This is a genomic window from Streptomyces sp. NPDC006733 (assembly GCF_040636125.1).
In the GTDB taxonomy this organism is placed as follows: domain Bacteria; phylum Actinomycetota; class Actinomycetes; order Streptomycetales; family Streptomycetaceae; genus Actinacidiphila.
On the sequence record NZ_JBEYJD010000027.1, the window covers coordinates 1 to 115,343 of the forward strand.

The window sequence follows — 115,343 nt, forward strand, 5'->3', positions numbered from 1 at the left end:
CGCCCGCCGAATACGAAGCCAACCACTACCGAGCAGCCACGAAACCCCAGGTCACAGCCACAATCTGAAGTCTCTACCGAACCCGGAACGGTTCACCCGCAGCCGCCCCGCAACCTCTGACGGCTTGACCTGCTGGTCAAACAGTTCCGCCGCCTGCATCCGTACAGACTCCCGACGCCGGCGCCCCGTCGCAGTCAACCCGCCCCCATCCGCATATCTCACACACCCACAGATACAGCCACCCGCCCACATCCGTCAGCGACTTCACGCGGATTCACCCCGACGAGCTGAAGTCAGTAGCGGGGGCAGGAGGATGGTGGGGCTGGCCGCCAGATTCTGGACCGCGACGAAGCGGCGGTACAGGGCAGGGTCGGCGGGCATCCGGGCGAGGAGTCGGCGGACTGCCCAGGCCGCGGCCCGGGTGTGGACGGGGGCGTGGTCGAGCCAGCCGGAGTCGGGCAGGGTGCTCAGAATCCAGGGGAGGCGGATGTGCCGGGCGGCTTGGCGCTGGTAGGCGCGGGCCATGGCGGGCACGGCGGCTGCGCGGGAGCAGCTGAGCAGGTGGTGCAGGCTGAGGGCCTGCCGGGCGGCGACGCTGAGTCCGTGTGCGTAGATCGGGTTGAGGACGGCGACGGCGTCGCCGAGGGCGATAAGTCCGTCGGGCCAGGTACGCATCCGGTGATACAGGTGCCATCGGCTGTCCACCGGGCCGAATCGGCGCACAGAGCCGAGGGGCCGGGCGCTGGCGATCACCTCGGAGAGGCGGGGGTTGCCCAGTCCTGTGGCATAGGCAGCGAAGGCTTCCTCGTCGGCGGGGGGCCGCTCGCCAGCCGCTCCGATGAGGGTGACCCACACCCGGTCGCCCTCGATCCGGCCGGTGAAGCCGCCCCTGCGTTGGGCAGGAGCGGCGGGCAGTTCGACGCTCATCAGCCAGTCCGGCAGGTGTGCGTCAGCCAACTGGTAGAGCCGACTGGCGTAGGTGAGTCGCGCAGGTAGCTCGCGGGGCTCGGGTGGGCAGCGGTCAGCTGCGGTCAGCCAGTCTGAGAGTGCGGAGGTCCGGCCGGACGCATCGACTACCAAGTCGGCCGTGTACAGCGGCGGTTCCTGTTGGTCTCCGTTGTTCAGCACGTACACGCCGCATACCACGCCGTCCCGCCAGTTGATGCCCACGGCCGTGCCTCCCATGGCGGTGATCCGGGAGTCAGCTCGCAGACGTTCCCGGAGTAGATGCTCCACCAAGCTCCGGCTGGCGGCGATATAGGGGATGCCCGTGCGGATACGGGGCGACCAGCCGCCGGGGAACAGCACCTGGCAGCCTTCGCCGAAGTCGGCTTCCAGACCGCCGTGTTCCGACAGGGCGGCGCGGAACCCGGGAACGAGTGCTTCCACCGCGAGCAGGCCACCATGCATCAGCGTGTGCGGATGTTGTGCCTGGGGCACTCCTCGTGGGGAGGTGTTGTCTAGCCCGCGGGCGTCACGGTCCACGACCGTGACCAGCCAGTTGCTGCGGGCAAGGGCCAGTGCGGCAAGCTGTCCCGCGAAGCTCCCCCCGATCACCACGGCGCGTGGCGGGGGCGTGCTCACTGCGGCTCACCTGCCGGGGCCACGGGGCCCCACCCCTGGCATGCAACCGTCAGCAGGGGCGCTCCCGCCACGGCCGGATGAAGCCGAACGGCGTCCTGATCGACAGATGCGTCCATGGCCTGGAGCAGTCGGTCGGTGCGCGGCGAGCCGCAGCTGGACATCCTGTTGCCAGGCTGGCGCTTAGCTTTGGCAGCGAATTGGGTCGGCTGGGGAGTCGCCTTGTCATGGAAGCCTCCGATTCGCTCTTGTCGCCACGGCAGTTCCGGCCGCTGAACGTACATGGCGAGGATCGCCGAGCACGGTCCGAGGAACCGGCGTCCGGAGGCGGATAAGCAGGTCGAGAACATGCTGTCGGTCGACCGTCCGCAGCCGGACGGCACGGCGCGTTCCGGACAGGGAGGTCCTTCTGTCTTCATGAGGAGTTCCTTCCGGCACGTGGTGACCTTTCGGCGAGGAGGACGGGGAACTACCCCCTCGCCGTCGGCGTGACCGCTTACCCCCGCTTGAGCGCCTGCTGCTCCGCAGGGGGCGTCACCGTCTCAGCAGTACGTTCGGGCAGTGCCGATGTCCCTGGGAGGGTGCGCGGCTCCATGAAAGTGGTGAGTACGTACAGCAGGGCTGCCATTCCGGCGAGGGTGACCAGGCCGAGCGCGGTCGTGGCGATTCCGGCGAGCGGGGAGTTGACGGCGATGATCGTGGGCCACGAGAGGATGACCATCATCCCGAAGTACGGGCTGGAGGTCAGCGGGAGCAGCAGCAGTTGGCGGGCGGGGTTGAGGTGCCGGCCGAAGAAGAAGATCAGAGCGCCGGTGATCATTCCACTCATGACCCAGGTCGGGGGCCACACCATCCCCAGCCCCAGTACTTCCAGTGGCTGGTTCTGTGTCCATGCGAAGGCGTGCCCAAAGTTGATCATGATGAGTTCGGCGACGGCCTCGATGACGACGAGTCCGCCGACCCAGGTGAGGAAGCGGCGTTTGGTCCACCGGTCGTCCAGTGCGAGATAGGCGACGTAGCCCATGGCGGCGTACAGAGGGAAGGCGGCCGGCAGCCAGAAGGAGATGGGCCTGTCGAACATCTGGTAGACCACCGGGTACTCGGTGACGGCGTCCGTATGAAACCCGACGAGGGGGCGGGCCGCGGCGTCTCCGAAGATGGAGAGCGCGCCACTGACCAGGAGGATCGTCAGGGCCGCTCTCTGTTTCCGCCGCCACTCGCGGTAGGCCCACACCCCCAGAATCACGCCGCCGATGACACCTACGGCGAGAATTCCTACGTTGGTGACGCGTTGCTCCGTGCTCCCTCGCAAGATGTCCCATGCCAGATTCATGGCCTACCTCCTTGAGTTGTCACATGGTGCGGACGGCGTGTCAGGTGTTGGACCGTTGCCCCGGCTCAGCGGTCACCTCCCCTACGTACCGAGGCCTGCCCGCTGCGCTCGCCGTCCGGATCGGATCGGATCGCCGCAGTAGAGCGCCACTTCGCTTTCCTGAGCGGCCCAGGAAGGCGGCATGATCCGTTCGGCGAGGCGGGGCTTGTGGCAGATTGATGGGAGTCGTGCCGGTGACCTTGAAGCGAGGCACAGCGCCCGGCCAGTAGGCGAGGCATCGGCCCCGACGGGGCCGTGTTCACTGCACTGTTCCGTCCTCGGCGCTGGAGTCCAGGCCCATCCGCTCTGCGATCCACGCGGCCAGGCCCGCGGCAGTGGGGCGGACCCAGATGACGCCCGACTCGATCGTGGTGTCCAGGGCCCGCTGGAGCCGGTTCTGCAGCTGGACGGCGCGCAGGGAGTCGAGGCCGAGCAGGATCAGACTGGTGGAGCGGTTGATGTGCCCGTCTGCGGTGCTGAGGATGTCACCGACCTGGCCGACGATGAAGTCTTCGATGAGGGTGCGGCGCCGGGCTGGAGTGTCGGCCTCCCGGAGCTCTTGGAGGATGTGTTGGTCTGCGCCTGGGTCAAGGATTGTTTCGGTGGCCAGTTCCTGGAAGAGCGGGGCGTTGGCGAGGTGCGGGTAGGGGGCGATCCAGGTGGTCAAGTCGAGTGGTGAGTAGGCCATCCTGGTGTGGCCGGAGGCCAGGACGCGTCCCAGTGCGTCGGTGCCGTCCGACGGTTTGATCATGGCGAAGCCCTGGTCGGCGAGGTGCTGGCCGCGGCCGATGCGGGCCCAGGCACCCCAGTGGACTGCCGTCGCGGGCAGTCCTTGCGCCGCGCGGTAGTCGATGAGTTCGTCGGTGAACGCGTTGGCCGCCGCGTACATGGCCTGGCCGGGCGAGCCGGCCAGGGAGGCCAGGGAGGAGTGGACGGCGAAGAAGTCCAGGTCCTCGAAGAGTGTGGCTTCGTGCAGCGCCCACGCGCCGCGTGCCTTGCCCCGCCACACCCGGTCCAGGAGGGCGGCGTCGGCGGTGGCCAAGGTGGCGTCCTCGACGACGGCGGCGCTGTGCACCACGCCGCGCAGCTCGCCCGCGTCCGCGGTGGCCCGGGCCACCGCGTCGGCGGCGGTTTTCGGGTCGGCGATGTCGCCGCGCACCACCGAGACCTTGGTGCCGTCTGCGCGCATGCGGTCCAGTGCCGCTACCGCCTGGGGGGAGGGTTCGCTGCGCCCGCACAGGACGAGATGTCCGGCGCCTTGGCCGGCCAGCCATTGCGCTGTGGCCAGGCCTACGCCTGACAGGCCGCCGGTGACCAGGTAGGAGGCCCCGGGCCGTACGCCGTTGCCAGGGGTGCGGGCCTCGGTGGGCGCGCCTGCCCGCAGCCGGGCGGTGTGGCGGATGCCATTGCGCCAGGAGATTTCGCGGGATGGTCCGTCGGCGGTGAGTTCGGCGGCGACGTGCGTGAGGTCGGCGGCTGAGGCGAAGTCGATCAGGGTCGGCTGGAGGTGGGGTGCCTCGAACGCGGCGCAGCGCAGCAGCCCGCGCAGCCCGCCGACGGCGGGTTCGGGGCCGGTGGCGCGCACCACGACGCGCAGTGCGGCGCCGTGTCCGTGGGTAAGCAGGGCGCGGAAGAGGGCGGCGAGGCGGGCCGTGCGGGTCTGGGCGACGTGTACGGGGTCGGGTGCCGGGGTGGCCGCGTCGAGGGCCAGCACGATCCCGTCCAGGTCCCGGTTGGCTGCGTCGGCGAGCAGTTCCTCCCAGTCCGGTTCGTTTTCGCCATCTGGGGCGAAGGGAAGCAGCCGGGCCGTGGCGGTGTGCTCGCCCAGGGTGCGGGTGAGCCGCGGAGCCCACAGCGCGGGCTTCTCGGCCAGGATCAGCCAGGAGCCGTCGCGGCGGGCGGCGGCCTCGGGGCCCGCCGGTTGCGCGGTGAGGGGGTCGGGGGCCCAGGCCAGATGGGACAGCCGTGCGGCGAACTGTTCCTCCTTGGGCGTGACGTTGGCCAGGCGGAGGCCGGTGATCTCGGCGACCGGGGTGCCGTTGTCGTCGGTGAGCAGGCAGGAGGCGCGGCAGGAGACGTCATCGGCCTCGTGCAGGCGGACCACGGTGTGCCGTGTGTGGCCGGTGTGGCCCAGGACGCGGATCTCGTCGAAGCCGACGACGACGACCGGGCCGGGGGCGAGCGGGTAGCGGGTCAGCCAGATCGAGCCCGCCGTCTGCACCACCTCGTCGGCCAGGGCCGGGTGCAGGGTCATCATCCAGGAGGAGATGCGGGCGCTGTCGTCGATCCGCACCTGGGCGACGGCCAGGTCCTGCGTGGGGTGCAGCCGGACCCGTTCCAGGCCGTTGAAGGCGGTGCCGTGGGCGACGTTGTGGCGTTCGCGGAAGGTCCGGTAGACGTCCGCGGGGCTGATCTCTTGCCAGTCAGGTCCGGGGTTGACCGGTTGTGGCACGTCCGGTGTTGCCGTCGCGGGCCGGGTGGCGGCCGCTTGGGTGGTCGTGCCCAGGCGGTGGGCCGTGGCGCGGGCGTGGGTCAGGATCGCGCTGCCCTCGTGGGTGACGATGTCGAGGACCGCCTGGTCGCCGTCGATGGTGCAGCGGGTGGTCACCACTGGTTCCGGGTCCAGGGGCAGCGGGGTTTCCAGGGTCACATCACGCAGGGCTATGCGGTCGCTTGCCAGGGCGTGCCGGGCGGCGGAGAGCATCATCTCGGCCAGGCCGGTGCCCGGCATCACCGGGACACCGGCCACCGCGTGGTCGGCGAGCCAGGGCACCCGGGCCGGACCGACCGGCGTCTGCCATAGGTGACGTCCCTCGTGTGCGGGGTCGGCGACATGGCCGCCGAGCAGGCTGTGCTGGCGGGCGCCGACCAGTTGGGGCGCGACCAGTTCGTAGGGCGGGTCGGGGCGTTGGTGGACGCGGTGCCAGATCGTGGCGGGCACGTCCACCAGCCCTCCGCGGTAACGGGCGGCGAAGTCGACCGCCGCGCCGGCGCAGTGGGCGGCCGCCACATGCGTGGCGAACGCGGTCCTGTCGTCACTGCCCCGACGCAGGCTACCCACTGCCACCGCATCGGTGACGCCCACGCTGCGGGCGGTCTCGGTGACGGCGCGCACCACCAGCGGGTGGGGGGAGCATTCGACGAACAGGCGGTGCCCGTCCTCCAGCGCGGCGGCCAGCGCGCCGACCAGCCGTACCGGGTGGCGCAGGTTGTGGGCCCAGTGGACGGCGTCGAAGACTACCTCGGCGCGGGGGTCCTCATAAGCGGTGGTGTAGACCTTCAGGCCGGCAGGTGCGGGGGTGATGTGGGCGAGCTGTGCGTGGATGTCGTCGATGATCGGGTCCACGTGCGGTGAGTGCGAGGCGTAGTCGACCTGGACCAGGCTCGCGCTGACGTCCTTGTCCTGCCAGGTGGCGACGAGGTCTGCGACCTGCCGGGCGTCGCCGGCGATCACACAGGTGCCCGGGGAGGTGAGGACCGCGAGCGAGACCCCGACGGCCCCGGCGGCCTCGATGTCGGCCTGTACGCGGTCGGCGTCCAACAGGACGGAGGCCATCAGCCCTCCGTTGATCCGGTTGGCCAGGACCGCCCGCCGGTGATTGACGACCAGCCCGTCGCGCAGCGACAGCGCTCCGGCCACCACGGCGGCGGTGATCTCCCCCAGGGACTGGCCGATCACCGCGGCCGGCCGGATGCCCCAGGACTCCCACATCCGGGCCAGCGCGATCTGCACCGCGAACAAGGTGGGCTGGATCCGCTCCACCCCGACCAGCAGCTCGGGGTGGGAGATCATCTCCCGGAGTGAGATTCCGGCCTCCTCCCGCATCATCGGCTCAATCTCGTCGACCACAGCCGTGAACACCGCGTCGACGTCCAGCAGCCCCTGGCACATCCCCGGCGACTGGGAGCCCTGCCCGGTGAAGACGAACACCGGCCCCGGCCGGTCACCGTCCAGCACCGTCGAACCGGTGACCACGTCCGTACCCGCCCTCTCGCGAGCGAACTCTCGCAGCCGCTCCACCAGCTGGGTGCGACCCGCCGCGAGTACCGCGAGGCGGTGCGTGGCATGCGAGCGGCGCACCGCCAGGGTGTGCGCCAGGTCGGCGGGGTCGGGGCGCCGCGACTGCACCACATCCGCGAGGGCCCCGGCAGCCACCGGCAGCGACTGCGCAGACGGAGCCGACAGCAGGAAGAGCAACGGCTCCCGCACTGCGGCACGGGCTGCCTGTCCCTCCGGCGGCGCACCGCCGGTACGTACCGTGCGTCCGGGGCGGCGGGTGGGCGGCTGTTCCAGTACGGCGTGGGCGTTGGTGCCCGACAGCCCGTAGGAGCATACTGCGGCCAGCCGACTGCCGCTCTCCACCGGCCATTGCTCTGTCTCGACCGGGACGAACAGCCGGGAGTCGGGGTCCAGGGGAATAGCCGGGTTCCAGCGCCGGAAATTGAGATTACGCGGCACCAGCCCCTCGCGCAGCGCCCACACCGTCTTGATCAGGCCAGCGATCCCGGACACGGGCTCGGAGTGCCCGAGGTTGGTCTTCACCGAACCGAGCGCACACCGGCCCCGGCCCCGCCCGTAGACGGCGTTGACCGAGGTGTACTCCGTCGGATCGCCCGCCGCCGTTCCCGGACCGTGCGCCTCCACCAGGCCCACGTCGCCGGGATCGATCCCGGCCCGCTCCACGGCGGTGCGGAAGGCGACCTGCTGCATCTGCGTGGACGGCGCCGTCAGCCGCTCGGCCTGGCCGTCCCCGCTCAGCGCGGTGCCCCGGACCACCGCCAGGACCCGGTCCCCGTTGGCCAGCGCCCGGTCCAGCGGCTTGAGCAGCACCATGCCGCAGCCCTCGCCCCGCACGAAACCGTCGGCCCGCTCGTCGAACGCGTAGGAATGACCGGTAGCAGAGGTGAGCCACTGTGCCTCATAGTGCAGCGTCTCCGGCGCGGTCATCAGCATCGACGCCCCGGCCAGAGCCAGCGAGCACTCCCCACTCGCCAGCGCCCGGCAGGCCACATGAAGCGCGGTCAGGCCCGAGGAACACAGCGTCTCCACCGTCATGGCCGGGCCACGCAGGTCCATCCCGAAGGTGATGCGGGCCGGCGCGTTGCCCGGCGAACTGCCGAACATCGACAATCCGTCGATCCAGTCCCGCACCGGCCGGGCCCGGCTCAACACGTCGTCCAGCGCATAGAGGCCGAGGAACACACCGGTATCCGAACCGCGCAGCGAGGCCACGGGTAACCCCGCGTGCTCTACCGCCTCCCAGGCGCACTCCACCGCCATCCGGTGCTGCGGATCGATGATCGCCCCGTCCCCGGGAGCTACCGAGAACGCCGTGGGCTCCCACGCCCAGACGTCCCCCTCCACGAAACAGCCGCGTCCGTAGCGGGCGGCGACCCGCGGATCCTGGTACCGCATCAACTCGCCGGCATCCCAACGGTCGGCCGGAACCGGGCTCACCGTCTCCCGGCCGTCAAGCAACAGCTGCCACAGGCCGGACGGGGTACGGGCTCCACCAGGGAAGCGGCAGCCGATACCGATGATCGCCACAGGCATGTCACCGGGAGCTTGGCGCGAGACAGGCATGTTTCCTCCGTACGAAGTGGGGACGGACCACGAGGGCAGCTCGGCGGAGGACGATGGCCCCTTCACTCCGCGATTCGGGTGCTGTAGGTCCACAGCACGACCGGCAGAACACGCCCATCGTCCGTCTCGGCCGACCGCACCCCCTCCAGTGCTTGGGGGCCGCCCTTCACCAGGAAGTCACACATGGTCATCACTCCTGTCGCCTAGGTCTGAGGAGAGTCGGGTCGCCGTGACCGGTGAGCTGCCCGGTGTAGTCGGAGGGCTTGCCGTTCACTGCTGCTGACCAGGTCGACCGTGTGCGCAAGGCCGTTGCTATTGCCCATCACGACGGTGGCTCGTCCAGTTCAGCCGCGGATCTGCGCAGGTCCAAGGCTCCAACGTGGGCGCATCTGGACGTGTGCCGAGCACATGCGACGCACGAGGCGGCGCACTGCTCCACCGCGCGCCGCCTGCCCCTGCGAGCGGGCCTGGCCGGGCATGGCCCAGACCATGCCCGGGTAAGAGCGGGTGCCTGCCATGGCCTCCCGCGTCGGGAGACCTTCGCTCGGCTTGGTACTGCCGCCCACGATGGGTGAGGAGACCCCGTGGTGTGGACACACCTGACGATGGATCTTGACGGTCCAGGGAGGTGTAGGCCCCAGAGCAAGGCCCTCGAAATACAGTCCTGTCGACGATCGAGTAATTCCCCCGCTTGAGCTTCTTCGTCCCCAGGGAACCCACGGGATGACGACGGTGCCCGGGGTGGGCCGCCCGATCTCTGAGTGTGCGGGCCGCGTCGGCCCCTCAAGGACGCCTGACGGCGTCGCTACCGCGATGAGCTGCGCTCATCCTTGACCGCCCGCCCCGTCCCTGAAGATCGGCTGGATATCGGGTGGCCCGGGAGCTGTGACGTTCCCCTGGTCGTGGAGGAGCAGCTCCTCGATCCCCCTGGGGACGTCTGCGAACTTTGAGTGGGGAATAGACTCTGGTGCTCAATTCCGGCTGTTCACGCGGCGAGTTTGTGGGCCAGTTGGTCGAGGCGGCTTGTGCGGACACGGCCGAGGGGCTGGTCGCTCCAGTAGGCGTCCAGTCTGACCACGTTGAGCGCGGTGGCGGAGAAGGCGTGCTGGAGGCGGACTTTCGGCAGGCCGCGGTAGCGGGCCCGTCGTATCCCGGTGACGTCCAGGGCCTGGTTGATGGTGCCCTCGATACCGGCGCGCAGGGCGTATTTGGCCCGCCAGGTGCCGGTCTGAGGTTCGGCGCGGGCCGTGGCGGCGGTCTCGTGGATCTCGCGGGGCCGCAGGGTGAGCGTGCGAAAGCCGCGGGCCGCGGTGGTGCACTGGGTCTGTGAGGGGCACGCGCGGCAGTCCCAGCGGTCGAACTCGACGACGATGGCGGGCTGCCCGCGCTGGGTGACCGGGAACCAGCCGGTGCTGGTGCGGCCCTGGGGGCAGCGGGCCTGGCGGGCTTTCCAGTCGATGCGGAACGCGTTCTTGGCGAAGCCCTGGTCGGCCTTGGCCTGCGGGGAGTGGTCGGCAAGCAGCGGTGTGACCATCGCGATGCCCTCCTTGGCCGCGGCCGTGACCAGGGCGGCGGAGGGGTATCCGGAGTCGAGATAGTGCTCGCCGGGGGCGAGACCGGCATCGGTGAGGCGTCGCTGGATGCCGGCGGTGGCCTTCACGTCCGGCACGGTGGCGTCGGTGGTGGCCACGTCCGTGATCAGGTTCACCCTCGCAGGCGCACCGGCTTCGGCGGGAGCATGGCAGCTCTCCGTCATATGGATCTTGTAGCCGCACCAGAACAACTGGTCGCCCTTGGCTGCCCAGCGGGCGCCGGTGTCGTAGGGGGAGGCCAGGCGGCGTCTGCCGGGCGGGACGCCCTGCTCGTCGGCGTCCCGCTTCACGATTACCTCCCTGCCCTTGGCCTCGATGCGCCGGCAGTAGGTCTGCACCAGCACCTGCCGCAGGACCTGCACCGCCTCCAGGTCCCGGATCCATACCGGCGCCCGGTCCGCCCAGGCCGCCTCGCAGATCCGGTAGCCGTCGGCGGCGAACACCAGCGCCAGCCGGTCGCGTTTGACCCCGCTGGACGGCATGTTCCAGCTGTTGACCCGGGGCCCGTAGCGGTGCGCGAACTCCGCGACGTCCACCTGCGCTGCCAGCCACGCGGGCGCGGCCACCGCCAGTGCCTCCAGGGCAGCGCGGACGCTCTCCCCGGCCAGCTCCAACCGGTTCAAGTCCCGCACCGCGGAAATGACGTGGGTCGAGTCGGTCCGCTGTTTCCCGCCGGCGGCAACCAACCCGGCCTCCCGGCAGTGCGCGAGCAGCCGGTCGAAGGCCACCCGCTCCAGTCCGTGCTCGGCCAGACGGGCACGGAACCGGCTGAGCACAGTGTGGTCGAAGCCCGTGTCGGTCAGCTCCAAGCCGAGAGCGTACTTCCAGTCGATGGCGCGCACCGCCATCGCCGCGGCCTGCCGATCGGTGAGGTCCTCCGCGAACTGCAACACCGTGACCAGCGACAACACCGCCGGAGACATCCCCGGGGCCCCGCGCACACCGAACGCGCCAGCGAACGGCTCGTCGACGAACACCGCCGCCAGATGGTCACGGACCCGGATCGGCAGACTGCCCCCAGGGAACGCGGCACGGGCCGTAGCCACGGTCTGCGCCGGGACGACGGGTAACCCCTTGGCCGGCATCGACATCAGTCCACTCCCCGCGGCCGCACGACAGAGGAACGGCACGCAAGGCCCATCCTTACGTCAGCATGCCTACCCCCGCAGGGAATTGAGCACCAGAGTCCCCCTGCGTGGACAACACCTCCGCGATCTCCTCGCGCAGAGCTTCGGCGTCGTCCTTGGTGCCCTTGATCATTAGGCACCAGTCGTCCGCGTACCGGGTAAGCCGGTAGTTGGGGAGACCTTGACGAAGCCGCTTGGTCCGCGCCCAAGGCGTAGACCTCGGGCCTCCCGGCGACTGGGCGATGTGCTCGTCCAGGACCGACAGCGCCACGTTGCTCATCAACGGCGAGAGAATCGAACCCTGTGGGGTACCGGCGGTGGTCTCTCGAAGTACCCGGTCCTCACCGAGGATGCCCGACTTCAAGAACGCCTTCACCAAGATCAGGACACGTTTGTCTCCGACACGCTTCCGCTGTCGCAGGTTCCTGAAGACTGGTTCTGGATCACTTTCAGTGCCAGGGCCACGGAGGGTCACCGAAACTGCGATCATGAACGGTTTGGGGCGCTGAGAAGGACGCGCTTGCGGAGTAGGTCGAAGTTGGCTCGGCCGAACATCTGCCTCTTCAACATCTTGATTTTGTTGTTCTGGCCCTCGACGGCGCCGGAGCTCCACTTCAGGGTGAGGCCGGCGACGACGGCGTCGAGGTCCTGGCCGAGGCCGGTGACGAAAGTGTGCAGGGCGGGCAGGTCGTCGGCCTTCACACGCGTGATCCATTGGTCCAGGTATTTGCCCTGGCGGTTGTTCATGAGCTCGGCGAACGCGCGGACGTGATGCGCGGTGCGGTCGAGAGCGGGGCAGCGGACCAGGATTGCTTTGAGCTGCTGGGTCTGGTCGTCGGTGAGGCGGTCGGGGTGGCGGGTGAGCCAGCTGGTCACGTTGCGCACGGAAGGTGCTTTGCGGGGCGGGTTGTGCGGAAAGCTCTCGCGGAGCTTGCCCACGTACTTCTTCACGATGCTCTCGCCACCGAGGTAGCCGCGCTCGCGCAGTTCCTCGAACAGGGCGCGGGCGACGGTGCATCCCTCGGCCCAACGCTGGTGCAGGTAGGGCTTGTAGGGGTCGAGGATGCTGGGCCGGCCGGTCCACTGGCCGACCAGGAGCTCGTCCGGGTCCGCGGCGTTGGCGAAGCGGCGGACGGTATTGCGGGCCAGCCCGAGCCGGCGGGCGATCGCGCGCAGTCCGACGCCCTGGTCGAGGAGCGAGCGGACGTCCGCGTGTCGTTCCCGAACACGGTCCGAGAGTCGGCCCGTTGTCCGCGGCCCAGCAGGAGCGGACGGTTCGAGATTCGCGTTTTCTATGGCCGCGACGCCCTGGGCGGTGGGGGATTCGTGCGGCTCACGCAGCAGGGCGCGATGCTGGACGACTGTCTTCTCGACGGCCTCGGCCAGATTGGACCAGATGGTACTGGTGGGCCGTCGGCGAGGTGCCTGCTGAGCAGGCCCTTTTCCCACGGCCCCCAGCCCGAACGACGCATGCGACTTGTCACCGCACGTCGCTCTCCAGTGACTACTCCGTGAGTGCTGGGACAGGTCTTCTGCCGTGGATGTCCGCATGACAACTGCCGCAGACCACAGAGGCCTTGCGATGTCGCACGGCCATGAGATCTGCCCACGGCGGCCGGTTTCCCGGTCTGCCAAGGTCTGCGAGCTTGGCGACGTGGTGGACTTCCACCTCGTCGAGGCGTCCGCATGCCTCGCATCGTCCCGCGAGAAGCCGGGTGACCAGTTCCTTGCGTTTGATGTTGACCGGGGCCAGCTGATGGTCGGTGACGACCGTCTTCTTGTCCTGTCGCAGCGGGATCCCGCCGAACCGTCCGACCAGTGGCTTCCTGCCGGTGCGTTCGACGCGGGCCTCGAAGCACTTGCGTGGCCCGTACGGTGTCTCGACGGTGGCCGCGTACTTGCGCGCCGCCTTCGAGAACGACGAGCGGTGCTTGTTGGCCAGCGTCATCAGCATCGAGGCCGACATGGCCCATTGCAGCCGGGCGAGTCGAAAGACGTCGCCGGCCAGCAGGTAGTACTGGACGATGCCGCGGTACTCGGACCCGTAAGTGCTGATGATGACGTGGTCGTCCTGGTTCAGCAGCTCGGGCCGACGCGCGGGTTTGCCGCGCTTCATGTACTGGGCCTGCTTGGCAACTACCACCGAACGAGGGACACGCAGACCGATCGTCCCATTGACAGACCGACGCCTGCCGGAGATCTTGCGGTCGTTGTGGTGCACGGTGATGTCGTAGCCGAGGAACCTCGCCGCCCCGGTGCGGGCGTGTGTGATGAGCGTCTTCTCCGGCGATAGTTCCAGCTTGAGTTCATCACGCAGGAATTGCGCCAGACGTCTCTTGATTTCCTCGGCCTCTACCTTTGGTCCGGCGAACCCGAGCAGGGTGTCGTCGGCATAACGCACATACTTCAGCCGCCGATACCCAGGATCCTGGGTATCTATGCTGGGCATGCTGTGGAGTTGCCTGCGCAGCTCCCGCACCTTGGCGCGATCGCCGCGCTTCCGGGCCCTGCCCATCGCCGCCCACACCCGATGAAAGGCGCGGTTCGGCTTCCTGACTCTTCCCCGGGTGTACTCAGGGATCAGAACCTTCTCGACGTACTCATCCATCTTATGCAGATAAATATTGGACAAGATTGGTGAAACAACCCCGCCTTGCGGACTCCCGCTGTGCGTGGCGTTCCAGATCCAGTCCTCCATGTATCCGGCCTTGAGCATGTTGCGCACCAGCCGCAGGAACCGGTTGTCGTGGATTTTCTCACCCAGAGTTCCGAGCATGACCGAATGGTCCAGTCGGTCGAAGCACCGGGCAATATCACCCTCGATGAACCAGATCGACCCCGTCCAGGTGTGAGCCACCTCGCGCAGTGCGGTGTGACAGCCCCGGCGGGGACGGAAACCGTGAGAGGAGTCGGAGAACGTCGGCTCGTAATACGCCTCAAGAAGCAGGCGGATCACCTCGCCGACGAGCTTGTCGCTCCACGGAGGCAGGCCAAGCGGACGCAGCTTCGTGCTGCCCCGACCTTTCGGGATGTAGACCCTCCGAGCTGGGCTCCACCGATACCGCTCGTGGCGCAGTGCGTCGATGACGTGCTCGATCTTGCCCAGCGACATGCCGTCCACGGTCTCCCCGGTGACCCCCGGCGTCATTGCTCCCTTGTTGGAGTACAGACGTCCGTAGGCCAGCAGATACAACTGCGGATTGAATAATTGTCGATACAGTTCATTGCACGGCAGGCCACGCCTGCCGCGTTCACGGAGGACACCCAGCACCGCTTCGGCACTCTGCATTACGCATACCTCCCGATTCTTAGGTGTCCGATCACCTGGCCCCCTTCGCCCGATGTGGACGGCTTTCCCGCCCTCCCTGGCCGGTCGTGACTCCGGCGACTACTACGGGGCCTCCGTCGCCATAGGAAGATCTCCTCCCTTAGCCTCGATCTTTCATGGTGGGCTGCCGACGGAGTCGGTGGCCCACCATGAAAGATCGAGGTTAGGCGATCCCATGTTCGTCCTTGTCATACGTACTAGCGTGACGTAGGCGCTCCACTCATCCCCTTGAATGCCCTCATTGGGCATCGCTCTGCGTCCCGGAGGTTGTCCCGGGTCTGGCACTAACCCAGGACAGGACACGGCACCGGTTTCGGATGTCTTTCCGGTGGATTCGACCTTCAATCTTCTGGGGATTGGAGTTCAGGCAATCCAGCTTTCGCCATATCACGCGGGTCCCGCGACGCACCGTCTCTGACATCTGAACCCGGCCGTCGCTTTTCTGGCATGCTATTTTCCCCATCACCGTTTCCGGATTGGGTAAGCCATCAGACCCAGGAACATCCCTCCGAATTCCTCCCGGCTGAAACCGGGGATACAACAAGGCGCCTCATGGCGCACTGCCATCGGTCGGCGACCTGCACTGCGTCGGGCAGGGCACGGCGGATGGCCTCGGCGTAGGTCGCGGAGCCGTCCCGGCACACGACCTCGACCCCCGGATTCTCGCGCAGCCACGCTTGAAGCGTGTCGGCCGTGCGGTCGGGCAGCACGTCGAGCCGCTCATGCGTTGGTGCGTCGATCACCACGGTGGCGTATCGGTGCCGTCGGCGCAGGGCGAAGTCGTCGACGCCGATCACGCGGGGCGCTCGTCCGGTGGGCAGTGCGATGCGCAGCAGGGTGCGCAGGGCCGTGTGACGCGACAGGCCGATTGCGAGTATCGCCAGCACACGCGATCCCGCACGGCCCGCTAACTCCTTGACCACGGCCTTGATCTGCCTGGTCAGGCGGGTTGTACGCCGCTGGTATCGCTCCAGCACCCCAGGGAGCTGCTCGCGAAAAGTGTGGCGGCAACCGCGGGTGGGACACACCAGACGCCGAACCCGGACCCGGACCACAACCTGCCGGCCGTCGATCGGCAGGTCGGCCACCGCCCGCCAGTGATAGCCGTGCACCCGCCCCGACAACACCCCGCACACCGGGCAGACCGCAGTCGATCCTGGAGTCCGTGCCCTCACGACCACGCGCTCACCCTCGTCGACCACATCCTCGATGACCAGCGGGGCTATCCCCGAAAACACCGTTGCCACCAGCTCGTTGAGACTCTCCACACTCACATCAACGACCCACGCCACTCTGCGTCACCACCGAATGTGAGACAGAGCCGTTTATTAGACACTCCCTCGATGCGGGCGTTGGCGATCGCGGAGGCCAGGTCGTCGGTGGGTCGGGCGCGGCGGGATTTGGCGACCTTGCGGAAGTAGGTGAACAGGTCGTACAGGACGGCGGGCTGGGCGAACGGGCCGGCGTTGCGCCGCAGGTCGGGGTCATCGGTGCCCAGCAGCTGCTGGGTGAGCAACTACAGGCGGGGAAAATCGCGCTCGGGGAGCCCGAGGAGGGACAGGAGGACGGCCAGCGGGTAGCGCGGCAGGGTGCTAGGCGAAGTCAACCGTGATGCCGCCAGGGCCGCCCGCGTCCAGAAGGTGGGTGACGTGGCGTTGGGCGAGGTCGTCGACGCGCTGTTGCATCTCGCGCATCACCTTCGGCCGGAACCAGTCGGTGCTGATCTTGCGCAGTGCCAGGTGGTGCGAGCCGTCCATCTGGACCAGCAGGCTCAGCCCCAGAAGGCGCTGGGCCCACAGGGTGGTGCGGTCGCGGGTCGCGGGCATCAAGATGGTGCGGGGAGCGTTCAGGAACACCTGGTGGTTGTGCTCGATCTCTCGGAGCCTGCGGCGATGCGAGGACGTGCAGCACGGGGGTGGAGCACCGGGCCGTCGAGACGTGTACTCACCCGCTGCGGGCGGAGCAGCCGTTGGATCGCGTCCGGCAGCACAGGGAACTGGGCAGGTACTCGCCGTGCGTCCCGTCGCGTGTGCATCGGTCCTCGGCCGGGGTGCGAATTTCACTCTCCGGAGCCTGCGCTGCGACGTGCCCGGTATTGCAGTTTGCACAGAGCGGCACATCGCAGCATGCGAAGGGGCACGGCGGCGCACCGCAAAAAGGCGCAATGTGGTCCAGGAAAGTCTGGATTATCTCTTTCGGAACTTTACGGAAGCTCTCCGGCAGCCAGGAATTACATGGCCGAGTCGTCTAATCCCCCTCGGATCCCTGGAGTTTTTTTGTACGCCGTTTTGCACTCCGGCAATCGCGCTGCGTGCGCCCGCGCTAGGAGCGCACCGGGTCAGGAATCGCATGCCCCCACCCATCCGCGCCGGACCTGGACTTTATTGAACTCTCCGGCCTACCGTGCGACTAAGGCTGCCCACCGCTGGCTGGGTGCGATCCGACCTCCCGAGGCGTTGGAGGAGTGATGAAAAAGGACAGTCATTCATTTTCCGCCCGGGTGGCCGAAAATATCACTTGAGGGCGGGCCTGCCTGGATGGTCACGGGAAATCTCCTAGTGCGCACCGATGAGTCGGTGGTCGCGGTGAAGATTCTCAATGGGAGCAGGTACGAGCATTTCGCCGATTCAGGAAGGCGTGTTTCCGTGCGGGGGGAAAATGAGCGCGTCTTCTCCTGGTCGCACTGCTCATACCTGGCTGAGTGATTCTTCTTGCGCCGGGGGCTACCCGGGGGCGGGCACCGTGAACGGGGACTGAGGACAGAGGCGGAGTGTCATGTCGGCAACGGAACGTGAACCGGTCGCGATCATCGGCATCGGCTGCCGCTTCCCCGGAAGTGTGGGAAACGGCGGGGCCCTGTGGGATCTGGCGGCTGGGGGGCGGCAGACGGCGGGGCCGGTGCCGGAGGGCAGGTGGGACGCGGCGCGGCTGGCGGCCGTGCACGATCCCGAGCTCGCCGCTCGCGCCGGGCGCGGCTGCTTCCTGGACGGGGACGTGTGGGCGTGGGATCCCGCCGCGTTCTCCGTCGCACCGCTGGAGCAGCAGCAGGTGGACCCGCAGTTTCGGGTACTGATGGAGGTGGCGTGGGAGGCGGTCGAGCACGCGGGCGTGCCGATGGATCAGATGCGCGGTTCGCGGACCGGCGTCTATATGGGCACCTACGCGCCGGACAATCTCTTCCGTGAGGCGCGGCCGGTTGAGGACGCGCCCAACAGCGCCTACCTGTTCGGGAACTTCACCGCCGGGGCGGCCGGCCGGGTGGCGTTCTCGATGGACCTGCGCGGCCCGGTCATGGTGGTCAGCACCCACTGCTCCTCGGGTCTGGTGGCCTTGGATACCGCGTGCGGGGCGCTCACGCTGGGCGAGTGCGATACCGCCCTGGCCGGGGCGGTGCTGCTGATGCTCTCGCCCGAGACCCATTACTACGAGGCGCCGCTGCTGCTGTCCGAGCGCGGGGCGTGTTTCGCCTTCGACGCCCGTGCCGACGGCTACGTGCGCGGTGAGGGCGCGGGCGTGCTTCTTCTGAAGCGGCTGGCCGACGCACGGCGTGACGGGGACCGGGTACTGGCGGTCATCCGGGGCAGCGCGGTCAACAACGACGGCCAGGCCAGCCGCCTGACCGCACCCTCCACCCAGATGCAACAACGCCTGTTCCGCGAGGTCGTCGTCCATGCGGGCATTGACCCGGGCGAGGTCGGGTTGGTGGAGGCCCACGGCCCGGGAACGGCGGTCGGCGATCCGATCGAGTACACCTCCATTAACGCCGTCTATGGAAGGGGCCGTGGCCGGTGCGCGCTGGGGTCGGTCAAGACGAACATCGGGCACTCGGAGCCGGTGTCGGGCATCGCGGGCATCATCAAGGCCGTGGAATCCCTGCGACGCGGGAGCATCCCGCCGAACGCCACGTTCCGTCATTGGAATCCCAGCATCCCGCGGGATGGTGACTCGCGGCTGTTCGTCCCGACGGACGTGACTCCGTGGCCGGTGGAGGGCGCGGCACGGCTGGCTGCCGTGTGCTCCTACGGCGTGACCGGGACCAACGCGCATGTGGTGCTGGAGTCGGCATCGGTCCTCGCCCCGCGCCGAAGCACCCGCAGGCCTTCTCCGACCGGTCGAGAGGACCGGTTGTATGTGCTGTCGGGCACCTCACCGCAGTCGTTGACCCGCGCGGCCTCCCGCCTTGCCGACTGGACCGAGGGCCCGGGATCGGACGCCGCTGCGCTGGATGTGGCCCATACCCTGGCCGAGCGCCGCTCGCACGCCGACCACCGGCTGGGCATCGTCGCCCGTGACCTGCGCCAGCTCGCGGCCCGCGCGAGGGCCTTCGCCGCCGACCAGGCGACCAACGGTGTGGTGTCCGGGACGCCGGTGCTGCCGCCCGGGCATGTCGGCCCGGTGTTCGTCTTCACTGGCCAAGGCTCGCAGCGTCCCGGCATGTGCCAGGGCCTGCTGGCCGACGAGCCGGTCTTCGCCACGGCCGTGGACGAACTGGAACCGCTCATCCGCGCTGGGGCTGGCTTCTCCCTACGCGAGGTGATCGCCTGTCCTGAACTACTGGTCGGGCTGGAGCGGATCCAGCCCGCGCTGTTCGGCGTACAGGTGGCGCTCGCCGCCGTCTGGCGGTCCTGGGGCATCGAGCCAGTGGCCGTCATCGGCCAGTCGCTGGGCGAGGTGGCCGCGATGGTGGTGGCGGGCGGGCTGCGCCTGGAGGACGGCGTGAAGGTGATCTGCCGCCGGTCCGCCCTGCTGGCCACGATCTCCGGCGGCGCGATGGCCTCCGTCATGCTCGGCGCCGGTCACGTCCAGGCCGCGATCGACGCGGCCGATGCCGACGGGGTGTCGCTGGGCGTCCTCACCTCCCCCGGCATCACCGTCGTGTCCGGCGACGCCGCCCAGGTCGCCGCGCTGGTCGCACGATGGGAAAACGACGGCGTCGTGGCCAAGCTGATCGACGTGGAGGTGGCCTCGCACTCCCCGCAGGTCGACCCCGTCCTGGTGAAACTGCACACGGCACTGGCCGACCTGCCCCCGGCCCGCCCCCGCATCCCCTTCTACTCCACCGTGGCACCCGACCCCCGGGACCCGGGCGTCATGGACGGGGCGTACTGGGTGCGCAACCAGCGCGACCCGGTCCGGTTCCACGCCGCCGTCTCCGCCGCCCTCGCCGCCGGACACCGGCTGTTCATCGAATGCACCCCCCACCCCCTGGCGGTCCGCCCGATCCTGGACACCGCCCGGCACGATGCCGTCCTCGACGCCGTCGCGGTCGGTACCCTGCGCCAGGGCACTGACGACCAGGAAGCGTTCTTGACCCATCTCGGCGCGGTCCACGCCGCAGGCTACGACGGCATCGACTTCCACACCCACTACGGCGCCGGCGAACTGACCGATGTGCCGGTCACCGACTGGCATCGCACCCGCCATGGCGGCGACGAACTCGCCTACCGGCTCGTCGCGCCCGCCCTGCCCGGCGCTGAACAGCACCCGCTGCTCGGCGGCCACGTCCACGACCCCGACCAGCCCGGACGCCACCTATGGCAGACTCCGCTCGGACCGCGCCTGCTGCCCTGGCTCGCCGACCACACGGTTGCCGACACCCCCGTCCTCCCCGGCACCGCAGCCGTCGAGATGATGCTGGCCGCTGCCGCACGCGCCTACGCCACCGACACCGTCGCCGCCACCGACGTCACCATCCTGCACCCGCTGCTCCTGGACACCGAGCCACTGGTCACCACCCGGTTGGTCCATGACGGGGACAGCGCCCTGGCCGAGATCGTGTCCACCAGCCCGGACGGAATCACCGTGCACGCCCGCGGCACGGTCCGGTCGCTGTCCGGCCACGAGCAACCCGCACCACTGGCTCCCGCCGAACTCCACCCGGACGGCTGGCACGACAGCGACGTCGCCACCTTGCACCGGACTTTCCGCGACCAGCACAACGTCTTCCACGGCCCGGCGTTCACCGCCATCGACCGCATCCAAATCCACCCCGACCAGGACCGGGCCGTCTCCACGCTGCACACCCACGACACCGCGCGGGTCTCGGCCTGGACGATGTCCCTGCACCCCGCGCTCGCCGACCAGGTCGTCCAGACCGCCGTGGCAGCCTGGCTCGCCCACTACACCCTCACTCCGGGCCCGGTGGTCGTCGCCGGATTCGACGACGTGTGCGTATATGGGCCCACCGCCCACACCCGCACCGCCGCGATCCGCCTGCACCACGCCGACGATCTGGGCTGCACCGCCTCCGCCCAGCTGGCCACCGCCGATGGGACCGTCGTCGTCGAGATCCGCGGCCTGCGCGTCACCAACGTCATCCCACCTACCGAACGCTTCGCCGCCCGCCTCGCCCATCACACATGGGAGCCCGCCCCCGCGCCGAAGGAACGGCGCCGGGCTGCCGACAGCACCTGGGCCCTCCTCACAGCCCAGGACGAAGCCTGGACAGGCGAACTGGCTTTGCACCTCAAGCAGCAGACCTCCGGCTGCCGGCGGCTGCCGCTGGCCACCGTCCTCGCCGACCCCGGCGAACTGGCCCCGTGCGCGGGAATCGTTCTCGCCCTGGCCGACGAACCGGCCATAGACCCCCCCGCCGCCGCCGACGCCGCGCGCGACGTGGTCGCCCACACGGTCGCTCTCATCCGCCGCCTGTCCCAGTGGGACCAGCCACCGCGGCTCTGGATCCTGGCCCGCACCGGTCATGCCCCGCTGACGCTGGCCGCGCTCCGCGGGCTGCTCAGGACGGCAGCGTACGAGCACCCGGAACTTCGCCCGAGCTGCCTGGAGTTCACCGCGAGCGCCACGGCCCACGCCGAGGTCGTTGCCGAGCTGCTCGATGACGAACAACCGGTGACCGAGACCGCGCTGCGGCTCGCAGGCCGCCACACCGCCCGAGTACTGCCCGGCGCGGACACCGCTGTCGCGGCCGGCGCGCGGCCCCCCGTCGGCCCGGTGGGCCCCGGAGCGGCCTATCTCGTCACCGGCGGCCTCGGCGGCCTCGGGCTGCTCACCGTCGAATGGCTCGCGCGGCGCGGCGCGGGCCGCATCGTCATCGTCGGCCGCGCCGCCCCCACTGCCCAGACTGCCGTACAGCTGGCCTCGCTGCGCGCGGCCGGGGCCGACATCCTCGTCGTCCGCGGTGATGTCGCCGACCCCTACCTCGCCCGGAGGGCCGTCGCGGCAGCCGGCGAAGGCGGACGAATGCTGCGCGGGGTTGTCCACGCGGCCGGCGTTGTCGAGGACGCCACTTTCGCCACCCTCGACACCCAGTTGCTGACACGGGTCTGGCGCGGCAAGGCCGAAGGAGCCTGGGCCCTGCACCACGCCACGTCCGAGGCCAATCTCGACTTCTTCGTGCTCTATTCCTCCGTCGCCTCCCTGATCGGGTCCCCGGGGCAGGCCGCGTACGCCGCCGCCAACGGTTTCCTCGACGGGCTCGCGAAGTGGCGCCACGACCGGGGCCTGGTGGCCACCGGCATCCAATGGGGCGCCTGGAGCCACGTCGGCCGCGGACAGCACCTGGCCGAGCGAGGATTCCTCACCATCACCCCCGCCGACGGCATCGACGCCCTCGAACGCATCCTCGCCGCCGGATACCGCCAGGTCGCCTACTCCCCTCTGGACGTCGGCCAGTGGATCGCGCCCTATCCGGCCATGAGCACCTCCACCCTGCTCGCCGCGTTCCTCACCCCTGGCGAGACCCGCGAGGACGACGGGCACGAGGTCCGCGACCAGCTCCTTGCCGCCGACAGCCGAGCAGCCCGCCGCGGCATCCTGGAAGCATTCATCATCGACCACGTCCGCGATCTCCTCGGCGGCACCACCCGTCACATCGGCCCCCACACCAGCATGGTCATCCTCGGCCTTGACTCCCTCGGCGCCGTCCAACTCCAGCAACGCCTCCAACACGCCCTGCATACCGAGATGAAACCCGGCGTCATCTGGACCAAACCCACCGCCGCCGCCCTCGCCGACTGGCTCCTGGCACACACCGCTCTGGGCTGATGAACGCTCCGGCACGTGGCGCGGCCCGCGCGGCACTGGGCTCACGCGAGAAACCGCTACATCACCACGGATGAGGAGAACCCCATGACGATCAAAAGGGCAGCTGTCGTCGGAGCCGGTGGCAGTGGCCTGGCGGCGGCATACGATCTGCGGCGGGACTTCGACGTCACGCTGTACGACGCCCAGAGCCACCTCGGCGGCAACGCACACACCCTCGACGTCACCTCCTTGGACGGCGAGCAGACGACAGTCGACACCGGTGTGTTCACGTTCTTCGACGGGGTCTGGCCGTCCCTCTTCGACGACCTGGGCATCAGGGCCGTCCCGCTCCCGCAGAGCATTCCGATGATGGCTCTCCGCTGCGCGGAGTGCGGATTCTCCTTCGGCTCCCCGGAGGATGCCGAACCCGGCAGTCCTCCTCGGCGCCCCGACGTTTCCGCCACCGTCTGGGAACACTTCCTGGAAGACTTCCAGAAACTCGGGCAGGCCATCGACGCGGACACCGCTGTCACGCCGGAAGACCTCGTAAAGAGCGAAGGGTTCTCCCGGTATTTCGTGGAGCACCTGATCACGCCGGCAATCGCAGCGGCCTACATCATCTCCCCCCAAGCAGCCCGGCGCTGCTCCGTCTCACCATTGTTCAAGATCCTCATGTCAGTGAACTTCATGCCGGGCGTGCCCTCCACGGGATGGATGTACATCCCGGAAGGCACCCGCAGCTACACCCAGAGCCTGGCGGACGAACTTGCTGCCGTGCGCCTCGGCACGGAAGTCCAGTCCGTCCGCCGCACAGGAGACGAGGTCCTCATCCGCGATGCTGCGGGCGACGTTCAAAGGTTCGACAAGGCCGTCCTGGCTGTTGCCTCCGATCGGGCGCTGAAAATCCTCGACACTCCGACGGACGCCCAGAGCCGGGTGCTGTCGGCGTTCCCGTACGACTACAACCGGTGGATGTTCCACACCGACGCGTCCTTGCCGCACAGCGACGGGGTCATCAGCTACCAGATGGCCGCATGCACCGGCGAAGCACACATCAACCTTCCGCATAACGGCCCTCAGAGGCTCAACAGTCCCACGCAGTACCTGTCCACCATGACGTGCGGTGGCGGTGTCCCCGATCCGGCGCAGGTTCTGCAGACGATGGACCACGGCATTGTCATCCTCACCCCGCAGGCCGTAGGGGCCCAGCGCGACCTTCCCCTCATCAGTGACAGCACCCTGGCGTTCGCCGGCGCCTACTTCGGTGACACCGGCCACGACAACGCGTTGGCCTCAGGGCGCAACGCTGCCCGGGTCCTCAAAGGCCTTCAGCCCTGCGGCGGCATACGTGACCTGCTGACCTCAGCCTGGGAACCGTGGCGGGAATGAGTCCGCAGCGCCCGGCGGACCACTGGCGAAGCACCGATCCGAAACGAAGGAGCGCTGATGGCTCACGCACGTGAAGCGCGGGCGGCGACGGCACGACGGTTGCCGGCCGCCCCCAAAGGCTTGCCAATGGTGGGGCACGCGGTGAAGCTGTGGAGGCAGCCGCTGCAGTTCCTGTGCTCACTGACGGACCGCGGAGATCTGGTGGAGGTCAAGATCGGCCGCCAGAAGGCACTGGTCGTGTGTGATCCGGATCTGATGCAACAGGTGCTGCACGACGGGCGCACCTTTGACAAGGGCGGCCATTTCTACGACCGCGTTCGCGAGGTGGCCGGTGACGGACTGGGAACCTCGATGCACGAACCGCACCGACGGCAACGCCGTCTGATCCAGCCCGCCTTCCAGGCCGACCGGCTCGTCGAGTGCGCTAAAGACGCGGTCAGTTATACCGCCGAGGTGACGGGCGCATGGCGCGACGGTCAGGTCATCGATGTGATCGAGGCGATGGATACGATCACCTGCAAGGTCACCGCAAAAATGCTCTTCGGAGCCTGCCTGCCCAGTGCGAAGGAGACCGCAGCCATCCTCGGCTGGCTCGAGGACCTCAATGAGTGGATGCAGCAGCGCACGGTCACACCATCATGGCTGGACTGGGTCCCCATCCCCGGCAACCGGCGCTTCGACCGCGCGCTGGCCTCCTTGGATGCCTTCATCTACGGGTCCATCCAGACCTACCGGGACGAGGGCATCGACCAGGGCGACATGCTGTCCGTTCTCACCACCGCCCGGGGCGACAACGGCGATGCCCTGTCCGACCGGGAGATCCGCAATCACATCATCACCTTCATCATCGGCGGCACCGAAACCGTCTCCAGCCTGGTGGACTGGACGATGCATCTGCTGGCCGTGCACCCCGCGATGGCCCGGCGCGTGCACACCGAGGTAGACACCGTGTGCGACGGGCGCCTTCCCGTCCCCGCCGACGTCGCCCGCTTCGACTACATACAGCGCTTTCTTGCCGAGGCACTCCGCGTCTACCCACCCGCATGGCTGGTGAGCCGGGTGGTCACCCGCGACACACATCTCGCCGGATACTTCCTGCCGGCTGGAATCTCGGTGCTGTGCAGCCCTTACGTCCTCCACCACCGCCCCGACCTGTACCCCGACCCGGAGGACTTCGACCCGGACCGATGGCTTCCCGACCACGCTGCGACCATCCCGCGCGGCAGCCACATTCCCTTCGGAAGCGGTCCGCGCAAATGCATCGGCGACAAATTCGCCCTGCTCGAAGCCCCGCTCATGCTCGCCACCATCACCCTTCGCTGGCGGCTTGAGCACCTTCCTGGACAGACCACCTATCCCCCCTCTGTGCGCCGCGTCGGTCTGCGGCCGGCGCAGTTACGCATGCGAGTACGGCAACGCCACCCGGTCCAGAATGCATAGGCGAGTCCGCCCAAAGCAGCTACCGCACGGGAAGGAGCTGTTCTTCGAGGGCCACGTCCCAGCGTTGCCCGTGCGGGGCGGTGGTCCCCGAGGCAAGGTCCACTACGACAACCTGGAGCTGGATCGCGTGGGAGGTCTCGGACGCAGGTTGGACGGCTGACGACGTAATCGCGTTTCTCGACTGCGGTGACGCACCGAACGTGGTTCACCGTCCGTCAGGATTCCTCGCCGGGCGGCTGGCAGGGGCGGTGTCCCTGTGGCCGACCGTGGAGGGCCGGGCTCGCGCGGTCCAGGCGTACCGGGACTCTCGCCGTGCAGAGCAGGCCCGTTGTGCCTGTCCCGGAAGATCCGGTGCAGGTCCGCCACCGCCTCCCCCCCAGTTCTCCTTGACGCGCCGGCACCTTCATCTGGCCCTGCCCGGTCCGCGAGCCCGTCACTGTGCGATCTGGCCCGATCCCCCGGCTACGCAAGGAGGTGCACATGTCCCGAGAGCGGGGCACGCAGAAGGCGATTGTGCTGGGCGCGGGCTTCAGTGGGCTGCTAGCCACCCACATCCTCAGCAAACACGGCTACCAAGTCGCTCTGCTCGACCCCGACCCTATCCGCAACGCTCCCGCCTACCGGCACGGCACACCCCAGGCACGGCATCCGCACAGCCTTCTGCAACGCGGCGCCACCACCCTGGATCATCTTTTGCCCGGTCTCCTCGACCAGCTCGTCGAACAGGGCGCCCCGGTCTACGACTTCGGCCAGGACGCCAGGGTGCTATTCCCCCGCGGGTGGGCCCAAGCCGGATTCTCCGGGGTACGCCTGTACGGGGTGAGCAGACCTCTCCTGGAATCGGCCGTCCGCCGCCGGGTTCTTGCGCACCCCGGGGCGCGCCCGGTCGAACAGGTACGAGGCGTCGGCCTGTTATGGCGTTCCGGCCGGGTCGCCGGCGTGCGTAGCAGCGACGGATACGATCGTCCAGCGGATCTGGTGGTCGATGCCAGCGGTCGCGCCTCCCGGCTGGGGCACTGGCTGGAAGCCGCCGACCTGCGACCACCGCACCCCAAGCGGGTGTCCGCGCGCCTCTCGTACACCTCTAGGCTGTACACCCTGCCCGACGGGTACGCACCCGACTGGCGGATCTCCGTTGAACTGACCTACGCGCCCGACCGGCGATGCGGCGGGGTTGCGGCTCGTGTCGAGAACGACCAGATCCTGGTGACCCTGATTGGCGCGGACGGGGAACGCGCCCCGCGTGATGAGCAGGGCTTTCGCGACTACGCGGCCAGGCTGCGCAACCCGCACCTACTCGACGTGATCACACACGCCCGGCCCATCGGAGCCACCTACCGGTGCGGTGGCCTGAACAACCACTGGAACCCCTACCACCGCATGCCCCACTGGCCGAACGGACTGCTCGCTCTCGGCGACGCCGTCTGCACGCTCAATCCCATATACGGGCACGGCATGACCGTGGCCGCCCTGGAAGCCGAGATCCTGGACCAGCTACTGGCCAAGGGGACTGGTTTGGGCAACCTGGAGCGCAGGTTCCAAAGAGCGGCCGTATCCGCAATCCGCGTGCCCTGGCAGCTCGCCGCCTACTCCGATACCGGATGGCAGCCTGGCCACCGGATCTCCCTGCCCGTAATCGCCCACCACGCGGTACGCAGCATCGTGGACCGCATACCCGACCATCCCGTCCTCTACCAGCGCTTCATCGCGGTCCAGAACCTTCTCGCGCACCCGGCGACCCTGGCCCGCCCCACAGCACCGCACCAAGGCCCCAGGGCAAGCCTCCGACGGCAAACGCTTCACCCATCCCCTGATGGACCTCGTCCGCTACCCGGTGGGGCAGAGAACCGGGAGTGACGTGATCAGGTGCTCCACCCGCGTACCCGCGTACCCGCGCCAGCGGGCAGCACCGCGACGAAAGGCAGAATAGGCATGACCACCGGACACACCGCCCAGCCCGCCCCCGGCCCGGACGGTCCTCCCCTCTCAGAGGGCAGCGCCTCCCACCGCCACAAACTACGCTGGATGATTGCACCCGTCTTCTGGGCCGGCCTGGGTGTGTTGTGTCTCCTGGCGCAGACCTGGGTGTTCGCGCGCTGGGCAGCCGACGGAAACGCCCACGCCTATCCATCCGGCGGCTACGACATTCCCGAACCCCTGAGGATCAGCACACTCGCACTCGAGATAGTGGTCACCGTCGGGATTCTCGCGGCCGCTGTCCTCCTGTGGCGGCTGTCCCGAACGGCGGGCCATGTCACCCTGTACACGACACTGTTCACCGGATACCTGCTGAGCTTCTGGACCAACCCCTACTCAGGGACCGTCTATCACGCGGCCGGGCACAACAGGTACAGCCTGAACGTGGTGTCGTGGGGCCCTTACCTTCCCGGCTGGCACGGTCCGTTCCCTCAGATCGAGAGCTTTATCCTCAACGCGTCCTATCCCGTGTCGCTGATCTGGGCCGTCATCGGGGTGGCAGTCGCCGGACATCTCAAGCAGCGGCGACCGTCATGGACCCGTGCCCGGGTGGCCGCTCTCACCGCGGTCATCATCTTCGTTGTCGACGTCCCCCTGGAGACGGCCTACATGCGTCCGGGCGGATGGGCCTACCCGCGCGCCCTGTCGTACCTGACCCTCTTCGAGGACGACTGGTACCGCATCCCCCTCACCTCCCCCTTCACCATGGTCCTGTTCGTCACGATGCCTGTAGTGCTGATGTACCTGTACACCAAACCAGGCAAGGAGGTCTGGCTACTGGAAGGCTCCCTCCAGCTGCCTCCGCGTGCCCGCACACCGATCCGCCTCCTCGCGGGAATCGGGTTCATCAACCTCAGCATGATGGCCTTTCAGTGGTTCATGGTCATGGCCTCGCTCGTCAGCTACCAAGCGGGGCTTCCGAGCTGGATCAACCTCCCCAACACCTGATAGATGCCGCGTTCTGCGAGCGGTTGCGATTTTGCCGTGAGATCGGTCAGGCTGTCAGGCGGTAGTGGGAAGGCTCGTTATCGGTCAAGCGACCTGGCCAAGTCCCGCGGCGGTCAGGTCCTGCTCGCGCAGCGGGGCGAAGTCGACGTCGAGTTTCGGGTCGTACGCGTCGGGCTGGATGTCGAGTTCGTGGGTGGAGTACTCGCCGACCTCCCAGGCCAGCAGCTGCTCGGACCAGTCGGCGTACTCCTCCGAGCCGACCACCGCGACATCCCCAGTGCGCAGTTCCTCAGCGAGCGCGGTGAAGACCATCGCCTCGAAGTGCTTGCGCAAGAACTGCCCGGTCCGGTTCTTGTCGACCACCGCCCTGCGCCAGTTCTGGGTGGCGAAGGAGATGTCGACCTCCTGGCCCTCCTCGTCGAAGGCGGTGATGTACTCGCCGCGGGCCGCCTGGTGCCGCTGGGCGTGCGCGAGGGCGTCCAGCACCCGGCTGTCCTCGCTGGTCGCGGTGAACTTCAGCTTGTCGTTGTCGGCCAGGTCGGAACATCACCGCCCGGTCCCGGCCGATCTGCCCGTGGAGCAGCACTTCCCAGAAGTTGCCGTGATGGGCGGAGATCTTCTCGATCTGCTCGTACTGCTTCGCGAACCCGCCGAAGCCGTCCACCGCGCGGGTGACCGCGCCTAGCCCGCCGGCCTGCATCAACTGGGCCTTCACCAGAGCGAGGACCGCCGGGGAAACCCTGCCCTCCAGCCGCGTCGCAACCTCGTCCACCGACGCCTCCTCGTCCAGACCCTCCAGGGCCTGGCGGACCTCGGCGGTCATGGCCGCCGCCTTCGTGAATGCCTCCTGGGCCGGGCCGCCCTCGTCGATGTACTTGAGCACCGTGCGGTAGTTCCCGATCAGGGACTCGACGATCTCCCGCTCGGCGAGCCGGATCTCCTCCAGCTCCACCTTGGCCTCCTTAATCTTCCCCGCCACCCGCTTGCAGAACATCGTCGCCAGGTCGTCCCGCACCCGCATCCGCGCCTTGTGCGTCAGGGCCGCAACCAGCGCGATGCGCTTGACGGGCACGAAGTCCCGCAGCTTCGAGGCGTCCGCCGCATCCGCCTCCCCGGCGAAGTCGGTGACCTTCCCGCACGGCGACACCCTCCATCCACACGTCGGTGTCACCGAGCTCGTCCAGCCATTCCAGACACTTGGTCAGGTTGTTGAAGTACGCCCAGGTCAGACCCTTGGCGGGCTTCCTCAACCGGTTGAACAGCGTCGTCCCGTCGCTGTCACGCTCCTCCAGCAGCCGCATGAACCCTGCCCGCTGAGCAGCGCTCATGCGGTCGTGGATACCCGTACAGATCGAGGCGTTCACCTCGGTGCGGATTTTCGAGGCCATCTTGTCGAAGGTCGAGAACCCGGGCAGCTCCAGCCCGGCCTCCACCACCTTCTCCAGCGCGATGTTGATCAGATCCGCCGGGCGGTTCTTCGCCGCGGCCTCCTTGCGGATCGACTGCTCGACGATTCCCCGGGCCTTGGCCTGGTCGTATGTCACGCTGGCCTGCTTGCGAACCAGGCCCCGGTGATGCTTGGCGGTCCGCTCCGCGGTACGACTTCAGCATCAGCAACAGGGCTAGCCGATGCTAATCGCAGTCCGTGGCATCGGCCGCCCACTCCAGCTCATCGCGGGACGGGGAGAAGAACAGATGAAGCTCGTGCGCGGTGATCAGCCGCTTGAACCGCGGATACGCGGTCCGTTCAATCGATGTCACAACCCACCCCAGGCCCCAGACGACGCTGACCATCACCACCAACGACACTGAGCCGAAGGAGTGACGGCCGACGGGCGCTCAGGGCTTCAAGATCATCCCGTTGCCCCTTTGGCGCGTATCTCGGTCACACCCCATCAACGTGCGCTCGTCGCTCTGGTGTACCTGCGCAAGCACGACACCCTGTCCCAGATCGCCGCGGGCTTCGGCATATCGGTCGGCACCGCCCACGCCTACACCACCACGGTCATCGACCTACTCGCGGACCGGTCGCCGGGCCTGCTGAAAGTCCTGCGTGAGAGCGACCCCCAGTACGTTCTGCTCGACGGGACGCTCGCCGAGTGCGACCGCGTGGGCGACAGCCGGGCGGACTACTCCCATAAGCATCGCCGCCATGGCGTGAACGTGCAGGTCGTGACGGACCCAGTCGGTCAGGTGCTGTGGATCTCGCCGTCCCTGCCCGGCCGGTACCACGACCTGACCGCGGCACGCACCCACCGCATCATCCGGACCTGCGAACGCCAGGGCGTCCCCATTCTGGCCGACCGCGCCTACCCGGGCACCAACCCCTGGGTTACCACCGGACGCAAACGACCGCCCGGCGGACGACTGTCCCCGACCCAGCAGACGATCAACCGGGCCCTCGCCGCCTCCCGAGCACCCGTCGAACGCGGCGTGGCGCGGCTGAAGACCTGGCGCATCTTCCGAAGATCGCGATGCAGCCCGAACCGCATGCCGTCAATCGCCAAGGCCATCCTTACCCTGGAGAGGCAACGCTGAAAACGTTCACTGTACAGAACCGGTATGCGCTCAATCTCTCAACAGCCTGGGGACCGTACATCCCGGGCTGGGAGGGGCCACGCTCAGTGGAAATGGCGGAGACCCCGCTGCTCGCCGGCGGATTCATGTATGTCCCTCCTGATCACCTGGTATTAGCTCCGGATGTGGCTGCTCAGGAATTGATGCGGTCCTGCACGCATTGGCGCATGGCCCGGTTGGCGCCCGCCGTTCTTCTGATCGGCCTCCTGGTCGACATTTTGTGTCGCATGAGCCCCGCCCGCGAGCTGGGCTGGTAGGCGCCCAAGGCAGGTTGCGGCGTCTGGCCACGTAGGTGCTCCAACCTTTATGTCACCGAAAAGAATCGAGCACACCATTCAGGGACGCCGCCTACTGAGCGGAACCCCCCTAGTTCGCGCAAATTGATAGAGCGCTGGCCGCGTCGTACTTGCAGATCAGGGCCGTCGTCGTAGCCTCGTCACCAGCCGTGCCGGTTGGCTGGTAGAACTTTGATCCGACGAAGTTGACTGTTTTTCTGACGGCTGTTCCGGATACTCCGCCGATGTCGATGCCGAGTTGCGCATCGGCTGCGAGGCGGTCGGCCTCCGCTGCGGCCGCGTCATCTTTGAAAATGTTCGGCCCGACGGTATATCGGAAGTCGTGCTGGGCACAGCCTTTCCACCATTGTGGCCACGTTGCCGCCTGGGGCAGACCAGTGCATCCGTTGGAATAGAAGCTACGTCGCAGTTGCTCTGCTTCGCCGTTCGTGTCCTTGATGATCGCTGTCCTCAGCAGGATGAACTTGTCGTTCGGCAGGGCTGCTACTTGGCCGTAGAGTTCCTTGCTGAACGACGCTCCTGGCGCTGCATCGTCCTGGCTGGGCGCCGAGCCGTTTGTCCATGTTTCCGGTGAGTCGCCACCGGCGCCGGCGCGACCCTCCAACGAATGGTCCTGGAGCCGTTGTTGGCTGCAGTCCTTGGCGGCAAACCTCGCCATTGGATCGTCGGATGCTTCGTCGTCGGTGGCCGGGGCGTCGCTGCAGGAGACCGCGGCGTCCGGAGCGTCGCCTTCAGTGGCTGGTGTCTCCGATGCGTCGGTTCCTGCGGCAGGTTCCTCCGGTGCGTCGCCGACCGCAGCACGTTTTTGCCGACCGTCACTCGGGGTACTTGGGTCCGCGGAGCTGGGCAAGGCGTCGGTGGAGGCACCCGCTTGCGAGCCAGCGTCGCCCGGTTCGCATGCGGAGACCCCGAGTGCGGTAAATGCGAGTGCTGCCACTGTGACAACCCGCAGCTGGGTTGATCGAGTCATGAGGCCATGAAGAAGCATGGGGAAATTCACCTTCTTGATTCTTGTCACAGCAAAAATGAAGGATTGGCAGAGCGCCGTATGCTGATCCAGGCGAGAGCGTGTGAGGATTTAAGGTTGCCAGCGCCTCAGCATTCATGGAAGATCTTGATGATCTACTTCGCGCCTATCTCTCTAATGGGATGCAAGGCGTCCTGCGCTATGACCATTACACGAACCGTGCTGCTCTATCAAAGGTCTGGGGGTATTCATCGTTTTGCACACAATTTGCGTCAGGCCGGGCATCCCTCATCAGTACGTGGTGCTGTGGCGCCAGACCCTCTTCCGAGATCTCTAGTGGCCGGATCACGGTGGTGGGAGGTCTAACCCGATAGCGGCCATGGGGCCCTTGATGAGACCGGATCGGTACCGCTTCCGGTTTGGGGGGCTTCACCCGCCAGGTGGGTTGGTCGATGCTGTGTTCGGTGATGTGCCGGGGTCCTTCCTCCCCAGGTGCGACCATGCGCCCACGAGCCGGTTGAACTTCGGAGCATACGGCGGCCGCTGATACACGGTCGGCCATAGTCGCCCGGCGATCAAGGGTCATATCGTGCGGTTGCTGTGCGAGTTCAAAGTGAAGTAACTGCCGGGAAGTGACCCATGATTGGTTCTGCGGTACTTGTGGACGACCGGGGCCCGGTGTGAACATCGACCGCTACGGAGCCGGCGGGGACAGCCGTGAACGCCGGGCCCGCCGTATCCGTAGAACAGCGCACAGTGTCCCGCCCGGCAGCCGCTCCCGAATGGAACCGATATGAAGCCTTCCTTCCGTGCCCAGCTGATAGAGCGGAACCCGGGCGAGCCCGAGTTCCACCAAGCGGCACAGGAGGTGCTGGAAACCCTCGAGCCGCTCCTCGCGGCACGGCCCGAGTTCGCCGAGGCGAGACTGGTGGAGCGGATCTGCGAACCGGAGCGCCAGCTGATGTTCCGGGTGCCGTGGCAGGACGACTCGGGCGAGATCCACGTCAACCGGGGGTTCCGGGTCGAGTTCAACAGCGCGCTGGGACCGTTCAAGGGCGGTCTGCGCTTCCACCCCTCGGTGAACCTGGGCATCGTGAAGTTCCTCGGTTTCGAGCAGATCTTCAAGAACGCCCTCACCGGACTGAACATCGGCGGCGGCAAGGGCGGCAGCGACTTCGACCCGCACGGCCGGTCGGACTCCGAGGTGATGCGCTTCTGCCAGTCCTTCATGACCGAACTCCACCGCCACCTCGGCGAGCACACCGACGTCCCGGCGGGCGACATCGGCGTCGGCGGCCGCGAGATCGGCTACCTCTTCGGCCAGTACAAGCGCATCACCAACCGCTGGGAGGCCGGCGTCCTGACCGGGAAGGGCCTGGAATGGGGCGGCTCGCAGGCCCGCACCCAGGCCACCGGGTACGGCAACGTCCTGTTCACCGCCGAGATGCTGAAGAAGCGCGGCGAGGACTTCGACGACCAGCAGGTCACGGTCTCCGGCTCCGGCAACGTCGCGATCTACACCATCGAGAAGGCCCAGGCCCTCGGCGCCAACGTCCTGACCTGCTCCGACTCCGGCGGCTACGTCGTCGACGAGAAGGGCATCGACCTCGAACTCCTGCAGCTGATCAAGGAGGTCGAACGCGGCCGGGTCAGCGACTACGCGCAACGGCGCGGCATCTCGGCCCGCTACGTGGCCGGCGGCCGGGTGTGGGACGTGCCCGCAGACGTCGCCCTGCCGTCGGCGACCCAGAACGAGCTCGACGCGGACGCGGCCGCCGTGCTGGTCCGCAACGGAGTGAAGGCCGTCTCGGAGGGCGCCAACATGCCCACCACCCCCGACGCGGTCAAGCTGCTGCGCGCCGCCGGGGTCGCCTTCGGGCCCGGCAAGGCGGCCAACGCGGGCGGCGTCGCCACCAGCGCCCTGGAGATGCGGCAGAACTCCAGCCGCGAGTCGTGGTCCTTCGAGCGCACGGCGGAGGAGCTCGCGACCATCATGCGCGACATCCACAACACCTGCCACGACACCGCCGAGCGCTTCGGCGCCCCGGGCGACTACGTCGCCGGCGCCAACATCGCCGGCTTCGAGCGCGTGGCCTCCGCGATGCTCGCCCAGGGCGTCGTCTGACGGGGCCGGCGGGGCTCCCAATCACGTCAATGCGTCCGCGGCAAGTACACCGAGACCCGCCGGTTCATCAATGGAAGGGTCGCTCCGCACGTCGCCCTGGAGCCCAAGGCCGGTCGATCAAGCACCGAACCGTCGGATTGATTTGGTGGAGTCACGCACGACGTTGTCGCCGACCTCATTGATCTCTGACGGGCTCGGGCTGCCGATGCCAAAGAGCTTGGCAGTCCAGGCCACCGTCCGAGGGAAGGGAACTGTTGCCAGGGCGATGTTGCTATCCCTCCAACATCTGAGAGGACAAGCGGGCGCTCCCAGGCGGTGCCTGCTGGAACTGGGAAGACCGGCAGACCGGGCCAGTGTGACCCGCTGGGACAGCAGCCCCAACCTGCGCCGGATCCTCCGCCCTATCCCAGCCGGGTCGGCTGCAACGGCAGGCAGATCCTCGAGCGCGTCTGCGACGACGTGACGTAGATCGTGTTCCCGGTCCGTGAAACGCCTCCACTCCAGCCGGGCCCTGCCCCATTTCTGGAGGGCCGATCGCCGTGGCCGACGCCACGACCGCAAGCACTGCGCCAGGGGCCGTTGGCGAACACTTACAAGCGTCGGAGACTCCAGGACCGGGCGCTACGACAGCGATCGCGACCAGTGCCAGCCCGGTTCGCCCAGACCAGCGCCATCATCTGTGGGGGTACGGATGAACAGTCCGCAGAACTTAAGGTCATCGTTTCGGGACAATTGACTTCTCGCCGACGAAATTCTTGTCAGGGTGACCCAAGTTCGGCTGACGTCGCCCTAGTTGATCAAGACCGCTGATACAACTGGGCCCGGAGTTGAAGCGTTCATCAGGCAAGTGAGGTGAGGACCATTTCAGTGGCCGTGAGCCAAGTGCGAAGCTGAGATTTCGGCTTCTGTCTCTCGACCTGACTCACATGTCGGCTGCGCGGCTGCGAGTTCAGCGTCACGCACTGTGGCGTCCGTCCTGGTCGCGAGGGTGCCCTGGCACGGATAGGTGGGCGTGATGCATGGGAGAGCCCGCTGTCCGGGTCGGAGCGGGCGTAAGCCGGGCATCAGCTCCTGTGCGAATGTGGCGGCCTGCTCGCGACACCATGGGTGAGCGATAGCGGCATGCCCTCCTTCTCGGTGTCACGGAACAACTGCTGCGGAGCGGTGCACAACAGGCCGGTTCGTCGCCAGCCGACGTGTCATGCCCGGGTCGGCGCTGGACGTCCGTGAACACCGCCTGCTACTCGATGCTCGGAAGGGTTGCAATGCATCCGGTCCACCACGAATGGCTGACGTTGACGGCCTCCTACGCCATGGCCTGCCTGGGCTCGGCGTTGGGCCTTCGTTGCATGGCCCGAGCACTAGCCACGTTCGGGTGGTCCCGCCACGGGTGGCGGCTGCTGGCTTCCGTCGCCCTCAGTTGCGGTATCTGGTCGATGCACTTCATCGCCATGCTGGGCTTTGGGATCGCGGACACCGATGTCCACTACGACGTGCCCCTGACCTTGTTCAGTCTCTTGCTGGCAGTAGTCGTTGTGGGCATGGGCATCTTCTCCGTCGGCTACGGCCAGTCGAAGCGCCGCCTGATGCTAGGCGGCCTCGGCACTGGGCTTGGTATCGCTGGCATGCATTACGTGGGAATGGCGGCGCTGCGGCTGCATGGTCACCTCACGTACTCCTGGCCGTTTGTCGCCGTGTCGGTAGTGGTCGCCGTCTTGGCAGCCACATCTGCCCTGTGGGCCGCGCTCTCCGTGAGCCGCCCTTGGCCCTGTGCCGGCGCCGCGTTGGCGATGGGGCTGGCCGTCAGCTGCATGCACCACCTCGGCATGGCAGCTCTGCGCGTCCGCGTGATCCCGGCTCGGTCAGCCCTGCCAGGTGCCTCAGGTACGGACTTCATAGTCCCCTTGACCATCCTGGTGGGATCCTTCCTGTTCTTGACTGCGGCGTTCGTTGCGCTTTCGCCGAGCGAGCTTGCACTGCGCGCATCTGCAAGTGCCACATAGCGAAGCGACACCTGAGCCCTGGTCGCGTCGGCGACCTGCTTATTCCAGCCACCATATCCCGACTGAAGAGGACATCGTGCGAGCATACTTTGATTCGCTAGAGAAACACCTGACGATTAAGAAGGCTTCCTCCCAAGGCAACTCCGTGCACGAGGACCATCGGAGAAACAAGCTGAAATTCTACGAGTTGCCCTGGATCCGCCCCAGGTCGGTTCGAGCAAAAATAATTTCGCTCCTCATGGTGCCCATTATTTGCCTGATGGCCTTGTGGGCGTTTGTCACCGTCATCACCGTGCAGACCGCTTCGGATCTGACGCGGTCTCAGAAAATTAACGCCGATCTGCTGGCACAATCCCGGAACGTTGTCGCCGCAGCGCAGGCGGAGCGGGCGACAGCCCTGAGCTATCTTGCTGCTCCGAGCCGAGAAGCGCACGCCACATTCATCTCCCGTGCAAAAGACACGGATGCTGCCATCCGCGGCGGCCTCAGAGTCAACACGCTCGACCCTCGCCCCAACGCGGCGCAGCGTCTCGACCACCTCCGGAAGGCAGCGGGATCTCTCACGGCGCTACGTGCTCGCGTAGAAGCGTCCGGAGAGCGACAGACCGCCGGAGGTAACCGCCCAGGACCCAGGCGTGGTTCAACCGTCGAGGATGCTACTGCCGCACGATGGGCCGACACCTATAGCTCATATACAGCCGTGGTCGACCAAGGATTCTCCGTCAGCGAATTGCTTGTCGCGGAAATCGAGAACTATGCGGTCGCACTCGTTCCGATGGAAATTTTGCAGGCCCGCGAAATGGTGTCCCGTGAGTCTCTCATCCTCATAGTCGCCCGGGACAAGGGCTCTATGAACGATCAGCTGCACCGGGAATTTCTGGCGTCTGTTTCCACGCAGCGCTTTCTGCTCAACACTTCAGCCGGTGACCTGAAGCCCACCGACCGGGACCCTCGTACGGAACTGGCCTACCAGGCCCTCCGCACATGCGAGGACGCGGTATCGGCCGCCGGACCCAGGGCCGGGTGCTCGGCGAGCAGGCAAGGATGGGAGAAGACCGTCCAACCGGTGATGACGGCGTTGCTTGGACTGGAGTCCCAAGCCGGTGTTCAGCCCCAGGACCAAAAGGACAGTCTCGATAACGAGGTACGCAGTGACTCCGAAGTCATGATCTTTCTGGGGCTGGGCGGTGTGCTCCTGTCCCTGCTGGTAACTGTTCGCATCGGGCGGGGGCTCATGACGGACCTGGCCAGCCTGCGGATGACTGCGGCCGAGCTGGCAGAAAGCAGTCTCCCCCGCGCTCTGCGGCGGTTGGACGCTGGTGAGCGGGTGAGTATCGATGTGGAGGCGCCTATTCAACGGCATGGTCGCGACGAGATCGGCCAGATCAGGTCTGCTCTCAACGCGCTGCACCGGGGGGTGTTGCATCTGGCATTCGAGCGTGCCTCGCTGAAGGAGGCGGTGCATCGGGCAGACATAGCCAAAAGTGTGTCAGATGTGTACGTGAGCCTGGCGCGGCGCAGCCAGCCGCTCCTGCAGCAACAATTCGAAGTGCTGGATGGCCTGCAGCGGTCGACTCAGGACCCGCACATGCTGGGTGAGCTCTTTCGCCTGGACCACCTCACCGCGCGTATGCGTCGGCATACGGAGAATCTCATCATCCTGTCCGGCTCTACCCCGCCGCGGTGGTGGAGCGAGCCGGTCAGCCTTCTCTCGCTGCTGCGGGCAGCTCTCGCCGAGGTACACGACTATCCCCGGGTCGAGATGCACGACGTCCCTGCGCACTATCTGGCAGGCTCCGCGGTTGCTGATCTCTCGCACCTGATCGCCGAACTCCTCGAAAACGCCCTGACTTTCTCCCCGCCCACCACGATGGTGCGGATGCGCGCTGAGATGCTGGCCAGCGGGCTGTCCCTCAAGATCGAGGACCAGGGTCTCGGTATGAGCCAGGAGACGATGCTCCAGGCCAACCGTAGGGTCCAGGAGCCGCCCGAGGACAGCCTGACGGGCGGCGGCCAGCTCGGCCTGTTCGTGGTGAATCGGCTGGCCCGGCGGGCGGGTGTGAAGGTCCGGATCGGCAACTCGGCCCAGCACGGTGTTACCGCTACAGTCCTCATCCCGCGAACACTGCTGCGCACGCAGACGCGGGCGACTCCCGCATCGGTGACGCCAGATCCTCCATCGCCGTCCCCACGCCCTCCTCGGCCGTCACATCCCGACCCGCTCCCGCCACCGCCCGATCCGCCGCTGCAGTCTGAAACGGCGAGCACTGCCGGCTCTGGGGGTTCACTCCCCCGCCGTGTCCGGCAGACGAACCTCGTGCCGGAACTTCTCAACGCGCCGGGCCGGCCACTATCTCCTGCCTCCGGTCTCGAGGCCGGGCCTCGCAGTCCATCGGCGGCCCGGGCAACGATCGTCGCCCTGCAAAGGGGATGGCAACGAGGGCGGGGTGCCGGATACCCGGCCGGGTTCTCCGAGGACAGCGCGCCCGTGCGCCCGCACCTGGCGGAAACAGCTACCCCAGCCACGGATCTGGGCGGTTCTGTGGTGTCAGAATCACGCCGCGAATGGCGGGGCGAGGTTCCAGCTGGGCAAGAGGCATCGACCGATGCGGCAGCGACCCCGCCGGAACCGCTGGTGATGCGCACCCATGAGAACACTTCAGGAGGTCGGACTCAATGACTCTGCCAGCTCACGAACTCCGGAACACGGACTGGCTTCTGGATGATTTCGTCTCCCGTGTACCGCAGATCCGACATGTGGTGTTGCTCTCGGGCGACGGTCTAGCAGTCGGCGCTTCCAGCGAGCAGGAACGTGCTGACGCCGAGCGGTTGGCGGCTATCGCGTCCGGGCTCCACAGCCTCGCCAACGGCATCAGCCGTCAGTTCCACGCCGGCGCAGTGTTGCAGAACATGGTGGAACTGGAGCGGGGATTCTTCTTCGTGGTCGCGGCCGGGGACGGCTCACGACTCGCCGTCCTCAGCGAACTCAACGCCGACATCGGCCTCATCGCCTACGAGATGACTCGCCTTGTCCAGCGGGTCAGTGAACACTTGGGCCAACCCCTGCGCACCGAAATCCCCGGGCTACTCCACGAGCCCGATGGCACCACCCCATGACGGATCACAGTGGGCCGAGTGATGAATGCTCAACCGTGCGCCCATTTGCGATCGTCGCTGGCCGGACCCGTCCCGCCCAGGGGGACTTCGATCTCATCTCCCTCATCAGCAGCAGGCCGCCGCGCGATGGTGTGCCCACGGGTTCGCCGGAGGGGAAGGACATTCTCACGCTCTGCCAAACGCGCCCCCTGTCCGTCGCGGAGATCGCCTCCGATCTGGGACTTCCCTTGGGCGTGATCCGTGTTCTACTCGGGGACTTGCTGGATGCCGGGTACATATGCGTCACCCACCCGACACCGACGCTCTGGCTGAACGATCAAAACGTTCTCAGAGAGGTGGCTAATGCCCTCCGTGCGCTCTGACGAAACGGACAGCCATGACTTGATCGCCATCAAGATTCTTGTCGCCGGCGGCTTCGGCGTAGGAAAGACCACATTCGTCGGTGCGTTGAGTGAGATCCACCCGCTCCAAACCGAGGAACAGGTCACTCACGCGGGTCAGCAGGTGGACAGTCTCGGCGGAGTACCGGGGAAACGCACGACCACCGTCGCGATGGACTTTGGCAGGATCACCCTCAGCGACAGTCTCGCCCTGTACTTGTTCGGGACACCAGGCCAGGAGCGATACTGGTTCGTGTGGGACGAGCTGGCCCAGGGAGCCCTCGGGGCAGTGGTACTGGCTGACACCCGTCGCCTACCGGACTGCTTCCCCGCGATCGACTACTTCGAGCGGCGTTCCATCCCCTTCATCGTGGCTGTGAACTGCTTCGAAGGAACGCACACCTTCGCGAAGCAGGAGGTGGCCCTGGCTTTGGATCTCAGCCCGGATACACCGGTCTTGTTGTGTGACGCTCGCGAACGACGCTCAGGCAAGGACGCACTCGTTATGCTCGTCAGCCATGCGAGTCGCCAACTGGTCAGCAAGTTCTTGGTGGAGTGATGTCGCGTGAGGGGGCGAAAGACCCGGCTTGGGGGGCTGCTCCACTGCGATCCGGACTCGACTGCGCGCAAGAGCGCCACAATGGAACCATGCGGCTGCGGCAGGTTCGCCCGCCACGGTCTGGGGCAGGCTACCCTAGGCGCTGCGCCGTGCTGTGTCCTCAGACGCTGCCAGCGGGCACCCCGAGAACCCCCGCGGGAAGTCTCCGATTGGTCAGGCGGTCAACGCGACCAACCACCTCGCCGGCCGGATGATGGCAGGGGGCGTCCTGCGCCTTGCGCACCTTGTCGGCAGCCCTGGTGCGGTTTTGTCCGGACGCTCCCCATCGGCAGCGTTCGGCACCTGCTGCTCCGGTCCATACACTGGGTCGGGCCAGCCGCCTTTCCACCGGGTCGCCCCCGCGGGCTAGGACTGGCGCTCTCGCCCACCCAGCCGCCCCGACGCCTCCCACCCTTCGCCGGGCTAGGCCGCCGAATGGTCTTTGTCATCAGGCGCAGACTCCTGCTCACATGTGCTCCGCCCGCGCTCGGTTGAGATACTTTCCCTGTGACCCACCCCGTTGCGCGAGAAGGACAGCCGTACGGGACTGCAGCGGTACGGAGGGACAGCTCACATATGGAAGAGAGGTCTAGTCCCGAGCGGGTGCTGGCAGGCCGCTATCGACTCCTGTCCGAAATTGGGCGCGGCGGGATGGGGGTGGTGTGGCGTGCCCGAGACGTAGTGCTGGACCGGGAAGTCGCGGTCAAGGAAGTCTGCGCGCCTATAGGGCTCGAGGGGTACGAGGTCCGTCAGCTGTACGCCCGATTGGAATTCGAAGGCCGTGCTGCGGCCCGAGTCGACCATCCCAGCGCCATCACTATCCATGACGTCGCGGTCGCGCATGGAGTCCCTTGGATCGTCATGGAGTTGGTTCGCGGACCGTCACTGGCCGACGTCATCGATTCCGAGGGGCCGTTGCCTCCCACGCGCGTTGCCCAGATCGGTGCACGGGTGCTGGCCGCACTGCGAGTGGCGCACGCGGCAGGGGTGCTGCACCGTGATGTGAAGCCGGCCAACGTCCTCATCGGTGACAACGGCCGAGTCGTCCTCACGGACTTCGGCATCGCCTTGATCCAGGGAACGTCCGGCCTGACGCAAACCGGAGAACTGATCGGCTCGATGGAGTTCCTCGCCCCTGAGCGGGCGAACGGCATGGTGCCCGGGCCTGAGTCGGATCTGTGGTCACTGGGAGTCCTGCTCTACATGGCGGTGGAGGGCATCTCCCCGTTCTTGCGTGACACCCCACTGCGTACTTTGCGCGCGCTCGTCGACGAGGACTTCCCGCCCCTACGCAAGGCCGGTCCGCTCGGCCCCGTCCTGAACGGGCTGCTGCACAAAGATCCGGCGCAACGGCTGAGCGGCCTGGCCGCTCAGTGGATGCTGAACGAAGCCGCAGCCGGACACACTCCGGGGTCGGACTGCAGCTCGCTGTACGAAGCAACGCCGCGAACTGCGGGCAGCTTGTCATTCACGCCCCTGGCCTCGCTCTACCCTACGGTCGACGCTAGACCCAGTCGCTCGATCATCACGCCGGAACGCAGATGGCGTAAGCGTACAGCGCTCACGCTCGTGGCTGGCCTTCTCGCCCTGATACTCGCAGCGTGCGGGGCGACATGGGCGCTGACGAACCCAGAAAGCAGAGGTGATCGGTCACCTACACCTCCGCTCCAGGTGCCCCCAACGTCCTTCAGCGCCAGGGGAACTGGTGAACTGGGCATTGTTTATGCGTCACCGCGCGCACCAAGAGACGCCTTCGGTGGCCCATCGGCCAGGGAAGCATGGCGGCGCCGGATCGCCTGAGCCGTGCGGCGGCATACACCGACCAGTGGATCGTCCTCGACGCTCTGGCGCCGAGCGCCCCATGCTGCTGGGCCGGGTGGATAGGCCTTCTCACCAATCCTAAGCGGCGGCCTCTCGTGAACTGCTCGGCGCAGGATTGTTGGTAAAGCCCTGCTGGGTCAGGTCCCGGTCGCCAGTATTCGCCACAGGCCGTCCGACCGCCGCCCCCTTATGGCCATTGGCTCAAGGCTGGCGGCCCAGCCCGCGCGCTGAAGGACGCCAGTACCCCCCTCGCCGGCACCGCAGAGTTCCGACGGCGTTGCGGGGCACCGCCATGCTTCACCTGCTCAAATCGTTCTGGCCCAACTCGCAGTCCGAGGAACCTTCGCGTCCCCACCGCGCGCTCGACCGCCCGCTTGCCGACCGATCGGCACCTTGACCGGTGGCTTCCTCGCTCGGATGGCCGTGGCCTGCACTGCTGTTTCGACCTGTCACAACCGGCGTCCGAGAAGTTCACCAGGGGTCCTGGGCAATCGGACGACTACGGGTCATGGCGCGGCCCATGGTACGCCGCAGCCGATACTGAACAAGTCGCAGCACAGGCAGCGTCGGGCCCGCATCTCGCCCAACGACATGGCACACGACGGTAGTTGCTTTGGCTTCGGGCCGCCCTGAGTACCCATCACGGGTCAATCGGAACAGAGGCAGCCTCCGACTGCGTAAGGGTCCTTCTGGTAACGTCTTGCAATTGTTTGGCACTCGCTGCTCCGGTTGGCCGGCAGCCTCCAGTTGGGCAAACGACTTGCTGCCTCATCCACTTGCAGTCCTGCGGTCATCGGCCGGCCACTCCCAACCGCAGTATGCGCGGTTGCTAGCCGATACACACGCCGACTTGGGGTTTGGTCATATGGCCGCGCGTCGGGAGAAAATCTCCCGATGGGAATCCGGCCACGTCGTTCCCGACCTGACGACACAGTTCGCCATGGCGCATCTACACACTGTGCCACGCAACGAAGTCATCTTGCGTGGCTGGCCGCAGTGGCTACGCATCGCCATCGGGGAGAACGAGCTGTGCTTCCTGCCCTGGACATCCGAAGGTGCCACCGCCGCGCTGCGCGCAGTAGCAGAGAAGCCCAGGGTTGTGCCCGCAGCGTTTCCGGCTACCGCTGGCGACAGCGGAGCAGCCCTGGTTGACGACTGGCTAGCTGCGGTCGATAACGTGCCCGCGCCAGGTCGGATCGGTCGTGACATCAACGCGGATGTGGCGGCCATCGTTGAGACCCGAGTGGACGCGCTCGAGCTCATGGAGAGGAGGATCCAGCCACGGGTGCTGCTACCCGTCGCCCGCTCTGAACTCGACCTGCTCTCTTCTCTCTTGCTCCGGGCGGGCAACGACCAGGAAGCCACAGCCCGGTTGCAGGTCCTAGCGTCGAGAGTTTCCTATCTGGGCAGCGTGCTGGCTTTCGCGTGCGGCGAGTTCGCCCTGCGCGAGAACCTCCTGCTGGTCTGCATGAGAGCTGCGACCGCGGGTGGTGCACCTGGTATGGCCGCCATTGCTCTAGCTTCCCTGGCAAGCCTGCACCTCGACCTCGGTGCTACGGGAGACGCGCAGAACCTGGTAACCGCCAGTCGAAAAATCGCCGATCGAACGGATCCCATTCCGCGGCTGGACGCGCTTCTGCATTGCCGCCAGGCGTGGATTCACGCTCAACTCGGAGAAACGAAAGACAGCCAGCGGTCCTTCTCCAGTGCTCTCACAACCTATAACGCCGAGCCGACCATGAAGTCTCCCTGGACAATCTTTCGAATATCCGAGGAACTGCTGCAACTGACGGCCGGGGTCTCTGAAATGGCCCTCGGTCAGCCAGTCAAGGCGTTGAACCACTTCTCGCTCCTTACGCACGATGACCCAAGCGGCACCTACTCCCCCAGCATTGTGGCCATCTATCTTCCTGACGTCATCGATGCACAACTGGCCGTCGGCGAGGTGGAAGCCGCCGTTGACACGGTTCGCAAAGCTCAAGGATCACTGCAAGGCACCGATTCGAAGCTTCCGCAGCACCTCAAGCAACGCTTCTCCTCCTACCGCACTGTGCCCGCCGTGCGTGACCTGATGGACCGTGTTGCAGGCGACAGGTCTCGCGTGTGCAGAACTGGGAAGGACTTCACATGAACCCATCGCAGGCACGTCGGCCGGAGCCGCGACCTGGCCAGCGGATCGGGCCTTCTACCCTCGCCGCGATAGAAGACCGTTTGAACGCACTGGTGCGGTTGGACCGGCGCTTGGGATCCGCGCGACTGCGCTCCGCGGCCGAGGCCGAGCTCACGCTCATCACCACGCTGATCTCCGATTCCACATACGATGCGGGCATCGCAGCAGGCCTCTATGCCGTTGCTGCCACAGCAGCCGGGGTCAGCGGATGGATCGCCTACGATTCCGGCGACCAGACCCTCGCCGAGGCCCGGTATACCATCGCTCTGAGCTTCGCCAAGGAAGCCGCCTGGCCGGCGGATGTCGAGCTCAGGACCTACCTCGCAGCCCTACTGGCACATCAACAGTGTGCAGTCGGTGAGTTGACGACCGCGCTGCACCTGCTGCAAGCGGAGGATGACACGGTGCGGCGGGGCTGGACGAGCCCACGCACTGAGGCAGCGTTCCACTTGGCCAGTGCGCGCGTGCACGCGACGCTGCGGAATGCCCAGGCAAGCTTCCAGTCCATCGACGCGGCGCGGCGCGCACTCCAGCACAATGGCGTGTCGCTTCCCACCATGCTCAACTCATGGGTCACGCCCGTGCAGCTGGAGCTGGAGGCCGGGTACGACTTGCTGGCCCTCGGCCTGCCCCGGCAAGCTCTTCCATACTTCGATGTACTGCACACCGAAGTGTTTCCTGCCCAGCAGGACGTCCGCCAGTCGTCCATCCTGTTCACCGCTGCGGCCACCGCGCATCTTCAGACCGGAGACCTGGACGCCGCCGTAGCGTGTGCCCGCCACGCGCAGGCGTTTCTTGTGGCGGTCGAATCTACGCGCGCCACACAACGATTGAGCGGTCTGCGGCGAATCCTGATGGCACACCAGCAGGCACCCGCGGTCCGCGCATACTTTGATGAAATCGAGTGAGACAGCGCTTTCTGCGTCGGCCGGGGGGCGCAAGCGGCGGGCATCATGCTCACCGGCAAGGGCCGTCACGGTCCCCGAGGAGAGACCGAGCTACTCGGGGCGAGGAGTGCTCGGGGGGTGCCTTCCACTTTCAGATGACCTTTAGTCAATTACTCGCAAGTATCGTTCCCTTCCGTTGCGTAATGATCCATCGCACACGGAGAGTGTCGATCTGTGTCAGACAGACAAGTACTGCGGAGCCCTCTCGCAGAACTGCGGGCTTCCGTGGGACAGTCCCACCGCGAATATGCACAATTGGTGGCCAACACCCATGCCGCCTTGGGCTACGGCCGCATGGCGGCGCGCCGGGAGAAGGTGTCCCGGTGGGAATCGGGCCGGATCGCACCTGAGCTGACGGCACAGCTGACCATCGCGCATATTCACAAAGTGCCCCAAATGGAGGTTATGCGCCTGGGCTGGCCGGATTGGCTGTACCTCGCGGCGGGAGCTCAGTCGCTGGTAGGCCTGCCATGGACGGCTCAGGCTGCCGCCCAGGCGTTGCGCGAGGGCACGCGGGCTCGTCCCGCCCAGCCGCAGAGCTTTCTCGTCGTCACCGGAGGCGCCATCACAACACTGATCCGCGACTGGCTGACTGCCCTCGACAACTCCCCATCACCGATGCGGGGAGGACCACATATCCATGCAGACGCCGTCGGTGCGTTGGAGAGCAGGGCGGGCGCCCTGTCGGAGATGGAAACGCAGCTGGGTCCCGCTCTCCTGGGTCCCGTCGCCCACGCAGAGTGTCAGCTGCTCGCGAAGTTGCTGAGCGAGGTCGGCTACGACGAGGACTCTGGGGTTCGGCTGCATCTTCTTGCCTCGGGGATCTCTCATCTGTGCAGTCGTTTGAACTACGTCACGGGAGATCAAGCCGGGGCGGAGCGCCTGCTCCTGGCCGCCGTCCGTACCGCTACCACCGCAGGTGCGCCCCAAACCGCCGCTGCATTGATAGCTACGTTGGCGAGCCACCACATGGACATCGGGGATCCCCGCGACGGCTTTGCCTTGGCCGATGCCGCCTGGGCGGTCGCGCGCCGCACGACCGCGCCGCACCGGCTCGTCGCACTGCTGCACATCTGCGAGGCTCGCGGCTATGCCCGGCTTCGCGCGGAGACGACCAGCGCGTGTGCCTTCAGTGCCGCCGCCGGCGCCTTGGCCCTAGGTCCGGCCGCTCACGAGCCACCGGTCGCCGACTGGGTGACCATGGAAACGCTAGAATTGAATGTCGGCGCGTCCCTGCTCGACCTCGGTCAACCAGCGCGGGCTCTGGACCACCTCGCGGCGCTGATGATTCCGACCCAGGACGGCGGCCCTGCTCCCGGCCTTCGGGCCTTGTACCTGCCGCGGCTGGCCAAGGCCCAACTGGCCGTCGGCGACGTCGAGACCGCACTGCAGAGCGCCCGCACTGCGTTGGGACTGCTGGAACCCGCTCCCGCCCACAGGGATGCCACACGCGAATTTCGCCACATGTTCGCCCCGTACTGCCGGAACGCTGCCGTGCGTGACTTCCTCGACCTCTGCGCGGTCCCCCCCGGCGCACCCCCCCACGAACCATCAAAGGACGCGTCATGATGCCGTTTCCCGAGGCGCCAGGACGCCACGGCACACGCCAACTGCCAAAGTATGAGCAACCTCAATGCCGCTCCGTCGCAGCACGGTATGCGCGATGAGCGGTGTTGAGGCCACGGCGTACACAATGCGGCTGCTCTTGCGCACACCAGCTCACAAGCTTGTCCTGCTGGCCCTAGCAACCCGATGCGACCAGAACTATTCCTGCTTCCCGTCACGCGCCCTGGTCGCCGGCGAGGCCCTGCTGAGCGATCAACGCGTGAAGACGATCCTCCGCGACTTGCGACGCGATGGATACCTGACCGCCCGCGCCCGCTTTCGGGGGAACGGCTCGAAGACGTCCAACCGCTACTACGTCCATGGTCCATGGGACCGGTGGAACGGCAACGCCCCCTTTCCCGAGATCAGCCACTACGCCGACCAAGCCAACAGATTCTCCGTGATCCATGAAGGGGACTTCGTCCCTCGGCCAGCTCCGAAGGCGGACGAGCAGGGGGTAGGGGTCACCGACGACCCCTACCCCGATCCGAAAAGGGAGGGGTTGCCGGCGGCCCCTCCAGCGGGGTCGCCGGTAGGACCCTCCGAAGGTATCGCCGACAGTCCCTCCGTAACCCATCACTATGAACCCGCCATCGAGAACCATCTTCGGGACGTCCGAAGGACCACTGCGCGTGGTAAGGCCGAACCACCTCGGAAGTTGGCTGCCTACGACGTGGCCGACGACGCCAGCGCCTCCGCTCCACCGAGCATTCCTGGAAAGCCCGCCGGCCAGCCCCGCCGGTCCTCCGCAATTCCTACGACGCAGCGCCGACGCCCTCCCGAATTCGACACCGTGGCCGCGGCTCTGCCCGTCGAAGTACAAGCCCGGCCAGGTCGTCAACTCGCCCCCACGCTCGTCCGTGCAATCTGCGACGCCCTCGCGTCCGGTCGGACACCCGCTCAGCTCATCATTCGGTTGGACAGACGTTGGTACCAGGTCGACGGACCACAACGTTCAGCTGCGGGGTATCACGGGAGCGACCGCATCGCCCGGCCGGTTGGCTTCGTCGCGAAGATTCTCTGCGCCCAGGAGTGCCCGGATCCGAACTGTGAAGCGGGTGTGGACTTGTGGACGGGTGTCCCCTGCCATGCCTGCTTCGAGCGGCGCGCAGATGAGCTCGCCGCCAAACAGGCCCGCTTGGCGGCAGCCGCACGCCTGACCACAGAGATGAGCATCCTCCGTGCCGAGCAGGAAATCCTCGAAGCGCACCAGCGGGACGAGGGCGCGGAAAAGGCCCGGGTACGTCAGCAGTTGGCGGATCGGGGCATGCACGGCGGGTATCTCGACTACGCGGTGGCCCGGCACATGGCCGCCCGGCAATCGCAGAGGGCGACGCCCTTGCCGGCGACTGTCGACGACGTCCGCTTGATCCGCGAGGCGCTCCCCAGCGAGTCCGTTGCAGACCACACCAGTCAATCAGGAGAACTCACACGGCAGGGATCATATGAATCGTTCTAGTAGCGATCGGCCGCAGATAGCGGGACTCATCGTGGTGGCTACGCACGGCTGCCCATCCACCCGCGGGAAGCACTTTCATCGGGTCCACGCCGTCTTACCGGGCCGGCACCGACGAGAAGTGGCCGGCGCTGCAGGGCAAGCCGATCACCTGGGATACCACGGACAACAGTGCCCTCGCGAGATGCGGCGACCCCTGTGGTCCGCTTCTCTCCAACTGTCTACGGCGATGCCCCTCATAGGAGAGACCATCACTGATTTGCGACCCGCCGTGCCGATGAAGCCTGCGAGACCGAGTGGAGAGGCGCTACCGGCCGAAGAATCGACAGATCAGGCGAGCACGACGAACGCCAGCGAGCGACCGGACTCCGCGGACCTCACAGAGCTCTACGAGCTTCATCACAGCGCCGTTCTTGCGTACGCCCGCACCTGCTGCAGAGAACCCCATCATGCGGACGACATAGCAGCCGAGGCATTCCTTCGCACCCTGCAGGCGGTGCGATCCGGTCATGGCCCTTCAACAGCCTGGCGCCCGTATCTACTGACCGTGGTGCGCCGGGTCGCAGCGGAATGGGGGGGCAGCCAGCAGCGCACTGTCCTGACCCCTGACTTCGACACCTGGCACGAACTGACGTCCCGTGACCCGGATCCCGAGCAGCGCGTCCTGGCGGCCGAAGACACAGATCTGCTGGTGCGGAGCTTTCGGTCGCTCCCCGAGCGATGGCGGGCCGTGCTGTGGCACACCTCGATCGAGGGAGGATCGCCCCAGCGAGTCGCCGCTCGACTGGGACTGACTCCCGGCGGCGTCTCCTCGCTGGCCGCGCGTGCCCGGGAGGGCTTGCGCGAGGCCTATCTGCAAGCCCACGTAGAGGAGACCGACAACCCAAGATGCCGACACTATCGCAAGATGTTCGGCCAGGTGGCCCGGCGCATGAGCGCACGGCGCAGTCATGGGCTCTCACGACACCTCAGAGCGTGCCAGTTCTGTGCACACACCTTCGGGGAACTGCAGCGGCTGAATGCGCGCCTACACGTCGCGTCGATGTGCACACCCTGGGGTACTCCGTGAGCTGTCTGGCCGCCTGTCGGTGCGACCACGAGGAGGGAGCGCGCTGCTGCCCCTCAAGGCGCCAAATCTTGATCTTCTGGCTCGTCGTCTATCTCCGGTTCGGGGATGCGGGTACGTCCGGAGCATCCGCGCACCTGCATCCCAGAGTGGGTGGAGCCTGCCCTGCCGCGTCGCGAGCAGCACCCTTGCAGCCGGATCCGTACCGACTCCACGCGCGTCTTGGCCGCGATTCGCCGCCTCAACCGGACCGAGCTTGGGTTGCCTTTAAGGAAGACGACACCAGGGGAAAACTGACTTACGGTCAACTTCATGGGCCGTGCGCCTCGCCACCCTTGATTCCTCGACCCGGGTGGAGGTGATCAGGGAGATCGGCGTCAAGGCGCCGTGTCTGCGCTCGCTCGTATAGCGTGCCAGCCAGCACAAGCGCCGAGAAAGTTTGTCAACGATGTGGGTGTCGACGTTCGGATCGCCGGCGTCACGCATCAGCCGATGCATACGCTTCTTGAACTCGCCGCCCAGGTTCTCGTCTTCGACGTCCACGCCATCTGTTGGTGTAAGAAGCCGTTGTCTTACCGAACGTGATCGTTGAGTTTCCGCTGGTCAGGCATGGTCTCCGTGTTGTCGAGGAAGAGTCCGCTCGACAGGTTGGCCCGGGATGGCGCGGAGGTGGCCGGTGGCTTCGGTTATGGCTTTGTTGGAGGCGCGGGAGTCGGCTGCGCAGGTTCGTGTGGAGGATCTGCGTGGGCAGGCGGAGCGGGTGCTGGCCGAGCTGCGGGAGGCCGAAGGGGTGCTGGAGCGGCGGGTGATCGCCCGGGTAGAGCTGGCCGAGGCGATGGCCGAGCCCGGGCGGGAGGCCGAGGAGCCGGTGCGGCCGGTGCCGGTGCCGGCGGCGTTGAAGGTGCCAGTGGCTGGGGCGGTGGTGCCGCGGTGGCGGGAGGGGTTGACCGTGGGAGACCTCGCGCCGGACTACCAGAGGCTGTTGGGCGTGCTGGAGGCGGAATCGGATGGTGCGGGCCTGCGCGCGAAGGAGTTGGCCGGGCGGCTGGGACTGGAGTTGACGCCGGCGAAGGTCGAGGGGGTGCGGTCGAAAGCGAATCGGTTGACGGAGCGGGGTTGGCTGGCCCAGGAGCGTCCCGGGGTGTTCACGTCGCGGCGGGCGGCCGGGTGACCTGCCGGGCCTGGTGGCGGGTCAGGCGGCGTCCCATGAGCATGGTCATCGACCACAGGGCGAGGGCTTCGCTGCTGGTGGGCAGGGTCTCGTAGTCGCGGGCCAGCCGTCGTGAGCGCATCAGCCAGCCCAGCGTGCGCTCGACGACCCAGCGTCTGGGCAGCACCGTGAAGCCATGGGTGTCGTCACTGCGTTTGATCACGGTCAGGGCGATCCGGAGGTGTTCGGCGGCCCAGGTGACCAGGCGACCTGTGTAGCCGCCGTCGGCCCACACCAGTGTGATCTTGCGGTGCCGGGAGCGGAGACGTTCGAGCATGCCGCAGGCCGCGTCGCGGTCGGTGACGTCAGCCGCGGTGACCAGCACCATTAGCAATAGGCCCAGACAGTCCACGATGACGTGGCGCTTGCGCCCGTTGATCAGCTTTCCGCCGTCGAAGCCGCGCGAGGCCGTCGGCACCGAGGCCGCGGCCTTGACCGACTGCGAGTCGATGATCGCCGCGGTCGGCTCCGCGCTGCGGCCCTCGTCCCCGCGGACGCGTTCGCGCAGCCGGTCGTGCAGCTCCGCGATCAAGCCCTTGTCCCGCCAACGGCGGTAGAAGGTGTAGACCCGGTCCCAGCCGGGGAAGTCGGTCGGCAGGGCCCGCCATTTGCACCCGTTGTCGACCAGGTAGCGCACGGCATCGATCATCTGCCGGTGGCAGTAGCCCTCAGGCTGGCCGCCCTTGCCGTTCATCCACGCCGGCACCGGCAGCAGCGGCCGGACCACAACCCACTCCGCATCCGTCATATCGGTGGGATACCTCCGCGCCCGCTCGGGCCGGTCGGCCGCATTCCCGTACACATGCGCGAGGCAATCACACGACCGAGCGACCGAGTTGGACTGAGCGAGCACAGGTGCGTAGAACTGTGACAACAGGGCCTCCGGGTACTGCTCGGGCTTCAACACCCACGAGCTGTGCAGGAGGCCCTGCCTTCATGCGCGGGCCTCACCGCGATCACCCAAACGAGACCCCAGTTCGATCAACAAACTCCTTGATCGGTACGACAACGGCTTCTAAGGACTCAGAACATTTTTGACGGTTTGTCGTCAGGAGATTCTTGACGCGCGCTTTGGGTGCCCATGCCTTTGACGTAGAGCCTGGTGATGGGATCGGTGTTCTTGCGGGGCCGGACAGCGAGTTCGTCCTCGCCGTGGAAGATCCGGAAGTGCGTGTCCTCAATGACCACTGTGACGATCTTCCCGGCATGGCGGGGTCCGAGCTTGATGAACTGGCCATTGATCATGAATCGGCCGCTTGCGTGGACCTTGCGCTGGGCCCGGACGCCGGCCGGCAGGGGCAGGGGAGGCAGCGGCGATGGGGCGGAACGGGCTCCGTGGATCTGCCCCAGACAGTTGGCCGGGATAGGGCAGGGCCACGTGCCCATCAGCGCGTTGTCAGCGATGGCATGCATGAGGTGACCGTCCAGCCGGAGGGTGTCCCGCGATGGCAAAGCCCACCTGGTGTTGCTTGCCGTCCAAGCTGACGAGTCCGTCTCTTTGGACTTTCCGGTCGACCTCAACCGGCTCACCGGCCGCCAGGACGACCTGGCCGCTGCGGGCTCGGGGCAGGGAGGCGGATGCCGGTTCGGGCCCCGCCGGCCGGGCTCCGTAACGCATGGTCAGGTAAGCCAGGTCCTCCGGCCTGAGCCGGGACGGAACCGTCGTGATCAGGTGGCCGTCGAGCAGGACATGGACGCTGCGCTGGTTGGCCCAGATGCTCAGCGTCCGACCGGCCAGCACAGGGTGGACATCGACGGTCTGACGGCCGGCGACCAGCGTGAGGGCTCCGCTGGGGGGCACCCGCAGTTCGAGTTCCACTGCGGTTCCGTGCGGCGGCAACTCGGGCGGCTCGATGACATCGACGGCCAGCTCAGGCTCCTGCTGTTGCTGCTGGAGCTCCGGCTTCGGCTGATGAGGTCGGAAGAGGCTGCCCGGAGTCACCATGTCGAGTGCCTGGTGCGGCCGTTGGTGGTTGTAGGCGTGCACCCAGCCGTCGATGGCCTCCTGCGCTGCGGCCAGCGACGCGAACGGTGTGGTGTGATCGAGAAACTCCTCCCGCAGGGTGCGATGGAATCGCTCGATCTTGCCCGTGGTGGTGGGCGAGCGTGGCTTCGTCAGCCGCTGGCTGATGCCGTTCTCCCGGCAGATCCGCTCGAACAGCACCTCGACCGGCTGCGGCCGGGTATGCCGACCGGTGAACTGCTTGCCGTTGTCGGTCAGGACCTCAAAGGGCACCCCGTAGCGGCGCATCGCCGCGGTGAACGCCGAACAGACAGCCCTGCCACTGGGCACCGGGACCACGCAGGCGATCACGATGAACCGGGAATGGTCGTCAATGCCGGTGACCACCTTGCACTCGCGCCCCCCGGCCAGCGGGACCCCTCCGACCAGATCCATCTGCCACAGATGCATGGGCGTCTCACGCTGCCAGCGCCGGTACTTGCGCGCATGCTGCTGTTCCTGGACGCGGACCAGGCCGTTGCGGGACAGAACCCGGTGCACCGTGGCCCGCGAGGGCGCCGGCGCCAGCCCCCGCCGGGCCAGCTCGTAGGCGATGCGCCGGGCGCCCCACCTCGGGTGCTGCCGACGGAGCTGGCAGATCTCGGCCTCCACCTCGGCCGACAACCGGGTCGGACTGTTCCTCGGACGCCTCGACCGGTCCGCCAGACCGGGCAGCCCCTCTTGCTCAAAACGCCGCCGCCACGAGTGCAGGGTCTGCCGTGACATGCCGTATCTGACCGCGACCTCACCGATAGGAGACCCACCGAGCACCTCCCGCACAGCCCGATAGCGGTACTCGGTCAACTGCTGCACGTCCATCACCCGACGAAACCAGCCCCACGTCAACCGCCGCAGAGACATCCGGAACATTCAGCCGAAGGTGTCAATGATGTCCTGACGCCAATCGGTCATGTATCTCCTGAGTCCTTACATCGACAGCCATCGTCTGGAGTGGAAGCCCAGTTACTGAGCTTTCGGGCGTGGTGTCGTTGAGGGCTGACGTGTGATGATCGTTGCGGTATGCCGGAACCATGAGGTATCCGCAAGGCGGTGGCTTGAGCGACGAGCGGCGGGTATTCCGCGAGCGCATCCGTATGGAGGCGGCCACGATGTTCGCCGTGGGGCAAGACAACACAGTGGTGGCCAAGCAGCTGCGGGTCAGTGTGCGGTCGGTGCAGCGATGGCGTCGTGCCTGGCAGCACGGCGGCTCGCGGGCACTTCGCTCTCGGGGGTCGGCTGCACGTCCCAAGCTGAGTGAGGCCATGTTCGCGGTGCTGGAGATGGAGTTGGCCAAAGGGCCGCTCGCGCACGGCTGGCCGGACCAGACCTGGACTCTGACAAGGATCAGGACACTGATCGGGCGCCGGTTCCACAAGTCCCTCGCCCTGTCGAGCATCATGGAGATGCTCCACAGCCACGGGTTCAGCCATCAAGTCCCGGCCCGGCGGGCTATGGAGCGTGACGAGAGAAAGATCGTCGGCTGGGTGAAGGACACGTGGCCGCAGGTGGAAGCACCGCGGCGGCGCTCGGGGCCTTCATCGTCTTTGAGGACGAGGCCGGATTCTCGATGACGCCGCCCACCTCCCGCACCTGGGCCCGGCGCGGCCACACACCTGTGATCCGGGTGCGCGGACGCTCCCAGCGCCGCTTCTCCATCGCCGCCCTGACCTGCTACAAACCCGGCGAACGATCCCGTCTGATCTTCCGGCCCAAACGGCACCCGGACCACAAAGCCGGTGGCCGGCGCAGCTTCACCTGGACCGACTACCGCGACCTCCTCGTCGCCGCCCACCAGCAACTCGACGCACCGCTGGTGCTCGTCTGGGACAACCTGAACGTGCACCTGGACGCCCGGCTCCGCGCCTTCATCACGTCCCGGGACTGGATCACTTCCTTCCAGCTACCGCCCTACGCACCCGACCTCAACCCGGTCGAAGGAATCTGGTCACTCGTGCGCCGCGCGGGTCAGAACAACATCGCGTTCACCGACCCGGACCACCTCATGCGCGTCCTGCGGCGGACTCTCCGCGAGATCCAATACCGCAGCAACGTCATCGACGGATGCCTCGCCGCAACCGGCCTCAACCTCACGACAACCAGCCCGAAGGCTCAGTAGAGCCGACACTGCCGCTTGGTCCAGTGCTCTGAGTCACTGTGACACCGCGGCCGTCATCGAAGAACTCCGGGCGGTGCGTCGCGACTGTCCGGTCCGGAACGCGAGCAATGAGTTCCGGACCGACTTCGGAACGGCCATTTCAGGAGTCCGGCATAAGCGCGATGGAGTCTTTATTCCACAGGTTGATCATGATCAGTCTGGCCATTGCCCCCCTCATGACGTATTGCAGGTTGGCGGCCATGTCGTTTGGTGCCGGAGGAGCGGTATAGCCAACGCTCTGGATGTCATCGAACAGCAGGCGGTTCATCAAGCGCGTGTCTCCGTTGCGCAAGAGGTAGAGCGCGCGGTCAGAGAGCACGACTCGACGCGTATGCCGCAATTGTGGAGCAGTTCACCAAGGTCACTACTGGTACGACAGATGTCGAACGCGACCAGCCGCTCGCGTTGCCTCATGCGATGTATGGGCTGCGCTCCGCGCGAGCCAAAGCTCGGCGAGTCAGGAAGTCCTTGAGCATTGGACGAATGCAGGACATCGCCGATGCCCGTCAACAGGGCCTGCGCAAAGTCCGTGCTGACCAGGCCGCGGCCCCAGGCCCTATTCCGCAGCAGGGCGAGTTCGTCGTCCTCCAGGGTGAAGTGATCGACCACCCCGCCCAGCCCCAGGTCCCCGCCCCATGGGCGTGCCCCTCTCCCACCCCTGCTGTCATCCTTTTGTGGGGACGGTAGCGTCAGGACCCGGCTGCTCGTGGCCGATAGTGCCGAACGGGGCGGTACGGCTACACGGACCTGCTACGGTGCCCGGTGCGCGTTACATCGGAACGATCTCAGTTCGGGACCGGCCAGAGATGGCTCGGCATACTGGACGGGATGGGGCCTCCGAAGTAGGTGAGCAGGTTGGTGGCGATCATGAAGGCCAGGCAAGCAATGTTGATCACGCCGGTCCCGGCCAGGAGGCGCATCCAGGTGCGGGTCTTGTCTGGGAACATCGTGCTGCCATGGAGGGCGGAGAATTCTCCGTTTTGACGCATTGTGTGAATCATCACCGCGAGCGGCGCTGAGAGCGTAATAGAGATGATCAGGCCGAAGGTGAGCGGGACCTGGTACCACTCCCCGGCAGGGAAGGTGAGGACGGGGATCGCGGCCGGCGAGGCATACGAGCCGGTGGGCAGCCAGATCCACTCCAGAATGTAGTCGCCGAGCGTGCCTGCCGCGACGCCGCAGAGGTAGAGCCGGATCCGGCCCAGGTGCGGGTAGCGTCGCGCGGCGAAGGTGATCGCGGTCAGCGGGATCCAGATCCAGATGATCAGTACGAAGTAGGCAAGGCCGCCGCCGGAAATCATCGCCTCGACTTGCTGTTCGGGGTGAGGCCCGTGCCACCCGGGAATGTACGGCCCCCAGGTGAAGAGGTTGACCGCGTAGTGGCTCTGGACCATGACCAGTTCGCGGTAGTTGAAGAGCGGGTCCTGCCATGCCGTGGCGAAGGAGCCCGCATACAGTGCGGCCACCGCGGTGATGGTGTGGTGTCGGCGGCAGTCACGAATCACCAGCGTGGTGACGATGACCAGGGCGATGACCATCAGCACCTGCCAGCCCACGATGAGGGTCGCGCGGGCGGCGGACACGTGGTCGGTTCCCGTGGTGATCGAGTGCAGTCCCCCGTCAGCGATCCAGCGCGCGTATACCCAAATCTGGAAGGCGATGAAGACCAGGCCGACCAGGGCCCATAGCGAGACAGGGGTCGTCCACCAGCGCTGTCTGCGGCCTCCGGTAGCAGACACAACCGTCTGGGAGTCCAGCCGGCCGAGGACGGTCTGCGGTGAGTTGTCGGGGAGATTGTCGAGGCCCACGGGTTCCTCCGGTCGGGTTACATCAGAGCTCGTGAGATGTCGGTGCCAAAGCGGACACAGGCATCGATGACTTCCTGCGGCCAGGGGGCGGGGCGGAAGACGGAGCCTGTGCGGTGCGCATTGGCCCACATCTGTTCGCCGCGCCCCACGAGTTCGGACGATGCGCCGGTAGTGCGGTAGTAGGCGAAGTCCCCTTTCATGAAGTGCAGGCGCACCCAGGGGATGGTCAGCCGGATGGTGACGGCGTCACCCGGCCAGATCTCGCCGAGGTATTCGCAGGAGGCCGATGAGGTGAGCATGGTGAGGTCGCCGGACAGGCCGCTCATATAGTCGGGGCAGTGGTCGTAGCCGAACTGCTCCCGGCACTCGCCCTGCCACCGGAGCAGGTGGTGGAAGTAGACGAAGCCGACTCCGCTGGTTTCGCCGAAGGTGACCCTGTGGTGCATCTCGTACCCTCGCGGGCCGGAGGGAGGGGAGAGGTCCTGTTCGCGTGTCGGCGACGCGCCGGCAGTCATGTGTGAGTGCTCCTCTCGGCACGCGGGCCCTGGTCTGGGGTGTCGGGGAGGAGGAGCGCCGGCAGGGTGCCGAAGGGGTGCCGGTGCAGGCCGCTGATGCGTGCGATGACCGATCCGTCGGGGGCGACGGCGGTGTAGCGCGAGATTGTGGGTTCGCCGTAGAGGTCGATGCCCTCCGGGTAGCGCGCTGCGAGGTCGGCGTCGGAAGTGGACAGGAATACGTCGATCCGGTCGATTCCGGTTGGTGCGTGCACGCTGGTTCGTCCGGTGTCGTCGAGAGGGAAACACGTGGTGCGGCCCAGTGAGTCGAGGAGCAGGACGGGCAGGGGGGTGCGGCTGAAGCCGTCCTGGGGTGCGAGGAGCGGTTGGAAGCGGCCCGACGCGCGTGCGGCTTCCGCTTGGATGGAGACGACGTTGCGGAAGACGCCGGTCAGCTGGATCCGGGAGCCGGTCCGGCAGCAGGGATCGGCCAACCGTACAACGTCGTCCATCTTCCAGTTGGTCCACAGCGGTGCGGGTTCGGACGGGCCGAGCACCACGTCCATGGCGGCGTGGCACCGGTCGGCGGAGAGCAGCTTCCCGTCGCGCGCCCGGATGTCGGAGAGGACGCGTACGTGTACGGTCCGCCGACGACCTCCTGCCGCGCCGCGGCTCGGGGCGACCGCCTTCGCGACGAAGCGGTATTTGGTGGCAGTGGTTTCGCGTGGGTCAGCCCATACGAATTCCTGCAGCTGGATGTCGCGCACCGTGTGCACCGGCAGCCCGGGTACGATCTGGCGGGCCGCCTGCGCAGCCAGTGCCACCAGGTGCATCCCGGGGACCACCGGCCTGCCGTCGATGAGATGTTCCAGCAGGTAGCGGTCGGTATCGGGGGAAACACTCCAGTTCCATGTTGTTTCGCCGTCGTGCACAGCGGTGGGATCGCCCAGCAGGTTCGGTGCCGGGCGCTGCGGGGTGGGCTGGGCGGTGAAGCCCGGTGTGCGCTGGTCGGCGAGTTCACGGTCGTGACTGGTGGTGTAGACGGGAGCCGGTTCGGCGGAACCGGGGTGGGCGAGTTCAGAGAGGAAGAAGGCGGCTCCTTGGGCGTTGCTGATGCCGGTCTTCACGCCCGTACGCGTGAGGTGTTCCCTGGCCTGGGCGCCGGACACCGAGCCCGACTCCTCCCACAGGCCCCAGCCGATGGTCACGGCTGGGCTGTGCAGTAGTCGACTGTCGTAGCGGGCCGCCGCAGCCAGGAACTCGCTGCCGGCCGCGTAGTCGGTCTCGCCGCTGAACCCGAACAGCACGATGGACGAACCAAAGTTGCACCACAGCTGCGGGGGCGCCGAGGCGAAGGCCGCTCTTAGGTTGCGGTAGCCCCGCACCTTGGTGGCGACTACGCGCCGGAACGCTTCGAGCGACTTGCCAACGATCCGTGCCGACTCCTGGCAGAAAGCGGAGTTGAGCAGCAGGTCGACCCGCTCATGGTGTTGATAGATCTCGCTGACCACCGCTGCCACCGCGGCGGGGTTCGTGACGTCGCACACCCGGTAGTGCACCCTGCCCCGGGGGCCGCAGAGTGTGCGGAGGTCAGCAAGGGTGGCCGCAGCTTCCCGAGCCCGCCAGTGCCGGTCGAATTCCTGATTGAGTTCGGCTACAGACGGCTGCGGCGTCCGTAGCCGTCCGTAGGTGATGTGGGCGGCGCGGAGGCCGGCCTGCGAGGACTCGTCGGCGTCGAGGATTTCGGGCGGGACGTCGGCGGGGTCGCTTCGTCCCAGGAGCCAGAGCACGGGATGGTGACGGCGGGCGAGTTCCCTGACCGCGACCGAAGTGATCCCCCGGGCCCCGCCCACGGCCACGACGACCGGTTCGGTGCCGAGTCCCGCTACGGGCTGGTCGCCCGCAGGTATGGGGAGTGCGGCCGGGATCAGTTGTTCGGTGTGGCGCAATCCACCGCGGTAGAAGATGACGGGGGCATCGCGGTGGGCGGCCCCCTCCGAGGCCAATTCCTTCAGGGCTTGCGGCAGAGATGCGTCGGTTACCAGCGCGAAGGCCCTCTGCTGCGGGATCTCCCAGGTGAGGCTGCGGAGGTAGCCGGTGAACTGGGCGCCGTCCGGGTGGGGTTGGAAGTCAATGAGTGGATCGAGCACGGTCAGGACGACGCTGCCCTCAGTGAGCCGGGAGCCCAAATGCTTGCAGGTGAGGAACGTCAGGTCGAGCAGGCGGGTCACCCGGGGATCCTCGGCCCACCAGCCGCGGTCCGGGCTCCGGGTGGACAGGAACACGCGGAGGTGGGGAGTGAGCCCTGGGCGGCGGTTCAAAAGCGCGGAGAGGGTGGATTCCGTAGGGTCGGCTGCGACGACAGTGGCGTGCCAGGGAGCGGTCGAGGGATCGGTGCTCAGCAGTAGGGCTCCGGCTTGACGGGCGGTCTGCGCCAGTTCTCGGGCCAGGTGAGCGGTGTTCACCAGCAGCACGCTCGCCTCGGGCACGTCGGCGAGTAGTGAGTCGGCGAGTAGTGAGTCGGGGGGGCGGGCGTCGGTGCGTCGAGGAATGGTGGCCCAGCGACTGGTCCCCGATTCGGCCGCGGCCGTCTTCGCGGGTTCCCCAGTCTCCTCCTGGGTAGCCTGCGGACTACCCTCCTCCGTCTCCGGCTCGTTCACGGTGACGCGGACCGGCGGGGAGGCCGAGACGAGTTCCATGCGCTCGCCGCGCACGGACGCACGAAGGATGTCCACCGCACCCTGTGCCGCCGCGAAGTCGCGGCTTGTGGAGGGGCGCGGCGGTGTTGTCGCCGGGGCGGCGGTCCTCTCGGCGGTGATCCGGGCGACGACCGGCCAGCCCCGCTCGCGCGCGAGTGCTTCCCGCGTGAAGGCCAGCAGGAAGGCCCCTTCAGCCAGTTCGTGCTCCCGGTGGCCGGTGAAGTCGGCCGCCTCGGCCGTCCGGGACTCGTTCACGGACAGGACGAGGGCCAGGTCGACAATGCCCGAGCGCAGCTGGCGGAGTGCGACGTGGACCGCACTGAGCGCCGAGGCGTCGCCAGCGTCCACGGATAGGCAGGGACCGTGCAGGTCCCAGCGGTGGGCGATGCGGTAGGCCGCCAGCTGCGGGACATTCCCGGTCAGCGACTCGTCGGTGATCTGCTGCCGGGAACTGACCTGGGCGAGGAAATCTTGCAGCGCGCTCCGGTCCCGTTCGTCCCAGTCGATGCTCTCCAGGTCACCGGACGCGGCCCGCAGGGTCACGTCGATCCAGCTACGGGTCGGTCCGCCCTGACCTGCGACGATTCCAGTTGTCTCGCGCAGTCCGTCCCAGATTTCCCCGTGCTCCGTGACGAAGCGGTGGGCAGCGTCCAAGGCCATCAGGTGCGCGCGGTCAATGACCTGGGTGACGACCGGGGGCAGCCGGGTGGCGGCGAACGCGGGTGCGGGGTAGCTGTCACCGAATCCGTGCGGGGGTGGTTCCTCGTCCGTGGCCAGCCAATGGCGCACGGCCTCGGGCCCGGGGCATCCGGGCAGCTGGGCGCTCCAGGCCGTCAGGACGAGCGTCTCGTCCGAAACCGAGGCCCGTACCGGGTCGGCGGGGGGCCGGTCGCTCACAACGACATGCGCGTTCACGCCTCCGACCCCGAGCCCGTTGATTCCCACGATGCGGGGTCGGCCAGGACGGGAAGGCCAGGGGACCGGTCCGGTCGGGATGTGCACCGAGGTGCCGGCGAGCGCTGGGTGGGGCGTGTCGAAGCGCCGCTGAGCCGGGATGACCTCGTGCTCGAGGGCTTTGACGGCGTGGATCAGGGACAGCCCGCCGGCGGCCCACGCGGAGTGCCCGAGCAGCGACTTGTTGGACGTGCAGAGCAGCCGACTCTCGCCCGAGAGGGCGGCCAGGGTGTCGATCTCCGCCTTGTCGCCGGCAAGGGTCCCCGTGCCGTGCGCCACCACCCAGTCGATATCGTCGGCGCCTGCTCCGGCGGCGGCCCAGGCGCGCATGACGGCCCGGCGGACACCTGCCGGGTTCGGAGCCGAGATTGCTTTTCCCCTGCCGTCGCAGGCTAGACCGGTGCTTTGGACCACGGCCAGGATCCGGTCCCCGTCCCGCTCGGCCCGCTCCAGCGTCTTGAGGGCGGCCATGGTGGCGGCCTCGGAGAAGAGAGTGCCGTCGGCCGCCGCGTCGAAGGCGCGCACATCGCCGTGCGCGGACAGGCTCTCGAACTTGGCTGCGGACACCGCCATCAGGCGGCCCATGCCGTTCACCGCTCCGCAGTAGGCCACGGTGCAGTCCCCGGCGAGCAGGCTCTGGATGCCGAGGTCGAACGCGTACAGAGAGGAGGCGCAAGCGGCGGTCACGGCGAGCCAGTCGGTGTCGTCGGGCAGCAGTCCGCTGGCGGCCCGACGCAGGACCATGTCCGGCTGCGCGTCGCGGGGACGGTCCATCGCACACCGGTAGCGGCGGCGCAGCAGCGTCCGCACCCTATGCTCATGGGCCGCCCGCGAAAGCGCGTCACCGCCAAGGTACTCGGCCATCCTGCGGGCTACGACGTGGGAGAGCACGGTCTCCTCTGCGGCCTGGGTAGCGCCACTCCAGGTGGCCACGTAGAACCCGGTCCGGTCCCCGGGGCCGGGAGCACAGGTGTCCAAAGTCTGCAGCAGGCTGTGACGCAGCCAGAGAGCTTCCGTACTGTCGGCGCCCCACCATCCTCGGGCCACCTCGTCAGCGAGCGCCGGGTGGAGTTCGATGTCGTCGATATATCCGGCCGTCCGGCCGAACGTACGGTCCGCCGCCTCGGACTGGGGCGAATAGATTGGTTCGATGTCGAACCGGACCGGCAACCGGTACTGCGGCTTGTCCTGGCACAGCACCTGCCAGACCTCCTCAGGGCTGCTGGCACCAGGGGCGACCGCTCCGAGACCAACCACGGCGACAGCCCGGCCTCGGCCGGACGAGGGGACGTTCGGTACCTGCATAGCGCCCTCAATCGTCGGCCGCGAGTTGCTCGAGCAGCTCGGCGACCTGCTCGACAGTTCGGCAGGAGAAGGTCTGCCGGTCGGCGGTTGGGGTGGGGAGGTTGAACTGGTCCAGTAGGCGCACTATTGCTTGCGTCTTCTTCAGGGATGACACCCCGAGCTCGGCTTCCAGATCAGCATCAGGCTCGACCACGTCGACGGGATACTGAACGATGTCCGCGAACACCTGGCGCACCTGGATGACGAGCTCGCCGCGCGACGGAAGCGCGGCCGGGGAGGCAGTGGCCTCCAGAGCTGCAGATCGCGCCGCCACCGGACCAGGGACAGGCGCGGGCAGGACGGGCTCGGACTGGCGTGCCGCGGCCGGCGGCAAAGTGGAGGAGGCCCGAAGGGATGGAAACGGGGCCGCCTCAGGTCTGGCCAGGGAAGCAAGCAGTGCGGGCAGTGCCTGGGCGGCCGCGCGTCCGGGCAATAAGGGGACGGCACGTGCAGCGGCAGGCAGGTTCTCGGACACCAAGTCGCTCAGCACCTGGCCGGCCCCGACCTCAACGAACGTCTCCGCCCCGTCGGCGTACAGACGGCTGAGCGTCTCCCGGAACATGACCGGCAGAACCAGCAGGCCTGCGATCAGCTCACGCACGTCGTCGGCGGTGTGCAGATGACGCCGCAGCTGCGGCGAGTAGACCGGACGGCCGGGGGAGTGCACGGGGATATCTGCGGTGGCCTCGGCGAACCGGCGGGAGGCGGCCCAGAACATCGGATTGTGATAGGCGCCGGGGATACCCAGCCGGGTGACGCGGACCCCGACGGAGTCGGCCAGCCGCTGGCAAGTCTCCACGGCGCAGACGCGGCCGGATACGACAATCTGACGCGGACCGTTGTCGACGGCGACCGTGAGGGACCCCTCGTCGACCAACTCGATCATGGCGGTTACCCGCCGCACCGACGCGTTGACCGCGAGCATCGCACCGTCGGGCACCTCCGCCTGGGTGACCGCGCGGTAGCGCTCGCACAGCAGCCGGGCACCGTCGGCCTCACCGATCGAGCCTGTGGCGACGAGGGCCGTGATCTCCCCGCTGCTGTGCCCGAACATGATGTCGGCCTCGGCTCCCGACTCGCTCAAAGCCCGCGTGAGCACCAGCGACGTGGCGTAGAAACCCAGCCACAGATGCTCCGGACGCTGATCCAAGTCCTCGGGAGCGGCTCCCAGGAGCCGCGGGGAGACAGCCTCCCATCCGTAGTCGCCTGCCACCTCGTCCACTGTTTTCAGGATGGTCCGGTACGCAGCATTCTGGTCGACCAGGGAGCGCAACGCACCGGTGAGATGCGCCCCAGGACTGGTGAACATCCACGCTTGCTTGGTCATGCGAACCCTTAATCCGAAGTGGTCTGGGCCTGCGGCCCCACCCGTTCCCGAGGCAGCAGACAAAGAGTCGGGAACGGGTGGCGACGCAGATGACTCGTCGTGGTGGCGTCAGGCGAAGCACCCGCGGCAGTGTCCGGGTACTGCCCCGCCGCCTCCACCGGAGCTGGCTACTCGGCGATGGCCGTGCTGTCGCTGAACTGGAAGACCGGCACCCGTTGCCCCTCCACCATCTCCGTCTCACCGGTGCCCTCGAAGCGCTGGTGCCGCCCGTAATAGGCCACCACGACCCGCGAAGCGTCAGCGGTGCTGTCAGGTGTCCGGTGCAGACGCGGTAGCTCCGGCGGACCTCACATCAGCACCACCAGATGCTCGGCGACCGGCTTCACCTTAGATGTCGCGTTCATCACCTCCAACCGGCACAACCTGCGGATTCAGCGACACGACTGGTACCTCCCCTTCAATCGGGACGCACATCCATCAAATGCACGCGCCCACCGGGCGCACGGGAGCACACCCGGGGGCGCATCGGCTATCGCGCCCCAGCTCTCTCCTGAAGCCCAGCCGTCGCGGAAAACTCCGGATTTACCGCGGCGGACCCCAGCCGTGATCATCGCGACCTGCAGCGGAACCCTCCGGCAGCGGAGGCGAGGTGCACGCATTTACTGCGGCAGTGCGCGGGAGGCGGGGCGGATATGGCGATCGAACCAGCGACCGAAATCGGGAGCGGGGGCGCCATCCGGCTCCCGTGCGCCCGGGTGGTGCCCTGTCCGCCCCGCCGCGTCGTACGCCGCGGCGGTCGAGCGGTACCTCACCGGCGCCGGCATCGCGAAGTCCTCCGCACGGATCTACCGGATCTCGCTGACGACATGGGGGTGGATGCTCACCGGCGAAAGCGCGCCGACCGGGCCCGCCCGCCGGCGCGCGACGCCGCCCGTCTTCCCCGTCGCCGCGATCGACGACCCGGCGCTGCCTCAGATGCTGGCCGAGCTGGCGGCGGCGCGAGCGGACGCGATGGACTCCGACACTGTCAACCGGGAGCTGTCCATCGCCCGCAAGGCGATCAGTTGGTGGCGGGGCTAGGAGTCTTCAAATGTCACGCCCACATCAGGAGTGATGCGAGCGTGACGGCGGCCTGGTAGGACTCGGCGGTCTTCTCGTAGCGGGTGGCCAGGCCGCGCCACTGCTTCAGACGATTGAAACAGCGTTGACGACGTTGCGGTGCTTGTAGAGCTCTGGATCGAAGGCCGGCGGGCGGCCACCACGGCGCCCGCGCCGCAGGCGGTTGGCGATCTGATCGGCGCGTTCGGGGATGGTGTGGCCGATGTCGTGCCGCCGCAGCCAGTCCCGGATCGCCTTCGAGCTGTAGCCCTTGTCGCCCAGAACATGGTCGGGCCGCACCCGCGGGCGCCCCGGTCCGATCCGCGGCACCCGGATCGCCTCCATCACGGCGGTGAACTGAGTGCAGTCGTTGGTATTGCCGCCCGTGATCGCGAAGGCCAGCGGCCAGCCCGCCGCATCGCACGCCAGGTGGATCTTGCTGGTCAGGCGGCCTCGGGAGCGTCCGAGGCCGGGGTCGCGGAGCCCCCTTTTCGCGCCCCGGCGGCATGCTGGTGGGCGCGGACCATGGTCGAATCGACCGACACCAGCCAGTCGATATCGTCGTTCGCGTCCGCCCTCGCCTACGCGGCCTGCAGCATCCGCTCGAACGTGCCGTCCAACGCCCACCGGCGGAACCGGGTGTGCAGCGTGGCCCACGGCCCGTACCGCTCGGGCACGTCCCGCCAGGCCGTGCCGGTGCGGAACTTCCACACAATGCCATTGAGCACCGTGCGGTCGTCCACCCGTCTCCTGCCGCGCAACGACACGGACAGCAGCGGACGGACGAACTCCCACTCGGCATCGGACAGTTCATGGCGACGTATCACCCGACCATGATGCACTACTCAAGATCTTTTGAAGACACCGCCTAGGGCGATCGCAGGCGATCCCACGATCGGTATCGAGCGGCGGCCGGCTGCGCCGAACCGGACCAGGGCGCTGGCGGAGAACCAGATCGCCGCCCTGTGGCGCCTGGACGTCGCCCTGCGGGAGAAGACGCAGTGGAAGATGCTCCACGAGACCGCCGCCCGGACCGACGAGACGCTGTGCCTCAATGTGGAAGACCTGTACCCGCAGGACAAGCGCGGCAGGATCACCGCCAAGGGCGGCGCGACCGAGTGGATTCACTGGCAGTCCGGCACCCTCCAGCTCCTGCCCCGCCTCATCGCCGGACGCCGCCACGGCCCGCTCTTCTTCACCGAACGCAAGGCCCCGGCCGGAACGCCGACGCTGGACGTGTGGCCGGAGACGGAGCGAAACCGCCTGTCCTACCGGCGAGCCGAAGAAATCTTCGAGGAGAGCACCCGGCTCCTGACCAACCCCCTCGCCGCCCCCAAGGAGACCGACACTCTGGAGGGATGGACGCTCAATCGGATCCGCCACAGCGCTCTGACACGCGACGCCGAGGACGGCACGTCCACGCCGATGCTGCTCGCCCGCTCCCGCCACGCCTCCGTCCGCTCCCTGGAGCGGTACGCACGGTCCGGCGTCGACGCCGTCGCCCGGCACGTCGCCGAACGCGACCCGCAGCCCGCCGTAAGCGCCAGTAGAGTTACCCGTGGGTTAGTTTGCCCACGGATATCAGCTTCCTTACAGCTTGTTGCCGAGACCCTGCGGCTGGCCCTGGACGCGCTGGCCCTGCACGCCAATGACTGCATTTCCCCGTTCATGACACAAGGCTGGGCCGAACGCTATGGCCGGCCGGTTCGCTACGACCGGTTTTCTCGGGGCAGGAAGCTGTGCTCGAGTATGTCCTGCAGGTCGGCTAGGACGGCCTGCGGCTCCTGCGGCACCCTGACCTGCCCCCACGGAGTCACTAGCTGTTCTGTCCCGGGAGGTTATGAACAGTGGTGATGATCACCTTCGGGGGATCTTGAACGAGTGAGGGCCTTCAGGGTTCGGTGTGGATTGCGACATCTCCACCGAACGAACAGAAGGCTCTCATGCCCCACCGCAATGCACCGCTGACCGAACTGGGATGCCTGCGTCTGGCCCGCTGTGTCGTCGACGACGGCTGGCCACTGCGGCGGGCCGCGGAGCGATTCCAGGTCTCGCCCACCACCGCCCAGCGCTGAGTCACCCGCTATCGCGAGTGCGGAGAGGTCGGCATGACCGACCGCTCGTCGCGCCCGCACCACAACCCCCGCCGGACCGCCACCCCCACCGAACGGCGGATCATGAAGGTCCGTTGGCTGACCCGATACAACACCCGCCGCCGACACCCCCGTCTTGGCCAGCGGTCCCCAATCGCCTACGAGAACGCCCTCCGACCAGCAGCAACTACCTTGACCCAAACCGCATAGACGTGTTCAACATCCGGGGCCAAGGCCCATCTCACACAGAGTCCGGGCGAGTGCCCGGGTGAGCCGGGAGGAGGGAAAGCGCCCCAGCGTGGGTTCGCCGCCGGATGCGCGCAGGAAGCGTCGGTCACACCACTTCCCGCAGGACGGTGTTCCTGCTCTCCCGCACCTGGGCGTATCCCACGAGGCCGATGAGAATCGCGAGGAGCACGGCGGAGGACCCCGCCGTGCCGAGGTCGAGGCCGCCCTTGGCAAGGGGCTTGGTAAGGAAGTCGCCGGCGGTGGCCCCGAGGGGGCGGGTGAGAACGAAGGCGATCCAGAACAGCAGTACGTTCGGTACGGCGGGCACCCGCATCAGAGCGACGAGGACGGCGAGCATGCCCGCGACGAGAAGGGCACCACCGGCGTAACCGAGTCCGGAGCTGTCGGACAGGAAATCGCCCATCGAGGTACCGAGGGTGTTCGAGACGAGGATCGCCGACCAGAAGAGGGCCTCTGCACGGAAGGTGACGATGTCGCGGATGGAGAAAGTCAGCCCGCTGCACTTCCAGGCGGTGAAGATGGCGATCAACAGCGAAATCAGGATCGCGGCACCGATGGGGTAGCCCAGCCCCAGGCCCTGCGGCCCCCAGCCGAGCGTCGACGCGCCGTCGGTGAGGAACTTGGCGCTGGCGTCCCGGTTCATGAAGTCGGACATCGTGGTGCCGACCGTGCTGGTGGACAGGATAACCGTCCAGTAGAAAAACGGGTTGTAGTGCTTGGAGCAGAGCTGTGCGGAAAGCGTAACCACGAAGATCAGGAACAGGGCAATGGTGCTGAGGAAGTAGCCAAGTTTGAGGGTCTGGGCGAAGAGGTCACCGGCCGTTTCGCCGAGGGTGGTCGCCGCAATCTTCATGACCCAGAAGGCCAGAGTGACCTCCGGAAGTTTCTTCGTCACGTGCCTTTTAATGCCTGCGCCATCCAGATCGGTCAGGAATTCGGACTTTTCCACGTTCGGTCTCTCTAGTCGGGCGGATACGAGGCGTCGCCTTGTTCAGGTGCGAGGTGTCGCCATGCAGCAGTACGTCGCGCACCGCCCGACCCTCTCAGCCCCGGCCTGAATACATTCCGAAAGTCGGTCCGCCGCACCCCCGGAGGGCCACATACGGAGGAACCGTCCTCCGCCTATGCGGCAGCCACTTTTGCTGGCGCGGACGTCAGCTCCGAACCCCACCGGCGGGCAGAGTCGAACGCCCTGGACCTTCAACACCCCCGAGAACCGAGCGTCCCGGTGATCGGGCGCCGATCCCGACCGCCACGGGTGGGGAGTTCGCGGGCTGTATGACGAGCCTGACGCATCTGTGCTCACGCGTATCGTCTCTCAGCCGAGGGTCCTTGACGGGCTGAGTCGCCGAAAGTCGGCCAGACCGGGTGGCGCAGAGGCCAGCGAAGCGATCAGTGCTCAGCGTGTTGGTCCCCGGCCTCAAGAGTTCCGCCGAGCTTGGTACGCAAGGCGCGTAGGACGTCCAGCTTCTCGGAGACGACGACCCATCGCATTCCCACGAGGTAGTTGCCTCCATACTCGCGGGCTTGGATCAGCCAGGCACGCTGCCCCTCGTCGGCGGTGAAGGTGGCCATGCGGAACTCGCCTTGGGATGCCTTGCACGATCCCGTACGCAATTCATCGGCGGTCACACTGATTTCGGGCCTACAGCCGACCACCGCGGCAATCGTCTCTATGGACTCGGTTTGGGCTGCTGCTGCTTCGGTATGTGCTGTGTGGGTCCCCGTCGGCGCCTGGTCGCAGCCGCTGAGGAGGACGCCACACAGCGAGGCGGCGAGAATTACCCGGACGTATCCGATGCGACCCTGAAGTGTCGGCATGATGACCTTACTGCTCGAGTGTCCCACTGCTTCCTCGCTGGGCGGACTTTCAGGTTTCGAGGCGGACCCGGTACGGTCCGAGGTCAGCAAGGCCACCTCGCAACCCAATTCGGCCGCCCGCGGAATGTGGTTCGCAGCGAGAGTTGGAAACAAGTGACCGGGGTTCCGAAGCGGGGAGCCTGGATCCTTGCTGCGACCCAACCGAGGACGGAGGCTCCGACGCGGTGCAACCGGGGCTGGCGAAGCAAGACTGGCCTGCGTGCTTCTACTTGCTCCCGAGCCGGTCCCGCGGCACTACGCTCGGCAGTCCGTCACGGTTGTCCGTCACACGGCAGTTCATCAGAACGCATATCAGTCCGCGGGATCAGAGGCCGGACGCCCGTGCGTGGAGGGTCGGCTTTAGCGGCCTGCGGCGGCCTTCTTGCCGCTGTCGGTGACTGCGAACCACAGGCCCTGCTTGCCCTGGCCATTGATGTCACCGGCCTTCTTGTCCCCCGCGAAGGTGTAGACCGGCCAGCAGTTGATGGACAGTTGCTTGGTACCGTCGGGTCGGGTCACGGTGCCTATCAGCTTTGGTGAGATTCCGCGCAGCTTCTTCGCGTCGACGGGCTTGGCGGGTGTCCATGTCTTCAGGCAGGCGTCGAGGCAGCCGATCTTCATCGGCCAGGCGCTGTCCTTGTCGAACCGGTAGAGCGTGCGGGAGAAGGCATCTTGAAAGATCTTGCCGAGATCGGCGTTGTCCACGATGACCAGTGCGGCCGCGGCCACGACGACAGTCGTGTCCTTCTCAGCGGGTGCCTCTTTCTTGGCCTTCTTCCCGTCAGGCGCGATTGGGCTCCAGTTCGGCACCCCCTTGCCGTTAGTGTCTCCGGCCTTCTTGTCCTTGGAATAGCGGTATACGGGCCAGCCGGCCAGTGTCAGCTGACGGGTTCCATCCGAGCGCTCTACCGCACCCAGAAGGGACTTGTCGATGCCCTTGCCGGCCAGCACTTCCTCCGCCCGGACGGCTGGCCACGTTTCTGCGCACGCGCCGTTGCAGTTGGATGCAGGCGGCTTAGGGGAATCCTTGTCGAAACGGTAGAGAGTGAATCCTTCACCATCCGTAACGAAGGTTCCCTGGTTCGGGTCATTCTTCGCGGACAGCTCATTGACCTCTGCGATGGAGGCCTCTGGGCCCTTGGTGGAACTTGCGGAATTCGGTCCGCTTCCAGATGCCGTGGAATTCGGAACGTACTCCGATCCATACCCGGCATCCTTACTGCTTCCCGCACTCGCGACCTTGACGTCGTCGCTACCACCTCCAGCGCATGCCGTCGTCAGCAGAAAGGCCGAAGCGACCAGCCCTGAAAGAACTGCACGCTTTCCGTTCATCGCGATACCTCTTTCGTTTCGAATTCTCCGGTCTTGATCTGGCCGGCGACTAAGATTGCGTATTGCGTGACAGCCGACCGTGGCCGCACGCGTTCGTGAACGCCTTTTTGCTGCGGTGGCCCCAGCGGGGATGCTTCTGGGGCCACCGCCCTCCTCTGGGCGACGCGGGACGGGGGGAGGCCCGCCCAGAGAGGTCTTGTCGATGCGGACCGCTTACCGCGAGGGAGATTTCGTCCTGATCGACACGATCAGCACTTCTGGCCGGAGTTGATGCATCGCACGGCTTTGTTCATCAATCCGTCTGTCATGACGTTGATGAAGTCTCCGTGGTCGGTGACGGGTTTGTGCAACTGTTCCGGGAAGCTGTCCACGGCGAACAGAGCTCCGCCAGGGACGTCGTAGACCAGCCGCATTTCGAGTTCGGGTATAGCGGCGAGTCCACGAGGGCAGGCGCCGTTGGGGAGCGCAAAATCAACGTGCGTCCTGTGGTTGGCACTGTCGATATTCCGGCCGTCCCAACAGCTTTGGAAATTGAACGTCCTTACCACGTCGGAATTTTGCGGGCACAAGGGGTATTTGTCCGTGAGCTGGCGGTTTTCGAAGCCGGTACAGCTCCAGGAGGCGTTGGCGTCTGCAGGCCCGCTGGTGAAGGCCTTCGCGTCGCCGGTAATAATCCGCATGAAGCGGGGCATCGCGGTCACCTTGCCGACCGGACTTCCGGTGAACGTGAGCGTGACGTCCGCAGGCTCGAGTATCGAGCCGACGTTGAGGTCCTGTCCGCCGCCCGGCGCGCCGGCGTCTCGTTCGTTCCCGCTGCCGAGGAGCCGGGTCACCGGCCAGTAGTAGGTGGACTGGTCCTGGTTGACGCAGGTCGTTCCGGCGGCGGCGAGGGAACTGTTGACCGAGAAAGCGTCCGTGGACACATTCCCCACGTAGTCGTGCATATGGTGCGCGCCGTTGCTGACGCCCGGCGCGACGATCACGTTGTCCGGGTTGAGATGGCCGTTCTGATTGTGCCCGCACTCGGAAGTAAAGGTTCCGGTCGACGCACCCGGGGTCTTGCGACGTTGGGGGACGTTCGGTGCGACGGTCGTGATGTCGACGAAATCAGCGGCGGACAGACCCGCATTCGGAGGCACGGGTGCGTTGCCAGCACCGCCCTTGGCGTTGCGAATCGCGTTCTGGCCGTTGTTTCCGGCAGCCTGCCTGATGGTGCATTGGCTCAGCGCACCAAGCCCGGATCGTTTTGTGGAGGCCGGACCGATCGCGTTGGCGATGCGGTCGATGGTCCCCTGGCGCTGCTGTTGCAGGTCACTGATCAGGGCTTGTTGGTCCACGGCTCCTGACGTGAGCTTCTGGTACGCAGTCGCCACTTGGGTGTCGAGTTCCCCGAGGGCGCGGTTCACGTCCGACTGAGCCCGCGTGGGAACATCACGAAGCCGGTTTCCCACGTCGGGGCACACGACGGTGGCATCGGCTGACTGGTTATTGTCGAACGCACGTGACCCGCTGCCGGCTGATGCGTTGACGGCGATTACAGCGATCCCGCCGAATCCCGTGAGGGCCGCGGCGATCGCCAAGATGGTCCTGCGCGAGCGAAGGGAGCGTTTGTGGCCGTTACGACTCATGACATCACTTCTCTTCGTCGTTCTAGAGTCACGTAATCCGTGCGACAGGCTTCACGGATATGCTGTCGGCGAGCGCGTCGAAGTCGACGAGCCCCGTGGCCTCGAGTACCGAAATATGGTCGAGGACGACTGTGTTGGCGCGGGTCGCCAGGGCGCGGACCTTCGAATTTTGCGTCTGCGCCCGTACTTGTGCCACCAGCGCGAACACCGTCCCGTGGGCTCGGCGAAGCAGGTTGACGAGCACCCTCTCGTAGGCGTCCCCCCGCGCAGCGTCTATTTGGTCCAGCCAGCCTTGCTGTTGCTCGCTTGGCTTGGTGGGAAGCTCGATGCCGAGCTCTTGGGCCGTCGCGATGTCCATCTTGTTGAGTTCGTTGTGCCCCATGACAAGGTGGTCACCGACCTCGCGCACTGAGTCCTGTTTCGCACGCTGCTGGGCCCCCATTCCTGCGGGCAGTTCCCAAAGCCCGGCCAGCCGAACCTTTCTGACGAACTCTCGGTCGAGTGGAGTCAATGGTCCGAAGTTCGTGCTCACTATGCCGAGGCCGTCGTCAGCGACCGGGGTTCCGGGCGGTCCGAAGGTCTTCGTGCTGGTGACCAACACCGGTACCAAGAAGGCCAGCAGGGTCATCGCCACGGCTCCGACGAGAAAGCTGGTGCCGAGTTTGAAGCGTGGTCCGGCGCGTCCGTCGGCCGCAATTCGCCTCGCGGGTGCCACGACTGGTACTCCTTGCTGCTTGCCAGAAGAATTGCACCCGTGCGAAACGGGGTGCCTGACTACGGTGAGGACGGTCTCGCTAGGGGTTACTGCACGCTATCCATGTTGGATGAGGCTGGCCACTAGCCATCGTTAATGGATAGAAATTTGGGCTCAAGGGCTCGCGGAGATCGCGACACCATCCGGAGTCGGTCTGGAACTGCGAGGCAACCTTGTCGGGTGCGCGCGAGCCACCGCTCGCCGGCGGCCGACCCTCGGTTCTGGTGCACGCTGTGTTCGGCCGTATCGGCCAGATGGTGACAGCCAGACCTTGGATGCCAGCGATCCGTGACGTGGGGGTTGGAGGAGCGCAGCGAGCGTGACGCCAGCGCGGTTGTTGCCGTCGGCGTGTCGTGAGGCGTGGGTGAGAGCTCCGCACCGGTCGCAAGTATCTCCAACCCTTGCCTGCACACCCGGGGGCCTAGCTCGGGTCGGAATCAGCTCCGTCGCGAGGGAGATCCGTCGGTTGGACCTCCCTGAGACGGTTGCGTTCGGATGCGGTGAGGCCACCGAAGATCCCGTAGGGCTCTCTACGTTGGAGTGCGGCGACCAAGCAGCTTCGACGGACCGGGCAGGCCACGCAGAACCTCTTGGCCGTCTGTTCTTTCCGTGTTGGGTCTCGGCGGCCCTGACTATCGACGGGCGGGAAGAAGTCGTCCGGGTTGACACCAGGCTTCGCACAAGCCGCTCCGCGCAGGACGCGGCTTGGGGGACTGAGAAGCAGAAGTGCCACGGGATCCTGCAGCGGCGTGTCGGATTGCGTGGAACAAAACTGCTGGTCGTGGGTCATGTGGGCTCCTCCGGAGGTCATCGGAAGCGCTTGCTCATCCATGCAGATTCGTGAGTGCAGCGCGGTGCGGACCCAACTGAGCGGGGTCCAGCCCTGAGGGATTCGACGTCTGTCGGCTCACTGGCTGTTCCTGACGATCTACCAGAGCGAAGTGGCCTTGGGATTCAGTACGAGCGTGGTCAGACAGATCGGGCTTCAGGGCCTGGTCGTGCTGGTGCCGCGAAGGTGCCTGCGGCTCGGGCTTCGTGTCCCCACCTGCCGACGACCGGGTGGCCGGGCCAATGGGTTGGTGCGCAGGGATGCGGCTGCGCTCACATCCGCGGGGCTGCGGGTGAAGCATCGCTGCCACTGCGACGCTTCCATGGTCCGCGTTGGTCTCACAGTCCGTTGACGCGGCGCGCTTCCGGGCCGGTATTCGGGGTACTGAGTTGACTTCGTCGACTTCGACGGGCACGGCTGGTTTCTTGGTCCCGGTGCTCCGGCCCCATCAGGCGACGATTGTGTAGCGCGATCTCCAGGTCGACGCGGGTGCGTGGATCCCTCAGGGCCGGGCCAAAGAGGGCTTCCAGCCGTCGCAGGCGGTACCGCACCGTCTGCGGGTGCACCCGGAGCGCCTTGGCCGCGTCAGTCGCGCTTCCTGCGCTGAGCCACGCGGCCAACGTTTGCTCCAGGCGCTGGCGCTGTCGAGGTGTGAGGTGGTCGAGTGGTTGGAGGCGCTGGCTGACGTGCTGGCGGGCCAGGGTCTCGTCCTGGAACAGGAGCAGTGTCGACAGGTGGTCGTCGACGAAGACCACGGATTCCCCCTTGACCCTGCCGCTGGTCTTCAGGGTCAGCAGGCTTCGCGCCCACCTTAGTGAGGTAGCGGCTTCGGCCCATCGGGCAACTGGGGCTACCGCAGCTATTCGACCGCGGAGTTGGCGCTCCACCAGTGCCCGGCTGTCGTGCTCTGGGTTGAAGATCAGCACGAATGGTTCAGGGCCGGCCAGATCCACGAGCCCGGCCTGCGCCATCTGTAGCGGAAGGTCGTCGCAGAGGGCGGGGAACGCCACGGCCTGGACGGTTTGTGGCGGCTCGCCGATCAGGCGGGCCAGCAGCTCCAATTCACCCTGTGACGTGTGATCGTCGGCGCCAGGTGGCTGATGCCAGATCGGACTCACTGCAGCGGTGGGCATTGCGGGGTCGCAGGTGTCAGTGGGGGAACTCTTGCCTACCGGGGCGCCTGGGTCGTCCGTACCGCCAGGGTCGGCAATCGGGTCTCCGCGCAGCCAGCGGTTACTGAGCGGGTAAGCGGACCTCGGTGAAGCTGGTTTGACTTTGCTGACCATCATCTCGACTCACTCGTTCCGGGGATGCGCGCATCTGAGGGTCGCCATCAGGTGCACAGAAAAGTAGCCAGGTGGTTCTTAAGACACGCGTACCCCCTGTTCAACCCGGGGCTTTGCTGATTCTTTACCTTCCGCAATGACTGCGGTTCACGCGGGATCGCACGGCTGCCATCTCCCTGACGCACGCGGACGGTCAGATCTATCACTTCTCGCCATTTCCTCTCGGTCAGCTACCCCCTTCAACGATCGTGTCGTAGTTAGTCGGACCAGGCGGAGCAGGAGCGGTACCGTCCGGCAGCCATGCTGCGTCGACCACCACTCAGGACCTCGTGCCGAACCGAACTCACCGTACGACCGCTCCGCCAGCCCAGTTGAGCTACGGCGTTGCCTGAAGCCTCACTGCGCTGCGTATGCCCGATCTAGCGAACACACGGAAGGCTCTGCCCGCCATGCCTCGGAACTACCGGCCCAATCCCACCCCACCGCGAGGAAGGAGGCACCGTGCCGTCCCCGGCTCGAACTCAGCTCGCCAGCCCGGTCCGCCGATCCCTGCCCTCGCCTCGGTCGTCGAACGCCGCGCGCTGCGAGGTGGCGCCATAGCCGCCGCGGCGTTCGCCGGCGTCTTCCTTCTGGCCATCGTGCCGGCCCGCGCTGTTGTGGACTTCGCCGCCGGTGTTCTTTCCCTTGTCTCGCTGACGGCCGCTGTCCTGTGGGGCCTGTCTGCCACGGACCGTCTGATTCTCGATCCGAAGCAACGCTTGCTCGCGCAGGCCATCCACCGGGGGGCGGTGGTTGCTGGTCTCGGTTTCCTCGCCCTGCACATCTGGGTCAAGGTCACGGGTACACGAACCACCGTGACTGCGGCCGTGGTGCCGTTCACTGACCCCAAGCAACCCGGACTGGTCGGGCTGGGGACTCTCGCCATGTACCTGTTTTTGGTCTCAACGGTGACCGGAGCGCTGCGCAGTTCCTTCGTCTCTTCGGGGCGAGTGGGCTGGTGGCGCGCCTTGCACATGTTCGCCTACATTGCCTGGGGGGCTTCGCTCATCCATGGGCTCAAGGCCGGCCGGCCAGCTGCCGGTTGGGTTACGGCTGCCTATTTGCTGAGCGTGGTCGGCGTGGGCGCGGCCCTCGTATTGCGAGCTGTCAGCGTCCCGTCTGACAGCCAGCGTCGGACCTCCGCGCAGCTACCCTCGCCCGTGCAGCCACTGCGGCCTACCCGGGTCCGCACTCCGCAGGCGACGCCGGGCCATACGGTCCGCCTCAACAGCAAGGAACGGGTGCTGTGACGCGAAAGTCCGTTGGCCTCTTCGCCGTCGGTCCCGCCCGGCTGCTGTCGGGACTGGGAGAGGCCGAACGCTTGGACCGTGTGGAGCACCTGGCCGTCCATGGCGCACTGCCAGAGGTCCGGCCGGAGGAACTCATCGCGTTGGCGGAGAACGTCAACCTGTGCGGGCGGGGCGGGGCTGGGTTTCCCTTCGCCCGCAAGTTGAAAGCGGTCATCGACTCGTCCGCCCGTCGCGGCGGGCGCGCCGCCGTCGTGGTCAATGGCAGTGAGGGAGAGCCCACCTGCCTGAAGGACGCCACTCTGCTGTCGCGCGCCCCCCACCTGGTCCTTGATGGTGCGCTGTTGGCAGCGGACGCCCTGGGGGCCGAGGAGATCGTGGTCGGCGTTACCAGGACGGAACTTGAACGCTCGGTGAGCGCGGCGATAGCAGAACGCGGACCGGGCTGGCCCAGTATCCGTGTGGAGCTCCTGCCCGAGCGCTTCGTCACCGGTGAGGGAACCGCGCTGACCAACGGGCTGAACACAGGGACCGCGCTCCCCCCGGGACGCAAAGTACGGACGAGCGACAGCGGACTGCGGGGCATGCCGACCCTGCTGTCCAACACGGAGACATTCGCCCAGCTCGCCGTCGCGGCACGGATGGGTGCCCTGTCCTACCGGGAGGCCGGGCTCCCCTCGGAGCCCGGCACCACACTGCTGACTGTCGCGGGGTCCTGGGTCGTGGAGACCCCCACAGGAGTGCCGGTTGCCGACATTCTGCAAATGTGCGGCACGGACCCGGGCCAGGGCGTCCTGGTCGGCGGTTACCACGGCGGGTGGTTGGCCCCCGGTGCCGCTCGAGCCGCACTGATCTCTCGGGAATCGCTGACCATTTTCGGCGGGTCGCTCGGTGCCGGCGCGATCCTCCCGTTGCCCCTGGACACCTGCCCTCTCGGCGAGGTCGTGCGAGTGGCCCGCTGGATGGCCGAAGAATCGGCAGGACAGTGCGGACCATGTGTGCGAGGACTGCCAGCCCTGGCCAGCGCACTGGCCCGCGTCGTCGAAGGCAGCAGGACCGACGCCATGAACAAGGTGCGCGACTTGCTCGACTCGGTCCGCGGTCGCGGTGCGTGTAGCCACCCGGACGGTACCGCGCGCTTTATCACCTCCGCGCTTACGGCATTCCCCGACGATCTCAAGGACCACCGCTACGGCCTGGGTTGTGGCAGGGCGGTGCTGGGTGTACTACCGCTGGGTGATGACGTCCCGGGTTCCAGCGACCAGTTCGAGCGACTGCTGGTCGACTGGACGCTCTGCGCCGGACACGGATTGTGCGCGCACATGCTCCCCGACGTCGTGCAACTCGGGGCGGACGGTTACCCCGCCTCCGCGCAAATGCGCCTGCCCGAAAGCCAGCACGTACAGGGGCTGAGGGCGGTGCGCCGGTGCCCCGCCCTCGCCCTGCGCATCGAAGCATGACCAAAGGGTGCGAAGCGACGGTTGGGCGCCCCGAATCCGCCTGGGTCGACACCCACGCTTCCAGCCCCCGTCTTCGTCCGTCGCCCGGGCGCCCATCTGGAGGTGGGCAACAACAGGGTGAGCGCGGCCGGATTGTCCGTCCAGGACCCCCTTGAGGAGCGGGACGGCAGCTGTGCCGCGCACCAGGGTCTTTACCCGGACATCGCCGCAGACTCTGGCCAATCGATAGACAAGGTCACCCATAGATCCCTCCTCATGCCCTGCCCACCTAGGTGAGAATGCCGACGGCTCCCTTTGTTCCTCTGTGGCAGTTCCGCTCCCTGGTCGCGGCAGAGGCGCGCTTTGTCGGGCCTGCCGGCGTCCCAGGGCACAGCGGGTTTTGCCCCCCACCACACCGTCAGACGGTCTAACTGCCCTCGACGTTTCGAGGTTGCTTCGATATGACTGCCTTGTCCTCTGGCTCCGAACGGTCCGTGCACCGCACCGCACCGAGTCACCCGCACCGGGCCCGCCTGGTCGCTGCGTTCAGATCACCGAGCCGGGCCAGTCACATTCCGCAAAATAATGGCCGCCTGCGGCAAGACTGATCTAGTTTCAATCGCACAGGCGCCGACCCCCTTCGTCGGCAAAATATTCCGCCCTAGATCAGGAGACACCGCCAATGAGGACTGAAGGACCTGCCAACGGACTGCAAGCGACCTTCACCAGGGAGCTCTACGCTCGAATCGCCAACATGGACAATGCGAGCTTCATCGAACTGCGCAACCTGGTGCAGAGCAACCCATCTGATGACAAGCGCAGCCTTGCGTTAAAACGCAGCTTCTACTCGAACGGCTGCACGATGCTCCCGGGTGCGGTGCTATCCGACGCAGTGTGGAATGCCTGCGCCCAGCACAACTTCCGCTACACCGTGGGTCCCCGTGTCTACGCCAGCTCGTTCGTGGAGGCAGAGGCCGAACGGCTATCAGCGGATGAGCAACTGGGCGGCAACATAGCGGCCCAGCAGGTCAGCCCGGATCTGCTCAGCAGTGTGCACGGCCGACTGCATCAGGAGGGAACCTCGGCCTTCGCTTCGTCCTTCTTTATTGGCGCCCCAGCTAATGGGGCTGAAATTTTTTCATCGCTGGAGCAGGTCAGGGCACCGCAGCACCCTGCGGTCCACGACGCCGGGTAATGCGACCGCGCTGTGGAGGCAGGGACGCACGCGGGTGCGGGCCCCCAGCCCTTCCACCGCCAAGCCGCAGATCCGTCCCGGAGCGCATCACCAGCAACACGGAGTCGATCCGCAAGAAGAACGGACACGATGACCGCCGCATACGGAAACCGGCCCGGACGCAGAACGGCCAGGAAAACCTTCACGATGATTGCCTGCAGTGTGCTCGCCGCAGGAGGCTTGGCCAGCGTGGGCATGAATGCTCTCAGGCCGGAAAAAGCTCTGGCCTCCAGCCACCGCGAGGCGCCACTGATTTCTGGACAGCCGCGTTATGACAACACCGACGTCTACGCGTTCGTCAGCCCGGACAAACCGGCCACCACAACATTGGTTGCCAACTGGATTCCGTTCGAAGATCCCGCCGGCGGCCCAAACTTCTACCAATTCGCCCAAGACGCACAGTACGACCTCCATATCGACAGCACCGGTGACGGGCAGTCCGAACTAATCTATCGGTGGACGTTCAAGGACCACATCCGATCCCAGCACACGTTTCTGTACAACACCGGGGTAGTGACATCCCTGGACGACGCCGATCTCAACTTCAGCCAGACCTACGACCTGAACCTGCTGAAGTTCAAGGATGGCCGCCTCATCGGCAACCAGCGGCTTACCAAGGACGCCCCCGTCGCTCCTTCCAACGTCGGCAGGGCCTCCATGCCGCACTACAGCACCCTGCGCGACCAGGCCGTCCGCCGCTTGGCAGACGACTCCACCAGCTTCGCAGGACAGGCCGACGACCCCTTCTTCGTGGACCTTCGGGTCTTCGACCTGCTGTACGGCGGCAACCTCTCCGAGACCGGCCAGGACACCCTTAAGGGCTACAACGTCAACAGCGTCGCCCTGCAAGTCCCCTCGGCAACGCTCGGCGCAACGGCGGACCGCCCGATCTTGGGGATCTGGAGCACCACCCAACGCCAAACGGCCAGCGGCGGGTGGGCACAGATATCACGTCTGGGCATGCCTTTGGTCAACGAGGTGGTCATCCCGCTCAAAGACAAGGACCGGTTCAACGCCTCCACCCCCTGGGAGGATGCACAGTTCGCCCGCTCTGTCACCCATCCCGAGCTGCCCCGACTGCTGCAGAAGATCTACAACATCCCGGCGCCCGCTGAACCGCGCAATGACCTGGTGCAGGTGTTTCTCACCGGCGTCCCCGGGCTCAACCAACCGCCCGGCGTACGAGCCGGGGAAGAGCTCCGGCTCAACACGTCGATCTCACCGGCCCGGCAGCCCAAGCGCCTTGGCGTCCTGGACGGCGATAACGCCGGCTTTCCCAACGGCCGGCGATTGTCCGACGACGTCCTCGACATCTCGCTCCAGGTCGTCGCTGGTGAACTCGTCGGCGCAAAGAACGAGCTGGGCGACGGAGTCGACGCCAATGACCAGATGTTCGGCGGCACGTTCCCCTACCTGGCCCTACCGACCTCCGGGTCACGCGGCTCCCTGGCCAGCGGTGGTGCCGATACCGGCATCGACGACAGCCAATCTCAGCCCGCCAGCGCACTGCTCAATACCCTCACGGCGGCATCCGCGACCTCACCGAACTCATCCGACGGTCGCCCGTTGCTCCTCGTGGGCTCCACAGCCGCAGGACTCGTCGGGGCCGCTCTCCTGGTCATCGGCCTGATCTGGCTGCGCCTGAGCCGATCCCGGCGGCGTCCGCGTTCCGCGAGGCGCGGATAGAGCACCGCCCGACCAACCGCGACCGTGTCCTGACAGGAGATCGACCATGCCGCGTCGGCACCAGGTCCGCACCACCGTCAGCGTTCTCGCACTCACGTCCCTGATGACGGCCGGAGCACTCGTCCACGAAGACGGCGCACCCTCGCCCACCGCACACGGAGCGCTCTCCGCTACCGATACGGTGACGCCACAGTTGACCGCAACTGATGTCGCCACCCGTATCACCGCCTTGCAGCAGTACCTGCAGACCCACCCGCGCGACCCGGCACGCTGGGCCACGCTGAGTGCCGCCTACATCGAGCAGGCCCGCACCACCGGCGACTCCAGCCGCTACCCGCAGGCAGGCGACGCCCTCAGCCGCTCCTTGGCTCTACAACCCCGGGACAACGACGCCGCCCTGGCCGGGTACGCCGCCCTGGCCGCGGCGCGCCACGATTTCCAGACTTCGTTGCGCTACGCGGATGCGGCGCTGGCGGTCAATCCATACGGCGAGCGCGCACTCGCCGTACGAATCGACGCCCTCGTCGAACTGGGTCGCTACGACGAGGCCTTGGCCGCTGCTCAGCATGCAGACGCCGTCCGTCCCGGCATTCCCGCCTTCACCCGTCTGGCATACGTGCGGGAACTGCGCGGCGACACCGTCGAGGCCCGCCGCATCCTGATCCTGGCGCTGAAAGACGCCAGTACCCCTGCGGAGACCGCCTACAGCGCCACGGCTCTAGGCAACCTTGCCTGGGCGCAGGGACGTTACGACGAAGCTCTCGCGCACTACGCCACAGCGCTACGTGCCGATCCTCAATACCTTCCCGCACTTGAAGGACGCGGCCGGACCCGGGCATCACGTGGAGACCTCAAAGGTGCGCTGCGAGACCTGACCACGGTGGTCCAACAGGTTCCACTGCCTGCGGAGCTCACTGCTCTGGGCGAGACCTATCAAGCCTCCGGCAACCCACCACAGGCTCAGCGCCAGTTCGCACTCGTCGCCGCCTGGTCCGTGCTGGCCCAAGCTAACGGCGTAGCCACAGACCTGGACACCGCTGTCGCCCTGACCGAACACGGCAACCCTATGGACGCTCTGGCCGCCGCCCACCGCGCCTGGGACCAGCGGCATACCGTACACACGGCAGATGCCCTGGCCTGGGCTCTGCATGCCCGTGGCCAGGACGCACAGGCCCTTCCGTACGCACAGCGCTCCCTCGCCACGGGCTACCGCAACGCAACGTTCCGCTATCACCTGGCGATCATCGAGATGGCCCTCGGCCGACGTGACCAGGCGCGGGTAAATCTCCGTTCGGCGCTGGCTCTCAATCCCGGTTTCTCCCCCACCGGCGCGCCGGCAGCCCGCGCGGCGCTGACCCAATTGGATCGCCTCCCGGAGCCTTCGTGAGTTGTCGTCATCGTGGGTACTTCGCTGTCTTGTTCCTCCTCACCGTCGCCCCGGCGATCAGTGTTCTCCTGCCACCGGCCGACGCCTCGGCTCACCCGCTCGGCAACTTCACTGCCAACCAGTACGACGGGCTGACCCTTTCCCCCGGTGCACTCCTCGTCGAGCATGCCGAGGACCTGGCCGAGATTCCGACGGCGCAGGTGCGCCCGGATATCAACACGGACGGCAATCCCGCTTGGGCGGCTGCCGAATTGGACACGTGGGCCCGCCGGCGCTGCGCGACAGCCGCCGCCGGGGCCCGGCTGAGCGTGGACGGTCGCACCACTTCCCTTACCGTCACTCGGGCGGCCGCTCAAGTACGCGGGGGGCAGGCTGGCCTTGCCACGCTCCGAGTGGATTGTGCCCTGAAGGCGATCTTGCCGATTGACCACCCGTCTATGACCGTGGGCTACCGACCCTCGCCCGTGGCCAGCGGTCCGGGCTGGCGCGAGATCACCGCCCGAGGTGACCGGGTCGCCCTCACGGCCTCCGATGTGCCGGCCACGTCCCTGTCTAGACAGCTCACCAGCTATCCGCTGGATCTGCTGTCCTCCCCGCCGCAGCAGCGCTCAGCGATCCTGCAAGCCGTATCCGGTGGACCACCGGCCGCCCCCTTGGATACTTCTGCTCTCATCGGTATGCCCAAGGGTACGGCGGTGGCCCGCGGCGTTGACCACTGGACTCAGTCCTTCACCGCGCTGGTGGCCCGGCACCACCTCACCTGGCCGTTCGGGTTGACGGCGCTGGGCTTCGCCATCCTTCTGGGGGCACTGCACGCACTCACGCCCGGCCACGGCAAGACGCTGATAGCCGCCGCCACGAACGCCAGCGGCCGTACCTCACGCCGGGAAGCGGTGACGCTGGGCGCCACAGTGACGCTCACCCACACAGGCGGAGTCCTCGCACTGAGTCTGTTGGTCACTACCGGATCCGCCCGGGGACCCGAGGTGATGTCGTGGCTCGCCATCGCCAGTGGAACTCTGGTCGCGCTAGCTGGCGCGACGCTGCTGCACCATGCCGTACGCCAACTACGAGTGCACAAACCCTCTCACCCGCACCCCCACCCGCACCCGCACCCATCCCGATCCCTGCGGGGTGTCCTCGTCATGGGTTTCGCAGGCGGTCTGGTGCCCAGCCCGTCCGCCGTGGTGGTCCTGGTAGGCGCGACAGCTCTGGGCCGCGCATGGTTCGGTCTGCTTCTGACCTTTGCATACGGCGCCGGGCTCGCGCTCACTCTGACCGGCACCAGTCTCCTGGTCGTCCGGGGCAGCACCCGCATCTCCCGTGCCCTCACAGCACGCGACCGCCCCTGGTTTCCCCGGCGGATCTCCCCCGCGCTCCAATACGCCGCACCGATCGCCACCGCAACAATGGTCCTCGTGCTGGGCTGCGGCCTCGTGATGAAGGGCACGACGTCCACCTTCGGTTAACCGGACTGCGCCGACCACCGGTGCGGGACAGTAGTCGGATTCGCGGCGCGGCACGTTCGCATGTCGCAGCGGGTGCCCGCCGAAGTGTCGCGCCCGTGCAAGGCCCCGGGTGAACGACTCCCCCTCGCATCCAGGAGCCCGCCGTGTCTGTTCATCCGCAGCCTCCAAGTCCTTCAGCTGGGTCCGGATCAGAAGCGGCCACCTGTGGGTTCTTCCTGATAGCGCACCCCGGTGGATTCGCCTTGCATATGAGCGTCAGCCCTGCGCACCTGCGGCGAATGCGAGTCCAGGTCCTGCTCGCGGTCATCGCGGCTGGCCATGACGCCTCCACCGCGGAGTCAGCGCAGTTGGTGCTCTCCGAACTCGTCGCAAACGTGGTCCGACTCTGCGGCCCATGGGCCCCAGTGGTCGTCCAGGTCACCAGCGGCGCGACGGGCGTGTTGGTGAAGGTCCATGATCCGCTGGGAGAGACCATCCCCGGCGAGACCGCACCGCCATTGGATAATGCGGAGGCGGAATCAGGTCGTGGTCTGTGGATTGTCGACCTCCTCTGCCCTGGTTGGATAGTGGAGCGTACCCCTTTGGGCAAGCAGATCGTCTGCACCGTGCCGTGCGCCGGCCCGACGCCCGCTTGAGCTGTTCGACCAGCGACTGACAGTGCCGCAACTCCCTCACCGATAACCGGCGACAACAGCCGGCCACACCACGCTCGACCCCGATCTCGAACTGTATTGCCTTCCGTGGTAACTCCGGCGGCGTGCATGGGGACCGCATGTGGCCAACCGCGCTGACCACCGGCGCGGGTATCGAAGGGACTCTCCTGTGCCGCGGTCGGCGGCTCACAGCGCTGTTGGGATCTCGGAGCGTGCTCGGCCGGTTGCTGACGCCTTTCAACAGCGCTATACGCAAGGGGCCCTATCCGCCCGCGGCGCATGACCAGCCGGTTCACCGACACCCTTACCTGCGCGCCCGGCGCGAGCGGAGCTTGTTTTGGCAGCTAGTGCGCAATGCAGGAAATCGAAGCCCTGGTCGCATATGGCGTCGGGTCATCTCGACCAACCTGGGGCGGGTTGACTGTAGCGGCAGACGGCCCGCCCCTGCGGAAGCACATGGCTGCCCACCGATTGAGTCCCAGTGTGACTGAGTTGCACGACAACCCTGTGCTGTGAGATCCATCGGCGTTGTTAGCAGCAAAGCAACAATTCGCGATATTCGCGCCATCGAAGAATAGCATCGAAGCTCACCGTGACCCACGGACCCCCTTCAGCACGGGCACCGGCGCCTTCTTCCCCAGAATTCCGTATGTCGGCGCCCGACAATTACGACAGAAAGAGGTCGAGAGTTGACGCAGTCTCCAGGTGACGCACTATCGGCCGGCTCCAATATCCAAGTCGCCCCACCCCTCAACAATGACTATTGCGCCTTGTACGCCCATCTGGCCCCCCTCATCGAGGAAAAGGTTCCTCTCCTTGCCGAAGAGATGACTCTTGCCATCCGCGCCGAATTTTCCTCGCATGCACAGACGCCGCATGACACGTTCCGCAGGGCCGTCGAACGAGGGCTCTATGAATTCGCTGAGCGTGTCGCCGGCCACGGCCCGCCGGCAGGGCACAGCGACGCCTCCGCCGAGCTGCACCGAGAACTCGGACGGCGCATGCGCCATGGTGGCCAGGCACTGGACGGCCTGGAGAGCGCCTACCGGATCGCGGCCCGCGTCGCTTGGCAGCGCAGTCGCGAGCTTGGCCACTTCGACGCTATCCCGTCGGCGGACTGGGAAGACGTGATCAAATCCTTTCTCACCCATGTCGACGAACTGCTCTACTACAGCACCGAGGGCCATAGACAACACCAGGCCGAAGCGTGGGCCGAAGCCACGGCCCGGCGCCAACAGCTCTTGCAACTCCTCGTCTCCCCGACGGTGCCATCCCGCCGGACCCTCATCGAACTGGCACGATCTGTCGGATGGGAACTGCCGCGCACCGTGCAAGCGGTGGCGTTGCGGCCGTCCAGCGGGGAGCGCCCCCAAGGGGGGCCGGCTGGGCGAGTTCCGGCCACGGTCGATTCCTTGGCCTGCTATACCGGCCCGCAGCCCTACCTTCTCCTGCCGAACCCGGAGCCCGACACATGGAAACTGCTGGAACTGCAGTTGCGCGGCTGGCATGCGGCCGTCGGTCCCGTCGTCCCCCTCGCCAGCGCCCCGGCATCCCTCGACCTGGCCTGCCGGCTGCTGGACCTTGCCGACCGGGGAATCGTCCCCGATAGCCACCCCGCCCGATGCTCCGACCACCTGTCCACCTTGCTGCTCCTCCAAGACGAAGTCCTGCTCAGGAAATTGACGGCGCGGCATCTGTCAGCTCTCAGTTCTGTCCCTGAGAAATTCCACGACCACATCATCCAAATCCTCCTAGCCTGGCTGACATGCGAAGGAAACAGTTTGGAGATCGCCCAAGCACTGCAGATTGACCAGGACTCGGTCCGAATCCGAATGCATCAAGTCCAGACGATCTTCGGACCCAGGCTCCGGGATCCGGATGCGCGCTTCGAACTGGAAATGGTGCTCAGGGCTAGGGCCCTGCGAAAGAAAACGGAGCTCCGCACCCATAAAGCCCATGCCGCGGATCGCTGACGATCACCGGTTGCAATGTAATCGGCGGGCGGCGCTCGTCCCATGCGCCGGGATGCGTTCTCGAGTGTCTCGGCGGTCGGCGGTCGCCTCGTCAGTCCGCGGAAACCGCTGAACCGATGCCAGGCCTCAACCTGGACATCATCACCTTGCTGACCGATTCGTTGTGTCGACCACCTGCTGTCGAGATCCGATCAACCCTGGGGAGTCGCTCATGTGGTCCCGGAAGAACGGGCGCTTGCTTCACACGATCGCACTGTCGGCGGCCCTCATGCTCACCACTGCTTCGTGCGGCGGAAGCCAACGTCCCGCCGACGTGGGAGCCGGCTCTGCCGCTCAGCGCGGACGAGCGGACTCCGCCGAGGACATGCAACAGTGGCGGGACGGGGGCTGGAAGAACTGGAACCCAGGGGACTGGGTGCGCGGAGCCGCCGACTTCTTCAATCCCGTCATCAATGGGCTATGGGGCACCGCTCGCATGCGCGATGCTGCGGCGGCCGACGGGACGGTTGGTTCGACTTCCAGCCAGGGCATATCAGATCCTGCTCCCTCCCCGGTGGAGGCCGAGGCCGAGATATCTCCGTACAGCGGCGTCGCGAAAGCTATCGGCAAAATATTTTTCGACACTCCGCGAGGTCCAGCCGTCTGTTCGGGGACGGTGGTGAAGGACCCCGCGAACCCGGGCCAGTCAAACCTGGTGTGGACAGCCGGTCATTGCGTCCACGCAGGCGAACAAGGAGGCTGGTTCAGAAACATCGTCTTCGTTCCGGACTTCCTGGACAGCGACACCCAAACGCCCGATGCCGACGACCCCGCCTCGCAGACAGCTACCGAAGTGGCACCCTTCGGTACGTGGTGGGCCGACCTGGCCCAGACATCGCAGCAGTGGATTACAACCGGCACTGCGGAGGGAGGATCAGGGGCGCCCTATGATTTCGCGGTCATGCACGTGAAGCCGGAGCCGGGCAACACCCGATCCCTGGAGGAAACGGTCGGCATAGCCCTGCCGGTTGACTTCAACGCCGGCCCGATCGAAAACGCCCCAGCGCTCGCGACGTGGGGTTACCCGGCGAAGCCCCCCTTCGACGGCCGTACGATGTGGCGGTGTCTCAGCAGTCCGGGTCGCTTGTCTATCGCTTCCGACCAGCCGTCCATGTACCGGATGGGTTGCACCATGACCGGCGGCTCGTCCGGTGGGGGCTGGATAGAGGATGGACCCGGCGAGGTCGCAGCTCTTGTCTCCAACACTTCCATCGGACCAAACCCACCGACCTGGCTCGCGGGACCACACTTGGGAGTAGAGGCCCAGAATGTCTACCATGCGGTGAGCGAGGGTGCTCGCGCCCGGTAGAGGAACGCGAAGCGGCATCCAGAATACGGCGTGCGCGATCTTGTGATCGTGCGGCGACCTCACCGAGTGCGGCTTCCGAGGCAACTGCAGCCGAGGCGCGTACACCCGGCCCTGCGGACGGGACTGCCTGGCCGATGTGGGCCAGTCTGGTCGGATGTGGTGGACAGCACTCGACGGCCGTTTGGTCACGCCTAGCCGTTCACTCCAGGTCGAAGAGACGGCAATCAACGGGCAGATGAGCCCGTGACCTGAGGGTTTTCATCCTTGCACGAGCTGAAGCGAAAGATCGTCGGCGAATCCGTCGGCACGTTTCGGGTCCCGGTAGAGTCCGGTCCCACCCCCCGCGCTGAAGGCGACCTTGATGATGATCCTGCGCGTGGCCGGCGGCAGCGCACCGGCCTGCTCGCGGAACCGGAATCCGGTTATGGATCCCCGTTCCGTCGCAGTAACGGCCCGCAGAACCGTAGAACTCACTGTCTGGCCGGATACGTCGATAAACGCGGCCGTGACCGTGACAGAGTCGGTTTCTGCGCGATACCCCCCCAGCCTCCCGGTCAGCAAGTAGCGCAGAGCGGTCGTTGTCCCCTCGATCGGGGCTAGGTCGATAGACTGCTCGAGTTCCGCTGGGCCGGAATGGCCACCCCAGAAGAACGCTGCACCTTGCAGCTCCGGAGGACGACCCTGCTCTCGCCCGGGAAAGTTACCGGTGCCGTAGCAGATCTGAGCCGCCCCTCCGCTTCTGGCCCAACCCGGTGGCACCGGCCTCGCGGTCGAGGTGCAGTCGCCGTCTTCGGCATTGCCGTTGACGATGAGGTTGCCGGTCGGCAGGACCATCGTGGGAGAGGCCGGAGCAGTGGGGTGGGGTGGGGTCGAGCGCGTGGCGGAGGGCTTAGGGGTGGGCCGGTCCGTGTGAAGCTCGGGACCTTGAGGCGTGGGGGTGATGACGGGGGTCGAGGGGAGGGCCGCGGGCGTCGTCACCTGAACCGGGCTTGGGTCATCGAGCTGAGCAGCCTCGGTCCGGCCGTGCAAGAAGGTCAACCCGATAACCGAGCCCACCGCGATCACGGAGGTCGCTACGGCGACGATGGCGATGGCGACGGTCTCCACTCGACGCAGGGGGCGAGCGCCAACGGGCAGGGCACCGTATCCCCTCCTCAACGGCCACCCGCTCCGACGCCAGTAGAAGTGGAGAAGGGAGCCGCGCACCGACCGCGGTTTGCCGAGCTCATGCTGTCCGTAGGCCGCTGTGGACTTCGGCTTCCAGATCAGAAGTGCCGCAGCGAGGCTCGGCCCGGGGAAGCCTTCGATCGCCCGCGATTCCGTGATCACCCAGGAACAGGGTTCGCACTGGTCAGCATGGCTCGCCAGCACCCCGGTGCGCCGCCGTCCGGTCCGGCGCACCCAGGCTGTCAGCAGTGCACCATGCTCACGGCACTCTTCGTCCTCGGTATGCAACACGTAGGCCTGCAGATACGCGTCGAGTAGGTCGGCCCGCGACTGATGCAGCATCGTCGCCACGTGCTTGGTGCTGATACCCAGCAGGGTGGCCACTTCGGCAACGTCGTCACGCTCGACCTCGCAATGCCACAGCAGGGCCTGTCGCCGCTCGGACAATGACCGAATTGCCTGCACGACGAGGGATTCCCCCCCGTATTCGGTCACCGGGTCAGCAACGCCTGGCGTCGCAGTCGTCACCTTCTCCGCCCAGGAGCAGAACTGCTCGGAGAGCTTGCTGCCACGTCCGTCCTCCACCCATTGGACGGCAACACGCTGCACCTCCGTCAGAAGGTACAGACGCCATGCTGCATGAGGGCCCTCCCCGTTCCGGACGGCATTGAATGTCCGCACGAATGCCTCGGTGGCCAGCTCTCCCGCGGGGGCCATCTCGTCGCACATCGTTCGGGCAAAGTTCAAAACCGCAGGGGCATGCCGGCGTCGAATCTCGACCATTGCCGCATCGGCCACTTCTTGTATGGATTCGCCGTGCTCGCTGCTCGCCGCTACTTGCCGACCCTCTGAGCCGAAGCCGCTCGCGACGAATCCATGCCTGATCGACTCACCCAGTTCCGAGTCGGAGCGAGACTTGTACTCCATGACTTCTGCATTGCCTTTCATTACTTTTGCTTCACCCAGATATTCGGTGCACTGTCGTGTCCCTAGCCGTGTTTCACCTGCCGGCAGCTCGCTTCTTGGCGGGGGACCTGGGCGAGAGACTGTGTGCGGGCACGCAGGAATCACTCGTCGGTCGCCATGACGCGGGTGATCGGTGGGGTGATGGCCTGGGAGCGTAGCGCCGTGACCCTCCCGGTGCCGACGGTCCGGGAGGCCGCTTAAGGTGGGTCCGCCCTCTGGGAGGGCTCGTTCTCCCCGTGGTTACTGAGGCTTGCCGCGAGAGCGTGCCGGGAAGTGCCGAGTTTGTGCAGGGCCTTGGCGATGTGATGCTCGACGGTTCGCGGGGACAAAGAGAGAGCGTCGGCGATCTGCCGGTTGGAGTTTCCGGTAGCGGCCAGGCGGGCGACGTCGAGTTCGCGGGGTGAGAGGCGGTCTCCATAACCACGCGGTCCACGGCGATGAGCGAGGACCACGCCGTGGCTGCGCAGTGTGCTCCGGGCTCGGGCAATGTCCCAGGCGGCGCCCAACCGGCTGTAGGCGTCGATGGCCTGCGCGAACAGGGCGTGGCCGTCGTCGGCGGACAGAGTCAGCAGGCAGCGGCCTTCGGCTTCGATGGCCTGAGCGGCTTCGTATGGGCGGTGGGCTGCGTGCCAGCACCGCGCTGCGTGTTCGAAATGCTCGACGGCGTCACGGTGCAGTCCGGTGGCTTCCTCGAGGAGCGCCTGGCTGGTGATGAGGGCTGCTTGTGCGGCGGGGGCGTCCCGGCCAGTGATGCCGGCGGTGAATTCCTCGATCAGTTCCCGGGCTTGGTCGTACTGTTCTTGTCCGACCAGGGCTGCGACGGCGCAGGGGGCGATGTCGGTGGCCCACATCCATCCCGCGGTGCGCCTGATGTGCGCGAGAACCGGGTGGGTCGCGGCGGCGGCCTGGTGGAAGTTGTCGGCGGCCAGCTCCATGCGGGCGAGGGCGCCGGCGGAGGCTGGCAGGACGACGCCGGTGTCGAAGCGGGTGGTGCGCGCGGCGAGGAGAAGGTCGGTGCGAGCGTGTGGGAGGTTGCAGCGGGCGGCCAAGGCGTGCAGTCCGCGTACGAGAATGGCCTCGGCCGCGACGTCGGGTATGTCGGCGAAGTCCGTGGCGACGGTGCCGGCATGGGTGTCCAGTGCGTGCCATTGACCGGTGGTCCAGGCCAGGAGGAGGTCGGCTGTTTGCGCGAGACCGCTGAGGTAGGTGCTGCTGGGGTGGAGGTTTGCGTGTGCGCAGCTGAGGAAGTCGCGGGCGCGGTCGCTGTGGCCGAGCGCAGCAGCCGCGTGCGCCAGATTGATGTTGCCGCGGGCGATTTCGATTTTTTCCGCGCAGGTGTCAGCGGTGTCGGGGAGCTCGGCGGCTGCCGGCCATGCGAGGGGGTCGGCGGTGAACATCAGGGCGCTGGCGTGGTTGACGGCGATTGCTGTCCGCAGTGCGGGGTCGTGGATGTCTGAGGCCAGGCGCCGTGCTCGTTCGAGCCATGCCAGGTGATCGGCGATGGGCCAGCCGGTGATCGATGGGATCGCGATGGCTGTCATGGCCCGTGCCGCAAGCTCGGGTTGGGTGTGCAGATCGGGTACGGCCCGCGCGATCTCGTCCATGCCCGCCAGCCCGGCCCCGGCCTGATTGCGCAGGAGAAGCCCGAGATACAGACGCAGTTCACCGCGGTGGTCCGGGTTGGGATTGTCCTGTGCGATGACCTGGCGCAGGATGTCGACCGCTTCGTGGCTGGAGGGGGCGTCAAGGGTGGTGCGGCCGAGTTTGCGGGCGAGGCGAATGCGTTGGTGCGGCGAAGGAGCAGCAGCAAGAGCGTCGAGGAGGTGACGGGCGGCGTGGTGGTCCGTGCTTGCTGCGCCCCTACCGGCTGCAACTTCGGCGAAACGCAGCCAGGCCTCGACGCGGCCGGCCTGCCGGTAGTGCTGGGCAATGCGGCCCAGCGGCGGTGGCCCAGGGTGGGCGGTGAGGAGGGCTCGGGCGGCACGCAGGTGCAGTGCGCGCAGCTGGGGGCCGTCCAGTTCATCCAAGACGGCCTGCTGGGCCAAGGGGTGACGCAGGCTGTAGGTGTCGGCGGGGCCGGGGTGCAGGAGGGCGTGGCTGGTGGCAAGGTGGAGGGCGCGTGTCGTCGCGACTGCGGGAAGTTGGATCATGGAGCTGAGCACCGCGAGGTCAGCGCGGGGCCCGGCCACGGCGGCGGCCCGGACGATGTCGCGGGCGTCATCGGACAGAGCGTCCAGTGCGGCCAGCACGTCCTCGCGGACGGTCGGCGGAACACCGAGGTCCTGGAGACTGGTCCCATTGGCCCGGGATGCTGGTGCCGGCTGCGCGGCCAGGAGTTGGAGGACGGCGGTGACTGCGGCGGGGATGCCGGCGGTGTGATGGCGCAGGGCCTGGATCACGGCTGGGGACACGGCGCCGGTCGTCAGGACGTGGCTGGCCCATGCGGTGAGGTCTGCGGTGTCGAGCGGCTCGAGTTGGCACGGGGTGTGTCGCGTGGTGGCCGGCGGGCGGGTCGCGTGGACAGATCGCACGGTTGCGGCGTACTGCGGGTCGGTGCGGTGGGTGAGGACCAGGGTGAGGTTGGCGGGCTGGTGGGCGATGAGGTGACGCAGGAAGTCACGGGTGGCGGCGTCGGCCCACTGGACGTCCTCGAAGACCAGGGTCGCCGGTCCGGCGGATGCGAGCAGGCTGTGCAGGGCTCGCATCTGCCGATGGCGTGCGGTCCCGCCGTCCGCGAGAGGCGGCGGCTCGGGGGGAAGGTGCGCGGCCAGGTCCGGTAGCAGCGGGCGCAGCGCTCCGGTCAGGGGCGCGAGTGCGGTGGTGGGCGGGGGCAGGCAGGTCGCGGCTTCAATGACGGGGGCCAGGGGCAGGGGTTGCTCAAGTTCGAGGCAGCGGCCTATCAGGGGGCGTCGGGAGCGCAGAGCGGGGTGCGCCAGAAGACTTGTGACCAGGTGAGTCTTGCCGATGCCTGCCTCGCCCCCGATGGTCAAAAGGGCTTGGGGGTGGGTGGCTGCCTCGGCGAGCTCGTCCAGGACCGCCGACCGGCCGGTGGCAGGGGTGGATGGTTCGGCGGTGGGATGCACGCAGCCGGCTTTCTCGTCGCGCCCTGGAGGAGGGGTTGCTGGCGACCCCTCCTCGCGGGGCCGCCGGAGAGGAGGGGTTGGGAGATAGAGGGTAAGCCTGCCCTGGATGCGTCAGGGCCGCTCAGCGACCTGTTCGGCGTACAGGCTCGCGGGTTGGACCAGGGTGCCGGAGCTGACGATGCTGCCCTGTTGAGGGGGGGTGGGCAGTTGTGAGTCGTGTTTGCCGGGGACAGCCTTGCCGGTGATGCCGAAGGCCCAGGTGTGGGCAGTCGGCGGCTGCTGAAGGGTGTACTTCGCCGCTTGGATGTTCCAAAACACGTTGTTGGCGCCCTGCCAGCCGTGTCCGCTCGCGCCGCCGTCGAAGTCGTTGCGGACGATGAAGGCACCTTGCGTACTGGTGATGGTCAGCTGGTCGTAGAGGGTGCCCGATCCCCACTTCAGGTGCGGGCCGGCGTCGACTTGGCCTGTGCCGGTCAGGGACCGGGCGGTGCCTCGGGTGAAGACGTTGGGTCCGGCGGCGTACGCCTGGGTGGTCCAGGCGTGGATGTTGTCGCCGGTGACGGTGGTGTTCTGTACCAGAACCTGCTGGCCGCCGATCATGAAGGCCGGGGGTGGGGAAAGCTTGGCGGGCACGGCCATGTCGAGATCGGCGGCCTGGTCGATGGTGACGCGGCTGGCGTTGTCCTGGACCCAGATACCCGAGCCGAAGTGGGTGAGTTTCACGTCACTGGCCCAGCTGTCACGCACGGCGTTGAAGGTGATGAGTCGGGCGGCGAAGGCGCCGGAGTCGGCGCTCGCACCGCTGGCGGGCTTGCCATAGTCCGGGTCCTTGGAGAAGGCCGTCGCGTCGGCCGCGAGATGTTCCACTCCCGCTTGACTGACCTGGCCGGGCAGCGTGTAGTGCCAGACGCTGCCGCCGCCGTACTGCCGGTCCAACGCAGTGGTCAGTGGCGCGTCGAGACTGAGAGTGTGCCCGGTGACCGCGGTGATGGTCCGCACGGCCAGGATGCCGGAGCTCGCCTTCCACCCTCCGCCCGGCATCTGGTCCATGCCGATCGCCTTGATCCACGGTTGGGTGGTGGGCCGCTCGACCACGATCTGCTCACCGGCCTGGAACGTGCTCGCGTCGGCAACGCTCAGGGTTCGGGCGCCGACCGGTACATAGGTATCGGAGACAGCCGTGCGCTTGCCGGTGGCGGTGTACGAGCCTGTCCCGCCGATGGTGATCAGCGAACCGGCGTTGCCCTGCGCCACCAAAATGGTGCCGCTACCGCCGCTGCCCGATCCGCGCAGCACCACACCACTGGAGAGCGTGAGGGCGGCACGCACGCGGAATTTCCCCGGTCCCAGCACGACAGCGCCACGCACGCCGTCAGCACGCGCGGGGAGCTTTGCGACCTTGTCGAGGGCTGCCTGGATGCGAGTGGTGTCATCACCGGATGCCACCACCGTCAGCTGCACCTTGGCGGGGGCGTCGGGTAGCGCCTTGCCCCCTCGATATCCGGCCGAGGAGAAGTCGGGGACCCTGTCGCCGTGACTGTCTGCGGTGTAGGTGAGGTGCCCATGGGGGAACGAGACGGACGCGGCTGTGACGTCGCGCGCGCTCGCCGACTGGTGTCCCGATTGTGCCCACACGATCGACGAAGTCGCGGCCAGAGCCACTGCGGCCATGATCCCGGCGTGCTTCGTCGTCAGGCGTCGGCCGTGTCTCCCCCGCCGGCCGGCGACTTGGGATCCTGCGTGCTCGCCCGTACCCATGCACTACTCCTCGATGGTGTGTATTCCGCCCAGCCACGGGACAGCCGCTGACCGCAGCGCTGGGAAGCTGCCAGCCGGGGGGTGCCGGTTGGCGGCGCAGCTGCCGACGACGGGGAGGCTGTGAGGGGGTGCCTTGAGTGACCAGCCTCGTGGCCGGAGGACCGTGTGCGGGATGACCCACCCGTCACGGCCCGGCCCGAGGTCACTCCTTCGGGCCATGACTGAGCCTGGTGCCTTGAAGGTCGGGAGGCAATGCGTGGCTCTACCTAGGGGATAGGTAGTTGAGACCGTGGGGATTGCACGATCCGTATAATCGGCCGATTTGTGATGGGGCGCACCCGGCGTAGGAGGGGTAGTCAGAGTGCATCGGTGTTCTCGTCACTCAGGGGATGTGATGCGCACCACGGATCGCTAAGTGGCCAGGACGCTCACCGCGCAGGGGGCAAACAGGCGATGGTGGTCATGCCGTTCTGTCGAGCGCGGGGCGCAGCAGGATCGTTCCCGCCGCGCAAGCGGCCAGGGCGACGGCAGCCGCGGTCAACGCCGTGCGGTCGCCCCAGGCGGTCCAGGCAGCGCCGAAGGCGATCGCGCAGACAAGGCGCGCCATGGCCTGGCCGGTTTGAACGAGGGCCAGGCCGCTGGAGCGCAGAGGTGCAGGGACGACGTCGGCGGCGGCCGCCATGAGCACTCCGTCGCTGGCGGCGTAGAAGGCGCCGTGCAGGGCCAGGACCAGGTACGGGAGCACGGAGCCGTCGAAAGAGGTGAGGAGGAGGGTGTACACCGCGAGGAGCGCCAGGTGGCCGGCCAGGAACACCCGCCAGCGGCCGACGCGGTCGGCGACGTGGCCCAGGGGTACAGCGAGCAGCAGGAAGGTGGCGGCGGTGCCGAGTGGGAGCAGGGCGAACCACCGGTCGGGGACGTGGAGGCGGGATTGCAGCAGTAGATAGATGAAGGAATCGCTGACGGTGGCCAGGCCGAGGAGCAGGGCGCAGAAGGTGAGTCTGCGCAGATCCGGGCGGCGCAGCAGTCGCAGCGCTTCGCGCAGCGAGGGCCGGTGGCCGGGCGCGGTGGCGGCTGGGGGAAGGGGCGCGGCAACGGCGCCGGGCGCCACCGGGCACGGCGTGTGCCGGCTGGGGACGAACAGCAGCAGCACGAGCACCCCGACGACCGCCACGCAGAAGCTCACAGTGAAGACCGCGTCGTACGCCTCGGCGGCCTGCCGCAGGATCAGGAAGGCGGCCAGCGGCCCGAGGAGCGCACCGGCGGTGTCCATGGCCCGGTGCAGGCCGAAGGCCCGCCCGCGGGTCTCGGGGGTGGAGGACAGCGAGATGAGCGCGTCGCGAGGGGCGGTGCGCAGGCCCTTGCCGGTGCGGTCGAGGGCGAGCACGGCGCCGATCAGCGGCAAACTGTGGACCAACAGCAGCGCGGGCTTGCAGAGCGCGGACAGGCCGTACCCGGCCACCGCCACGGCCTTGTGCCACCCGCCCCGGTCGGCGAGGTGACCGCCGACCAGCCGGACGAGCGCGCTGACGCCGTTGTAGAGGCCGTCGAGGAGGCCGAAGCCGAGCGGGGACAAGCCCAGCCCGGCCACCAGGTACAGCGGCAGGACGGCGGTGACCATCTCGGAGGAGATGTCGGTGACGAGACTGACAGTGCCCAGTGCGATCACGGTGGGTGCGACGGCGGACCGCCGCCCCGGGCGGGTGCCCGGGGCGGTGGCAGCCGGAGTGTTCCGGCTGTCGGCTACGTACATGGTCAACTGGTCCAGATGCCGGTGACTGGCGCGGCGGTGGCGGCGTTGCCCGCGTGGGTGGTGCCGTACATGTCCTCGATGGTGCGCAGCACGTTGTAGTGGTTGTAGGTGGTGGACGAGGTGCTGCCCGGGGTGACGTTCTGGCCGTAAAGGACGGTGGCGATCTTGTTGCCGCTGAGCCGGTTGTCCTCGTCGAAGGTGACGATGAGCAGGCTGTTGTGGGTCTTGGCCCAGGTCGCGTAGGTGCCGAGATTGTTCTTCAGCCAGGTGTCACCGGTGCCGACCGAGCAGTCGTGCATGTCGCTGCACAGGTTCGGGGTCACGAAGGAGACCTGCGGCAGTTTGGTGTAGTCGGAGGGGAATTGCTGGAAGGTGAACGCCGAGGAGGTGGGGACGTTACTGAAGCCGAACCACGGGTTGTGCTTGCGGGCGTAGTCGCCGCTGCTGCACGTCGTCGAGCCCTGGCTGGGCAGCGTCTCGTTGTAGCTGGCCCAGGTTTTCCCGGCGGCGATCAACTCGGAGGCGAGGTTGGGCGCGGAGCTGAAGCCCGGGGTGTAGCAGCTGTCGCTGGTGATGCCCTGGTTGCTGCCGGAGAACAACTGGAAGTAGTTGGGCTGACTGGGGTGGGTGACGCCGTAGGAGGCGGTGAGGTTGGCGCCGCCGGTTTTCAGGGAGTTGATGTAGGGGGCGCTGGAACTGCCGATGACCTGGTTGTACGCGTGGTTCTCGAAGACCACGACGATCACATGGTCGGGGGTGGACACGGCAGCGGCTCGGGCTTCGGCAGGGCCGGCGAGTCCGGCCCATAGGCCGAACGACGCGCCGGCGAGGCCGAGGACGGAGCCGAGGGCGGTGAGCGGACGACGGGGACGGGACAAGGTCCAGCCAGTCACGGGGGTCTCCGGGGAGTGGTGCTGCGATGAGTGGGGGGTGGCGCGGGGACAGGCTAGGAGCACGCGGACGACAGGTGTGGTGTCACAAGATGAAGCCCACGTGAACGCTCAAAGCGCTGGGGCTGGGTCAGCGCGGGCCAGCCGGCCGGGGCCGCCCGGTTCTTGCACCGCGCCGCCCGCGATGCGCGCGATCTGCGACGACGCGGCCGCGCCGCGCTGGTACTCCCCTCGGCATCGCCTGACTCGCTGGGAAACAATTAATTACGTATCCGGATCTCGCCCGCCCGGATACCGACGAACGCCCCGCCCCCATAGATTCTGGTTGTCGGCCCACTGGACGTGCGGGACAGCAGAGACCCCTGCCCGCCGCCTCGGTCACCGGCACCGCGCCCGGGCATGCGAACCGAGCTGTGCGCGTCGCCTCCGGGTTACCCAGCCGGCCGGCAACGCGCTCTGCGTCCCGGCAGCCGGCCGCACGTGCCCCCTGTACCGCGTGCGCCCCGGAAGTTCTCTCGCGTGCCCGGGCCACCCTCCCCTTATGGCCAGCAAGCCGGCGTGCTCACCGCCCTCCCGCACACGTGGCGGGAACGGCCGGCACCGGGGGCCGCTGCTGGAGCCGCGCACCTGTCCGTGGCCACTGAGAAGTCCAGGTGCATGGCCACCAGACGAGCCCCCTCAGATCAGGCACAGAGCGTGACTGAATCAGTCACTGCGCTCGACCCCCAGCCGGGGACTCTCCGACTGCACACGAGCCCCTGGACGGCCGTCAGCAGCCCTCAAGGGAGTCAGGCAGCGTCGTCTGATCACGCGAGGGGGATCGGATGGAGGGCTTACTACCTGGGACGACGCGGTAGCTGCGAGCTGCGTCGCCTCTCGCTGATCGACTCGGCAGCCGACCTTGTCCGTCCGCGAGAGCACGCGCGTCCTCGCGAACGCCGTGGCGCTCCTCACCTCGATGAGTCCCGGGAAATCGACTGCACTTAGTGACGAGTTGGCCGTCCACCGGGAGCCGACATGGCCACGGGCCGAGACCCGCTCGGCCACGTACCGGGATTTCCCGGTGGCCACCCACAGCACCTCAGGCGGGCACACCACACCAGCGGCCTCTCTCCGCCATGGGGTCGTGCGAAATGGCCTTCCTCACCCGGATGCGGCAAAGCCACCAGGATTGCGCGCGCCCGCCGAGCGAAGGAGCGCCGCCCTCGGCATGATCGAACCACACGCGCCTCAGCGGACCGCGCCGAGGCGGAAGCGCATGCCTAGGTAGGCACGGCTATGTTCGGTGGTTCGGCACGGCACCTCCCACGAAGGCTCAGCTGCCGCGTTCCCAGGTCCTCCCTGGTGCGCTCGGCGGGCCGGGAGACCCCTAACCCAGGGCGAGAAGGGTGACGAGTGATCCCAACGCACGAATTCACCTGGCCCCTCGTGCTCCGGCGCGCCCTTGCCCCGGACGGGGCCGAACCCGTGCTCGTGCTGGTGGAGGGCGCCGCCGGGACCGGCAAGAGTTACCTCCTCGAAAAACTGAGCGCCCTGCCGGAGGCGGCCAACGCGACCCGCGTGCGATGGCGGTGCGGAGATCTTCAGGAGCAGCCGAGACAGGAAGAGTGGGAGGGGCCGGTCCTCCTGCTGGTGGACGACCTGCACCGGGCGGGCGACGAAGAACGACAACAGCTGCGCCGTGTGCTGGAAAATCCGTGGCCCGGCCTGGCAGCGGTGCTCGCCTACCGCCCCGAGGAACTGCTCACTGCCGGTCTGCCCCTGGGCGCATCGGCCGCGGGGTATCCGTCCGAGCTGACAGTGCTGCGGCGCCGGCTGGCTGGGTGGGACGAGGAGCGCGTCCGTCGGGCGGTGTTGGAGGCATTGGGTGACGGTTGTCCGGCGGAGGTGGTCACCCGGCTGCACGAGTGCTCGGGCGGAGTACCCCAGGTGGTCGTCGACGTGCTGGCCATGGTGCGCGCGCGGTCGGGGAAGCAGAGCACCGCTGCGGACGTGGACGCGGTCGGGGTGCCGGTCCGGTTGGCGGAACTGGTGGTGGGCCGGATGCTCGCCCTGTCCCCGGCCCAGCAGCCGATCGTCTGGGCGGCCGCCGTTCTGGCGGAGCCCACTGGCCGGCACGAAATGGTCACCGTGTCGGGGCTTGCACCGGTACCGGGTCACCATGCCCTGCTCGCCGCTCTGGCAGGTGCGGCGCTCATGGAACTGGGCGAAGGCTGCTACGGACTGCCCGTCCCGCTCGCCGCGCCCGCCGTGCGCGCAGCCGTGCCCGGCCCGCTGCGCCAAGAGCTGCACGAACGGGCGGCGGCGGTGCTGGCGCGCAGACAGCCGGTGCCGTGGACCGCCGTGGCCGGGCACCGAAAGGCGGCCGGTCAGGTCGGCGGCTGGCTGCGGGCCGTGGAGAAGGCGGCCCTCGCCGCCGCGGAGTCGGGTTGGCACCAGCACGCGATCGATTTGCTGAAACACACCCTTGACTCTTCCCTGGGTCCGCCGCAGGTCCGGGCCCGACTAGCGCCGTTGCTGGCCCGCAGTGCCGTCGTCGCACTGCGCTCGGACCAGACCGTGGAGGTGCTGGCGCAAATCGTGCGGGACGTCACCTTGCCCGCGGCCGTGCGCGGCCAGCTGCGGCTCGATCTGGGCTTGATGCTGTGCAACCAGGTCGGCAGGTTCGCCGACGGATGCCAGGAGCTGGAGACCGCCGCCACCGAACTCCACGACATCCGGCCCGATCTGGCCGGACGGGCCATGGCAGCGCTGGCCTTCCCGTACTGGCCGGGCTGCCTGATCGATGTCCAGCGAAACTGGCTGTGCAAAGCCGTCGCGGCAGCGGACGCCAGCGGAGATGAAGCCATCCGCGCGGCCGTCCTCGCTACCCGGACGACGTTCGCTATGAGCTGCGGTGACCCTGACGCCTGGGAGCTGGTCGCAGCGCTGCCCTCCGACCACCCGGACCCGGTGGTACGCCAGCATGCCGCACGTGGCCTGTGCAACGCGGCGGACGCAGCGGTCTGGCTCGGCTTCTACGAGCGGGCGGAAGGCTTGCTGAGCGAAGGCCTCGACCTCGCCGCGACAAGCGGCGCCCTCTACAGCGAGCACACCGCTTTGGGGGCGCGGCTGCTGCTGGAATGGTGGACGGGCCGGTGGGCCGGCCTGGCCGAGCGGTGCGAGAGGTTCGTGACCGCGACGGCCGACATGCCGTTCGTCGCATCCGACGCCCGCATGGTGCGAGGGCTGCTGGCCTTCTCCCAGGGCGACTGGGGAGCAGCGCTCTCCTGGTGGTCCGGACAGGATGCCGTCGCGGCGGAGAACATGTCCGCGCCGCTGGGCGCGACAGTGGCGGGGGCCTTGATTCGTTTGGCCCTGGCCCGCCAGGATCCGGCCGCCGCGGCCAAGCAGGCCCGCAAGGCCTGGTCGGACGTGGCGCGCAAAGGTGTGTGGGTTTGGGCGGCCGAGCTAGCTCCGTGGGCGGTGGAGGCGGTCGCTCGCGCGGGCGACGCGCCGGCGGCCCGGGCCATGGTGCGGGACTTCGGCCAGGGCATCGAGGAGCGCGAACTGCCCGTTGCGCAGGCCGCGCTCCTGTGGAGCCGGGCGGCGCTGGCAGAGACTGAGGAGCAACCTGAGGAGGCTGCTGACCTGTACCGGCAAGCCGCGGCAGCCTACGAAGCACTCCCCCGGCCGTACGCCCGCGCTCTCGCCATGGAAGGCGCGGCCCGATGCCTGCTAGCAGTACGGCTCCATCGATCGAGCGGGACGACGCAAAAATCAGTGGCCCGCTCAGGCACCGCGGCCCAGGAGGCCGCCGGAGCATCGGGGACGGATGTGTCCAACGACGCGGCGTGTGATGTCTCCGCGCAGGTGGTGGCCGTACTCGAAAGCTGTACCGAACAGTTCACCGCGCTCGGAGCTACCTGGGACGCCGCCCGTGCCCGCGCTCTGCTGCGTACACAACAGCCGGCCAAAAAGGGGCGCCCGCCTGGCCGTCCTTCGCACGTGGACCAGCTCTCACCCCGGGAAAGCGAGGTTGCGGAGCTGGCGGGGAAGGGGCTGACGAATCGGGAGATCGCGGCGACGTTGCACCTGTCCCCCCGGACGGTGGAGCAGCACGTCGCTCATGCGATGCGCAAGACCGGCACCCTCTCCCGCCGCGACCTCCAGCCCTGACGCGGCCAACCCGCAGCACCCCCTTGGGAGGCTTCCCAGGCGGCAGCACCAGAGCCCGTCGAGGGGCGGAGAACACGTGCTCCTGGCGTCTGAGGCCCGAGAAGCTCCCCGTTCCGGCGACCCCCGCCGCCAGCGTGCGACTGTCAGCGCGTCCGGAACTCCATTGCAGGCGTATTCGCCAGACGTGCACCGCGGTGGTCGTTGAGGGAAAGTCCGCCGTTGGCACCGACGGTCGAAGAGCCTCAGGCCGTGGGGGTGTGGCTGCCCCAGGGTCGACTGCGCCGACAGCAGGCGACCCCTGAACGCGGGAACGAGGATAGTCTCGGTCCTCGTCCCCGCAGAGGTCAGGGGGCACCTGCCGGGGAACAGCAGCTTACTGAGTCCTGCCCGGGTCCGTGTGCACCACGACCGGTGGCGTCATCGGCGTTCGAGGACTTGCTGGTCGAACAGGCTCGCCGGGGTGACAGGCCGGCCGGGGCTGACGATGGTGCCCAATGCCGGCTTGGTGGGCAGTTCGGCATCGTGCTTGCCGGGAACCTGCTGGCCGGTGGGACCGAAGGCCCAGTTGTCCGCGGTCGGCGGGGCCTGGATCGTGTACGTGGCAGCGCTGGTGTTCCAGAAGACGTTGTTGGCGCCTTGCCAGCCGTGTCCGGTGCCGCCGTCGGCGGCGTTGGCGACGATGAAGGCGCTGTCGTTGCCCTTGATGGCCAGTTGGTCGTACAAGGTGCCCGAACCCCACTTCATGTGCGGGCCCGCGTCGACGTGACCGCCGGACAGGGAGGTGGCGGTGCCGTGCGTGAAGACGTTCGGGCCGGCCGCGAACGACTGGGTGGTCCAGGCGTGGATGTGGTCACCGGTGACGGTGGTGTCCTGCACGAGGACCTGCTGTCCGCCGATCATGAATGCCGGCGGGGGTGCCAGCCGGGCCGGCACGACCATGTTCAGGTCGTCGGCGCGCTCGATCGTGACTCGGCTGGCGTTGTCGTTGACGTAGAAGCCCGACCCGAAGTGCGTCAGCCGCACGTTCCTGACCCACACATCCCGGGCGGCGTCGATGGTGATCAGCCGGGAGGCGAATGCACCGGCTTCACTGTTCTTGCCACCGCTCGGTCGACCGTAGTTGGGGTCTTGGGTGAATGCCGTGGCGTCTGCGGAAAGATTCTCCACGCCTGCCTCGGTGACCTGGCCGTGCAAGGTGTAGTGCCAGACCGTGCCACCGCCGTACTTGTTGTCGATCGCGGTGGTCAGCGGGGCGTCGAGCGTCAGGGTCTTGTTCTTGACAGCGGTGATGGTGCGCACGGCCAGGATCCCGGAGTTCGGTCTCCAGCTGTCCCCGCCCGCGATCGTGTCCATTCCGATCGCGTGGATCCACTCCTGGGTAGTGGGACGCTGCACCACGATCTGTTCCCCGACGGTGAAGGAGGCAGGCTTGTCCACGCTCAGCGTGGTCGCGCCGACCGGCACATAGGGGTCCGAGATCGTGGCCCGGGTGCCGGTGCGGGTGTAGGCAGCATCCGAACCGACCCTGATCAGCGAGCCCGGGGTTCCCAGGGCCTGCAACCGGGTGCCTCCGGCGGAGGTCCCCGAGCCGCGCAGCACCACGCCGCTGGCCAGCTGGATCCCGGCAGTGACACGGAAGATTCCCGGCCCCAGCAGCACCGCCCCGCGAATCCCTCCGGCATCGGCTGCCCTCTTCGCCACTTGGCCGATAGCGGCCTGGATCCGGCGCGTGTCATCGCCGCTGGCTTTCGCCTGTACGCGCACCGCGACCGGAGCCTGTGGCAGCGCGGCGCGCCCACCCCGGTAGCCTGCTGCGGAGAAGTCCGGGATGGTGTTGCCCAAACTGTCAGGGGAATAGGACAGTTTGCCCCCGGTGTATGTCACGGTGGCAGGCCGCGGGGTCGGGGCGCTGCTGGGTGCGGCCTGGACGCCGGTCTGCATCACCACCACTGAGGCCAGGGCCAGTGCGACAGCCGAGATGGTGACGGTGCGTGTGGGCGTCCGGATCCGCCCATGCCGGCCCATGGCCGTTGGGGCTGGCTGCCGCTGCCCGCGAAATTGTTTGTTGCCCATTGCGCTGATCCTCCATGCTGGTCTGCGCCCCGCCTTCTCGTGCAAGGCAGGGCACAGTTGACTGCGGATGAAAGCAGGACTGAGCTGCGTGATTCGGCCCCGTCGCGGCCGTTTCACGTGCGGTCAGGCGGATGATGCCGGTGCCATTTCCTGGCGATTTTCAGCTTCGGGCTCCGCTGTCCGGTTCGCCACTCGGCGTTCTCAGATAGCCCCATGAGCCAAGGCGCCGGGGTCCTTCCGTGCGGCTGGAAGGCATCCTGGGCGTGCATCTGTGCCCTGGTGCAAGTAGGCCAGGGTGCGGGAGCGGCCGGCGGCCTCCCCCTGGCGGTCCGATCAGTTCAGGCCCGATTCACGACGCCGCCACCGGCGGAGAACCGGCGCCCTGCGCCCTCGGAGCTCGCCGGGCCCGAGCCTTGCTCAGTGGGCGACGCGGCCGTGCGGGCGCTCACAGGTCACCAAGTCGCGTGTCGTGGGGACGCGGATATCCGCAGGAGACTCCCAGGACGCCACGGCCGCCTCGGCCCAGTCGAAGGCCCAACCGGCGCGTATTCCGCGGGCCCCCCAGCCGTCCGACGGGTGGCAGGAAATCTCGTTCCCCGCCGCTCGTGCGTCAAGGGCTACCTCGCACGTCTTGCGTGCGATCTGCAGGGCCCTCGATGCGGTGTCCGCAGGTCCGATAAGGACGTGGAGGCCGCTTTGCTCGGGATGTGCGATGTTTATGATGGGGACGTTGACCTGGAAGTAGAGCGGGTCCATAACGTCATCTCCCTTTGTCGCGTCGTTCAGCGGGTACTGACACGGCCCTGGGGGCTCTGACAGATCGACCAGGGTCCTGGATGCGGGTTCGGAGCCCGATCCGCCAGCACCAACCAACCTAGGACCGGATCCCCGACGCGAATATGCGGGATCAAGAGATCGCTATACGTGATTTATCCCCATAGTCCGCATCGTCGCACTCGCTCCCCGCGCATGACCCGGTTGCCACCGCCCGCCCCACCTCCTCCCAGAACCCTCCCCCGGCGGGTCCATCTTTTTGCGAGCTGCCTGGGGGCCTGGAGCGATACCAGCGGCGCACATCGACTCCAACCCTTGCAGGATTCAGACGGCCAAGCTTCCCGGGGCGGTTCACAACGGCAGCTCAAGGTCACTGGTGACGCCCGCGTGTGGTACCCGTACGGCAAAGATCGGCGCACGTGCTGGTCAAGCTGAGCCGCGTCGGCCACTCCTTCCAGACGGACAGGTAGCGCGGAGCTCCCAACCCAGATGGGGTTTGGACCCCCGCGTCGTGTGGCGGCCCGGTCGGGGTTCGAGCTACAGGGTCTGCCCGCCGGGCCGATACGGAGCCCGGACCATGTGCGCTGCGGGCCTTTGGTCTGCCGCTATGTGTCATCCCCGGCGTGTGCCACGGAGCACGCAGCACCAGGTGGCTCCTGCATCACCGTCATCTTGTCAATGATGGCAAGGTACGGCCTCGCCGCTTCGATGATCTGCGTCGCGACGATCGCCCACGTAGCCCGCCGCGTCACCGGCCAAGCCGCCTTCAGCTGGCGCGCAAACGCAACGGGATAACGGGCACGGCGGAGGACCCGGAGCCGAATCAGCCGCCGATGGCTTTGAGGACGAACGTCGCGGCCGGCGTCGTATAGCGCTGCAGATAGGAGTTGTGGATGGTCAAACTGGTTCCGCTGTCGCAGAACAGGTCATCGTGGTCGCAGTACGCGCGAATGCGGTGAGCGTAGGCGTTGAGTCGTTGGTCAGGCAGGCGGGGGAACATCCCAGCTCGCCGGGCAGTGCCTTGGTCGAAGGACTGTCCCGGAATGTGGCGCGGGTCGCCCATCTGGATCACCGCGGCGATGTGCGCGCCCAGGAAGGCGTGGAGGGGCGGCGTCTTTGTACCCAACTGCCCGCCGCCTCCGCCGCCCAGCGCGTCACCGATGATGTGCGCACCCTGGGAATACCCGATGAGCACGATTTTCTGGGTAGGGCAGGCCGCGATCTGGCGGGCTACCTGGCGCTTCACCGCGACAGTGCCCTTTGCGGAGCTGTCGGCATACGGGTCGAGTTGGGCGGGATAGTCGACCGCGCCGATGTCGACGGTGTGCCTGCTCTGATTCTTGATCTGGGTGGCGAGGCTGCCGATTGCCCCCGGGCCCGGAGGTTCGGTCGAGCCACGCGCGGACAGGACGTAGACGTCTGCGCAGTGTGCCGGGCTGGGGGTTGCGGGTGCGGCTGATGCGGCGGGGCCGGTGAACAGGCTGCTGGCCGCCACGGTGGCCAGCGCCGCCATCTGCAAAGAACGGGAGAGGTGCATGGCAAGGCTCCTGTGCTGCTGGGGACATCCATCCAGGTGGTTCTCTGGACGAGTCGCTAGTGAGGGTCGCTTCGTTGGTCGGTTGAGTCCTTTCCGCCCGTAGCGGCGCTCCTGTCCGCTGGCGGCGCTACGGCCGGAGGGAGGGTGCCGGTTGTCAGCGGCTGTGGGTGCCGTATAGCTGGGCCATGCCTCAATGTAGACTCTGTCAACAATGTAGACAACGCCTACAAAGATGTCGCTGCTCACATCCAGCTAGGGTGAAGGCATGAATCACCGCCCCTACCACCACGGTGACCTGCGCGCCGCTCTGCTAGCCCGAGCCGAGCAGACACTGCGCGAGAAGGGGCTGGGTGCGCTGTCCCTGCGCGAACTGGCTCGCGGCCTCGGGGTGAGCCCCGCCGCGCCGAACCGCCACTTCAAGACCAAGGAGAGCCTGCTCGACGCCTTGGCGCTGACCGGCTTGCACCGTCTTTCCGACGCCATCGCCTGCTCGCAAGAGGGCATCGGTGAGACCTTTGCCGAGCAACTGAACGCCGCCGCCCGTGCCTACGTGAACTTCGCCACGACCAACCCTGCGTTGTTGGAACTGATGTATTCGGTCAAGCACAGCTCCGCGGCATCACCCGAGCTGCGCGCCGGCGTCTATGGCTGGACCGAGCACCTGGTGGAGGCAATTCGTAGCGGGCAGCGGCGAGGTGAGGTGCGCGACGCGGCTATCGAACGTGTCGCCCTGCCGATCGTCGCGTCGCTGCACGGCTACGCCGACTTGGCGGCCAGCGGCACACTGCCCGTCGAGGCCGCCGGCCATGGACTCGACGACGTGATCGCTTCCATCCTGCGGGGTTGCGCACCGGAATAGAGCGGTCGCGGCGAGCGGTTCGACGCGACTTGCCAGTCACGGGACATGACGATGGCCCCGCCTCCGGCGGAGCCATCGTCATGTCCAGCGCGGGCCGGGGAGCCCTGTGAAGGGGGTTCTCCTGCTGTACCGACCCCGTGGGGCGCGCTAGGTGCCGCCCAGGGGGCCGACCTGGACCCGCCAGGGTCTGGCGTGCTGGGGTGGTTAGCCGTTGACGGAAATGCAGTTGATGACGGTGCCGGTGTTTTGGGGCAGGAAGGTGCAGGTGCCGCCGTGGATGATGCCGCCCTGGTTTCCGTCACCGTCCCCGTTGACGGTGCCCGCGTTGCTGGGGCCCCGCCCGCCATGATCCATTGCCCCGCCGGTGAGGAAGATCAGGTCGAGGAGGTCGCCGCCGTTAACGGTGCCGTTACTGCCGTTGGCAGCGCCGTTTTGGCCGTCGACGTCCACGCCATGGCCGCCCGTGATGTTGATGGTGTCGATGCCGTCGCCGCCGTCGACCGTGCCCTGGTTGCCCGCGCCGGCCTGGGTGGGCCCGCCAGCGCCCCGGATGACGATGCTGTCGACACCCGCACCGGCGTTGACGATCCCGCCGGGGCCGTTCCCGTCGCCGCCGGAGCCGGTGACGCCGTCCCTGCTCACGCCGGCGCCGCCCGTGATGTTGATGGTGTCGATGCCGTCGCCGCCGTTGACCGTGCCAAGGTTGCCGACCTGAGTATCGATCCGACTGCCCTGGATACTAATCGTGTCGGCGCCGTTCCCGCCGTCGACGGTGCCCAGGTTTGCAGCAGCGTTCCCTGCAGCGACGTCCTCGTCGGTGATGGTGATGGTGTCATTGCCGCCGCCAGCGTCGATGGTGGTCCCGGCTGCGACGCCAGTGTTGCAGGTGATGTCATCGTTTCCGGCGGTGCCGGTGATGGTGGTGTCCGTGGTGCTGGTGCCGTTGACGGTGCAGGTGGTGTCCGCGGCGTGGGCAGCGGTGGGCAGGGCGACCACAGCGGCCAGGGCGAGTGCGGTGGTGCTGAGGAGTCCGACAACCTTGGATGGCAGGCGCATGAGCTGTTCTCCGGTTCCTTGGACGGGCCGATATATGCTCGGCCGGGCTGATCTTATGGCCACAGCCCAACAGGCATATGCCGGATATATGGAGCCCTTAACCCTTTTCGGCATATAATCATCAACGCGGCTCATGGAGGTGACCTCCGCGGGAGCTGCTTTTCGCGGATGTTGCTGAGGTTGTAGCCGTGGTGTCGTGAGTGTGAGTCCGGCCCCGGTGAGGCATCCGTCGATGATGTCCCTGCGGTATTGCATCTGGCGCAGGCCGTGTGGCAACCGGCGGATGAGATGGTCGGGATCGGCGAAGGCAGTGTTGGCCTGGGCGGTCCGTCGCAAAACCGACCAGATGCCTTCGACGGGGGTTGAGGTCGGGGGCGTAAGGCGGCAGGTGGTCGACGGTGAAGCCAGTCCTGCACGGCGATGAACGCCCACATACGGCGGTCTATGTGAACGGTCAGGTTGTCCCAGAAGATGACCATCGGCCCGTCCACCTGCTGGTGGGCAGCGATGAGGAGGTCGCGGTGGTCCAGGCGAAGCTCTTGCGGCCGCTGCTTCTCTGATCGGTGTGCGGTCTGGGCCGGTAGATCAGGCGGGAGCGCATCCCGGCCTTGTAGCAGCATGGAGCGGCGATAGAGAAGTGGCGTTGGGAACGGCCTCTCATCGTGATGACGGGGGTCGATCCGTGCTTGCCCCACGTGCGGGAGGTCGGCGCGTCATCGAAAATCCGGCCTCGTCCTCGACGACGAGCCAGGCCCCGAACGCCGCCGCGGTGGTTCCACGTGCGACCACACGTCCTTTACCCAGCCAGCCACCGCCGCCTCGTCCCGCTCGACAACCCGTCGGGGCGGAACCTGATGGCTCCAGCCGTGCCTTCGGAGCATCTGGGAGATGCCCGACTGCGTCATTGAGGGGCCTTGTGCTTCTCGGACAGCGGTTTGATGGGCTTCTATGCTGCGAATTGCCGTTGCTCATAGTCGGCTTGGACCTCTGAGTGGGCGTTTGGTTCTGCTATTGAGCATTTTCAGCGTGGCCCCGATCGGGTGACGGCGACGAGGGCGCAACGCACGGGGCACCCGTGCCGTTGAGGGAGGTGTTCGACGTCTCAACTCATCAGCGCAGGTGCCTCGTTGGTTCCTATCCTGCCGCACTCGACCTGCCTCACACGCTGGTCGAGTGGGTCACCCTGCTCATCGTCACCCGCGAGGGTGACCGCCGCTGCATTGGGCCGGGGGGCGGGGGCGGGGACGGCGGCGCTGCCCAGTCCGGCCGGTCCGCCCGGGATCCGCCCCAGTGCCTCGGCCGACGGCTGCCCCGGTCGGGGGTGATCATGACCTGGCTCTCCCATCTGCGCATGGCTATATGTTTCTTCCTGCGCGTGCGCTCATTCGGAAGCCGTCGATGCGGCCCCACGAATGCCGCCTGGGAAGCGTCTACGATGAAGCATTACCGAAGTTGCCGCGAGTGATACTCACTCGATCGAGCGATGGTATGACCGGTACTGATCTGCAATAATTCAACCGGCGAACACCTCATACCCCAGGATGACCGCAGTGCGTTGGCGTCAGGCCGCCCACGAAATCGGCGCCAATCGATACCCCTGCAGGTAGGGGCAGGACGCGAAGCCGAGTATCGGTTTGACTCCGGGATCGCATCTCCATTCCGCACTTCTCCCCCGCTTTGCGAACTTGTGCTCTCTTGATGCGAGTTCGCGCTCACGAGCAATCCATCGAAGAATGTCACGGTAAAGGAAGCATCATGTCGATCGAAGCACGCCCGGAATCCGCGAGCGCTCCGAACGTCAACGCGGCGCAAAGCAGCCTCGATACGGCTGCCGCCCGGAATCTGGCGACCACGACGAAGTCCGCGCCGCAGATGGCGGGGATCTCCTCGCGGTGGCTGCTGCGCATGCTGCCCTGGGTCGAGGTCACCGCGGGCACCTACCGGGTCAACCGCCGGCTGACCTACGCCGCCGGCGACGGCAAGGTCACCTTCGTCAAGACCGGCTCCCACGTGCGGGTCATCCCCGCCGAACTTCGCGAACTGGCCCTGCTGCGCTCCTTCGAGGACGAGGGCGTGCTGGCCGCGCTGGCCGACAAGTTCACCCAGCGCGAGTTCGCTCCCGGCGAGCTGCTCGCCGAGGCCAGTCACCCCGTCGACACGCTGTTCCTGCTCGCTCACGGCAAGGTCGAGCAGCTCGCCGAGGGCGAGTTCGGCGAGCAGAATCGTCTCGGCGTCTTGGCCAACGGGGCTCATCTCGGGGAACACGGGCTGCTGAGCGCTGAGGCCAGTTGGGAGTTCACCGCCCGGGCGGCGACGACCACCACGGTGCTGGCGCTGTCCCGGCAGGACTTCCAGTCCCTGGCCGACCAGTCCCCCACCCTGCGCGCCCACGTCGAGGCCTACCGCGCCATTCCGCGCCAGCGCGTCAACAAGCGCGGTGAGGCCGCCATCGAACTCGCCTCGGGACACAAGGGTGAAGCGGAGCTGCCGAGCACGTTCGTCGACTACGAACTCGCCCCCCGCGAGTACGAGCTGAGCGTCGCGCAGACCGTGCTGCGCGTCCACAGCCGCGTCGCGGACCTCTACAACGAACCGATGAACCAGATCGAGGAACAGCTCAAACTCACCATCCAGGCGCTGCGCGAGCGCCAGGAGCACGAGCTGATCAACAACCCGGACTTCGGACTGCTGCACGCCGCCGACTACGACCAGCGCCTGCAACCGCACGCCGGCCCCCCGCTCCCCGACGACCTCGACGAACTCATCAGCCGCCGCCGCGGCACCCGCTTCCTGCTCGCCCACCCCCGCACCATCGCCGCCATCGGCCGCGAATGGACCCGCAAGGGCCTGTACCCCAACACCGTCGAGGTCCACGGCAGCACCGTCCCGGCCTGGCGCGACGTGCCGATCCTGAGCTGCAACAAGATCCCGATCAGCCAGGCCCGCACCAGCTCGATCATCGCCGTGCGTACCGGCGAGGACAACCAGGGCGTCATCGGCCTGCGCCAGACCGGCATCCCCGACGAGTACGAACCCGGCCTCAACGTCCGCTTCATGGGCCTGAGCGAGAAGGCCATCATCAGCTACCTCGTCAGCGCCTACTACTCCGCCGCCGTCCTGGTCCCCGACGCGCTCGGCATCCTGGAGAACGTGAACATCGCCAACTGGCGTGACTGACAGCTGTCTCGGCCGAACGGTTCCGATGCGCGCGGTGCGTGGTGTGCGCGCCGTAAGCGCGGAGTTCATCTGCCACCGGACACCGGTTCGACCGATAGGACCGACACGGGTTTGGATCTGGTGCCGATGAGGGATGTCAGCTCGGTACTCGCGATGCACGCGGCTGAGGAGTAGCGGCGCCATCGGGTTGCATGGACCTGGCAACCCGAACGGTGGACCAGCCTCGCGATACAACGGCCATTGTGAGGAACATGAATCACCGGCCAAAATGCATTCCCGCCTGCCCTGCGCTCGTTGCGTCCCGCTCGGAGCGACTCGACGATGCGAACGAAAGAGTAGGCGGGGGCAGCATTGCGAAGGAATCGCTCAACCCCCGCTGTTAGCTAAGGAGGCCGGAGCGATTCGCTTTGTGGCGGTTCCGCTTCGCTCGATCGGCCGCTCAATTCTGTAGGACATTCTTCCGGGAGGTCGGGAACCATGGGCACAACGACGTCCAGACAAGACGACCGCGATGAGCCTCCTGTACCCAACTCCGCCCCGTTTCCAGCGCAAACCACGACAGCCGTGCGCATGTCCCCGGGCGCGGTTCCGGTCACAGCCGAGGAGCGAACCGCAGCGAATCTCCTGGCTCTGGCCCGGGTGGAAGTCGACCCGATATTGCGCGCCGTGGTGGAGTCGATGCCTGAATCGATGTCCCGGATCGCCGCGTACCACTTCGGGTGGCAGGAGGCAGATGGCTCAGCAGCATCCGCCGACGCGGGGAAGGCGATCCGGCCCGCGCTGGTACTCGCCGCGGCTCGGCCCTACACCGGCGCTGTGCCCTTGACGACGGGACCTGCTGCCACGTCTCTGGGCGGCATCGCACAATCGACCACCCGCGCGGCGGCGGCAGTCGAACTGGTCCACAACTTCACCCTGCTCCATGATGACGTGATCGATCGCGATGAGATCCGCCGTCACCGCCTCACCGCCTGGAAGGTGTTCGGTACGACCGAAGCAATCCTGGTGGGAGACGCCCTGCACTCGGTGGCTTTGCGGACACTTGCCGAGGACACGCACCCGGCGGCCAGGGCCGCAATGCGCCGACTCACCCACTGCGTGGTCGAGCTCTGCGACGGCCAGCAGGCCGACTGCGCCTTCGAACAGCGCACCCGCGTCACGTTGGCCGAGTGCCTGGCTATGGCCGAAGCCAAGACCGGTGCTCTGCTCGGCTGCGCCTGCGCGATCGGTGCACTCTATGGCGGAGCCAACGAAGCCGAAGCCCAGGCGATGGACGCCTTCGGCCGCCAGATCGGAGTCGCATTCCAGCTGATCGATGACCTGATCGGCATCTGGGGCGATCCCGGCGTAACCGGAAAGCCGGCCGGTTCCGATCTCCTGATCCGCAAGAAGTCCTTGCCAGTTGTATCCGCCTTGGAGTCCGGCACTACGGCGGGGGCCGACCTCGCCGAGATCTACGCCCTGCAACGTCCGCTGACCGGGGCAGAGGCCCGACGAGCCGCTGAAGCTGTCGACCGGGCCGGCGGACGGGACTGGGCCCAGAGCGCCGCTCGCGAGCGGATGAATGCAGCAATCGAGCACCTTACCGTGGCGGTTCCCGACACGATCTCAGCACAGCCCCTGTTGGCGCTTGCACAGATGGTCGCCCGTCGAAACCGCTGATCACAGCGAGGTCAGAACCGGTTCTGGCCGTCAGCTGTGTGCCGCACACCTTCCCACCGCTGCGATGCCACTCGTGTCTGGAGAACTGACCGACAGGCTGCACCTGCTTGCGCATCGCATCCTCGGGTGGCGCGGCATGGGTATGCAGGAGACACCGAACCCGCTACGCATACTGAGCGATGTTGACGTCGCCGGAGGGCCTGGCCAGCCTGTTTGGTCGTGCTGGAGATCACTGACACCGTCACCCGGTCTCAAGAACGGGTGTGGTCCGGCCGCGGCATCACCCCGCGGCACCACGCCAGAGAAGACCTACGCAAGGACTGGTACCGATGACGCGGCAACCCTTCAAACTACCGGACTTCTACATGCCGTACCCAGCCCGGTTGAACCCGCATCTGGAGAGCGCGCGGGAACATTCCAAGGGATGGGCCCACGGAATGGGAATGATCGAGGGCTCCGGGATCTGGGAGGAGGACGACTTCGATCGCCACGACTACGCGCTACTCTGCGCCTACACTCATCCGGACTGCGACGCGGCCGAGCTGGCGTTGATCACCGACTGGTACGTCTGGGTGTTCTTCTTCGATGACCACTTCCTGGACATCTTCAAGCGCAGCGGCGACATGGTCGGTGGGAAGGCCTATCTGGACCGGCTGCCCGCGTTCATGCCGCTGGCTGACGGCGCGGGCCACCTGGCGCCGACCAACGCCGTCGAGGCCGGTCTGGCCGACCTCTGGGCGCGGTCCGTCCCGGCCAGGTCGATGGCTTGGAGGCAACGCTTCTCCGTCGCCACCAAGGCGCTGCTGAACGAGTCCCTGTGGGAACTGGCCAACATCAACGAAGGCCGGATCGCCAACCCGGTGGAGTATATCGCGATGCGCCGCAAGGTCGGCGGCGCCCCCTGGTCAGCCGGCCTGGTGGAACACGCGGCGTGTGCTGAGGTTCCGGAGGCCATCGCGGCCAGCCGCCCGATGGAGGTGCTGCGGGACACGTTCTCGGACAGCGTGCACCTGCGCAACGACTTGTTCTCCTACCAGCGAGAGGTCGAGGGGGAAGGCGAGCTCTCCAACGGCGTGCTGGTCTTGGAGAGGTTCTTTGACTGCTCCACGCAAGAGGCGGCCGAGCGGGTCAACGACCTGCTCACCTCTCGGCTTCAGCAGTTCGAGCACACCGCGCTGACCGAGGTCCCCATGCTGCTGCTCGATCACGGATTGGACGCCCAGAAGGCCGCTGACGTCTTCGCCTACGTCAAGGGCCTGCAAGACTGGCAGTCCGGTGGCCACGAGTGGCATCTGCGCTCCAGCCGCTACATGAACGAATTCACCGGGACCGTTGCCGCCCGCCCCGGCCCCCTAGGTGCTCCCTCCGGTCTCGGCACCTCAGCCGTCCGATTGTTCGACTCGGTCGCCCGCACCATGCCGAGCCGGCTGCGCAGCTTCACCCACCACCCGTTCGAGCAGGTCGGCCCGACCGTACTGCCGGACTTCTACATGCCGTTCAGCAACGCCCTGAGCCCGCACCTGGACCGTGCGCGGCAGAACGTGGTCGACTGGGCTCAGCGCATGGGCCTGCTGGACCTGGTCCCCGGGGTCGCCGGTAGCGGCTTGTGGACTGAAGACAAACTGCGCGGGTACGACTTTGCCCTCTGCTCGGCCGGCATCCACCCGGACGCCAGCGCCGCACAGCTGGACCTCACTACCGCCTGGCTGACCTGGGGCACGTGGGGCGATGACCTCTACCCGCTGGTGTTCGGGCGGACCGGGGACATCCTGGGGGCCAAGCACCTGCATGCGCGGATGCTCGGTCTGATGACCGTGGAGGGGCCGTCCGCGGTCACTCCGGTGCACCCGATCGAAATCTCCTTGGCTGATCTCTGGCAGCGCACGGCGGGTCCCATGCCGGTCGAGTCCCGTCGGGCCTTTCGGGGCGCGGTTGAACGCATGCTGGAGAGCTGGCTGTGGGAACTGGCCAACCAGGTCCAGAACCACATCCCCGACCCGGTGGACTACATCGAGATGCGCCGCCAGACCTTCGGTTCGGACCTCACCAGAGCGCTTGCGCGCCTGGCGCGGGGCAACGGCATTCCGCCGGAGGTCTTCGCCTCCACCCCGATCGTCGAACTGGAGGCGGCTGCCGCCGACTATTCCTGCATGATGAACGATGTCTTCTCCTACCAGAAGGAGATCCAGTACGAAGGCGAGATCCACAACGTGATCCTGGTGGTGCAGAACTTCCTCAACTGCGACCGGCACCAGGCGCTGGCCATCGTGCACGACTTGATGACCAGCCGGATGAAGCAGTTCGAGCACATCACCGAGATCGAACTACCCGCGCTGCTGGATGAATTCCAGCTCGACCCCACCGCCCGCAGGGAACTGGAGGGCTACGTCCAGGAAATCCGGCATTGGATGTACGGGATCCTGGTCTGGCACGCCGGCTGCGACCGCTACAACGAAGGCGCTTTGCAGCGTCACTTCGCACCGACCGCAGGCCTGGCTCGGCCTGCCGTCGGCGGCCCGACCGGGCTGGGCAATGCGGCCGCGAGCTGGATCAAACGATTGGCATGAGCTGATCGCGATCGGACCGCACAAGGCTGGATGCCCGGACCGCCTGGTCCTCCTTCGCCGACCTGGCACCGGCCCATGGAATATCTCGAACCCGCAGGCCGCCGGTACGAGGCCCGAGCCATTTCCTTGCGTCGCGCAGGTCAGGACCGGCACCGTGCTGGCCATACTGCGCACCTGGCCGAGGGCAATGAATCCCTTCCCACAGAGTGCTAGGAGCAGAGGGTGGATGAGATCGAGGAGTTGGCAGGAGTCGCTATCGCGGCCAATGGCCTCTCACCCCGCCTGGGTGCACGGATCGCCGGGCTGGGCGCGTTCCGGCCGACGACGGTTGTCTCCAACGAGCAGGCGGCTGCGGCCGCGAGCGTGGAGGCACAGTGGATCGAGCAGCGGATCGGTATCCGCGAACGGCGCTATGGCACGTCCACGGAGACGGTGGTGGCGATGGCGGTGGAGGCCTGTGTGCAGGCACTCACTGACGCGGCCACCACTCCCGACGACATCGACGTGGTCATCCTGGCGACCTGCTCGATGCCGTCGCCGATGCCCAACGGCGCCGCATCGGTGGTCTCGCGCCTGGGGTGTCGTGCGGCGGCCGGATTCGATGTGAACGCGGCCTGTTCCGGGTTCAGCCATGGTCTGGCCGTCGCTGACGCCTTGATACGGGCTGGCACCGCCCGTCAGGTCCTTGTTGCCGCCTCGGAGCGCATGAGCGACTGGGTCAGTCCCCGGGACCGCAATACCGGGCCGATCTTCGCCGACGGCGCGGCCGCAGCCGTCATCGTGCCGACCGACCAACCGGAGATCTTCCCCGTCGCCT

General features: G+C 67.1%; 77 protein-coding genes and 8 pseudogenes (1 of these 85 running past the window's edge). 41 read left to right on the forward strand and 44 right to left on the reverse strand.

All coding sequences use genetic code 11. From position 1 onward, the window contains the following. Window positions 1-264 precede the first annotated feature (264 nt). The 11 genes and pseudogenes from ABZ721_RS23555 to ABZ721_RS23605 form a co-directional block, all read right to left on the reverse strand. The gene (locus tag ABZ721_RS23555; protein ID WP_358790655.1) at window positions 265-1,584 is read right to left on the reverse strand and encodes a hypothetical protein; all 1,320 of its coding nucleotides are present in this window, start codon (window positions 1,582-1,584) and stop codon (window positions 265-267) included. A 493-nt stretch (window positions 1,585-2,077) separates the two neighbouring features. Further along, a complete protein-coding gene (locus tag ABZ721_RS23560) occupies window positions 2,078-2,914 on the reverse strand; it encodes a hypothetical protein (RefSeq protein WP_358790656.1) in 837 nt (278 codons plus the stop codon). 298 nt (window positions 2,915-3,212) lie between these two features. Continuing rightward, on the reverse strand, window positions 3,213-8,537 hold the full coding sequence (locus ABZ721_RS23565; protein ID WP_358790657.1) for a type I polyketide synthase: 5,325 nt from the start codon (window positions 8,535-8,537) through the stop codon (window positions 3,213-3,215). A 62-nt stretch (window positions 8,538-8,599) separates the two neighbouring features. After that, a complete protein-coding gene (locus ABZ721_RS23570; protein WP_358790658.1) occupies window positions 8,600-8,722 on the reverse strand; it encodes a hypothetical protein in 123 nt (40 codons plus the stop codon). Between the two features lie 800 nt (window positions 8,723-9,522). After that, on the reverse strand, window positions 9,523-11,220 hold the full coding sequence (locus ABZ721_RS23575; RefSeq protein WP_358790659.1) for an IS1182 family transposase: 1,698 nt from the start codon (window positions 11,218-11,220) through the stop codon (window positions 9,523-9,525). A 52-nt stretch (window positions 11,221-11,272) separates the two neighbouring features. Then, window positions 11,273-11,632 carry a reverse transcriptase domain-containing protein gene (locus tag ABZ721_RS23580; RefSeq protein WP_358790660.1) on the reverse strand — a complete coding sequence of 120 codons (360 nt, stop codon included), beginning with the start codon at window positions 11,630-11,632 and terminating at the stop codon, window positions 11,273-11,275. A 110-nt stretch (window positions 11,633-11,742) separates the two neighbouring features. Then, window positions 11,743-12,705 (reverse strand): transposase, encoded by a 963-nt coding sequence (locus ABZ721_RS23585; protein WP_358790661.1) that lies wholly within the window; start codon window positions 12,703-12,705, stop codon window positions 11,743-11,745. A 55-nt stretch (window positions 12,706-12,760) separates the two neighbouring features. Beyond that, entirely contained in the window at window positions 12,761-14,545 is a 1,785-nt protein-coding gene (locus ABZ721_RS23590; protein ID WP_358790662.1) for a reverse transcriptase domain-containing protein, read from the reverse strand. Between the two features lie 602 nt (window positions 14,546-15,147). Beyond that, window positions 15,148-15,858, reverse strand: a pseudogene (locus tag ABZ721_RS23595) (ISL3 family transposase); the annotation flags it as partial. Beyond that, a complete protein-coding gene (locus ABZ721_RS23600; protein ID WP_358790663.1) occupies window positions 15,855-16,100 on the reverse strand; it encodes a hypothetical protein in 246 nt (81 codons plus the stop codon). The pseudogene ABZ721_RS23595 and the gene ABZ721_RS23600, both read right to left, overlap by 4 nt. Window positions 16,101-16,176: 76 nt before the next feature. Then, window positions 16,177-16,440 (reverse strand): hypothetical protein, encoded by a 264-nt coding sequence (locus tag ABZ721_RS23605; RefSeq protein WP_358790664.1) that lies wholly within the window; start codon window positions 16,438-16,440, stop codon window positions 16,177-16,179. A gap of 654 nt (window positions 16,441-17,094) precedes the next feature. Here ABZ721_RS23605 and ABZ721_RS23610 point away from each other — a divergent pair. The 6 genes from ABZ721_RS23610 (at window position 17,095) to ABZ721_RS23635 (ending at window position 28,321) form a co-directional block, all read left to right on the forward strand. Continuing rightward, complete coding sequence (locus tag ABZ721_RS23610) at window positions 17,095-17,289, forward strand: DUF5988 family protein (protein ID WP_358790738.1); 195 nt, start codon at window positions 17,095-17,097, stop codon at window positions 17,287-17,289. A gap of 70 nt (window positions 17,290-17,359) precedes the next feature. After that, the gene (locus ABZ721_RS23615) at window positions 17,360-22,588 is read left to right on the forward strand and encodes a type I polyketide synthase (protein WP_358790665.1); all 5,229 of its coding nucleotides are present in this window, start codon (window positions 17,360-17,362) and stop codon (window positions 22,586-22,588) included. 84 nt (window positions 22,589-22,672) lie between these two features. Then, complete coding sequence (locus ABZ721_RS23620; RefSeq protein WP_358790666.1) at window positions 22,673-23,956, forward strand: FAD-dependent oxidoreductase; 1,284 nt, start codon at window positions 22,673-22,675, stop codon at window positions 23,954-23,956. Window positions 23,957-24,013: 57 nt separating this feature from the next. After that, a complete protein-coding gene (locus ABZ721_RS23625) occupies window positions 24,014-25,396 on the forward strand; it encodes a cytochrome P450 (protein ID WP_358790667.1) in 1,383 nt (460 codons plus the stop codon). 480 nt (window positions 25,397-25,876) lie between these two features. Further along, a complete protein-coding gene (locus tag ABZ721_RS23630; protein ID WP_358790668.1) occupies window positions 25,877-27,253 on the forward strand; it encodes an NAD(P)-binding protein in 1,377 nt (458 codons plus the stop codon). Window positions 27,254-27,421: 168 nt separating this feature from the next. Next, window positions 27,422-28,321 carry a spirocyclase AveC family protein gene (locus tag ABZ721_RS23635; protein WP_358790669.1) on the forward strand — a complete coding sequence of 300 codons (900 nt, stop codon included), beginning with the start codon at window positions 27,422-27,424 and terminating at the stop codon, window positions 28,319-28,321. An 84-nt stretch (window positions 28,322-28,405) separates the two neighbouring features. Here ABZ721_RS23635 and ABZ721_RS23640 read toward each other — a convergent pair whose 3' ends face one another. The 3 genes from ABZ721_RS23640 to ABZ721_RS23650 all read right to left on the reverse strand — a co-directional run bounded on the left by ABZ721_RS23640 (window position 28,406) and on the right by ABZ721_RS23650 (window position 30,082). Next, entirely contained in the window at window positions 28,406-28,807 is a 402-nt protein-coding gene (locus ABZ721_RS23640) for a hypothetical protein (protein WP_358790670.1), read from the reverse strand. Between the two features lie 476 nt (window positions 28,808-29,283). Next, window positions 29,284-29,865: a hypothetical protein gene (locus ABZ721_RS23645; RefSeq protein WP_358790671.1), complete on the reverse strand. Its 582-nt coding sequence runs from the start codon at window positions 29,863-29,865 to the stop codon at window positions 29,284-29,286. Between the two features lie 88 nt (window positions 29,866-29,953). Further along, window positions 29,954-30,082, reverse strand: coding sequence for a hypothetical protein (locus ABZ721_RS23650; RefSeq protein ID WP_358790672.1), 129 nt, complete (start codon window positions 30,080-30,082; stop codon window positions 29,954-29,956). Between the two features lie 135 nt (window positions 30,083-30,217). Between ABZ721_RS23650 and ABZ721_RS23655 the strand changes: the two are divergent. Next, window positions 30,218-30,859 (forward strand): annotated as a pseudogene (locus ABZ721_RS23655) (transposase family protein); the annotation flags it as partial. Window positions 30,860-30,951: 92 nt separating this feature from the next. Further along, entirely contained in the window at window positions 30,952-31,155 is a 204-nt protein-coding gene (locus ABZ721_RS23660; protein ID WP_358790673.1) for a hypothetical protein, read from the forward strand. A gap of 109 nt (window positions 31,156-31,264) precedes the next feature. On the opposite strand, the gene ABZ721_RS23665 is transcribed toward ABZ721_RS23660, so the two are convergent. Then, the gene (locus ABZ721_RS23665) at window positions 31,265-32,212 is read right to left on the reverse strand and encodes a hypothetical protein (RefSeq protein ID WP_358790674.1); all 948 of its coding nucleotides are present in this window, start codon (window positions 32,210-32,212) and stop codon (window positions 31,265-31,267) included. 742 nt (window positions 32,213-32,954) lie between these two features. Between ABZ721_RS23665 and gdhA the strand changes: the two genes are divergently transcribed. The 12 genes and pseudogenes from gdhA (at window position 32,955) to ABZ721_RS23725 (ending at window position 49,452) form a co-directional block, all read left to right on the forward strand. Next, entirely contained in the window at window positions 32,955-34,286 is a 1,332-nt protein-coding gene (gene gdhA / locus ABZ721_RS23670; RefSeq protein WP_358790675.1) for an NADP-specific glutamate dehydrogenase, read from the forward strand. A gap of 1,349 nt (window positions 34,287-35,635) precedes the next feature. Beyond that, complete coding sequence (locus tag ABZ721_RS23675) at window positions 35,636-36,289, forward strand: MHYT domain-containing protein (RefSeq protein WP_358790739.1); 654 nt, start codon at window positions 35,636-35,638, stop codon at window positions 36,287-36,289. 76 nt (window positions 36,290-36,365) lie between these two features. Continuing rightward, window positions 36,366-38,969 carry an ATP-binding protein gene (locus ABZ721_RS23680; protein WP_358790676.1) on the forward strand — a complete coding sequence of 868 codons (2,604 nt, stop codon included), beginning with the start codon at window positions 36,366-36,368 and terminating at the stop codon, window positions 38,967-38,969. Continuing rightward, window positions 38,966-39,406 carry a roadblock/LC7 domain-containing protein gene (locus ABZ721_RS23685; RefSeq protein ID WP_358790677.1) on the forward strand — a complete coding sequence of 147 codons (441 nt, stop codon included), beginning with the start codon at window positions 38,966-38,968 and terminating at the stop codon, window positions 39,404-39,406. Before ABZ721_RS23680 ends, ABZ721_RS23685 begins: the two co-directional genes overlap by 4 nt. Then, window positions 39,403-39,768 carry a DUF742 domain-containing protein gene (locus ABZ721_RS23690; protein ID WP_358790678.1) on the forward strand — a complete coding sequence of 122 codons (366 nt, stop codon included), beginning with the start codon at window positions 39,403-39,405 and terminating at the stop codon, window positions 39,766-39,768. Before ABZ721_RS23685 ends, ABZ721_RS23690 begins: the two co-directional genes overlap by 4 nt. Beyond that, on the forward strand, window positions 39,749-40,345 hold the full coding sequence (locus tag ABZ721_RS23695; protein ID WP_358790679.1) for an ATP/GTP-binding protein: 597 nt from the start codon (window positions 39,749-39,751) through the stop codon (window positions 40,343-40,345). Before ABZ721_RS23690 ends, ABZ721_RS23695 begins: the two co-directional genes overlap by 20 nt. Before the next feature lie 615 nt (window positions 40,346-40,960). After that, window positions 40,961-42,019, forward strand: a pseudogene (locus ABZ721_RS23700) (serine/threonine-protein kinase); the annotation flags it as partial. 1,036 nt (window positions 42,020-43,055) lie between these two features. Continuing rightward, window positions 43,056-44,336 carry a hypothetical protein gene (locus ABZ721_RS23705; RefSeq protein WP_358790680.1) on the forward strand — a complete coding sequence of 427 codons (1,281 nt, stop codon included), beginning with the start codon at window positions 43,056-43,058 and terminating at the stop codon, window positions 44,334-44,336. 80 nt (window positions 44,337-44,416) lie between these two features. After that, window positions 44,417-45,283, forward strand: coding sequence for a hypothetical protein (locus tag ABZ721_RS23710; RefSeq protein ID WP_358790681.1), 867 nt, complete (start codon window positions 44,417-44,419; stop codon window positions 45,281-45,283). Between the two features lie 297 nt (window positions 45,284-45,580). Then, window positions 45,581-46,891 (forward strand): hypothetical protein, encoded by a 1,311-nt coding sequence (locus ABZ721_RS23715; RefSeq protein WP_358790682.1) that lies wholly within the window; start codon window positions 45,581-45,583, stop codon window positions 46,889-46,891. A gap of 94 nt (window positions 46,892-46,985) precedes the next feature. After that, the gene (locus ABZ721_RS23720) at window positions 46,986-48,386 is read left to right on the forward strand and encodes a helix-turn-helix domain-containing protein (protein ID WP_358790683.1); all 1,401 of its coding nucleotides are present in this window, start codon (window positions 46,986-46,988) and stop codon (window positions 48,384-48,386) included. A gap of 274 nt (window positions 48,387-48,660) precedes the next feature. Further along, window positions 48,661-49,452, forward strand: a complete 792-nt coding sequence (locus tag ABZ721_RS23725) for a sigma-70 family RNA polymerase sigma factor (RefSeq protein WP_358790740.1) — start codon at window positions 48,661-48,663, stop codon at window positions 49,450-49,452. 264 nt (window positions 49,453-49,716) lie between these two features. Here ABZ721_RS23725 and ABZ721_RS23730 read toward each other — a convergent pair whose 3' ends face one another. Beyond that, the gene (locus ABZ721_RS23730) at window positions 49,717-49,992 is read right to left on the reverse strand and encodes a hypothetical protein (protein WP_358790684.1); all 276 of its coding nucleotides are present in this window, start codon (window positions 49,990-49,992) and stop codon (window positions 49,717-49,719) included. A gap of 145 nt (window positions 49,993-50,137) precedes the next feature. On the opposite strand from ABZ721_RS23730, the gene ABZ721_RS23735 reads away from it, so the two are divergent. Then, window positions 50,138-50,620: a hypothetical protein gene (locus ABZ721_RS23735; protein WP_358790685.1), complete on the forward strand. Its 483-nt coding sequence runs from the start codon at window positions 50,138-50,140 to the stop codon at window positions 50,618-50,620. On the opposite strand, the gene ABZ721_RS23740 is transcribed toward ABZ721_RS23735, so the two are convergent. From ABZ721_RS23740 to ABZ721_RS23750, 3 genes are all read right to left on the reverse strand, one after another. Continuing rightward, window positions 50,595-51,407, reverse strand: a complete 813-nt coding sequence (locus ABZ721_RS23740; RefSeq protein WP_358790686.1) for an IS5 family transposase — start codon at window positions 51,405-51,407, stop codon at window positions 50,595-50,597. The genes ABZ721_RS23735 and ABZ721_RS23740 overlap by 26 nt on opposite strands. Before the next feature lie 275 nt (window positions 51,408-51,682). Then, window positions 51,683-52,072 (reverse strand): hypothetical protein, encoded by a 390-nt coding sequence (locus tag ABZ721_RS23745; RefSeq protein WP_358790687.1) that lies wholly within the window; start codon window positions 52,070-52,072, stop codon window positions 51,683-51,685. Next, entirely contained in the window at window positions 52,056-53,480 is a 1,425-nt protein-coding gene (locus ABZ721_RS23750; protein WP_358790688.1) for an IS481 family transposase, read from the reverse strand. Before ABZ721_RS23750 ends, ABZ721_RS23745 begins: the two co-directional genes overlap by 17 nt. Before the next feature lie 212 nt (window positions 53,481-53,692). Between ABZ721_RS23750 and ABZ721_RS23755 the strand changes: the two genes are divergently transcribed. Both ABZ721_RS23755 and ABZ721_RS23760 read left to right on the forward strand, forming a co-directional pair. After that, a complete protein-coding gene (locus tag ABZ721_RS23755) occupies window positions 53,693-54,232 on the forward strand; it encodes a winged helix-turn-helix domain-containing protein (RefSeq protein ID WP_358790689.1) in 540 nt (179 codons plus the stop codon). Continuing rightward, window positions 54,229-54,777: a transposase gene (locus ABZ721_RS23760; protein WP_358790741.1), complete on the forward strand. Its 549-nt coding sequence runs from the start codon at window positions 54,229-54,231 to the stop codon at window positions 54,775-54,777. The genes ABZ721_RS23755 and ABZ721_RS23760 overlap by 4 nt, the downstream gene beginning before the upstream one ends. 139 nt (window positions 54,778-54,916) lie before the next feature. Here ABZ721_RS23760 and ABZ721_RS23765 read toward each other — a convergent pair whose 3' ends face one another. From ABZ721_RS23765 to ABZ721_RS23790, 6 genes and pseudogenes are all read right to left on the reverse strand, one after another. Further along, window positions 54,917-55,135 carry a hypothetical protein gene (locus tag ABZ721_RS23765; protein ID WP_358790690.1) on the reverse strand — a complete coding sequence of 73 codons (219 nt, stop codon included), beginning with the start codon at window positions 55,133-55,135 and terminating at the stop codon, window positions 54,917-54,919. Window positions 55,136-55,601: 466 nt separating this feature from the next. Further along, the gene (locus tag ABZ721_RS23770) at window positions 55,602-56,624 is read right to left on the reverse strand and encodes a spirocyclase AveC family protein (RefSeq protein ID WP_358790691.1); all 1,023 of its coding nucleotides are present in this window, start codon (window positions 56,622-56,624) and stop codon (window positions 55,602-55,604) included. A 17-nt stretch (window positions 56,625-56,641) separates the two neighbouring features. Further along, a complete protein-coding gene (locus tag ABZ721_RS23775; protein WP_358790692.1) occupies window positions 56,642-57,139 on the reverse strand; it encodes an acyl-CoA thioesterase in 498 nt (165 codons plus the stop codon). Then, complete coding sequence (locus ABZ721_RS23780; RefSeq protein ID WP_358790693.1) at window positions 57,136-62,076, reverse strand: SDR family NAD(P)-dependent oxidoreductase; 4,941 nt, start codon at window positions 62,074-62,076, stop codon at window positions 57,136-57,138. The genes ABZ721_RS23775 and ABZ721_RS23780 overlap by 4 nt, the downstream gene beginning before the upstream one ends. 7 nt (window positions 62,077-62,083) lie before the next feature. Next, window positions 62,084-63,442 (reverse strand): acyltransferase domain-containing protein, encoded by a 1,359-nt coding sequence (locus ABZ721_RS23785; RefSeq protein ID WP_358790694.1) that lies wholly within the window; start codon window positions 63,440-63,442, stop codon window positions 62,084-62,086. A 167-nt stretch (window positions 63,443-63,609) separates the two neighbouring features. After that, window positions 63,610-63,777: pseudogene (locus ABZ721_RS23790) on the reverse strand (DUF5988 family protein); the annotation flags it as partial. Window positions 63,778-64,318: 541 nt separating this feature from the next. Here ABZ721_RS23790 and ABZ721_RS23795 point away from each other — a divergent pair. Further along, window positions 64,319-64,522, forward strand: a complete 204-nt coding sequence (locus ABZ721_RS23795) for a hypothetical protein (RefSeq protein ID WP_358790695.1) — start codon at window positions 64,319-64,321, stop codon at window positions 64,520-64,522. Window positions 64,523-64,535: 13 nt separating this feature from the next. Here ABZ721_RS23795 and ABZ721_RS23800 read toward each other — a convergent pair. Next, window positions 64,536-65,364, reverse strand: a pseudogene (locus ABZ721_RS23800) (IS5 family transposase). Window positions 65,365-65,395: 31 nt separating this feature from the next. Between ABZ721_RS23800 and ABZ721_RS23805 the strand changes: the two are divergent. Then, on the forward strand, window positions 65,396-66,394 hold the full coding sequence (locus tag ABZ721_RS23805) for a tyrosine-type recombinase/integrase (RefSeq protein WP_358790696.1): 999 nt from the start codon (window positions 65,396-65,398) through the stop codon (window positions 66,392-66,394). A gap of 89 nt (window positions 66,395-66,483) precedes the next feature. Further along, window positions 66,484-66,744, forward strand: a pseudogene (locus ABZ721_RS23810) (leucine zipper domain-containing protein); the annotation flags it as partial. A gap of 223 nt (window positions 66,745-66,967) precedes the next feature. On the opposite strand, the gene ABZ721_RS23815 reads toward ABZ721_RS23810, so the two are convergent. The 7 genes from ABZ721_RS23815 to ABZ721_RS23845 all read right to left on the reverse strand — a co-directional run bounded on the left by ABZ721_RS23815 (window position 66,968) and on the right by ABZ721_RS23845 (window position 74,418). Then, window positions 66,968-67,831, reverse strand: a complete 864-nt coding sequence (locus ABZ721_RS23815) for a hypothetical protein (protein WP_358790697.1) — start codon at window positions 67,829-67,831, stop codon at window positions 66,968-66,970. Window positions 67,832-68,274: 443 nt separating this feature from the next. Then, window positions 68,275-68,703, reverse strand: coding sequence for a hypothetical protein (locus ABZ721_RS23820; protein ID WP_358790698.1), 429 nt, complete (start codon window positions 68,701-68,703; stop codon window positions 68,275-68,277). Between the two features lie 399 nt (window positions 68,704-69,102). Beyond that, complete coding sequence (locus tag ABZ721_RS23825) at window positions 69,103-70,074, reverse strand: SCO0930 family lipoprotein (RefSeq protein ID WP_358790699.1); 972 nt, start codon at window positions 70,072-70,074, stop codon at window positions 69,103-69,105. 248 nt (window positions 70,075-70,322) lie between these two features. Further along, entirely contained in the window at window positions 70,323-71,702 is a 1,380-nt protein-coding gene (locus tag ABZ721_RS23830; RefSeq protein WP_358790700.1) for a DUF1996 domain-containing protein, read from the reverse strand. Between the two features lie 28 nt (window positions 71,703-71,730). Further along, window positions 71,731-72,417: a DUF4142 domain-containing protein gene (locus ABZ721_RS23835; RefSeq protein ID WP_358790701.1), complete on the reverse strand. Its 687-nt coding sequence runs from the start codon at window positions 72,415-72,417 to the stop codon at window positions 71,731-71,733. A gap of 460 nt (window positions 72,418-72,877) precedes the next feature. Next, window positions 72,878-73,288 carry a WhiB family transcriptional regulator gene (locus tag ABZ721_RS23840; RefSeq protein ID WP_358790702.1) on the reverse strand — a complete coding sequence of 137 codons (411 nt, stop codon included), beginning with the start codon at window positions 73,286-73,288 and terminating at the stop codon, window positions 72,878-72,880. 335 nt (window positions 73,289-73,623) lie between these two features. Further along, window positions 73,624-74,418 (reverse strand): helix-turn-helix domain-containing protein, encoded by a 795-nt coding sequence (locus ABZ721_RS23845; RefSeq protein WP_358790703.1) that lies wholly within the window; start codon window positions 74,416-74,418, stop codon window positions 73,624-73,626. A 602-nt stretch (window positions 74,419-75,020) separates the two neighbouring features. Between ABZ721_RS23845 and ABZ721_RS23850 the strand changes: the two genes are divergently transcribed. The 6 genes from ABZ721_RS23850 to ABZ721_RS23875 all read left to right on the forward strand — a co-directional run bounded on the left by ABZ721_RS23850 (window position 75,021) and on the right by ABZ721_RS23875 (window position 83,072). Next, on the forward strand, window positions 75,021-75,860 hold the full coding sequence (locus ABZ721_RS23850; RefSeq protein ID WP_358790704.1) for a hypothetical protein: 840 nt from the start codon (window positions 75,021-75,023) through the stop codon (window positions 75,858-75,860). Then, window positions 75,857-77,317 carry an NADH-ubiquinone oxidoreductase-F iron-sulfur binding region domain-containing protein gene (locus ABZ721_RS23855; protein WP_358790705.1) on the forward strand — a complete coding sequence of 487 codons (1,461 nt, stop codon included), beginning with the start codon at window positions 75,857-75,859 and terminating at the stop codon, window positions 77,315-77,317. Before ABZ721_RS23850 ends, ABZ721_RS23855 begins: the two co-directional genes overlap by 4 nt. Before the next feature lie 733 nt (window positions 77,318-78,050). Beyond that, complete coding sequence (locus ABZ721_RS23860) at window positions 78,051-78,491, forward strand: hypothetical protein (RefSeq protein WP_358790706.1); 441 nt, start codon at window positions 78,051-78,053, stop codon at window positions 78,489-78,491. 129 nt (window positions 78,492-78,620) lie between these two features. Next, window positions 78,621-80,216, forward strand: coding sequence for a DUF4331 domain-containing protein (locus tag ABZ721_RS23865; protein ID WP_358790707.1), 1,596 nt, complete (start codon window positions 78,621-78,623; stop codon window positions 80,214-80,216). 46 nt (window positions 80,217-80,262) lie between these two features. Further along, the gene (locus ABZ721_RS23870) at window positions 80,263-81,603 is read left to right on the forward strand and encodes a tetratricopeptide repeat protein (RefSeq protein ID WP_358790708.1); all 1,341 of its coding nucleotides are present in this window, start codon (window positions 80,263-80,265) and stop codon (window positions 81,601-81,603) included. A gap of 29 nt (window positions 81,604-81,632) precedes the next feature. Beyond that, window positions 81,633-83,072 carry a sulfite exporter TauE/SafE family protein gene (locus ABZ721_RS23875; protein ID WP_358790709.1) on the forward strand — a complete coding sequence of 480 codons (1,440 nt, stop codon included), beginning with the start codon at window positions 81,633-81,635 and terminating at the stop codon, window positions 83,070-83,072. Window positions 83,073-83,260: 188 nt separating this feature from the next. On the opposite strand, the gene ABZ721_RS23880 is transcribed toward ABZ721_RS23875, so the two are convergent. Beyond that, the gene (locus ABZ721_RS23880) at window positions 83,261-83,392 is read right to left on the reverse strand and encodes a hypothetical protein (RefSeq protein WP_358790746.1); all 132 of its coding nucleotides are present in this window, start codon (window positions 83,390-83,392) and stop codon (window positions 83,261-83,263) included. Between ABZ721_RS23880 and ABZ721_RS23885 the strand changes: the two genes are divergently transcribed. The 3 genes from ABZ721_RS23885 to ABZ721_RS23895 all read left to right on the forward strand — a co-directional run bounded on the left by ABZ721_RS23885 (window position 83,351) and on the right by ABZ721_RS23895 (window position 87,046). Further along, window positions 83,351-83,707 carry an ATP-binding protein gene (locus ABZ721_RS23885; protein ID WP_358790742.1) on the forward strand — a complete coding sequence of 119 codons (357 nt, stop codon included), beginning with the start codon at window positions 83,351-83,353 and terminating at the stop codon, window positions 83,705-83,707. The genes ABZ721_RS23880 and ABZ721_RS23885 overlap by 42 nt on opposite strands. A 788-nt stretch (window positions 83,708-84,495) precedes the next feature. Next, window positions 84,496-85,698, forward strand: coding sequence for a helix-turn-helix domain-containing protein (locus tag ABZ721_RS23890; RefSeq protein WP_358790710.1), 1,203 nt, complete (start codon window positions 84,496-84,498; stop codon window positions 85,696-85,698). A 415-nt stretch (window positions 85,699-86,113) separates the two neighbouring features. Beyond that, on the forward strand, window positions 86,114-87,046 hold the full coding sequence (locus ABZ721_RS23895; protein ID WP_358790711.1) for a hypothetical protein: 933 nt from the start codon (window positions 86,114-86,116) through the stop codon (window positions 87,044-87,046). A 258-nt stretch (window positions 87,047-87,304) separates the two neighbouring features. Here the strand turns inward: ABZ721_RS23895 and ABZ721_RS23900 are convergent, their stop codons facing one another. The 5 genes from ABZ721_RS23900 to ABZ721_RS23920 all read right to left on the reverse strand — a co-directional run bounded on the left by ABZ721_RS23900 (window position 87,305) and on the right by ABZ721_RS23920 (window position 96,651). Further along, window positions 87,305-89,140, reverse strand: coding sequence for a sigma factor-like helix-turn-helix DNA-binding protein (locus ABZ721_RS23900; protein ID WP_358790712.1), 1,836 nt, complete (start codon window positions 89,138-89,140; stop codon window positions 87,305-87,307). 236 nt (window positions 89,141-89,376) lie between these two features. Next, on the reverse strand, window positions 89,377-92,262 hold the full coding sequence (locus tag ABZ721_RS23905; protein ID WP_358790713.1) for an AAA family ATPase: 2,886 nt from the start codon (window positions 92,260-92,262) through the stop codon (window positions 89,377-89,379). A 111-nt stretch (window positions 92,263-92,373) separates the two neighbouring features. Next, the gene (locus ABZ721_RS23910; RefSeq protein ID WP_358790714.1) at window positions 92,374-94,020 is read right to left on the reverse strand and encodes a hypothetical protein; all 1,647 of its coding nucleotides are present in this window, start codon (window positions 94,018-94,020) and stop codon (window positions 92,374-92,376) included. Window positions 94,021-94,480: 460 nt separating this feature from the next. Then, complete coding sequence (locus ABZ721_RS23915) at window positions 94,481-95,773, reverse strand: MFS transporter (protein WP_358790715.1); 1,293 nt, start codon at window positions 95,771-95,773, stop codon at window positions 94,481-94,483. A gap of 2 nt (window positions 95,774-95,775) precedes the next feature. Continuing rightward, complete coding sequence (locus ABZ721_RS23920; protein ID WP_358790743.1) at window positions 95,776-96,651, reverse strand: alkaline phosphatase family protein; 876 nt, start codon at window positions 96,649-96,651, stop codon at window positions 95,776-95,778. Window positions 96,652-98,061: 1,410 nt separating this feature from the next. Between ABZ721_RS23920 and ABZ721_RS23925 the strand changes: the two genes are divergently transcribed. Beyond that, window positions 98,062-100,821, forward strand: a complete 2,760-nt coding sequence (locus tag ABZ721_RS23925) for a helix-turn-helix transcriptional regulator (protein WP_358790744.1) — start codon at window positions 98,062-98,064, stop codon at window positions 100,819-100,821. Between the two features lie 417 nt (window positions 100,822-101,238). Here the strand turns inward: ABZ721_RS23925 and ABZ721_RS23930 are convergent, their stop codons facing one another. Continuing rightward, on the reverse strand, window positions 101,239-102,894 hold the full coding sequence (locus ABZ721_RS23930; RefSeq protein ID WP_358790716.1) for a peptidoglycan-binding protein: 1,656 nt from the start codon (window positions 102,892-102,894) through the stop codon (window positions 101,239-101,241). A gap of 1,597 nt (window positions 102,895-104,491) precedes the next feature. Continuing rightward, on the reverse strand, window positions 104,492-105,205 hold the full coding sequence (locus ABZ721_RS23935; RefSeq protein ID WP_358790717.1) for a cutinase family protein: 714 nt from the start codon (window positions 105,203-105,205) through the stop codon (window positions 104,492-104,494). 265 nt (window positions 105,206-105,470) lie between these two features. On the opposite strand from ABZ721_RS23935, the gene ABZ721_RS23940 reads away from it, so the two are divergent. Further along, on the forward strand, window positions 105,471-106,064 hold the full coding sequence (locus tag ABZ721_RS23940; protein WP_358790718.1) for a TetR/AcrR family transcriptional regulator: 594 nt from the start codon (window positions 105,471-105,473) through the stop codon (window positions 106,062-106,064). Window positions 106,065-106,268: 204 nt separating this feature from the next. On the opposite strand, the gene ABZ721_RS23945 is transcribed toward ABZ721_RS23940, so the two are convergent. The 3 genes and pseudogenes from ABZ721_RS23945 to ABZ721_RS23955 form a co-directional block, all read right to left on the reverse strand. Then, window positions 106,269-107,120 carry a hypothetical protein gene (locus tag ABZ721_RS23945; RefSeq protein ID WP_358790747.1) on the reverse strand — a complete coding sequence of 284 codons (852 nt, stop codon included), beginning with the start codon at window positions 107,118-107,120 and terminating at the stop codon, window positions 106,269-106,271. Between the two features lie 204 nt (window positions 107,121-107,324). Beyond that, window positions 107,325-107,781, reverse strand: a pseudogene (locus ABZ721_RS23950) (transposase); the annotation flags it as partial. A gap of 52 nt (window positions 107,782-107,833) precedes the next feature. Beyond that, window positions 107,834-108,028 (reverse strand): annotated as a pseudogene (locus ABZ721_RS23955) (winged helix-turn-helix domain-containing protein); the annotation flags it as partial. A gap of 847 nt (window positions 108,029-108,875) precedes the next feature. Here ABZ721_RS23955 and ABZ721_RS23960 point away from each other — a divergent pair. From ABZ721_RS23960 to ABZ721_RS23975, 4 genes are all read left to right on the forward strand, one after another. Continuing rightward, window positions 108,876-110,297 (forward strand): family 2B encapsulin nanocompartment shell protein, encoded by a 1,422-nt coding sequence (locus ABZ721_RS23960; protein WP_358790719.1) that lies wholly within the window; start codon window positions 108,876-108,878, stop codon window positions 110,295-110,297. A gap of 570 nt (window positions 110,298-110,867) precedes the next feature. Continuing rightward, a complete protein-coding gene (locus tag ABZ721_RS23965) occupies window positions 110,868-111,959 on the forward strand; it encodes a family 2 encapsulin nanocompartment cargo protein polyprenyl transferase (protein WP_358790745.1) in 1,092 nt (363 codons plus the stop codon). Window positions 111,960-112,288: 329 nt separating this feature from the next. After that, window positions 112,289-114,526, forward strand: a complete 2,238-nt coding sequence (locus ABZ721_RS23970) for a germacradienol/geosmin synthase (protein WP_358790720.1) — start codon at window positions 112,289-112,291, stop codon at window positions 114,524-114,526. A gap of 222 nt (window positions 114,527-114,748) precedes the next feature. Next, a protein-coding gene (locus ABZ721_RS23975; RefSeq protein WP_358790721.1) for a beta-ketoacyl-ACP synthase 3 crosses the window boundary here: on the forward strand, window positions 114,749-115,343 show its 5' portion. The gene runs 401 nt beyond the window's last position; only the first 595 of its 996 coding nucleotides appear in the window; the start codon lies at window positions 114,749-114,751; its stop codon lies off the right edge, out of view.

Excerpts from the sequence above, each read along its gene's own strand:
- ABZ721_RS23560 (WP_358790656.1), bottom strand. The coding sequence starts at position 2,914 with ATGAATCTGGCATGGGACATCTTGCGAGGGAGCACGGAGCAACGCGTC.
- ABZ721_RS23565 (WP_358790657.1), bottom strand. The coding sequence starts at position 8,537 with ATGCCTGTCTCGCGCCAAGCTCCCGGTGACATGCCTGTGGCGATCATC.
- ABZ721_RS23570 (WP_358790658.1), bottom strand. The coding sequence starts at position 8,722 with ATGTGTGACTTCCTGGTGAAGGGCGGCCCCCAAGCACTGGAGGGGGTG.
- ABZ721_RS23575 (WP_358790659.1), bottom strand. The coding sequence starts at position 11,220 with ATGTCGATGCCGGCCAAGGGGTTACCCGTCGTCCCGGCGCAGACCGTG.
- ABZ721_RS23590 (WP_358790662.1), bottom strand. The coding sequence starts at position 14,545 with ATGCAGAGTGCCGAAGCGGTGCTGGGTGTCCTCCGTGAACGCGGCAGG.
- ABZ721_RS23615 (WP_358790665.1), top strand. The coding sequence starts at position 17,360 with ATGTCGGCAACGGAACGTGAACCGGTCGCGATCATCGGCATCGGCTGC.
- ABZ721_RS23620 (WP_358790666.1), top strand. The coding sequence starts at position 22,673 with ATGACGATCAAAAGGGCAGCTGTCGTCGGAGCCGGTGGCAGTGGCCTG.
- ABZ721_RS23625 (WP_358790667.1), top strand. The coding sequence starts at position 24,014 with ATGGCTCACGCACGTGAAGCGCGGGCGGCGACGGCACGACGGTTGCCG.
- ABZ721_RS23630 (WP_358790668.1), top strand. The coding sequence starts at position 25,877 with ATGTCCCGAGAGCGGGGCACGCAGAAGGCGATTGTGCTGGGCGCGGGC.
- ABZ721_RS23635 (WP_358790669.1), top strand. The coding sequence starts at position 27,422 with ATGATTGCACCCGTCTTCTGGGCCGGCCTGGGTGTGTTGTGTCTCCTG.
- ABZ721_RS23660 (WP_358790673.1), top strand. The coding sequence starts at position 30,952 with ATGGCGGAGACCCCGCTGCTCGCCGGCGGATTCATGTATGTCCCTCCT.
- gdhA (WP_358790675.1), top strand. The coding sequence starts at position 32,955 with ATGAAGCCTTCCTTCCGTGCCCAGCTGATAGAGCGGAACCCGGGCGAG.
- ABZ721_RS23675 (WP_358790739.1), top strand. The coding sequence starts at position 35,636 with ATGGCCCGAGCACTAGCCACGTTCGGGTGGTCCCGCCACGGGTGGCGG.
- ABZ721_RS23685 (WP_358790677.1), top strand. The coding sequence starts at position 38,966 with ATGACTCTGCCAGCTCACGAACTCCGGAACACGGACTGGCTTCTGGAT.
- ABZ721_RS23690 (WP_358790678.1), top strand. The coding sequence starts at position 39,403 with ATGACGGATCACAGTGGGCCGAGTGATGAATGCTCAACCGTGCGCCCA.
- ABZ721_RS23695 (WP_358790679.1), top strand. The coding sequence starts at position 39,749 with ATGCCCTCCGTGCGCTCTGACGAAACGGACAGCCATGACTTGATCGCC.
- ABZ721_RS23720 (WP_358790683.1), top strand. The coding sequence starts at position 46,986 with ATGAGCGGTGTTGAGGCCACGGCGTACACAATGCGGCTGCTCTTGCGC.
- ABZ721_RS23725 (WP_358790740.1), top strand. The coding sequence starts at position 48,661 with ATGAAGCCTGCGAGACCGAGTGGAGAGGCGCTACCGGCCGAAGAATCG.
- ABZ721_RS23735 (WP_358790685.1), top strand. The coding sequence starts at position 50,138 with ATGGCTTTGTTGGAGGCGCGGGAGTCGGCTGCGCAGGTTCGTGTGGAG.
- ABZ721_RS23740 (WP_358790686.1), bottom strand. The coding sequence starts at position 51,407 with ATGACGGATGCGGAGTGGGTTGTGGTCCGGCCGCTGCTGCCGGTGCCG.
- ABZ721_RS23745 (WP_358790687.1), bottom strand. The coding sequence starts at position 52,072 with ATGCATGCCATCGCTGACAACGCGCTGATGGGCACGTGGCCCTGCCCT.
- ABZ721_RS23750 (WP_358790688.1), bottom strand. The coding sequence starts at position 53,480 with ATGGACGTGCAGCAGTTGACCGAGTACCGCTATCGGGCTGTGCGGGAG.
- ABZ721_RS23755 (WP_358790689.1), top strand. The coding sequence starts at position 53,693 with ATGAGGTATCCGCAAGGCGGTGGCTTGAGCGACGAGCGGCGGGTATTC.
- ABZ721_RS23760 (WP_358790741.1), top strand. The coding sequence starts at position 54,229 with ATGACGCCGCCCACCTCCCGCACCTGGGCCCGGCGCGGCCACACACCT.
- ABZ721_RS23775 (WP_358790692.1), bottom strand. The coding sequence starts at position 57,139 with ATGACTGCCGGCGCGTCGCCGACACGCGAACAGGACCTCTCCCCTCCC.
- ABZ721_RS23780 (WP_358790693.1), bottom strand. The coding sequence starts at position 62,076 with ATGCAGGTACCGAACGTCCCCTCGTCCGGCCGAGGCCGGGCTGTCGCC.
- ABZ721_RS23785 (WP_358790694.1), bottom strand. The coding sequence starts at position 63,442 with ATGACCAAGCAAGCGTGGATGTTCACCAGTCCTGGGGCGCATCTCACC.
- ABZ721_RS23795 (WP_358790695.1), top strand. The coding sequence starts at position 64,319 with ATGCTCACCGGCGAAAGCGCGCCGACCGGGCCCGCCCGCCGGCGCGCG.
- ABZ721_RS23820 (WP_358790698.1), bottom strand. The coding sequence starts at position 68,703 with ATGCCGACACTTCAGGGTCGCATCGGATACGTCCGGGTAATTCTCGCC.
- ABZ721_RS23825 (WP_358790699.1), bottom strand. The coding sequence starts at position 70,074 with ATGAACGGAAAGCGTGCAGTTCTTTCAGGGCTGGTCGCTTCGGCCTTT.
- ABZ721_RS23830 (WP_358790700.1), bottom strand. The coding sequence starts at position 71,702 with ATGAGTCGTAACGGCCACAAACGCTCCCTTCGCTCGCGCAGGACCATC.
- ABZ721_RS23840 (WP_358790702.1), bottom strand. The coding sequence starts at position 73,288 with ATGGATGAGCAAGCGCTTCCGATGACCTCCGGAGGAGCCCACATGACC.
- ABZ721_RS23845 (WP_358790703.1), bottom strand. The coding sequence starts at position 74,418 with ATGCCCACCGCTGCAGTGAGTCCGATCTGGCATCAGCCACCTGGCGCC.
- ABZ721_RS23850 (WP_358790704.1), top strand. The coding sequence starts at position 75,021 with ATGCCTCGGAACTACCGGCCCAATCCCACCCCACCGCGAGGAAGGAGG.
- ABZ721_RS23860 (WP_358790706.1), top strand. The coding sequence starts at position 78,051 with ATGGACAATGCGAGCTTCATCGAACTGCGCAACCTGGTGCAGAGCAAC.
- ABZ721_RS23865 (WP_358790707.1), top strand. The coding sequence starts at position 78,621 with ATGACCGCCGCATACGGAAACCGGCCCGGACGCAGAACGGCCAGGAAA.
- ABZ721_RS23870 (WP_358790708.1), top strand. The coding sequence starts at position 80,263 with ATGCCGCGTCGGCACCAGGTCCGCACCACCGTCAGCGTTCTCGCACTC.
- ABZ721_RS23885 (WP_358790742.1), top strand. The coding sequence starts at position 83,351 with ATGCGAGTCCAGGTCCTGCTCGCGGTCATCGCGGCTGGCCATGACGCC.
- ABZ721_RS23880 (WP_358790746.1), bottom strand. The coding sequence starts at position 83,392 with ATGGCCAGCCGCGATGACCGCGAGCAGGACCTGGACTCGCATTCGCCG.
- ABZ721_RS23900 (WP_358790712.1), bottom strand. The coding sequence starts at position 89,140 with ATGGAGTACAAGTCTCGCTCCGACTCGGAACTGGGTGAGTCGATCAGG.
- ABZ721_RS23910 (WP_358790714.1), bottom strand. The coding sequence starts at position 94,020 with ATGGGTACGGGCGAGCACGCAGGATCCCAAGTCGCCGGCCGGCGGGGG.
- ABZ721_RS23915 (WP_358790715.1), bottom strand. The coding sequence starts at position 95,773 with ATGTACGTAGCCGACAGCCGGAACACTCCGGCTGCCACCGCCCCGGGC.
- ABZ721_RS23930 (WP_358790716.1), bottom strand. The coding sequence starts at position 102,894 with ATGGGCAACAAACAATTTCGCGGGCAGCGGCAGCCAGCCCCAACGGCC.
- ABZ721_RS23935 (WP_358790717.1), bottom strand. The coding sequence starts at position 105,205 with ATGCACCTCTCCCGTTCTTTGCAGATGGCGGCGCTGGCCACCGTGGCG.
- ABZ721_RS23940 (WP_358790718.1), top strand. The coding sequence starts at position 105,471 with ATGAATCACCGCCCCTACCACCACGGTGACCTGCGCGCCGCTCTGCTA.
- ABZ721_RS23945 (WP_358790747.1), bottom strand. The coding sequence starts at position 107,120 with ATGCGCCTGCCATCCAAGGTTGTCGGACTCCTCAGCACCACCGCACTC.
- ABZ721_RS23960 (WP_358790719.1), top strand. The coding sequence starts at position 108,876 with ATGTCGATCGAAGCACGCCCGGAATCCGCGAGCGCTCCGAACGTCAAC.
- ABZ721_RS23965 (WP_358790745.1), top strand. The coding sequence starts at position 110,868 with ATGTCCCCGGGCGCGGTTCCGGTCACAGCCGAGGAGCGAACCGCAGCG.
- ABZ721_RS23970 (WP_358790720.1), top strand. The coding sequence starts at position 112,289 with ATGACGCGGCAACCCTTCAAACTACCGGACTTCTACATGCCGTACCCA.